98 protein-coding genes and 1 riboswitch (1 of these 99 only partly in view) are annotated in these 113,886 nt (G+C 70.2%); of the genes, 41 read left to right on the top strand and 57 right to left on the bottom strand.

The window, feature by feature from the left end:
* Both AX018_RS05630 and AX018_RS05625 read right to left on the bottom strand, forming a co-directional pair.
* Positions 1-99: the beginning of a YeeE/YedE family protein gene (locus tag AX018_RS05630; protein ID WP_111876327.1), read on the bottom strand. The gene continues 345 nt to the left of window position 1, outside the view; 99 of the gene's 444 nt are visible here — the first part of the coding sequence; it begins with the start codon at positions 97-99; its stop codon lies beyond the left edge, outside the window.
* 4 nt (positions 100-103) lie between these two features.
* Positions 104-436 (bottom strand): ArsR/SmtB family transcription factor, encoded by a 333-nt coding sequence (locus tag AX018_RS05625; protein WP_111876326.1) that lies wholly within the window; start codon positions 434-436, stop codon positions 104-106.
* Positions 437-522: 86 nt separating this feature from the next.
* On the opposite strand from AX018_RS05625, the gene AX018_RS05620 reads away from it, so the two are divergent.
* On the top strand, positions 523-1,428 hold the full coding sequence (locus AX018_RS05620) for an MBL fold metallo-hydrolase (RefSeq protein ID WP_111876325.1): 906 nt from the start codon (positions 523-525) through the stop codon (positions 1,426-1,428).
* Positions 1,429-1,662: 234 nt separating this feature from the next.
* Positions 1,663-2,013, top strand: coding sequence for a serine/threonine protein kinase (locus AX018_RS05615; RefSeq protein ID WP_111876324.1), 351 nt, complete (start codon positions 1,663-1,665; stop codon positions 2,011-2,013).
* A gap of 31 nt (positions 2,014-2,044) precedes the next feature.
* Here the strand turns inward: AX018_RS05615 and AX018_RS05610 are convergent, their stop codons facing one another.
* Positions 2,045-2,320, bottom strand: coding sequence for a metal/formaldehyde-sensitive transcriptional repressor (locus AX018_RS05610; protein WP_111876323.1), 276 nt, complete (start codon positions 2,318-2,320; stop codon positions 2,045-2,047).
* 58 nt (positions 2,321-2,378) lie between these two features.
* Between AX018_RS05610 and dmeF the strand changes: the two genes are divergently transcribed.
* Entirely contained in the window at positions 2,379-3,371 is a 993-nt protein-coding gene (gene dmeF, locus AX018_RS05605) for a CDF family Co(II)/Ni(II) efflux transporter DmeF (RefSeq protein ID WP_111876322.1), read from the top strand.
* A 6-nt stretch (positions 3,372-3,377) separates the two neighbouring features.
* Here the strand turns inward: dmeF and AX018_RS05600 are convergent, their stop codons facing one another.
* From AX018_RS05600 to AX018_RS05585, 4 genes are all read right to left on the bottom strand, one after another.
* A complete protein-coding gene (locus tag AX018_RS05600; RefSeq protein ID WP_111876321.1) occupies positions 3,378-5,039 on the bottom strand; it encodes an L-lactate permease in 1,662 nt (553 codons plus the stop codon).
* Between the two features lie 219 nt (positions 5,040-5,258).
* Positions 5,259-6,386, bottom strand: a complete 1,128-nt coding sequence (mnmA, locus tag AX018_RS05595) for a tRNA 2-thiouridine(34) synthase MnmA (protein WP_111876320.1) — start codon at positions 6,384-6,386, stop codon at positions 5,259-5,261.
* Between the two features lie 69 nt (positions 6,387-6,455).
* Positions 6,456-6,938: an NUDIX hydrolase gene (locus tag AX018_RS05590; protein ID WP_111876319.1), complete on the bottom strand. Its 483-nt coding sequence runs from the start codon at positions 6,936-6,938 to the stop codon at positions 6,456-6,458.
* Positions 6,939-6,987: 49 nt separating this feature from the next.
* Entirely contained in the window at positions 6,988-7,893 is a 906-nt protein-coding gene (locus tag AX018_RS05585) for a DMT family transporter (RefSeq protein ID WP_111876317.1), read from the bottom strand.
* Positions 7,894-8,028: 135 nt separating this feature from the next.
* Here AX018_RS05585 and AX018_RS05580 point away from each other — a divergent pair, with 135 nt between their 5' ends.
* Both AX018_RS05580 and AX018_RS05575 read left to right on the top strand, forming a co-directional pair.
* Positions 8,029-8,913, top strand: coding sequence for a LysR substrate-binding domain-containing protein (locus AX018_RS05580; RefSeq protein ID WP_111876316.1), 885 nt, complete (start codon positions 8,029-8,031; stop codon positions 8,911-8,913).
* Positions 8,914-9,030: 117 nt separating this feature from the next.
* Positions 9,031-10,848, top strand: a complete 1,818-nt coding sequence (locus AX018_RS05575) for a hypothetical protein (protein ID WP_245951448.1) — start codon at positions 9,031-9,033, stop codon at positions 10,846-10,848.
* An 86-nt stretch (positions 10,849-10,934) separates the two neighbouring features.
* Here the strand turns inward: AX018_RS05575 and AX018_RS05570 are convergent, their stop codons facing one another.
* A complete protein-coding gene (locus AX018_RS05570; RefSeq protein ID WP_211322375.1) occupies positions 10,935-11,465 on the bottom strand; it encodes a GNAT family N-acetyltransferase in 531 nt (176 codons plus the stop codon).
* A gap of 193 nt (positions 11,466-11,658) precedes the next feature.
* On the opposite strand from AX018_RS05570, the gene AX018_RS05565 reads away from it, so the two are divergent.
* On the top strand, positions 11,659-13,395 hold the full coding sequence (locus AX018_RS05565; RefSeq protein ID WP_111876314.1) for a GGDEF domain-containing protein: 1,737 nt from the start codon (positions 11,659-11,661) through the stop codon (positions 13,393-13,395).
* 108 nt (positions 13,396-13,503) lie between these two features.
* Here the strand turns inward: AX018_RS05565 and AX018_RS05560 are convergent, their stop codons facing one another.
* From AX018_RS05560 to AX018_RS05545, 4 genes are all read right to left on the bottom strand, one after another.
* A complete protein-coding gene (locus tag AX018_RS05560) occupies positions 13,504-14,211 on the bottom strand; it encodes a riboflavin synthase subunit alpha (RefSeq protein ID WP_111876313.1) in 708 nt (235 codons plus the stop codon).
* 214 nt (positions 14,212-14,425) lie between these two features.
* Positions 14,426-16,657, bottom strand: a complete 2,232-nt coding sequence (locus tag AX018_RS05555; RefSeq protein ID WP_245951447.1) for a response regulator — start codon at positions 16,655-16,657, stop codon at positions 14,426-14,428.
* 131 nt (positions 16,658-16,788) lie between these two features.
* Positions 16,789-17,280 carry a DUF2127 domain-containing protein gene (locus AX018_RS05550; protein WP_111876312.1) on the bottom strand — a complete coding sequence of 164 codons (492 nt, stop codon included), beginning with the start codon at positions 17,278-17,280 and terminating at the stop codon, positions 16,789-16,791.
* Positions 17,281-17,390: 110 nt separating this feature from the next.
* Positions 17,391-18,323 (bottom strand): DMT family transporter, encoded by a 933-nt coding sequence (locus AX018_RS05545; protein ID WP_111876311.1) that lies wholly within the window; start codon positions 18,321-18,323, stop codon positions 17,391-17,393.
* A gap of 66 nt (positions 18,324-18,389) precedes the next feature.
* Between AX018_RS05545 and AX018_RS05540 the strand changes: the two genes are divergently transcribed.
* Positions 18,390-19,343 (top strand): LysR family transcriptional regulator, encoded by a 954-nt coding sequence (locus tag AX018_RS05540; RefSeq protein WP_111876310.1) that lies wholly within the window; start codon positions 18,390-18,392, stop codon positions 19,341-19,343.
* A gap of 209 nt (positions 19,344-19,552) precedes the next feature.
* Here AX018_RS05540 and AX018_RS05535 read toward each other — a convergent pair whose 3' ends face one another.
* From AX018_RS05535 to AX018_RS05495, 9 genes are all read right to left on the bottom strand, one after another.
* The gene (locus AX018_RS05535) at positions 19,553-20,422 is read right to left on the bottom strand and encodes a siderophore-interacting protein (protein WP_111876309.1); all 870 of its coding nucleotides are present in this window, start codon (positions 20,420-20,422) and stop codon (positions 19,553-19,555) included.
* Positions 20,423-20,697: 275 nt separating this feature from the next.
* Positions 20,698-21,228 carry a PadR family transcriptional regulator gene (locus tag AX018_RS05530; RefSeq protein ID WP_111876308.1) on the bottom strand — a complete coding sequence of 177 codons (531 nt, stop codon included), beginning with the start codon at positions 21,226-21,228 and terminating at the stop codon, positions 20,698-20,700.
* Positions 21,229-21,372: 144 nt separating this feature from the next.
* On the bottom strand, positions 21,373-23,088 hold the full coding sequence (locus AX018_RS05525; RefSeq protein WP_111876307.1) for an FAD-dependent oxidoreductase: 1,716 nt from the start codon (positions 23,086-23,088) through the stop codon (positions 21,373-21,375).
* Between the two features lie 173 nt (positions 23,089-23,261).
* Positions 23,262-24,173 carry a LysR family transcriptional regulator gene (locus tag AX018_RS05520; RefSeq protein ID WP_111876306.1) on the bottom strand — a complete coding sequence of 304 codons (912 nt, stop codon included), beginning with the start codon at positions 24,171-24,173 and terminating at the stop codon, positions 23,262-23,264.
* 68 nt (positions 24,174-24,241) lie between these two features.
* Complete coding sequence (locus tag AX018_RS05515; RefSeq protein ID WP_111876305.1) at positions 24,242-25,219, bottom strand: Bug family tripartite tricarboxylate transporter substrate binding protein; 978 nt, start codon at positions 25,217-25,219, stop codon at positions 24,242-24,244.
* Positions 25,220-25,255: 36 nt separating this feature from the next.
* Positions 25,256-26,698, bottom strand: coding sequence for an aldehyde dehydrogenase family protein (locus tag AX018_RS05510; RefSeq protein WP_245951446.1), 1,443 nt, complete (start codon positions 26,696-26,698; stop codon positions 25,256-25,258).
* Between the two features lie 5 nt (positions 26,699-26,703).
* On the bottom strand, positions 26,704-27,678 hold the full coding sequence (locus tag AX018_RS05505; protein ID WP_245951445.1) for a tripartite tricarboxylate transporter substrate binding protein: 975 nt from the start codon (positions 27,676-27,678) through the stop codon (positions 26,704-26,706).
* 30 nt (positions 27,679-27,708) lie between these two features.
* Positions 27,709-28,881 carry a mandelate racemase/muconate lactonizing enzyme family protein gene (locus tag AX018_RS05500; protein ID WP_245951444.1) on the bottom strand — a complete coding sequence of 391 codons (1,173 nt, stop codon included), beginning with the start codon at positions 28,879-28,881 and terminating at the stop codon, positions 27,709-27,711.
* A gap of 188 nt (positions 28,882-29,069) precedes the next feature.
* Entirely contained in the window at positions 29,070-29,804 is a 735-nt protein-coding gene (locus AX018_RS05495) for an iron-containing redox enzyme family protein (RefSeq protein ID WP_111876301.1), read from the bottom strand.
* Between the two features lie 263 nt (positions 29,805-30,067).
* Here AX018_RS05495 and AX018_RS05490 point away from each other — a divergent pair, with 263 nt between their 5' ends.
* Genes AX018_RS05490 through AX018_RS05460 form a run of 7 tightly spaced genes read left to right on the top strand, consistent with a single transcriptional unit; the run spans position 30,068 to position 35,522 of the window.
* Positions 30,068-30,373, top strand: a complete 306-nt coding sequence (locus AX018_RS05490; protein WP_111876300.1) for a 2Fe-2S iron-sulfur cluster-binding protein — start codon at positions 30,068-30,070, stop codon at positions 30,371-30,373.
* A gap of 25 nt (positions 30,374-30,398) precedes the next feature.
* The gene (locus AX018_RS05485; RefSeq protein ID WP_111876299.1) at positions 30,399-30,710 is read left to right on the top strand and encodes a ferredoxin; all 312 of its coding nucleotides are present in this window, start codon (positions 30,399-30,401) and stop codon (positions 30,708-30,710) included.
* On the top strand, positions 30,707-30,985 hold the full coding sequence (locus AX018_RS05480) for a 2Fe-2S iron-sulfur cluster-binding protein (RefSeq protein WP_111876298.1): 279 nt from the start codon (positions 30,707-30,709) through the stop codon (positions 30,983-30,985). The genes AX018_RS05485 and AX018_RS05480 overlap by 4 nt, the downstream gene beginning before the upstream one ends.
* A gap of 37 nt (positions 30,986-31,022) precedes the next feature.
* On the top strand, positions 31,023-32,195 hold the full coding sequence (locus AX018_RS05475) for an alpha-hydroxy acid oxidase (RefSeq protein ID WP_111876297.1): 1,173 nt from the start codon (positions 31,023-31,025) through the stop codon (positions 32,193-32,195).
* 11 nt (positions 32,196-32,206) lie between these two features.
* Entirely contained in the window at positions 32,207-33,886 is a 1,680-nt protein-coding gene (locus AX018_RS05470; RefSeq protein WP_111876296.1) for a thiamine pyrophosphate-binding protein, read from the top strand.
* A gap of 38 nt (positions 33,887-33,924) precedes the next feature.
* Entirely contained in the window at positions 33,925-34,689 is a 765-nt protein-coding gene (locus tag AX018_RS05465; RefSeq protein WP_111876295.1) for a ferredoxin--NADP reductase, read from the top strand.
* 14 nt (positions 34,690-34,703) lie between these two features.
* Positions 34,704-35,522, top strand: a complete 819-nt coding sequence (locus tag AX018_RS05460) for an alpha/beta fold hydrolase (protein ID WP_111876294.1) — start codon at positions 34,704-34,706, stop codon at positions 35,520-35,522.
* Between the two features lie 5 nt (positions 35,523-35,527).
* Here the strand turns inward: AX018_RS05460 and AX018_RS25155 are convergent, their stop codons facing one another.
* Together AX018_RS25155 and AX018_RS05450 are read right to left on the bottom strand one after the other, a co-directional pair.
* Positions 35,528-35,854 carry an NIPSNAP family protein gene (locus AX018_RS25155; protein WP_170146185.1) on the bottom strand — a complete coding sequence of 109 codons (327 nt, stop codon included), beginning with the start codon at positions 35,852-35,854 and terminating at the stop codon, positions 35,528-35,530.
* A 273-nt stretch (positions 35,855-36,127) separates the two neighbouring features.
* Positions 36,128-37,690, bottom strand: a complete 1,563-nt coding sequence (locus AX018_RS05450) for a polyamine aminopropyltransferase (RefSeq protein ID WP_211322374.1) — start codon at positions 37,688-37,690, stop codon at positions 36,128-36,130.
* 126 nt (positions 37,691-37,816) lie between these two features.
* Between AX018_RS05450 and AX018_RS05445 the strand changes: the two genes are divergently transcribed.
* Positions 37,817-38,809 carry a 2-dehydropantoate 2-reductase gene (locus AX018_RS05445; protein WP_111876291.1) on the top strand — a complete coding sequence of 331 codons (993 nt, stop codon included), beginning with the start codon at positions 37,817-37,819 and terminating at the stop codon, positions 38,807-38,809.
* Between the two features lie 248 nt (positions 38,810-39,057).
* Here the strand turns inward: AX018_RS05445 and AX018_RS05440 are convergent, their stop codons facing one another.
* The 6 genes from AX018_RS05440 to AX018_RS05420 all read right to left on the bottom strand — a co-directional run bounded on the left by AX018_RS05440 (position 39,058) and on the right by AX018_RS05420 (position 46,119).
* The gene (locus tag AX018_RS05440) at positions 39,058-41,268 is read right to left on the bottom strand and encodes a TonB-dependent receptor (RefSeq protein ID WP_245951443.1); all 2,211 of its coding nucleotides are present in this window, start codon (positions 41,266-41,268) and stop codon (positions 39,058-39,060) included.
* 206 nt (positions 41,269-41,474) lie between these two features.
* Complete coding sequence (locus AX018_RS24625; protein ID WP_146749224.1) at positions 41,475-41,942, bottom strand: hypothetical protein; 468 nt, start codon at positions 41,940-41,942, stop codon at positions 41,475-41,477.
* A gap of 11 nt (positions 41,943-41,953) precedes the next feature.
* A complete protein-coding gene (locus AX018_RS24620) occupies positions 41,954-42,934 on the bottom strand; it encodes a hypothetical protein (protein WP_146749223.1) in 981 nt (326 codons plus the stop codon).
* A 201-nt stretch (positions 42,935-43,135) separates the two neighbouring features.
* On the bottom strand, positions 43,136-43,360 hold the full coding sequence (locus tag AX018_RS05430; protein ID WP_111876289.1) for a DUF350 domain-containing protein: 225 nt from the start codon (positions 43,358-43,360) through the stop codon (positions 43,136-43,138).
* Positions 43,361-43,432: 72 nt separating this feature from the next.
* Positions 43,433-44,956, bottom strand: coding sequence for a DUF4178 domain-containing protein (locus AX018_RS05425; protein ID WP_111876288.1), 1,524 nt, complete (start codon positions 44,954-44,956; stop codon positions 43,433-43,435).
* Between the two features lie 110 nt (positions 44,957-45,066).
* Positions 45,067-46,119, bottom strand: a complete 1,053-nt coding sequence (locus AX018_RS05420; RefSeq protein ID WP_111876287.1) for an SPFH domain-containing protein — start codon at positions 46,117-46,119, stop codon at positions 45,067-45,069.
* A gap of 170 nt (positions 46,120-46,289) precedes the next feature.
* Between AX018_RS05420 and AX018_RS05415 the strand changes: the two genes are divergently transcribed.
* Positions 46,290-46,547 (top strand): DUF2061 domain-containing protein, encoded by a 258-nt coding sequence (locus AX018_RS05415; RefSeq protein WP_111876286.1) that lies wholly within the window; start codon positions 46,290-46,292, stop codon positions 46,545-46,547.
* A 166-nt stretch (positions 46,548-46,713) separates the two neighbouring features.
* Here AX018_RS05415 and AX018_RS05410 read toward each other — a convergent pair whose 3' ends face one another.
* The 4 genes from AX018_RS05410 to AX018_RS05395 form a co-directional block, all read right to left on the bottom strand.
* A complete protein-coding gene (locus AX018_RS05410; protein ID WP_111876285.1) occupies positions 46,714-47,016 on the bottom strand; it encodes a flagellar basal body protein in 303 nt (100 codons plus the stop codon).
* A gap of 127 nt (positions 47,017-47,143) precedes the next feature.
* Complete coding sequence (locus tag AX018_RS24615) at positions 47,144-47,857, bottom strand: hypothetical protein (RefSeq protein WP_146749222.1); 714 nt, start codon at positions 47,855-47,857, stop codon at positions 47,144-47,146.
* A gap of 9 nt (positions 47,858-47,866) precedes the next feature.
* Positions 47,867-49,528, bottom strand: a complete 1,662-nt coding sequence (locus tag AX018_RS05400) for a hypothetical protein (protein WP_211322373.1) — start codon at positions 49,526-49,528, stop codon at positions 47,867-47,869.
* 260 nt (positions 49,529-49,788) lie between these two features.
* Entirely contained in the window at positions 49,789-50,478 is a 690-nt protein-coding gene (locus AX018_RS05395; RefSeq protein WP_111876283.1) for a GntR family transcriptional regulator, read from the bottom strand.
* A gap of 66 nt (positions 50,479-50,544) precedes the next feature.
* Here AX018_RS05395 and araD point away from each other — a divergent pair, with 66 nt between their 5' ends.
* From araD to AX018_RS05380, 3 genes are all read left to right on the top strand, one after another.
* Complete coding sequence (gene araD / locus AX018_RS05390) at positions 50,545-52,290, top strand: L-arabinonate dehydratase (RefSeq protein WP_111876282.1); 1,746 nt, start codon at positions 50,545-50,547, stop codon at positions 52,288-52,290.
* Between the two features lie 50 nt (positions 52,291-52,340).
* On the top strand, positions 52,341-53,057 hold the full coding sequence (locus tag AX018_RS05385; protein WP_111876281.1) for a ribonuclease activity regulator RraA: 717 nt from the start codon (positions 52,341-52,343) through the stop codon (positions 53,055-53,057).
* A gap of 81 nt (positions 53,058-53,138) precedes the next feature.
* Positions 53,139-54,125: a Bug family tripartite tricarboxylate transporter substrate binding protein gene (locus tag AX018_RS05380; RefSeq protein ID WP_111876280.1), complete on the top strand. Its 987-nt coding sequence runs from the start codon at positions 53,139-53,141 to the stop codon at positions 54,123-54,125.
* Positions 54,126-54,132: 7 nt separating this feature from the next.
* On the opposite strand, the gene AX018_RS05375 is transcribed toward AX018_RS05380, so the two are convergent.
* Entirely contained in the window at positions 54,133-55,089 is a 957-nt protein-coding gene (locus AX018_RS05375) for a LysR family transcriptional regulator (protein WP_111876279.1), read from the bottom strand.
* Between the two features lie 155 nt (positions 55,090-55,244).
* Here AX018_RS05375 and aptA point away from each other — a divergent pair, with 155 nt between their 5' ends.
* Both aptA and AX018_RS05365 read left to right on the top strand, forming a co-directional pair.
* A complete protein-coding gene (gene aptA, locus AX018_RS05370) occupies positions 55,245-56,612 on the top strand; it encodes an omega-aminotransferase AptA (RefSeq protein ID WP_111876278.1) in 1,368 nt (455 codons plus the stop codon).
* A gap of 74 nt (positions 56,613-56,686) precedes the next feature.
* On the top strand, positions 56,687-58,204 hold the full coding sequence (locus tag AX018_RS05365) for a CoA-acylating methylmalonate-semialdehyde dehydrogenase (RefSeq protein ID WP_111876277.1): 1,518 nt from the start codon (positions 56,687-56,689) through the stop codon (positions 58,202-58,204).
* Between the two features lie 247 nt (positions 58,205-58,451).
* On the opposite strand, the gene AX018_RS05360 is transcribed toward AX018_RS05365, so the two are convergent.
* Positions 58,452-58,898, bottom strand: coding sequence for an OmpA family protein (locus AX018_RS05360; protein ID WP_245951442.1), 447 nt, complete (start codon positions 58,896-58,898; stop codon positions 58,452-58,454).
* Between the two features lie 346 nt (positions 58,899-59,244).
* On the opposite strand from AX018_RS05360, the gene AX018_RS05355 reads away from it, so the two are divergent.
* The 3 genes from AX018_RS05355 (at position 59,245) to AX018_RS05345 (ending at position 62,684) form a co-directional block, all read left to right on the top strand.
* Entirely contained in the window at positions 59,245-61,557 is a 2,313-nt protein-coding gene (locus AX018_RS05355) for an NADP-dependent malic enzyme (protein ID WP_111876342.1), read from the top strand.
* 155 nt (positions 61,558-61,712) lie between these two features.
* Positions 61,713-62,117 carry a guanyl-specific ribonuclease gene (locus tag AX018_RS05350; RefSeq protein ID WP_111876276.1) on the top strand — a complete coding sequence of 135 codons (405 nt, stop codon included), beginning with the start codon at positions 61,713-61,715 and terminating at the stop codon, positions 62,115-62,117.
* Positions 62,118-62,258: 141 nt separating this feature from the next.
* A complete protein-coding gene (locus tag AX018_RS05345; protein ID WP_111876275.1) occupies positions 62,259-62,684 on the top strand; it encodes a barstar family protein in 426 nt (141 codons plus the stop codon).
* 295 nt (positions 62,685-62,979) lie between these two features.
* Here AX018_RS05345 and rsmA read toward each other — a convergent pair whose 3' ends face one another.
* From rsmA to AX018_RS05330, 3 genes are read right to left on the bottom strand one after another with little or no spacing between them, the layout of a single operon-like run.
* Positions 62,980-63,741: a 16S rRNA (adenine(1518)-N(6)/adenine(1519)-N(6))-dimethyltransferase RsmA gene (rsmA, locus tag AX018_RS05340; RefSeq protein ID WP_111876274.1), complete on the bottom strand. Its 762-nt coding sequence runs from the start codon at positions 63,739-63,741 to the stop codon at positions 62,980-62,982.
* Positions 63,738-65,171 (bottom strand): peptidylprolyl isomerase, encoded by a 1,434-nt coding sequence (locus tag AX018_RS05335; RefSeq protein ID WP_111876273.1) that lies wholly within the window; start codon positions 65,169-65,171, stop codon positions 63,738-63,740. Before AX018_RS05335 ends, rsmA begins: the two co-directional genes overlap by 4 nt.
* A gap of 41 nt (positions 65,172-65,212) precedes the next feature.
* Positions 65,213-67,672: an LPS-assembly protein LptD gene (locus AX018_RS05330; protein WP_111876272.1), complete on the bottom strand. Its 2,460-nt coding sequence runs from the start codon at positions 67,670-67,672 to the stop codon at positions 65,213-65,215.
* A 94-nt stretch (positions 67,673-67,766) separates the two neighbouring features.
* On the opposite strand from AX018_RS05330, the gene AX018_RS05325 reads away from it, so the two are divergent.
* From AX018_RS05325 to AX018_RS05290, 8 genes are all read left to right on the top strand, one after another.
* Complete coding sequence (locus tag AX018_RS05325) at positions 67,767-68,885, top strand: aminoglycoside phosphotransferase family protein (RefSeq protein ID WP_111876271.1); 1,119 nt, start codon at positions 67,767-67,769, stop codon at positions 68,883-68,885.
* 84 nt (positions 68,886-68,969) lie between these two features.
* The gene (locus AX018_RS05320) at positions 68,970-69,692 is read left to right on the top strand and encodes a 16S rRNA (uracil(1498)-N(3))-methyltransferase (RefSeq protein ID WP_111876270.1); all 723 of its coding nucleotides are present in this window, start codon (positions 68,970-68,972) and stop codon (positions 69,690-69,692) included.
* A gap of 8 nt (positions 69,693-69,700) precedes the next feature.
* A complete protein-coding gene (locus AX018_RS05315; RefSeq protein WP_245951441.1) occupies positions 69,701-71,113 on the top strand; it encodes a hypothetical protein in 1,413 nt (470 codons plus the stop codon).
* Between the two features lie 48 nt (positions 71,114-71,161).
* On the top strand, positions 71,162-71,845 hold the full coding sequence (locus AX018_RS05310; protein ID WP_111876268.1) for a hypothetical protein: 684 nt from the start codon (positions 71,162-71,164) through the stop codon (positions 71,843-71,845).
* Positions 71,846-71,849: 4 nt separating this feature from the next.
* A complete protein-coding gene (locus AX018_RS05305) occupies positions 71,850-74,684 on the top strand; it encodes an ATP-binding protein (protein ID WP_111876267.1) in 2,835 nt (944 codons plus the stop codon).
* Between the two features lie 40 nt (positions 74,685-74,724).
* Positions 74,725-75,894 (top strand): hypothetical protein, encoded by a 1,170-nt coding sequence (locus AX018_RS05300; RefSeq protein ID WP_111876266.1) that lies wholly within the window; start codon positions 74,725-74,727, stop codon positions 75,892-75,894.
* Positions 75,895-76,145: 251 nt separating this feature from the next.
* The gene (locus AX018_RS05295; protein WP_111876341.1) at positions 76,146-77,222 is read left to right on the top strand and encodes a GGDEF domain-containing protein; all 1,077 of its coding nucleotides are present in this window, start codon (positions 76,146-76,148) and stop codon (positions 77,220-77,222) included.
* Between the two features lie 33 nt (positions 77,223-77,255).
* Entirely contained in the window at positions 77,256-78,443 is a 1,188-nt protein-coding gene (locus AX018_RS05290) for an MFS transporter (protein ID WP_111876265.1), read from the top strand.
* Between the two features lie 101 nt (positions 78,444-78,544).
* On the opposite strand, the gene AX018_RS05285 is transcribed toward AX018_RS05290, so the two are convergent.
* The 5 genes from AX018_RS05285 to AX018_RS05265 form a co-directional block, all read right to left on the bottom strand.
* Positions 78,545-80,023 (bottom strand): M20 family metallopeptidase, encoded by a 1,479-nt coding sequence (locus AX018_RS05285; RefSeq protein ID WP_111876264.1) that lies wholly within the window; start codon positions 80,021-80,023, stop codon positions 78,545-78,547.
* Positions 80,024-80,195: 172 nt separating this feature from the next.
* On the bottom strand, positions 80,196-82,220 hold the full coding sequence (locus tag AX018_RS05280; protein WP_111876263.1) for a methyl-accepting chemotaxis protein: 2,025 nt from the start codon (positions 82,218-82,220) through the stop codon (positions 80,196-80,198).
* A 660-nt stretch (positions 82,221-82,880) separates the two neighbouring features.
* Positions 82,881-83,465, bottom strand: coding sequence for a methionine biosynthesis protein MetW (gene metW, locus AX018_RS05275; protein ID WP_111876262.1), 585 nt, complete (start codon positions 83,463-83,465; stop codon positions 82,881-82,883).
* Positions 83,462-84,592, bottom strand: a complete 1,131-nt coding sequence (gene metX, locus AX018_RS05270) for a homoserine O-succinyltransferase MetX (protein WP_111876261.1) — start codon at positions 84,590-84,592, stop codon at positions 83,462-83,464. The genes metW and metX overlap by 4 nt, the downstream gene beginning before the upstream one ends.
* 122 nt (positions 84,593-84,714) lie before the next feature.
* Entirely contained in the window at positions 84,715-85,293 is a 579-nt protein-coding gene (locus AX018_RS05265; protein ID WP_111876260.1) for a TMEM165/GDT1 family protein, read from the bottom strand.
* A 23-nt stretch (positions 85,294-85,316) separates the two neighbouring features.
* Positions 85,317-85,496: riboswitch (yybP-ykoY riboswitch) on the bottom strand.
* Between the two features lie 277 nt (positions 85,497-85,773).
* Here AX018_RS05265 and rbp (AX018_RS05260) point away from each other — a divergent pair.
* Positions 85,774-86,151 carry an RNA-binding regulator gene (gene rbp, locus AX018_RS05260; RefSeq protein ID WP_111876259.1) on the top strand — a complete coding sequence of 126 codons (378 nt, stop codon included), beginning with the start codon at positions 85,774-85,776 and terminating at the stop codon, positions 86,149-86,151.
* Between the two features lie 258 nt (positions 86,152-86,409).
* Positions 86,410-86,946, top strand: coding sequence for an RNA-binding regulator (gene rbp / locus AX018_RS05255; protein ID WP_111876258.1), 537 nt, complete (start codon positions 86,410-86,412; stop codon positions 86,944-86,946).
* A gap of 89 nt (positions 86,947-87,035) precedes the next feature.
* On the opposite strand, the gene AX018_RS05250 is transcribed toward rbp (AX018_RS05255), so the two are convergent.
* Genes AX018_RS05250 through AX018_RS05235 form a run of 4 tightly spaced genes read right to left on the bottom strand, consistent with a single transcriptional unit; the run spans position 87,036 to position 90,129 of the window.
* A complete protein-coding gene (locus AX018_RS05250) occupies positions 87,036-87,821 on the bottom strand; it encodes an SDR family oxidoreductase (protein ID WP_111876257.1) in 786 nt (261 codons plus the stop codon).
* A 57-nt stretch (positions 87,822-87,878) separates the two neighbouring features.
* Entirely contained in the window at positions 87,879-88,496 is a 618-nt protein-coding gene (gene lptC / locus AX018_RS05245) for an LPS export ABC transporter periplasmic protein LptC (protein ID WP_111876256.1), read from the bottom strand.
* Positions 88,493-89,083, bottom strand: a complete 591-nt coding sequence (locus tag AX018_RS05240; protein WP_111876340.1) for a KdsC family phosphatase — start codon at positions 89,081-89,083, stop codon at positions 88,493-88,495. The genes lptC and AX018_RS05240 overlap by 4 nt, the downstream gene beginning before the upstream one ends.
* Positions 89,084-89,106: 23 nt before the next feature.
* Positions 89,107-90,129: a KpsF/GutQ family sugar-phosphate isomerase gene (locus AX018_RS05235; protein WP_111876255.1), complete on the bottom strand. Its 1,023-nt coding sequence runs from the start codon at positions 90,127-90,129 to the stop codon at positions 89,107-89,109.
* Positions 90,130-90,300: 171 nt separating this feature from the next.
* Here AX018_RS05235 and AX018_RS05230 point away from each other — a divergent pair, with 171 nt between their 5' ends.
* The 4 genes from AX018_RS05230 (at position 90,301) to AX018_RS05215 (ending at position 98,053) form a co-directional block, all read left to right on the top strand.
* Complete coding sequence (locus tag AX018_RS05230; RefSeq protein WP_111876254.1) at positions 90,301-92,286, top strand: monovalent cation:proton antiporter-2 (CPA2) family protein; 1,986 nt, start codon at positions 90,301-90,303, stop codon at positions 92,284-92,286.
* Between the two features lie 83 nt (positions 92,287-92,369).
* Positions 92,370-92,924 carry an adenine phosphoribosyltransferase gene (locus AX018_RS05225; protein WP_111876339.1) on the top strand — a complete coding sequence of 185 codons (555 nt, stop codon included), beginning with the start codon at positions 92,370-92,372 and terminating at the stop codon, positions 92,922-92,924.
* 312 nt (positions 92,925-93,236) lie between these two features.
* Positions 93,237-95,348, top strand: a complete 2,112-nt coding sequence (locus AX018_RS05220) for a TonB-dependent siderophore receptor (RefSeq protein ID WP_211322371.1) — start codon at positions 93,237-93,239, stop codon at positions 95,346-95,348.
* Between the two features lie 110 nt (positions 95,349-95,458).
* Positions 95,459-98,053: a PepSY domain-containing protein gene (locus tag AX018_RS05215; RefSeq protein WP_245951439.1), complete on the top strand. Its 2,595-nt coding sequence runs from the start codon at positions 95,459-95,461 to the stop codon at positions 98,051-98,053.
* Positions 98,054-98,072: 19 nt separating this feature from the next.
* Here the strand turns inward: AX018_RS05215 and AX018_RS05210 are convergent, their stop codons facing one another.
* From AX018_RS05210 to rpmH, 8 genes are all read right to left on the bottom strand, one after another.
* Positions 98,073-98,939, bottom strand: a complete 867-nt coding sequence (locus AX018_RS05210) for a hypothetical protein (RefSeq protein WP_111876251.1) — start codon at positions 98,937-98,939, stop codon at positions 98,073-98,075.
* A gap of 118 nt (positions 98,940-99,057) precedes the next feature.
* Positions 99,058-99,546 carry a Crp/Fnr family transcriptional regulator gene (locus tag AX018_RS05205; protein WP_415842115.1) on the bottom strand — a complete coding sequence of 163 codons (489 nt, stop codon included), beginning with the start codon at positions 99,544-99,546 and terminating at the stop codon, positions 99,058-99,060.
* Positions 99,547-99,644: 98 nt separating this feature from the next.
* A complete protein-coding gene (gene mnmE / locus AX018_RS05200) occupies positions 99,645-101,081 on the bottom strand; it encodes a tRNA uridine-5-carboxymethylaminomethyl(34) synthesis GTPase MnmE (RefSeq protein ID WP_111876249.1) in 1,437 nt (478 codons plus the stop codon).
* A gap of 188 nt (positions 101,082-101,269) precedes the next feature.
* Positions 101,270-102,853 (bottom strand): ABC transporter substrate-binding protein, encoded by a 1,584-nt coding sequence (locus tag AX018_RS05195; RefSeq protein ID WP_111876248.1) that lies wholly within the window; start codon positions 102,851-102,853, stop codon positions 101,270-101,272.
* A 149-nt stretch (positions 102,854-103,002) separates the two neighbouring features.
* Entirely contained in the window at positions 103,003-104,727 is a 1,725-nt protein-coding gene (gene yidC, locus AX018_RS05190; RefSeq protein WP_111876247.1) for a membrane protein insertase YidC, read from the bottom strand.
* Entirely contained in the window at positions 104,724-105,029 is a 306-nt protein-coding gene (gene yidD / locus AX018_RS05185; protein WP_111876246.1) for a membrane protein insertion efficiency factor YidD, read from the bottom strand. Before yidD ends, yidC begins: the two co-directional genes overlap by 4 nt.
* A complete protein-coding gene (locus AX018_RS05180; protein ID WP_111876245.1) occupies positions 105,026-105,577 on the bottom strand; it encodes a ribonuclease P protein component in 552 nt (183 codons plus the stop codon). The genes yidD and AX018_RS05180 overlap by 4 nt, the downstream gene beginning before the upstream one ends.
* Positions 105,578-105,621: 44 nt before the next feature.
* Positions 105,622-105,756: a 50S ribosomal protein L34 gene (gene rpmH, locus AX018_RS05175; protein WP_005798102.1), complete on the bottom strand. Its 135-nt coding sequence runs from the start codon at positions 105,754-105,756 to the stop codon at positions 105,622-105,624.
* Positions 105,757-106,130: 374 nt separating this feature from the next.
* On the opposite strand from rpmH, the gene dnaA reads away from it, so the two are divergent.
* The 3 genes from dnaA to gyrB all read left to right on the top strand — a co-directional run bounded on the left by dnaA (position 106,131) and on the right by gyrB (position 111,604).
* On the top strand, positions 106,131-107,552 hold the full coding sequence (dnaA, locus tag AX018_RS05170; protein ID WP_111876244.1) for a chromosomal replication initiator protein DnaA: 1,422 nt from the start codon (positions 106,131-106,133) through the stop codon (positions 107,550-107,552).
* 154 nt (positions 107,553-107,706) lie between these two features.
* Positions 107,707-108,825: a DNA polymerase III subunit beta gene (gene dnaN, locus AX018_RS05165; RefSeq protein ID WP_111876243.1), complete on the top strand. Its 1,119-nt coding sequence runs from the start codon at positions 107,707-107,709 to the stop codon at positions 108,823-108,825.
* A 148-nt stretch (positions 108,826-108,973) separates the two neighbouring features.
* Positions 108,974-111,604 carry a DNA topoisomerase (ATP-hydrolyzing) subunit B gene (gyrB, locus tag AX018_RS05160; protein ID WP_111876242.1) on the top strand — a complete coding sequence of 877 codons (2,631 nt, stop codon included), beginning with the start codon at positions 108,974-108,976 and terminating at the stop codon, positions 111,602-111,604.
* A 418-nt stretch (positions 111,605-112,022) separates the two neighbouring features.
* Here the strand turns inward: gyrB and AX018_RS05155 are convergent, their stop codons facing one another.
* Positions 112,023-113,474 (bottom strand): FtsK/SpoIIIE domain-containing protein, encoded by a 1,452-nt coding sequence (locus AX018_RS05155; protein WP_245951438.1) that lies wholly within the window; start codon positions 113,472-113,474, stop codon positions 112,023-112,025.
* 76 nt (positions 113,475-113,550) lie between these two features.
* A partial coding sequence (locus AX018_RS05150; RefSeq protein ID WP_146749221.1) for a transposase occupies positions 113,551-113,886 on the bottom strand: 336 nt, incomplete at its 5' end.

Raw genomic sequence — 113,886 nt, 5'->3', positions numbered from 1 at the left:
GCCCGACAGCAGCATGAAGGCCCCGGCCGCAAGGCCGATGAGCACCCCGCCCGCGAGCGCCGCGCCGGGGGTGAAGGATGGCCAGTCGATGGCGGGCATGGGATCACTCCTTGGGGCAGTAGAGGCGGTAGAGCACCGCCAGGATGTCGAGCAGCGCGGGATCGGCCACGCGGTAATGGATGTTCTTGCCCTCGCGCCGCGTGGCCACCACGCCCTGGTTGCGCAGCACGCCGAGCTGCTGCGACAGGGTGGGCTGGCGGATGTCGAGGCGCGCCTCCAGGTCGCTCACGCACATCTCGCCCTGGGAGAGCTGGCACAGCAGCAGCAGCCGGTCTTCGTTGGCCAGCACCTTGAGCGCCGCCACGGCCTGCGAGGCCGCCTGGCGCAGCGCCTGGGGATCGAGGGAAGCCTGCGGGTCGGAGGGAGGAGAGGTCATGGCCGGGATTCGCGGGGTGCGTCGTTTGACATCAATATATCGAAAGACATAATATTCATCAACATACTGAAAACCCGGAGATCGCCATGCCCTCCCGCCTGCTCCCTGCCTCCCGCGGCCCCGCCACCACCGTACAGCCCTTCTTCGACGCGGCCACCGGCACCGTCTCGTACGTGGTGTGGGACCACGCCACGCGCCATGCCGCCGTGATCGACCCGGTGCTGGACTACGACCCCAAGGCCGGCCGCACGCACACCGCCTCGGCCGACCGGCTGCTCGCCTACGTGCGCGGCGAGGGCCTGGCGGTGCAGTGGATCCTGGAGACGCACGCCCACGCCGACCACCTCTCGGGCGCGCGCCACGTCCAGGCGGCCGCGGGCGGCCAGGTGGCGATCGGCGCGGCCATCCGCACGGTGCAGCACACCTTCGGCCCGCTGTTCGGCATGGAAGGGCTCGCGCAGGACGGCGGCCAGTTCGACCACCTTTTCGAGGACGGCGAGGTGTTCCGCATCGGCGCCACCGAGGCCCGGGCGATCGGCGTGCCCGGCCACACGCCGGCCGACATGGCCTATCTGATCGACGGCGCGGTGTTCGTGGGCGACACGCTGTTCCTGCCCGACGTGGGCACGGCGCGCGCGGACTTTCCCGGCGGCGACGCGGCCGCGCTGTACCGCTCCATCCAGCGGCTGCTGGCCCTGCCGGGCGACACGCGCATGTTCGTCTGCCACGACTACCCTCCCGAGGGCCGGGAACCCCGCTGGGAAACCACGGTGCAGGCGCAGCGCCGGCACAACCTGCACGTGGGCAACGAGGCCAGCGAGGCCGACTTCGTGGCGCTGCGCCGCGCGCGCGACGCCACCCTGGAAGCCCCCACGCTGCTGCTGCCGTCCATCCAGGTGAACGTGCGCGGCGGGCATCTGCCGCCCGCCGAGGCGAACGGCATCGCCTACCTGCGCATTCCGCTCAACGTGTTCGGACAGGCGCCGCGCTGATACGGGTTTGCCATCCAAGAGAGAACAAACCAAGGCGCGCAGCGGCAGACAGTGCAGCAGCACGGCAAAGCGAAGCAGCGATCTTTTTGATGGCGAAACCGTATGGGCCATGGAACGGTTCCTACCCGCATGCGGGCCCCCGGCCCACCGCCGGCTCCGGCGCCCCGCGCGAAGCTGGAGGCATCGCGGCGGCACTGCCGCCATTCCACGGCACGGCCCAGGAAGGAGCCTCCCATGCGCACGCCCCATGCCACCGACCCCGATACCGACCCCGGCATCGACCCCTCGGACGACCCGCTCGCCGGGCTGACCCGGGGCGATGACATCAACGACCGGCTGAACGCGGAGCACGACGTCTCCGACGGCCTCGACGAGATATCCGCCCGGCCCTTCGACGATCCGCGCGAGGGCGGGCCGCTCAACTTCGACGACGGCACCGACATGGGCCACCCGCGCGGCAAGACCGGGCGCACGGGCGGCACCTGGGCCGTGGAAGGCGGCGATAGCGGCGACCTGGACCCGCCCGCCGAGGTGCTCTCGGACCGCAACGGCCCCAGCGATCCCGACGCGCGGCGCGGCGGCTGAGGCCGCAGAGGCCGCCCGGGGGCGAACCCCGTCACTTCATGTAGGAACGCACGGCCGACATCGCGGCCTGCAGGTCGCGCTCGCGCTGCGCCGGATCGGCCTCCGGGTCCGCGAGATGGTGGCGCAGCTGGCCTTCGAGCACGGCCGCCATGAGCCCGTTCACCGCGCCCCGCACCGCCGCGATCTGCTGCAGCACCTCGGCGCAGCCTTGCTCTTCCTCCAGGGCGCGCTCCAGCGCCTGGGACTGCCCCTGGATGCGGCGGATGCGCTTGAGCAGCGCGGATTTGTCGTGGACGGTGTGGGCCATGCGCCGATTCTACGAACCCTCATGGATCGATAACCATACTGGAGTAGAGTATGCCACCATGCAATCTTCACTCCATTCCGCCCAGACGCCAGCCCACGGCTGGCACCACGACCACGTTTTCTCGCAGGGCAATCCGCTGGCCGAGCGCGGCGCCCGCTGGGCGATCGGGCTGACGGTATCCACCATGGCCGTGGAGATCGCGGGCGGCTGGTGGTTCAACTCCATGGCGCTGCTGGCCGATGGCTGGCACATGAGTTCGCACGCGCTGGCGCTGGGCCTCTCCGCCCTCGCCTATGCGGCGGCGCGGCGGCTGCAGCGCGACCAGCGCTTCGCCTTCGGCACCTGGAAGATCGAGATCCTGGGCGGCTACAGCAGTGCCATCCTGCTGCTGGGCATTGCATTGCTCATGGCCTTCCAGTCCGTGGCGCGCCTGATGGAGCCCTCGCCCATCGCCTACGACCAGGCCATCGCGCTGGCGGCATTCGGGCTGCTGGTGAACCTCGCCTGCGCATGGCTGCTGCGGCATGGACACGGACACGGACACGGGCATGGGCACTCCCACGACCACGACCATGGCCATCCCCACGAACACCACGGCGCGCGGCACGCCGACCTGAACCTGCGCTCGGCCTACCTGCACGTGGTGGCGGATGCCGCCACCTCGGTGCTGGCCATCGTCGCGCTGTGCGGCGGCAAGCTGTGGAACGCCGCCTGGCTCGATCCGCTCATGGGCATCGCGGGCTCGGTGCTCGTGGGGATCTGGGCGCTGGGCCTGATGCGCGACACCGCCCGCGTGCTGCTGGACGCGGAGATGGATGCGCCGGTGGCGCAGGAAATCCGCGAGGCCGTGGCCAGCAGCCCGGTGCCCGCATCGCTGTGCGACCTGCACGTGTGGCGCGTGGGCGCCGACCGCTACGCCTGCATCGTCTCGCTGGCCACCACCGGCGAGATGGAGCCCGACGACCTCAAGCGCAGGCTGCGCGTGCACGAGGAGCTGGCGCACATCTCGGTGGAGGTGAACCGCGTGAGGCCAGCCCCCGCGGCCGCGTGACGGGGGTCAGTGCACCACCATCCGCGTGAAGGGCCACACGTAGGCCTGCAGCGTGACGTACAGGCCCACGAGGCAGGCCAGCGCGATGGAGTGGAAGAACACGTAGCGCAGGATCTCGCCTTCCTTGTTGAACCAGCGCGTGGCCGTGGACGCCACCACGATGGACTGCGCATCGATCATCTTGCCCATCACGCCGCCCGAGCTGTTGGCCGCGCCCATGAGGTTGGGCGACAGGCCCAGCTGCTCGGCCGCCACCTTCTGCATGCCGCCGAAGAGCACATTGGATGCCGTGTCGGAGCCCGTGAGCGCCACGCCCAGCCAGCCCATGAGCGTGCCGAAGAACGGATACAGCACGCCCGTGTTGGCGAACGCGAGGCCCAGCGTGGTGTCGGTGCCCGAATAGCGCGTGAGCGTGCCCAGCGCGAGCATCAGCACGATGGTGAGCAGCGAGAAGCGCACCAGCCACAGCGTGCGGAAGAAGGTGCCCACGATCGCCACCGGGTTGTATTTCATGAAGATCGCGCTCACCACGGCCGACAGCAGGATGGCCGTGCCGGTGGCCGAGAGCAGGTTCAGCGTGTACACCGCGCCCTCCTTGGTGGGCGTGGGCACCACGGGCGGCACCTTCTCGATCAGGTTGTGCAGGCCCGCCATCGGGAACGCGGGCGCGAACAGGCTGTTGAGCCAGGCCTTCACGGGCGGCAGGCCCCAGATGAAGACGAACACCGAAAGAATCACCCAGGGCGTCCAGGCGCGCACGAGTTCGGCCCGCGTGTGCCGCGCCAGCGGCTGCGGCGGCTTGGCCTCGGCGGCGCTGGGGTCGTGGCCGCGCAGCGAGGGCGAGGTCCACACCGTGCGCGGCCGCCACACTCGCAGGAAGCCCACGAGGCAGGCCATGGAGACGATGGCCGCGATGATGTCCACCAGCTCCGGCCCGATGAAGTTGGACACCAGGAACTGCGGCACGGCGAACGACACGCCCGTGACCAGGATCGCGGGCCAGATCTCCCACATGCCCTTACGCCCCGCGAAGGCCCAGATCAGCCAGAACGGCACCAGCAGCGAGAAAAACGGCAGTTGGCGGCCCACCATGGCCGTCACCTCCATCACGTCGTAGCCGTGCACCTTGGCCAGCGTGATGATGGGCGTGCCCAGCGCCCCGAAGGCCACCGGTGCCGTGTTCGCGATGAGCGAGAGCCCCGACGCCGCGAGCGGCGAGAAGCCCAGCCCGATGAGGATCGCCGCCGTCACCGCCACCGGCGTGCCGAAGCCCGCCGCGCCCTCGAAGAACGCGCCGAAGCAGAAGGCGATCAGCAAGAGCTGGATGCGCCGGTCCTCGGTGATGCCCGAGAGCGAATCCTGCAGCACCTTGAAGCTGCCGTTCTGCTCGGTGAGCTGGTGCAGGAAGATGATGTTGAGCACGATCCAGCCGATCGGCAGCAGGCCGGTGAAGCCGCCCAGCAAAGCCGCCCGGCCCGCCATGTCCACCGGCATGCCGTAGGCGAAGACCGCCACGAGCAGCGCGGCGACGAGCCCCATGCCCGCGGCGATGTGCGCCTTGATGTGGAAGAAGCCGAGGGCCGCGAGCATGACCACCACCGGGACCGCCGCGAGGGCGGTCGAGAGGACCATGTTGCCGAGAGGGTCGTAGATTTGCTGCCAGGCCATGCGCTTGTCTCCGTTGGGTGGTGTGTTTTTCCGGGCGCGCCGCCGGGGCGCATCGACATCGCCCGGCACAGCGGCAGAACACTGTAGGAGCGTCTCCCCGTATTCCGCCGTGAAAAACATGATCGCCGGAGTTGAGACTTTTTCAAAGCGCGGCGCCGCCGCAGGCCCCGGCATGCGGGGCCCGCCCTGGTGAAAACCCTCTGGGGCGCGTGGGCGGACTTATGGCTGGGGGTCGGCGGCCGTGATCACGCCGCCGCCCAGGCAGACCTCGCCGTCGTAGAGCACGGCGCTCTGGCCCGGCGTGACGGCCCACTGCGCCTCGGGGAAAGCGAGCGCGAAGTCCGCCCCTTGCGCACTCGCGACGGTGCAGGCCGCGTCCTGCTGGCGGTAGCGCGTCTTGGCGGCGCAGGCGCCCGGGGCCGGCGGATGGCCGGCCACCCAGCTCGCGTCGGCGGCCTGCAGCGCATGCGACTGCAGCCACGGATGGCCGTGGCCCTGCACCACGCGCAGCACGTTCTTCTCGACCTCCTTGCGGGCCACGAACCACGGCGCGTGCTCGCCGCCGCCGCGCTGCGCACCCTTGTCCTTCACGCCACCGATACCCAGGCCCTGGCGCTGGCCCAGGGTATAGAACGAAAGGCCCACGTGCTGGCCCAGCTTGCGCCCGCGCTCGTCCAGGATGGGCCCGGGCGCGTGGCGGATGTAGCGGTTGAGGAACTCGCGGAACGGCCGCTCGCCGATGAAGCAGATGCCGGTCGAATCCTTCTTCTTCGCGTTGGGCAGGCCGATCTCCTCGGCGATGCGACGCACCTCGGTCTTGTGCAGCTCGCCCACGGGAAACAGCGTGCGCGCGAGCTGCGCCTGGTTGAGCCGGTGCAGGAAATAGCTCTGGTCCTTGGAGGGGTCGAGCCCCTTGAGCAGCTCGTGCAGGCCGGTGGCGGGGTTGTGGCGCACGCGCGCGTAGTGGCCGGTGGCGATCTTCTCGGCGCCCACGCGCATGGCGTGGTCGAGGAAGGCCTTGAACTTGATCTCGGCGTTGCACAGCACGTCGGGGTTGGGCGTGCGGCCGGCCTCGTATTCGCGCAGGAACTCGGCGAACACGCGGTCCTTGTACTCGGCGGCGAAGTTGACGTGCTCGATCTCGATGCCGATCACGTCGGCCACGGAGGCGGCGTCCACGAAGTCGATGTTGGACGAGCAGTATTCGCTGTCGTCGTCATCCTCCCAGTTCTTCATGAAGATGCCCACGACCTCGTGGCCCTGCTGCTTCAGGAGATAGGCGGTGACGGCGGAATCCACGCCGCCGGAGAGGCCGACGACGATGCGCTGCTTGGGGGTGGATGTCATTGCCCGGATTGTATTTTTCGGGCGCCGCGCCCGCCGCCCGGCCCCGGGGAACGCCCGGGCCGCGCCGGGTCATCGCGGCGAGAACACGCTCGCGTCGGTGTGGATCAGGCCCAGGGGCTGGCGCTGTCCGGCGAGGTAATCCTCGATGCAGCGCATCACCAGCGGGCTGCGGTGCCGGTCGGCGCAGGAGCGCAGCTCGTCGGGCGTCATCCACACGGTGCGCACGATGCCGTCGTCCAGCGCGCGCCAGGCGTGGTGCGCGCCCAGCGTGCCCGTGAAGGCGAAGCGCAGGTAGGTGATGTCGTCGCCCGAGCGGGTGCGCGTGAAGCGGTTGAGGTACACGCCCACGAGCGCCGAGGCGGTGAAGTCGTGGGCCGTCTCCTCCAGCACCTCGCGCACGCAGGCCTGCTCGGGCGATTCGCCCGGATCGAGGTGCCCGGCCGGGTTGTTGAGCCGCAGGCCATCGGCCGTGTCTTCCTCGACGAGGAGGAAGCGCCCGCCCTGCTCGATGACGGCGGCCACGGTGACGTTGGGTTTCCAGCGGTTGGGCATGGCGCGCATTATGACCACGCGTTGCTACCGTTGGGCTCCGGGTCGTCCCTCAGCCCGGCCGTGGCGGCGCGGGGCGCAGCACCAGCCACAGCGCCAGCGCGATCAGCACGCCGCCGGCCGCGTGCGCGCCGGTGACGGCCTCGTCCAGCAGCAGCCAGCCCCAGGCCACCCCGAAGAGCGGCACCAGGAAGGTGACCGAGAGCGCCTTCAGCGGCCCCACGTCGGCGATCAGCCGGAAATACAGCACATAGGCCAGCGCCGTGCACAGCAGGCCCATGGCCAGCAGGGCGCCCCAGACCCGGGGCGAGGCCCCTACCCAGGCCGCGGCCAGGCCCGGCTCGCTCCACGCCTGCCAGAACGCCCAGGGCGCCAGCACCAGCACCGCACCCCACTGGCTGCCCAGCGCCACCATGCGGCTGTCGAGCCCGCCGCGCGCCGTGATCCAGCGGCGCGTGAGAAATCCCGCCAGGCCGTAGCACGCCGTCGCCACGAGGCACGCCGCGATGCCGGCCAGGACCGGCGCCGACAGCGCCACCGGCCCGGCCTGCGCCAGCACGGCCACGCCAGCCATGCCCAGCAGCACGCCCGCCGCCCCGGCGCCGGTGATGCGCTCGCCGAACACCGCCGCGCCGATCAGCACGCCCATGAGCGGCGTGGTGGCGTTCAGCATCGCGCTGTAGCCGGCGGGCAGCACGCGCGCGGCCAGCGCGAACATGCAGAACGGAATGCCGGAATTGACCACCCCCAGCACGAGCACCGCGCCCAGCCGGCCCTGGAAGGCCGGCCGCCGCGGAGGCAGCGCCAGCAGCGCCATGAGCCCCAGCGCGGCCAGCGCCACGCGCCCGAAAGCGGTCGGCACGGCGCCCAGCACGGGCACCGTGTAGCGGGTGAACAGGAAGCTGCCGCCCCACAGGGCGGCCAGCAGGAGAAGGCGCAGCAGGCTGGCAGGCGGCATGAAAAAAACCCTGGCAGTGGGAAAGCGGTGTCCGGCCCGGAGCACATGCCCCGGTCTTGCGGCGATTGTCGGAACCTTCGTGCAGCCCAGCCAAACGATTTATCCTGACGGACTGTTTATTTCTACTGAACCCTCATGCGCCTACCCCCGCTCACCGCCGTGCGTTTCTTCGAGGCCGCCGCGCGCCACCTGAGCGTGCGCGGCGCGGCGCAGGAGCTGCACGTCACGCCCGGCGCCGTGTCGCAGCAGTTGCGCAAGCTGGAGGAGTTCCTCGGCTGCGCGCTGTTCGAGCGCCTGCCGCGCGGGCTCGCGCTCACCGCGGCCGGGCAGGACTACCGGGCGGCGTGCGGCGAGGCCCTGGCGCTCATCGGCCACGCCACCGCGCGCCTGTCCGTGCAGGGCCGCCGCGCGGTGCTCGTGAGCTGCACGCCCGGCTTCGCCGTGCAGTGGCTCGTGCCGCGCCTGCAGGATTTCCACCGGCTCGCGCCCGATACCGACGTGCACGTGAGCACCACCGACCGGCTGGTCGATCTGGCGGCCGAAGGCGTGCACTTCGCGGTGCGCCACGGGCTCGGCGCGTACCCCGGGCTGCGGTCCGAGGTCCTGGTGGCCGACGACCTCGTGCCCGTGTGCAGCCCGCGCCTGATCGCGCCGCGCCGCGTGGCGCGCAGGGCCGACATCACCAGCGACCGCCTGCTGCACGACGAGCACCGGGGCGACTGGCGGCTGTGGTGCGCGGCCCAGGGCATGGCGGGCCTGGATTGCGAGCAGGGCGTGGTGTTTTCGCGCTCCAACGGCGCGATCGAGGCGGCGCTCGCGGGCCGGGGCTTCGCGCTGGCGCGGCGCGCCTTCGTGGCCCGCGAGCTGGCCACGCGCGCGCTCGTGGGCGTGCAGGCGGCGCCGCTCGCCACGGCGCTGGCCTACCGGCTCGTGTACCGCCCCGAAGCGCTCGTGGACCCGGCCCTGCGCACCTTCCATGGCTGGATCACGGCGCAGGCCGCCTGCGCCGCCCGGGCATAGACGGGCCCGGGCGGGGCGCCGCTTCGCGCGGCGGCGCAGGCCTTCGCACGGGCGGCCCGGGCGCGGGGGCGGCGCGCATAGGCTGCAAACCTCCCTTTTTTGCGTCCGGCCCATCCCATGCCATCGATCCAAGCCCCCCGTCCCACCTCGCCCACGGCCGCCATGGTTCCGCCGGCCGCCACGGAGACCTCTGCGCCCTCCAGCCCGGCCCGCACGCCAGCCCGCCTCGCCTCACCCGAGGGCATGCCCTCCGCGCAGGGCTCCGGGCGCGGCGCGGGCGGCGCCACGCCGCCGCGCTCGCCGACGCCCTCGCCCACCCTGTCGCGCACGTCCAGCCACGACAGCACCGCGAGCGCCACCCCCCAGGAAGCGCAGGCGAGCGCCGCCACCGGCGTGTGGACCCGCGCACGCAACGCGGCCAAGGCCGCCGCGCGGCTGGCCGATGCGCGCACGGTGCTGATGCGGGGCGACGATGCCGAGTTCATGCAGGCCCTGCGGGGCCGGGGCGATGCCGAAAGCGCTCCGCTGCCCGCCGGCAGCACCCTGCCCGAGCTGCGCGAGGGCACGGGCGAACTGCGCGCCAGGCTGCAGGACCCGGCGGTCCCCGAGGGGCTGCGCCAGCACTTCGAGGGCAAGCTCGCGCACCTGGAGTCCACGCTCGATGCCCTGGAGACGGAGCAGCCGCTCGCGCGCCGCGCCGCCGTCTACCTGGCCATGAACACGCTGCTGCCGGCCGTGCCCGTGGCCATCCCGGCCTACAGCCACCAGAACCAGTTCGAGGCCGAGCTGGCCGGCCTCTACGCGAAGACGGCCCTGATGGCCGTCGGCTCCGTGCGCTCGCCCACGGCCGCGAACCGGCACAGCGTGATGGACCATTTCATGTCGCGGCACTACATCAACGTGGTGCAGGCCGCGATCTTCGCGCTGCCCACCTTCGTGCCGAAGCTGCAGCAGCTCAATGCCAACCCGGGCTTCAACGTGGCCGCGGGCATCGCCTCCACGACGGCCCTGTTCGTCGGCTTCTTCAGCAAGGAGATGCGCGAGATGTACAACCAGCGGCGCCATGGCGTGCCCGACCCGGCACTCGCGGCCGCCGGCCGCACGCTGGACGGCGACGTGGACATCCATGCGCCCCACCCGCCCACGCACGAGCCGGCCGCCGCGGCGGCGGAGAGCGCGCCTTCCCCACGCACGCTGCTCACCGAGGCGCTGGAGCGCGCCCGCGCCGGCCAGAAGGCGCTGGGCGACGGCAAGACCGGCTTCCTCGACCAGGGCAAGGAGCTGAGCCCCGTCACCAGCAAGCAGGTCACGCTGGCCGCGAACGCCTTCCTCGACATCGCCACCGACCTGGAGCGCGTGCTGGGCACGGACGGCGCGCAGGCCGCAGCCGGCGACAACCCCGACCGGATCGCGAAGAACGCGCTCGCGCTGTTCACCACGTTGGTGTGCCTGACCACCACCGCGCTGATGTACCCCGACAGGATCGGCATGGTGGACCTGGGCTCCGACGCGGCCTTCACCGCCGCGCTGATGCTGCACAACGCCAACAACCCGAACATGACGCGCGAAGATGCGCTGGAGGAGTTCAAGTCCTTCGCCGGCCTGAGCCTGGTGATGATCGCGGTGCTGGTCGCCAACCGCGCGGCGGGCGATTTCATCGAGAAGGACACCACGGGCATGCTGCTGGGCTCGGTGGCGATGGCCGTGCTGAACATGACCATCCCCGGGCCCATCGGGCACGCGGCCGGCGCGGGGATCGAGAAGCTGCTGTCGCTCAAGCCGGCCGACCTGTTGGACGCCGCGCGCGGCATCGGCCACAACGCGCTGGAGCTGTTCCGGTGGTGCGCGCGGCGCGATGCGCCCGCGCCCTCGTCGGTGGAACTCACCGAGATCGAGACCCCCGCCCACGCGCCCTACGAGCCCGTACCCCATTGAACCCACAAGGCCCACAAGGCCCACAAGGCCCACAAGGCCCACAAGGCCCACAAGACCCACAAGGCAGCGGGCCGCGGCACCCGGGCCTACAGAAGCCGCGCCATGTACACCGCCTGCGGCCCGTAGCCCGCCAGGCGGGCGCGCTGCGCCGGGTCTTCCAGCGCGCGCACGGCATAGCCTCGGCGCTCCCAGTAGCCCCGGGAGCCCTGCACCGCGACCAGCGCCGTGTGGCGCAGGCCGGCTTCGCGCCCCCGCCGCCACATCGGCTCCAGCAGCGCGCGGGCCAGCCCCTGGCCGGCGCAGTCGGGCCGCACGGCCATGTCGTGCAGGTAGAGTGTGTCGGGCGGGCACGGCGGGGCCTCGAAATCGCCGTGCAGCGGCGTCACCTTGTCCAGCAGCGACCCGTACGCGGCCAGATAGGCATGCACCGCGCCGCCGCGCTCCAGGGCCAGCGAGCGGTTCACGGGGCTCGCCAGCCGGCGGGCGAACACCTCGCCGCTCTCGACGAAGCCTTCGCCATAGCAGGCGAGCTGCACCGCCAGCAGGTCGGGCAGGTCGGAGGGCACGAGCGCGCGCACGGTGGGCGCCGGCGGAGAAGCGTCGGGGGATGCGTTCATGGCAATGGCCGAAAGGCCGGGGGGCGAGGAAGATGCACCGAAGGCGACGGCCCGCGCATTGTGGGCCCGCCCGCCCGCGACAGGGCCGTGAAACCCGAATGTAATAGAGTGTCAACATCGCAAACCATAAGCCGATAACCATTGACTTAGTCCGCCCCCTTCACCCAGGCCCTCGCCAGGCCGCTGTCTCGCCATGTCCCTGAATCTTCTGCTGCGCCTCCTGGGCATCCTGCTGGCCGCCGTGACGGCCACGCTGGCCGTGCGCGGGACGCTGGCGGAGTGGCGGTCGTGGCGCGCGGCCGAGGCGGGCGAGCACGCCCTGGCGGACCTGCGGCTGGGCCTGGTCGCCGCGGAGATGGTGTCGCGCGAGCGCGGGCCCACGAATGCCCGGCTGGGCGCGGCCGACAACCCGCCCGACACGCAGGCCGTCGCCGCGCTCGCGCAGGCCCGGGCGCGCACCGACCAGGCCTTGCGCGCGCTGCGCGAGAGACTGGAGGCCCGCGCCCCCGCACCGCAGGCCGATGCCGCGCCGCGCGACGTGGACGCGGCCACCGAGGCGCTCGCGCAGGCCCGGGCCATGGCCGATGCGACCATCGCGCTGCCCCGGGCCGAGCGCACGCCCGCGCAGGTGCGCGCCAGCGTCTATGGGCTGGTGGCCGTGGTGCCCATGCTCGCCCCCGCCACCAGCGCGCTCATCCAGGCCGTGCGCGCCTCCCAGCCGGCGCTGGACGGCGACGTGCAGGCGCTGCGGGTCACGGCCGAGCTGCGCGAGCACGCGGGCCTGCTGGGCTCGCACTTCACGGCGGCGCTGGCGCGGCAGCAGCCCTTCACGGCGGAGGACCGGCGCGCCATCGAGCAGACGCGCGGGCGCATCCAGGCGCTGGAGTTCCTGCTGGAGCAGCGGCTCGCCCGCCAGGACGTGCCGACCGACATCGCCCAGGCCTGGAAGGAAGTGCAGCAGGGGTACTTCAGCCATGCGATGCAGTCCATCGTGGGGCCGGTGATGGCCGCCGGCGAGACCGACGGGCGCTACGGCACCACGGCGGCCGAGTTCGCCGCGCGCTACGTGCCCGAGATGGCGAAGGTGCTGGAGCTGCGCGACCGGATGCTGGCCCGCCTCCAGGCGGAAGCCGCCGACGCGCGCGAGCGCGCGCTGCGCAGCCTGCTGGCCGTGGTCGCCGCCTCGGCCGCGCTGTGGGCGGCGCTGGCGGGCGCGCTGGTGGTCATGCACCGGCGGGTGCTGCGGCCGCTGGTCCAGACCACCCGGGCGCTGGAGGCCCTGGCGCACAACCGGCTCGACGCGCCCCTGCCCCGCCCCGCCGCCAACGACGAGATCGCCGCCGTGATCGGCGCGGTGCGCGCCCTGCAGGACCAAACGCGCGCGCGCCAGGTGCTGGAGCGCGAGCGCGACGGCCTCATCGCGCAGCTGCGCGAGCAGTCGCTCACCGACTTCCTCACCGGGCTGCCCAACCGGCGCGCGTTCTTCACCGCCGCGCGCGAACGCATCGCCCAGGCGCACCGCCACCGCTTCGGGGTGGTGGTCATGCTGCTCGACGTGGACCGCTTCAAGGCCTTCAACGACCGGGAAGGCCATGCGGCCGGCGACGAGGCCCTGCGCGCCGTGGCGCAGGCGGTGCGCGCCGCGCTGCGCTCCGGCGACCTGGCGGCCCGCCACGGCGGCGAGGAATTCGTGGTGCTGCTGGGCCCCTGCGAGGCCATCCCGGGCCTGGCGCGGGCCGAGGAACTGCGCCAGGCCATCGCGGCCGTGCGGGTGCCGCTGCCCTCGGGCGGGAGCGCCGTGCTCACGGCGAGCGTGGGCGTGGCCGCGTCGCAGCACCACGGGCTGGGGCTGGACCACCTGCTCTCGGAGGCCGACGCGGCGCTCTACCGCGCCAAGCACGCGGGCCGCAACCGGGTGATAGCGGCCTGAGCGCCACTCGGCACGCACGCTACATCTTCAATAGCAAACAATCCAGCAAACACGGCGACATGGAGCCTGAAACGCTCCCAACCGGCCCCTCGGGCGCCCGCGGAGGCCTCAGCGGGGCAGCCCGGCGGGCGGCTGCACGAAATCCTCCAGCGACAGGCCCTTCTCGCGCAGCAGCGCCTCCAGCACCGGGCGCAGGCCGCCCAGGCTTTCCTCGACGGCTTCGCGCACGGTGTCCACCACCACCTGGGTGCTGCGCTCGATCTCCACGTTGAGCCGGTCGCCCGGCGCCATGGCCTCGAACACGGTGGCGCGCCGCGTCTCGGGAATGAGCCAGACCTCGAACCAGCCCTCGGAGCGGTTCACCTCCGAGACCGTGAGGCTCGCGCCGTGCAGGGCGATGTAGCCCTTGGCGAAGACGTATTTGCGGAACGCGGGCGGCACGGCCACGCGCCACACGCGGTTGTTCTCCGAATCGCGCACGCTCTCCAGCACGGCCGGGAAATCGATGTGGCCCGAGAGCGGGTGGCCGCCGATCTCGGCGCCGTCCTTCGCGGCGCGCTCCACGTTCACGCGCCGCCCCTGGGCGTAGCCGCCCAGCGTGGTCACGTTCAGGCTCTGCAGCATCACGTCGAACGCTGCGGCGGTGGGCGAGCGCAGTTCGGTCACCGTAAGGCACACGCCATCCACGGCCACGCTGGCGCCGATGGCGAGCCCTTCGCAGAAGCCCGCCGGGAACTCGATCACGAAGGTGCGCAACCCCTCGCGGTCCTGCAGGTCGGCGAGGGTGGCGGTGGCTTGGACGATGCCTGTGAACATGGCGCGGAGGTGCTTTCTGGAGAGGGGAAAAAGGGCGCCGGGCATTGTGCCACCCACCCTCCGGCCGCGCCGCGCGGGGCTTTTTGTGCCCACGCGGGCTGGCGATCGACGAGACAGAGATGGGCCTCTGTCTGCATGGCGAAGGTTTCATGCAGCCTGCGCCACGCCCTGGCCTGCGGGAGAAATCCGATGGCCCGCCCTTCAGAGCATGTTCTCAGGCCCTGGCGCCCACAAGCGCCGAGGCCACGCGCGCGGCCAGCGCGCCCAGGTCGAAGGGCTTGGTGAGCACGCCCATGCCCGGCTCCAGGTCGCGCTCGCCGATCACGGCCTGTTCGGCATAGCCCGTGATGAACAGCACCGGCAGGCCCGGGCGCAGCACGCGGCCGGCGTCGGCCACCTGCCGGCCGTTCATGCCGCCGGGCAGGCCCACGTCGGTGAGCAGCAGGTCCAGCGGGCCGTCGGCGCGCAGCGCCTCCAGGGCCGCGGGGCCGTCCGCGGCCTCCACGACCTCGTAGCCGTGTTCGCGCAGCGCATCGGCCACCATGGCGCGCACCGCGGGCTCGTCGTCCACCACCAGGATGCACGGCGCGGCGCCCCGCGCGCCCGCCGGCGGCGCGCCCGGCACCAGCGGCGGTGGTGGTGCCTCCTCGCCCGGCGCGGCGCCATCGGCCGGCACCGGGCCGTCGTGCCGGGGCAGCCAGAGCGTGATCGTGGTGCCCTCGCCCTCGGCCGAGGCGATGGAGGCCGAGCCGCCCGACTGCCGCGCGAAGCCGTACACCATCGACAGCCCGAGCCCGGTGCCCTGGCCGATGGGCTTGGTGGTGAAGAAGGGCTCGAACGCGCGCGCGGCCACCTCCGCCGGCATGCCGGCGCCGGTATCGGCCACGGCCAGCGCGACGTAGTCGCCCGCCCGCACGCCGCAGGCCTGCGGCCGGGCGCCGTCCAGGTGGTGGTTGGCGGCGAGGATGCGCAGCGTGCCGCCGTGGGGCATGGCGTCGCGCGCGTTGATGCACAGGTTCAGCAGCGAGTTCTCGATCTGCCCCGCGTCGGCGCGCACGGCCCACAGGCCGGGCGTGGCGCCGAACACCACGTCGATGCCCGGGCCCACGGTGCGCTGCACCAGCTCGTGCATGCCGAGGACGAGCTGGTTCAGGTCCACCACGCGCGGCGCGAGCGTCTGGCGCCGCGAGAACGCGAGCAGCCGGTGGGTGAGCGCGGCGGCGCGCTTGGCCGAGCGGTGCGCGGTGTCGATGTAGCGCCCGAGCTCGTCGTAGCGCTGCTGCCCGGCGCGCAGCCGCAGCAGGTCGAGGCTCGCGATGATCCCCGCGAGCAGGTTGTTGAAGTCGTGCGCGATGCCGCCGGTGAGCTGGCCCACGGCCTCCATCTTCTGGGCCTGGCGCAGCGCCTCTTCGGTGGCCATCAGCTCGCGCGTGCGCGCCTCGACCTTGCTCTCCAGCGTGTCGGCGAGGGCGCGCAGCTGCCGCTCGGCCAGGCGGCGCTGCACGGCCATGCGCGTGCGGTGCGCCACCGCCCGGATGAAAGCCAGCTCCGGCGGCGTCCACACGCGCGGCACGGGATGGTTGATGAACAGCATCGCCACCAGCCGGCCGCCCTCGATGAGCGGCAGGTTCACCAGCGCCCGCGTCTGCACGGCGGCCATCGGCTCCGGGTGGGGCGCGGTGCTCTCGTGGGTGGCCGTGTCGGCGATGACGACGATGTGGCCGCGCAGCAGGTCTTCCACGAAGCTGCCGTAGTCGGGCAGGTGGTGCGGGCCCTGGGCCGAGCGGATGCCCGGCGCGGTCCAGTCGCGCGCGATGTGGAGCGTGCGCGTGCCCGCATCGATGTCGCCATAGCCCGCGCGGCCCACGTCCAGCGCCTCGCCGAGCAGGCGCGATGCCTCGTAGGCCATGTCGGCCGGGTCTTCGAGCAGGCGGAAGCTGTCGTCGAGCTGCAGCATGGCCTGGATGCGGCGCTCGACGATCACCTGCTCGGTGATGTCGTGCGACGTGCCGGCCATGCGGATCGGCCGGCCCTGCGCGTCGGTCCACCGCTGCGCCCGCACGTTCACCCAGCGGATGCGCCCGTCCGGGAAGACCACGCGGTAGTCGATGGCGTATTCCTCCCCGGTGGCGATGGTGTGATCCACCGCGGCCTGCATGCGCGCGGCGTCATCGGGGTGCACCGCCGCCAGCACCTGCGCGTAGCTGAGCGGCTCGTCGGGCGCGCGCCCGAAGTTCTCGCGGCAGACCTCCGAGCTGGTGAGTTCGAGCGTGTCGAGGTCCAGCTCCCACAGCCCCAGGCGCCCGGCCCGCGCGGCGAAGCGCAGGTACGCCTCGCGCGCCTCCAGCGCACGCAGGCGCTGCGCCATGTCGTCGGCCGGTGCCGGCGGGACGTGCGCGCCCCCGCCCTGCGGCGGCACCGGAATCGGAGCGGACGAATGGGTCAATGTGGAAACCTCCCCCCAGGACAGGCCCGGCGCGCGGTTCGCGCTCGGCCGCTTTCCGCCGGGCCCAAGGGGTCGGATTGTGACGCAATCGCCGCGCCGGGCGGGCGGCCTCGATCCGCACCCGGTCGGTGTCAGGCCGGTGGCGCGGCCTCCCGGCGCGCCCACAGCCGCCACCCCAGATAGCCCACCACCACCGCGTTGAGCGCGATCACGGCGGTGGCGGCCAGCGTGGGATGGTGCAGCCAGTGCCGCAGCTCGAACGGGATGTAGAGCGCCCCCGACAGCGCGCCCAGCCATTCGCCCCAGGCCCGGGCGGTCCACAGGCCGTAGGCCTCCAGGAAGCGCACCGCCGCATAGGCGGAGACCGCCGCCAGCAGCGGCCGCAGGTCCGCCTGCGCCCAGAGGTCGATGCGCGAGAGCAGCAGGGACGGGTAGTGCGCCCCCGGGTCCAGCCCCACGTGCCCGATCAGGGCCACCGCGACCCGGTGCAGGTCGTGGTGCGCCAGCCCCAGCAGCCCCATGCCGGCCGCCAGCGCCAGCGCGCCCTTGAGCGCCTCGAAGCCGGCGATGGCCCGCAGCGCGCGGGCGGGCGGAGGGGACGGGCGGGGCGGAGGGGTCGGCATGGTCGGGCAGGGGCAGCGCAAGGAAGGGAACGGGGAGGCCCTCCAGTATCCACGGCGGCCCGCATGCCCGGCGCCCGGTGCCACACGATCACGGGGCGGTTACTGGGCGCTCACGGGGCACCGGGTCGCCAGCGCAGCGTCCACAGCGCCGCGCCCACGATCAGCGCCGCCCCCAGCCAGCCGGTGGCGCCCAGGCTCTCGCCCAGCCAGACCACCGCGAACAGGGCGCCCCAGGCCGGCTCCGTGCCCATCAGCAGGCCCACGCGGCTTGGCGCGCCCTGCGCCAGCGCCCGGTTCTGCACGATGAAAGCGAACACCGTGCAGCCCAGCACCATATACAGGCAGGCGGCCCAGAAAGCCGCCTGCCCGGGCAGCGCGGGCAAGCCGCCCGGCAGCGATGCCGCCGCGAGCAGGCAGCCGCCGCCCACCACGGCGGACTGCACCGCCGTCAGCAGCAGCACGGGGGCCTGCGCGTGGCGCCGCGCGAGCCGGCTGGTGGCGCAGGCGGCCAGGGCGCGCAGCACGGCGGCCGCCAGCACCAGGGCGTCGCCCCGGCCCCACGCCATGCGCCAGCCCCCCGTCAGCAGGGCCACGCCGAGCAACGAGACCGCCGCGGCGCCGAACACCGCCGGCGCGGGCCTGCGGCCCAGCAGCAGCCATTCGGCGAAGGGCGTGAGCACCACGCACAGGCTGATGAGCAGCGCGGCATGGCTGGCCTGGGTGTGGGCCACGCCATAGGTCTCGCACACGAAGATGGCCATCAGCAGCACCCCGAGCGGCAACCCCGCGCACAGCGCGGCGCGGCGCTGGGCGGGCGTGGTGCCGCGCAGCGCCACGGGGGCCAGCAGCGCGGCCGCCAGCAGGAAGCGCACCGCCAGGAAGCCGAAGACGGGGTAGAACGCCAGCGCCCCCTTGGCCACGCCATAACTGGTGCCCCAGACGATGGCGACGAGCAGCAGCGCCCCGTCGGCACCCGAGAGGCCCGGGACGAGCGCGGCATGCGGGCCCGGGCCGCGGGAGGAAGAAGGCGTGGATGACGGCATGGCGGGGATCGTAGATTCACGCGCCCGGATCGATAATCCATGCCATCGGCACAGCATTGATTCCCCATGCGCACGAATGAAGCCCTCGACAGCCTGCCCGACATGGCCGTGTTCGCCCGCGTTGTGGCGGCCGGCAGCTTCTCGGGCGCGGCGCGCACGCTTGGGCTCACGCCCTCGGCGGTGAGCCGGCAGGTGGCGCGGCTGGAGGGGGTGCTGCGCGTGCGGCTGCTGGAGCGCACCACGCGCCGGCTGCGGCTGACGGCGGCGGGCCACGCGGCCCACGCGCGCTGCATGGCGCTGGAGGCCGCCGCGCGCGAGGTGCTGCAACTGGCCGACGCGCACCACGGCGCCACCCCGCAGGGGCTGGTCCGCATGAGCGCGCCCAAGGCCTATGCGCGCCAGCGCATCCACCCGCTGGTGGCGCCCTTCCTGGCCGCGCATCCGCAGGTGGACGTGCAACTCGTCGTCACCGACCGCGTGGTGGACCTGTTCGGCGAGGACATCGATCTGGCGATCCGCATCACCGACGCGCCGCCGCCCGGGCTGGCGGGCCGGCCGCTGGAGGCGGTGGAGCACATCGTCTGCGCCAGCCCCGCCTACCTGGAGCGGCGCGGCACGCCACGGCATCCGCGCGATCTGGCGGGGCACGACTGCATCTGCCTGGGCGAGGACGCGCACGACCGGCGCTGGCGCTTCGCGCGGGGCGCCGGACGCGCGGCAGAGCAGGCCACGGTGGCCGTGCGCGGGCGCTACGCGGCCAACCACAGCGAGATGCGGCGCGACGCGGCCCTGGCGGGCCTGGGCATCGCCAGCCTGCCGGGCTTCGCCGCGCGCGCGGCGCTGGAGAGCGGCGCACTGGTGCGCGTGCTGGCCGGCTGGCGGCACGACACGGCCTACTCGGGCACGGCCTGGCTGCTGTACCCACCCAACCGCTTCCTGCCACCGCGCACGCGGGCCTGGATCGACCACGTGGCCGCGGGGCTGGCCACGGAGGCCGGATCACCCCCCAAAAGCCGCTGAGCGAATCGGGCACCGACGGCTCGCGCCGGCATGGTCTCGCGCCACATGAAACCGGCGCTGCGCCACCCATCCGATGGCCGCGGAGCAGGCCACGCCAGCAGACGCCGTGGAGCCGGCTCCGCCGGTCCACCGGCGTCGCCCCCCCTCCGGCAGCGCGCAGCGCAGCCAGAGAGGGGGGGAGGCGGCGCAGCCGCCCGGGGGGGTGCTCCTCACTCCTCCACGGTCTCATGCGCGCCCGCGCTGCCGCGCCGCCAGTAGCCCGAGGCCTTGATCCACTTGGGAAACACGCCGCGCTCGCCCACCAGGTGCGCGCGCACCGCCTTGGCCACGGAGGTCTCGCAGCCCACCCAGGCATGCACGTCGCCGGCCGGCAGGTCGAGGGCGCGCAGGGCCTCCAGCAGCCGCGCGGGCTCGCCGGGCGCGCCGCCCTGGCGATGCACCCAGTGGATGCGCGCGGCGGCCCGCGTGGGCAGGGGCTGCTCGTCGGCCGGGCCGTCCACCTCGATGACCGCCAGCGCGGGCGCCCCGGCGGACAGCTCTTCGAGGCGGCGGGCGATGGCGGGCAGGGCCGTGTCGTCGCCGATGAGCACGTGGCCGTCGAAGGCCAGCGGCACCAGCAGCGAGCCGCGCGGCCCGCCCACGCCGATGTGCTGGCCCGGCGCGGCCTGCAGCGCCCAGACGGTGGCGGGGCCGGCGTCGTGCACCGCGAAGTCGATGGCGAGCGTGCCGGCCTGCGCGTCGTGGCGGCGGGGGGTGTAGTCGCGCATGGTGGGGCGCGGCCCGTCGGCGGCCGGCGCGCCCTGCGCGTCGAAGCGGGGCAGCACGACGGCGCCCGTGGCCGGATCGGGCAGGAAGAGCTTCACGTGGTCGTCGAAGCCGGGGCTGTGGAAGCCCGCGAGGTCATCGCCCGCGAGCGTGACGCGCACGCAGTGCGGCGTGAGGCGCTCGACACCCTGCACGGTGAGGGTGCGCATACGCAGCTCGTGGCGCACGCGCTGCAGGGCGCGGGCGGCCAGTTGCTCGGGCGAGGGCTGCGGCGCGGCGGGGGAAGCGGGGGAAGCGGAGGTATGGGGGGTCATGCTCTGGCTTTCTGCCGGCGCGGCCGGCGGTGGAAACGGTGGAAGAAGGCAAGAAAGGAAGCGCCATCCATCGCGGGGCGGCGCCCGCGGACCCGGGCCATGGCGCGCTCTGGCGGCGCGCTGCGCAACGGGGCCGCGCGGCGGGGGCGTTCAGAACGTGTTCACGCTCTCATACGGGTTTGCCATCAAAGAGAGAACAAGGCGCGAAGCTGCAGACAGTGCAGTAGCACGGCAAAGCGAAGCAACGCAGTTATCTTTTTGATGGCAAAGCCGTATCAGAGCCGCTCGATCCGGCGCGCGGCCTCGTCCAGCACGTCGGCGATGGCGTGGACCTGGGCCTCGGCCAGCGGCTCGCGCGCCAGCCGCATGTGCAGCGCATGCCGCAGGTTGTGCACGGCGCGCTCCACGGGCGCGGGCCGCTCGCCGGGCGGGCCGCCGCCGCGCATCGCCGCGCCGGGGGCCAGGCGCGCCAGCAGCGCGTCCACCTCCTCGCGGTGCTCCTGCAGGTGCGCCACGCCCGTGTCGGTGATGGTGTGCAGCTTGCGGCCGCCGCCCTCGGTGCTGACGGTGACGTGGCCCATCTCCTCCAGCAGGGTGAGCGTGGGGTAGATCACGCCGGGGCTGGGGCTGTAGCTGCCGCCCAGGCGCTCTTCGATGGCCTTGATCAGCTCATAGCCGTGGCGCGGCTTGTCGGCGATGAGCCGCAGCAGCACGAGGCGCAGCCCGCCATGGCCGAACACGCGGCCGCCGCCGCGCCGCATGCCCGGAGGGCCCATGCGCGGGTCGAGGAATTCGGGGTCTCTCATGGTTCAGAAAAAGATATATCGATCTCGATAAGATATATCGAAGTCATATCGATTTCAGGCCACGGCACCATGCCCCCACCGCGCTCGGGGTCAAGGCGTGCATCTCGGATGCGTGTTAACGGTCCCCGTTTGCGGTGGCCGTGGTCAGGCCCACTGGCCCGCCGCATGGCCCCGCGTGAACGCCTCCTCGAACACCGAGTACCCCGACCAGTCGGCGTGCGCGAAGGCCAGCCGCGCGGAAGCGGGCGCGGCCAGGGCGGGAACGCGCTCTCCATTGGATAGCGCATAACGTCGATTCGACGGCGACATGCGGCCGATCTGGCTCAAGAATGCCAGCGTGCCCGGCACGGGGATGGACATGGCGTGCCCGTAGCGCGTGATCTCCACGCGCGTGACGCGGGCGCGCAGGTCCGGGTGCGGCACGGACAGGCTCGCCAGGATGGCGTCGCGCCAGTGCGTCCAGGGCTGCTCGGCGAGTTGGCGGCGGCCGTCGGGCAGATCGCCCAGCGCGCGGTAGTAGGTGAGCACCGTGGGCCCCGGGCGCGGGTCCAGGCGCTGGTGGCCCGCGTCCACGTAGCCCAGGCCGCCGGGCGCGGGATCGGCATAGAGCACGTTGTCCCAGGCGGGCGCGGCGCCCTCGCGGTCCGCGAGCGGGGCGTCGGTGCGCAGGTTGGCCACGAGCCACGGCGCCCACTGCAGCCGCCGCGCGGCCTGCGCGAGGAAGGCCGGCGGGTTGCGCACCACGCGCGCGGCCACGAACACCGGCAGCGCCACCACGCAGCGCCGCGCCTGCCAGCGCTCGATGCTGTCGCTGGCGTGGTGCAGCACGTCCACCTCCACGCCGCGCCGGGTCTCCTCGATGCGCAGCACGGTGCTGCCGGTGCGCAGTTGCCCGCCGTCGTGCAGCGGCGCGGCCAGCCGCTGGGTGAGCCAGCCGTTACCCTCGGGCCAGGTGAGCACGCCCTCGCGCTCCTCGGAGGCGGCATCGCCCGGCGCGTGGAAGCCGTGGCGGCTGGCGAAGTAGTGGATGCCGGCCCAGGCCGACACCCGCGCGGCGCCTGCGCCGTAGTCGTCGCGGCAGCAGTAGTCCAGGTACCAGCGCAGGTGCGTGTCGTTGAAGCCTTCCTGCGCCAGCCAGGCCTCGAAGGTCACCGCATCCAGGGACCGCAGGGCGGCGGACTGCGGCTGGTCGGGCTTCCAGAGCTTGAACGTGGGCATGGCGAAGCGCGCCGCGCGCCCCAGCTCGGCCACGCGCTCGGAAAAGCGCCGGTACTGCGCGAGCGTCTCCGCGCCCACGCCGTTCACGGGCAACAGGCCCTCCTGCCACGCGCCCTGGAAGAACAGCCGCTCCTGCGGGCTGTGGCACAGGTAGCGCTCGTCGATCTGCCAGCGCCCGGCCACGCGGCGGCGCAGGCCGAGTTCTTCCAGCAGGTCCTGCACCTCGCGCGCGCCGTCGCCCGGCACGGGCAGGTAGTGCGCGCCCAGCGGGCAGGCGATGCCGCCCACCTGCCCCGCCCGGCTGTTGCCGCCGGCCGCGTCCTCCAGCTCCAGCAGCACGAAGTCGTCCACCCCGGCCAGGCGCAGCGAGCGCGCCGCCGCCAGCCCCGCCACGCCGCCGCCCGCGATCACCACCTGCGCGCGGCGCACGATGTCGGGCTCGATGGCCTCGCCCTTGCTCAGCCGGTCGCGCAGCGCATGGCCGCGCTCCATGTCGATGCCGGTGAAGCCGCCCTCGGGCGGGGGCGGCGGGCCGCTGCAGCCCGGCAGCAGCGCAGCGGCGGCCGAGGCCCCGGCGGCCTGCAGCCAGTGGCGACGGCTTGGCGCCGGAAGGGGGGAAGGCACAGCAGCGTTCAAGGTCATCGCAGGGACGCGCGGGCGCGCGCAGGAGGGGGGAGGATCGAAGACTGTAGCGCCAGCGCGCGGCGGCGGCTCCCCGAGGGTCCGATGGCTCGGACTGCGATTGCTATGCAATCGATAGCAAACTTTTCAATGGATACGGCGACATTCGACCCAAAACCCGCCAAATCAGTGCGTCAGGCAGCGACGCCGAGCACGCGCCGGATCTCATCGGCCACGGCGTCGATCAGCGCATGCGCTGCGGTGCCCAGGGGCCGTTGGGGATCGCTGACCCGGACGACCTGCCGCACGATGCGGGGGGACTGGATGGGGCAGACCCGCAGCGTTCCCTCGTTGACGGCTCGCTGGACCACGATCCGCGGCAGGACGGTGGCGAAACGCGTGCTCTCCACCAGGCGCACGATGGTGCCCAGCACATCGACCTCGTATTTGGGCGCGAGCGTGATGCCCTCCTGCTGCGCGGCGGTATCGAGCACGCCGCGCAAGCCGTGGCGCCGCGTGGGCAGGATCAGGTCGAGCTCCAGATCGGGCAGCCGCGCCAGCCGGATGCTGGGCGGGAGCAGCGGGCCGCAGGCGCTGCCCGTCACCAGCAGCATGTCTTCCTCGGCCAGCGGCTCGACCGCCAGCGACAGCCTGGCGCGGGGCAGGTTGATGATCGCCGCATCGACCTGGCCGTTGCTCACCCAGTCGATCAGGCTGGTGCTGTAGCCCACGGCGATCATGACTTCCACGTGCGGATAGGCATCGCTGAAGCGCGACAGCGCGTCCGGCAGCACGCTTTCAGCCAGCGAGGACAGCAGGCCCAGCGAAACCCGGCCCGTGACGGCCTCGCTGCGCTGCAGCAGTTCGGCGCGGGCCGACGTGAAGTCGCGGGCGATGGGCGAGAACAGGCGGTACATGTGCCGGCCCGCGGCCGTGGGCGACATGCCCTGGCGCTTGCGCTCGAACAGCTGCTGGCCCAGCTCCTCCTCCAGCCGCGCGATCTGCATGCTCAGGGTGGGCTGCACGATGCCGAGCCGCCGTGCGGCCTGGGTCACGGAGCCGTCCTCGAACAGCGCGAGGAAATACTGAATCTGGCGGAAGTCCATCGCTGCGTGGCGGCCCGATGATCGTGGGCCGCGCGGGATTGTAGAGGCCGGCGCGAACCGGCCGGCCTTCAGTCGAGGGCGATGTTGGCATTGCGGACGATCGGCTCCCAGCGCGCGCTCTGCGCCTTGATGTACCGGTCGAAGTCCTCCACCGACCCGCCCGCGATTTCCACGCCCTGGGCCGCGAAGATGGCCTTGACATCGGGCTGGGTGAGAATGCGGGCGACTTCGGCATTGAGCTTCACGAGAATGGCGCGCGGCGTGCCGGCGGGCGCCGCGATGCCGTACCACGGCGAGATCTCGAAGCCGGGGTAGCCCTGTTCGGCAATGGTGGGAATGTCGGGCTGCGCGGCCAGCCGCTTGAGCGACGTCACGCCCAGCGCACGCATGCGTCCGGACTGGACATGGGGCATCGCGTTGGGCAGGTTGTCGAACATCACGTCCACCTGGCCGCCGAGCAGGTCGGTGATCATGGGGGCGCTGCCCTTGTAGGGGATGTGGGCGATACGGGTGCCGGTGACGCTCTTGAAGTATTCCATCGCCAGGTGCAGCGAGGTGCCGCTGCCGGCCGAGGCATAGTTGAGCCGGTCGGGCGCGGCCTTGGCCGCCGCGACCAGGTCCTTGACCGTCCTGTAGGGCGAGTCGCTGCGCACCACCAGGAGGTTGGGCGCATAGCCGGCCAGGATGATCGGCGCGACGTCGCGCTGCACGCTGTACGGCAGGTTCTTGTAGAGGAACTGGTTGACCACCGTCGGAAAGCTGGCGATGAAGAGCGTGTAGCCGTCGGGCGGGGACTTGACGCCCGCCTCGGTCCCGATGATGGTGCCGCCGCCGGGCTTGTTGTCGGCGATGAAGGGCTGGCCCAGGCTGTCCTGGAGCTTCTTGCCGACCACCCGGGCCAGGGTGTCGTTGAAGCCGCCGGCCGGGTACGGCACGATGATGCGCACCGTGCGTCCGGGATAGCCGTTCTGCGCGAAGGCGGGCATGAGCGCGCCGGCCAGGGGCGCGACCAGTGCGGCGGAAAAATCTCTGCGGCTGAGTTGCATGCTGTGTCTCCTTTGTCGATTGGAATGCGTCGGCTCTCAAACCACGCCGGCGTGCTGGTAGATGTGCTTGATCTCCTGGAAGTCGATCAGCGCGTCGTAGCCGTGCAGGCGGCCGAGGCCGCTGCGGCGGTAGCCGCCGGTCTCCGCTTCGGCGAAGAGCTTGTTGTGGTCGTTGATCCAGACCGTGCCGTTGCGCAGCGCCCGGGCCACGCGCATGGCGCGCGCGCCATCGTGGGTCCAGACGCTGGCGGACAGGCCGAACTCGGAATGGTTGGCGCGGGCCACGGCCTCCTTTTCGTCGTCGAAGCGCTCCAGCACCACCAGGGGGCCGAAGATCTCCTCCTGCACGAAGAAGGCCGAGGTGTCGCGCTGCGCCACCAGCGTGGGGCTGACGAAGTTGCCCTGGCGGCTGCCGCGCAGCAGGACCTGGTCGCAGGCGTCCGCCGCCTCGGCGATGCGGCGGTCCACGGCGTCCGCGGCGGCGGCGTCGATCAGGGGGCCGATCTGCGCGCCGGCTTCCAGGCCGGGCGCGAGCCGGAGGCCCGCGAGCGCGGCGGTCAGCGCCTCGCGCATGGCCTCGTAGCGGCTCGCGTGCACCAGGACGCGCCGGGCGGCCGTGCATTGCTGGCCGCTGATGATGGTGGCGGCAGCCGCCAGGGCCGGCGCCACGCGCGCCACGTCGGCATCCTCGAACACCAGGCAGGAGGACTTGCCGCCCAGCTCAAGCGACAGCTTCTTCATGGTGGGCGCGGCCGCGGCCATGATGCGCTGGCCGGTGCCGTTGGAGCCCGTGAAGCTCAGCACGTCCACGCGGGGCGATTCGGCGAGCAGCTGGGCCACCGCGTGGCCGTCCTCGCTCACCAGGTTGACCACGCCGGGCGGCAGCTCGGCCACCGCATGCAGCTCGGCGATGACGGCCGCCGTGATGAGCGCGGTCTGGGGCGCGGGCTTGACCACGGCGGTGCATCCCGCCGCCAGCGCGGGCGTGAGCGATCGGATCAGCAGCACCACCGGCGCATTCCAGGGCACGATGATGCCCGCCACGCCGGCCGGCTCTTTCAGGAGGGTGGAGAAGCTGCCGGGTTCGACCTCGAAGACGTGGCCGGGCAGGTAGCGCGCCAGCCCGGCGTAGTAGCGGATCTCGGAGACGGCGCCGGCCAGTTCGCCGTGGGACTGGGCCAGCACCTTGCCGTTCTCGCGGGTCAGCAGCTCGGCCAGCGCGGCGGCCCGGGCCTCCAGCCGGTCGGCCCAGCGCAGCATGACCCTCTGCCGCAGGCGCGGATTCTGCGACCAGGCCGGGGACTCGAAGGCCGCGCGGGCGGCGTCGATCGCGGCTTCGCCGTCGGCCAGGGCCGAGGACGCGTAGCGGCCCAGCGCCTCGCCGCTGGCGGGGTCCCGGGACGGGCTCCAGGTGCCATCCGCCGCGGGCTGCCAGCGGCCGCCGATCAGGTTCGGTGCTTCCATCCGTGTCGTGTCCATGTCGTTCATCCTGCGGTGATGTGGTTCTGCTGCACGACCCGTTTCCAGAGTGCCAGCTGGCTTTCGATGAAGCGCTGGAAGTCTGCGGGCGTGCCGCCATCGGGCACCACGCCTTGCGCGGCGAAGGTCTTCCTCGCCTCGGGCAACTGCAGGAAACGGTTGAGTTCGGCGTTCAGCTTGGCGATGACCGGCTCGGGCGTGCCGGCCGGCGCGACGATGCCGTGCCAGGAGGAGCCCTCGAAGCCCGGCACGCCGGCCTCGGCGGCGGTGGGGATGTCGGGCATCAGCGGCGAGCGCTTGTCGCTGGCGATGGCCAGGGGCCGCACCTTGCCGGACTGGATGAAGGGCAGGGCCTGGGGCAGCAGGTCCACCGCCACGTCGATCTGGCCTCCGGCCAGATCGGTCAGCATGGGCGTGCTGCCCTTGTAGGGCACCTGGTTCATGCGGATGCCGGACAGGCTCTCGAACAGCACCATGAAGAGATGGTTGGAGGACCCCGGCCCGGACGAGCCGTAAGGGATGGCGCCGGGCCGCTCCCTGGCGGCCTTCACCAGATCGGCGGCGTTGCGGTACGGCGCGGCGGCATGGGCCACCAGCACCATGGGCGCGCGGCCCGCCAGCATGACCGGCGCGAAGGCGCGAACGGTGTCATAAGGCAGCTTGTAGAGCCAGGGATTGGCGCCGAAGGGAAACTGGGCCACGAGCAGGGTGAGTCCGTCGGCACGCGCCGTGGCCACGGCCTGCGTGCCGATGGTGGTGCCTCCGCCGGGCCTGTTGTCCACCATGGCGGGTTGCTTCCATGCATTGGCGAGATGGGTGGCGAGCAGCCGGCCCAGGGTGTCGTTGAAGCCGCCCGGCGGGTACGGCACGACGATGCGCAGCGGCTTGTCCGGATACTGCGCGGCCTCCTGCGACCAGGCGCAGGGCAGGGACAGGGCGGCCACGGCGGAGGCGGCCGCGCGGCGATTCATGGTGTGCATGCGGGTCCTCTTCTGGGTGCGTCACACGCCCTAGGCGTAGGCCGGGCCTTCGATGGCCGGATGCGCGTCGAGGAAGGCCTCATCGACCTCCACGCCGATGCCCGGCGCCTCGGACGGCCAGACATGGCCTTCGGCGTCCACCGCGAAGGGCGTGGGCACCAGCGCGTCGCGGAACAGGTTGCCGCGCGATACGTCCGCCTCGAAATAGCCGTCGCCGTCGATCGCCGCCAGCACATGCAGCGTGGCCGCCATGTTGAGCCCGGTCATGGACGAATGCGGGTGCACCGGAATCTTGTAGGCCGAGGCCAGCGCGGCGATGCGCAGGGTCTCGCTGATGCCGCCGGTCTTGGACAGGTCGGGCTGCAGGATGGAGACCACCCGGTCGTCCACCAGGCGGCTGAACTCGAAGCGGGTGTAGTGGTTCTCTCCGGCCGCGAACGCGACGCGGCCGAAACCGCGGGCCACCTCGTAGCTGCGGTAGTCATGGGCGGGGAAGGGTTCCTCCAGCCAGCCCACGCCCAGCTCGTCGAGCTGCGGCATGGCGCGCCGCGCGTCGTCCAGCGCATAGGCGCAGTTGGCATCGACGAGGATGGCCAGGCCGTCGCCGAAGGCCTGGCGCACCGCCCGCACCCGGGCGATGTCGCGCTCCACGCTGTCGCCCACGCGCAGCTTGACCGCCTTGTAGCCCGCCTTCACATGGGCCGCGGCCTCCTCGACCAGTTGATCGGGCTCCTGCCATCCCAGGGCCACGCCGCCCGCGTAAGCGCGCAGCGGCCGGGAGGCGCCGCCGAGCAGGCGGTACAGCGGCCAGCCCACCGCCTTGGCGCGGATGTCCCACAGCGCCGTATCGATGCCGCTCATCGCCAGCACGCAGGCCGCACCGGTCCCCATGGCCGCCAGCTGCGCCCGGTAGATGCGCTGCCAGACGCCGTGGACATCGGTGGCGTCCATGCCCTCGACCAGTGGGCGCAGGGCATGGTTGATGAAATGGGCGATGCTGCTGTGGGCCCGGCCGTGGTGGGATTCGCCCCAGCCGACCAGGCCGCCGGCGGTGCGCACCCGCACCACCACCGCATCGCGCTTCAGTGCGAGGCCTACGCCCAGCCGCACGCTGTGGGCGGCGGGCACGGGAAAGGAAATGGGCCAGGCCCTGACTTCGGCGATGGCGAAATCAGGCATCGCGGCCGGGGAGCGTCCGCTCATGGGATTTGTCTCCTTATTTCTGTGAATCCCGGTTTCATCGTGGGCCGCCAGCGCGGTCCCGGCGCGCGGTGGTGCCGCCGCCCATGCGGGTTGGCCATCCAAGAGAGAACAAGGCGCGAAGCTGCGGGCGGTGCTTGCCGCACGGCACGGCGCAGCAACGCCGTGATCTTTTCGATGGCGAAGCCGTATCAATCCGCCAGCACGGGCTCCTGGCTCGTCGCCAGATCCTTTTCCACGTACTCGCGGAAAAGCTCGGCGGTGTAGAGCAGGCGCATCTGGGCGCCGACCTCGCAGGCCTTCAGGCAGGCCCGCTGCAGCTCGGGCGTATCGGCATGCTCGAGCACGATCTGGTAGCCGCGCTCGCCGTGGATCTCGTCCGAGACGATGTGCAGGTCGAAGAACTCCACCTCCTCATCGCTGAAGCCGTAGACATCCCGCAGCGTGGGGGCCTGCTTGCGATAGATGGAGGGCACCTGCGACTCCAGGCCCACCACGATTCCGGCGACGGCGACGACCGGATGCTCGCGCATGGACATGGAATAGCACCAGCTCTGCAGGCCGCGGGTCGAAGGCAGCATGTGGTCGGGATTGGTGACGCGTTCGCGCGAGGAGCCGCAGGCTTCGGCGAAACGGATGAGCAGATCGGTGTGGCGGTCGCCCCCGATCTCTTCCTCGTACATGTTGGACAGCATGAAATCCTTCACGTCGATCAGGCTGTGCGGGGTGCGGGAATAGATGAAGCCCAGGTAATCGGCGAAGGGGCCGACGTAGTGGTAATGGTTCTCGGCCCAGCGCGCCAGGTGCGTGCGCGAGAGCTTGCCGGCGGCCCAGGCGACGCTGAAGGGCGACTTGTTGGCGCTCTTGCCGCGCACGGTTTCCTCGAGCGCGTTGCGGAAATCTTCCTTGTTCATCAATGCGGTCATGGCATGTCCTTCTTCTGGGTGGGATGGGGTCCGTGCGGGCAACCCGCTGCCCGGTGCGGCCCCGGCTGCGGGGGAGGCCAAATAATATTTTTTCTTGATGGGAGTCAACAATGTCCATCAACCTTATTGATCGAACCCATCGCCGCTCCTGATGTTGTTTGACGTGTCCCGGGGCAGGCTTCGACCATCGGAGCCATTGCTGCAACCACGAGTGGACGAGGGCCGCGGCCCTTCGAGCCATGCCGACCCCGGAACAGGTGCCTATGCCCAAAGTTGTGATCAGAAAAGCCGGCCAGTGCTTCGAAGGCGAGGTGCGGCCCAACACCAACCTGGTGGTGCGGGCCGGCATCAAGCAGTTCCCCTTCCCGCACCTGGACTACGGCTGCGGCATGGGCAAGTGCTCCAAGTGCATGTGCAAGGTGCTCCAGGGCGCGGAGCATCTGGCCGAACCCAACTGGAAGGAAAAGAAACAGCTGGGCGATCGCCTGGACGCCGGTTTCCGCCTGGCCTGCCAGCTCTGGATCCACCACGACATCGAACTCTGCCAGGACGAAAAGGCCGCGGCCTGAGCCCGGCGACCCATAGAAGAACGACATGGCCAACGAATACGTCATCCTCACCCACAAGGACGGGCAGTTCCATACCGAACTGTGCGAGGGCCTCGTGCCCGTCGAGCAATACGACTACCTCTTCTACGGCAAGCGGCGCGCCCGCTTCGTCATCGCCGAGCTCCTGCGGCCGGTGCGCGTCGCGCTGGTGGAAGAGCAGCCGCCGCATGTCCGCAACCTCGTGCCCTCCAAATTCCTGCCGCGCTGCGACAGCCTGGAGCAGGCCCGCCATGAACTCCACCAGCTGGTCGCCTTCGGCAAGCTGGATGTGCGCCTGGCGCGGGTGGAGCTCGGATGATCACCATCACCTTCCTGAGCAACGCCGGCAAGGTGGCGCAGGTGCCGGAGAACAGCAATCTGCTGCGGGTTTCGCTGCGCTTCCAGGGCGGCATCCCGTTCAAGTGCGGCGGCGGCGTGTGCGGCACCTGCAAGTGCCGCATCGAGTCCGGCCTGGAGCATGCCGACGCGGTCAAACCCAAGGAGCGCAAACACCTCTCCGACGACGAGGTGGGGCAAGGCTTCCGCATGGCCTGCCAGACCTTCGTCAACGGCGACGTCAGCGTCTCCTGGTAGCCCGGGCGCCCCGCAGCCGCGCCCCAGGAATCCCACGATGAAACAAGCCTTGTCCCTGCACGACCTGGAGCAGGCCGCACGCCGCCGCCTGCCCGCCAGCATCTTCGGCTACGTCAGCGGCGGCAGCGAGGACCGGCGCACCGTCGCCGCCAACCGGGCCGCCTTCGACGGCTGGCGCTTCGTGCCGCGCCCGCTGGTGGACGTCTCGCGACGGTCGCAAGCCGTCACCCTGTTCGGCAAGCGCTACGAGGCGCCGGTGGGCATCGCGCCCATGGGAGTCGCCGCGCTGTGCCATTTCGATGGCGACATCGCCCTGGCCGGCGCGGCACGCGACGCCGGCCAGCCTTATGTGCTGAGCGCGGCATCCACCACCCCGCTGGAGCGCGTCTCCGAAGCCAATCCCGACACCTGGTACCAGGCCTACCTGCCGGCCCGCACCGAAGTCATCGGCCCCTTGCTGGACCGGGTGGCCGCGGCCGGCATCGGCACGCTGGTCGTGACGGTGGACGTGCCCATCGCCTCGGTCCGCGAGAACGAACTGCGCAACGGCTTCACCATTCCCTTGCGGCCCAGCGCCCAACTGCTCTGGGGCGGGCTGATGCGGCCGCACTGGCTGGCCGCCACCTTCGCCCGCACGCTGGTGCGCCAGGGCATCCCGCACTTCGAGAATTTCACCGCGGAGCGGGGCGGTCCCATCATCCAGGCGGCCAAGGGCGACCACCGCGCCGGCCGCGCCGCCATGACCTGGAACGAGATCCGCTGGATCCGCGAACGGTGGCGGGGCCGGCTGCTGCTCAAGGGCCTGCTGCGTGCCGGCGACGCGGCGACGGCGATGGCCGTGGGGGTGGACGGCGTCGTGGTGTCCAACCACGGCGGGCGCCAGCTCGACGGCACGCTGGCATCGCTGGACGCCTTGCCGGCGATGGCCGCGGCCGCGCCCGGCCTGACGCTGATCCTCGACGGCGGCATCCGCCGCGGCACCGATGTGCTCAAGGCGCTGGCCCTGGGCGCGAGCGCCGTGCTGGTGGGCCGCCCGGTGATGTACGGCCTGGCGGCAGCCGGCCAGGCCGGCGCCGCGCACGCCCTGGCGCTGCTGCGGCGCGAGGTGGACACCGACCTGGCCTTGCTCGGCTGTCCGGACGTGGCTGCGCTGGGCCCCGATTACCTGTGCCGCGCCGCCACCGTGCTGCCGGCTTCCGAACGCCCTTGAAGGAAAGCCCGATGGACATGACGATTCCCAGCCGCGTGGGCGGCCAGATACTGGTGGATGCACTGAGGATGCAGGGGGTGGAGCGCGCCTTCTGCGTGCCCGGCGAGAGCTTCCTCGCGGTGCTCGATGCCCTGTACGACGCCCGCGACCAGATCGAGCTGGTGGTCTGCCGGCAGGAGGGCGGCGGCGCCTTCATGGCCGAGGCGCACGGCAAGCTCACCGGCCAGCCCGGCATCTGCTTCGTCACCCGCGGGCCCGGCGCCACCAATGCCAGCATCGGCGTGCACACCGCCAGCCAGGACGCCACCCCCATGATCCTGTTCATCGGCCAGGTGGCGCGCGACGCCCGGGGCCGCGAAGCCTGGCAGGAGGTCGATTTCCGGCAGATGTTCGGCGGCATGGCCAAGTGGGTCGATCAGATCGAGGACCCGGCGCGCATTCCGGAATACGTCAGCCGCGCCTTCCACGTCGCCACCTCGGGCCGGCCCGGCCCCGTGGTGCTGGCCCTGCCGGAAGACATGCTGGAGCAGGCCGCGGCCGTCGCCGACTGCCCGCCTTTCCGGCGCAGCCAGCCCTGCCCGCCCGAAGCCGACATGCAGGCGCTGGCCGCCCTGCTGCGCGGGGCCCGCCAGCCCCTGCTGCTGCTGGGCGGCGGCGGCTGGACGGCCCAGGCCTGCAGCGACATCGCGGCCTTCGCCGAGCATTTCCAGCTGCCGGTGGCCTGCGCCTTCCGCCGCCAGGACCTCTTCGACAACCGGCATCCGCTCTACGCCGGCGAGGCCGGCCTGGGCATGGACCCGCGCCTCGCCCAGCGCGTGCGCGATGCCGATCTGCTCATCAGCGTGGGCGCTCGCCTGGGAGAGACCACCACCCAGGGCTATACGCTGGTGCGGCTGCCGCGGCCGCGCCAGCGTTTCGTGCACGTGCACCCCGATCCGCAGGAACTCGGCAAGGTCTACCACGCCGACCTGCCGATGAACTCCAGCCCGGCCGGCTTCGCCGCCGCCGCCGCCGCGCTGCCGGCACCCGCGGCGGCGCCCGCCTGGAGCGGCTGGACCGCCTCGGCGTGCGCCGACTACCGCGACAACCTGCAGCCCACGCCCATGCCCGGACCGGTGGACTTCGGCGCGATCATGGCGGCGCTGCGCGACAGCCTTCCGCACGACAGCGTGCTCACCAACGGCGCCGGCAACTACACGCTCTGGGTGCAGCGTTTCTACCAGTATCGCGGCCTGCGGACCCAGCTGGCGCCCTGCAGCGGCACCATGGGCTACGGGCTGCCGGCGGCCATCGCGGCCAAGCTGGCGCACCCCGAACGCACGGTGGTCTGCTTCGCGGGCGACGGCTGTTTCCTGATGACCGGCCAGGAACTCGCCACCGCGGCCCAGTACGGCGCCCACGTCATCGTGGTGGTGGTCAACAACGGCATGTACGGCAGCATCCGCATGCACCAGGAGCGCCATTACCCGGGACGGGTGGTGGGCACGTCGCTGGTCAATCCCGACTTCGCCGAACTGGCGCGCGCCTATGGCGCCCACGGGGAAGTCGTCGAACGCACCGAAGACTTCGCACCGGCCTGGCGGCGGGCCCAGGCCGCCGGCCGGCCGGCCCTGATCGAGCTGCGCGTCAGCCCCGACGCGTTGTCACCCCGCGCCACCGTCGATTCGGTGCGCGAGCAACGCAAGGCCTGAAGCGCCTTTCCCATTGCCCTGCCTTGGAGACACTGCCCATGACCGATCCCGAAAACTTCACCGTGCGCGTGCTCGCCCGCACCCCCATCGCCCAGGACACCATGGCCTTCGCCATCGAGCGGCCGGCCGGCTTCGACTTCGAGGCCGGCCAGTACGTCAGCATCCAGCTGCCCGGCTTCATCGCCCCGGAGGACGGCTCGGACGACGGCGAACGCATGCTGTCCATCGCCAGCGCCCCGCACGATGCCGGGCTGCTGGTGGCGATGCGCATGCGGGACACCGCCTTCAAGCGCCATCTGGCCGCATGCGCCGTCGGTGAACAGGGCGCGCCCCTCCACTTGAGCCCCCCGATGGGCGACTTCGTCCTGCCCGCCGACGGACTGCAGCCGCTGGTGATGATCGCCGGGGGCATCGGCATCACGCCTTTCTACAGCATGCTGCGCCACCTGCAGCACCGCGCGGAGGGCGGCGAGGCCGTGCCGCCGGTCACGCTCCTGTACGGAAACCGCAGCAGCGCCCTGGCCGCCTGGAGCGCCGAGATCGACGCCATGGCGGCGGCCCTGCCCGGCTTGCGCGTGGTGCATGTCCTGTCGGAGCAGGGCGCCGCCCCGGCCGCCGCCGGCGGCACGCCGCGCTCCGGCCTGATAGACGCCGACACCATCCGCCAGGAGGTCGCCGACTGGCGCGCCTGCCGCTACTACGTGGTCGGCCCCACCGCCATGGTGGCCGCGATGCAGGACTGCCTGGATGCCTGCGAGGTGCCGCCGGAGCAGGTCGTGATCGAATTTTTCGCAGGCTATTGAAACAGGGAGCCCCCATGCACGACAGCACTCGCAGCAGCCGCACCGTTTCGCGTCCGGATGCGGACCTGGCGGTTCACCTCCAGGGAGACCCGCAGGCGCCGGTGGTCTTCTTTGCGCACTCCATCCTTTCGAGCAGCGCCATGTGGACGGCGCAGGCCGATCTGCTCGCCGCACGGGGCTGGCGGGTCGTGTGCGCCGATACCCGCGGCCACGGCGCCTCGCGCTGCACCGGCGGGCACGCCCGCATGGACACCCTGGTGGCCGACACGGTCGCGGTGCTCGATGCGCTGGACATCTCCCGGGTGCACTACGTCGGCTTGTCGCTCGGCGGGATGAGCGGCTTCGGCCTGGCCCTCCAGCACCCCGACCGCCTGGCGAGCCTCTGCCTGTGCGATGCCCGCGCCGATGCGCCGCCGGAGGTGGCCGCACCCTGGGACGCGCGCATCGCCACCGCCCGTGCCGAAGGCTGCGCCGCCCTGGCGATGCCCACGCTGGAGCGCTGGTTCGGCACCGCCTTCCTGCAAGCCCATCCGGACACGGCGGCACGCCTGCGGGCCGTGGCCGCGGATACCACGGTGGACGGCTTCGTGGCGTGCGCCCGCGCCATCCAGTCGCTCGACTATCTGGCAGGCGTGGATGGCATTGCGCTGCCGACGACGCTGGTCGTTGGCGAGAAGGACGGCGTGCTGCCCGCCGCCATGGCCGAACTCGCGGCGCGGATTCGCGGCGCGGCGCTGGAGGTCATTCCGGGCGCCGGGCATTTGCCCAATATCGACCGGCGCGAGGCGTTCGACACGGTCCTGCTGCACCACCTGGCCCGCGCCGCCGCCTGAGGCCTTCAGCGAAGCGGCAGGGCGGGAGCGAGCAGCGCGTGGAGCAGTTCGGTCTGCTGCTGCGCGAGCAGCGGGCCGTCCTGCTCGGTCCGCGCCTTGATCTCGCGCCACTCGCTGTCGGAGCCGAACGCGGCCCAGGCCGCCGTGCGGCGGTCCTCGTCCTCGAAAGCCAGGATATAGACGAGTTCTTCCAGCGGCGGCCTGGGGGCGAACACCGCCACGACATCCATGCCCAGGCGGGCAAAGACAGGCAGGGTATGGGCCATGAAACGCGCGCGCAGCGCTTCGCCCTTCCCTGGATGCGGCGTATAGCGTTTCAGTTCGTAGATCATCCGCGAGAGTCCCCCGTCAGCGGCCATTGCCGGTCCATCCGGCCGATGCCAATCCGTCCCGATGTTAGGAGGAGGCTTGGCTGCAGTGAAGTAGCGGCGCCTGATGGCTGCCATCAGCGTTCCTGATTCGCCAAAGAGGCGCAACCCCGCAACCCGGCGCCATGGCATCGCCGATGCGTTCGGCTGGAATCGGTCGCGCGCGCCGGCACCTGGCGCATCCGTCCCATGCACCATCGATCCAGTGCAGACTCACGGGCCCGGCGGATCAGCGGATCAATGCGCGATCACCTTCCCCCACTCCTGCTCGTAGGTGTGCACGAGGATCTGGTTCGACAGCCGGTTGACCTCGGCCGGCACGCGCGCCATGTCGAGCGGAAAGTCGAACAGCAGCGGCAGCGTGGCGGGCGAGAGGAAGCGCAGCCCCTCGGGCAGGCGCTGCGGCAAGCGCCACGGCCGGCGGCTGGCGATGACGAAGCCCCACTCGCCGAAGCTCGGCACGTGCGCGTGGTAGGGCGCGGCCGTGAGGCCCACCGACTCGATGGTCTGCACCACCGTCCAGAAACTCTGGCGCGCCACCAGCGGCGAGGTGGTCTGCACCACCGCGTAGCCACTGGCCGCGAGGCGCTGCTCCAGCAGCGCGTAGAAACTGTTGGTGTAGAGCTTGCCGATCGCGAAATTGGTGGGGTCGGGGAAATCCACCACGATCACGTCGAAAGCATCTTGCGCCCCCACGCTCCCCTGCTGCAGCCACTGGAAGGCATCGGTGTTGACGACGTGCACGCGCGGGTCGGACAGCGCGCCGCCGTTGAGGCGCGAGAGCGCGGGATCGGTGCGGAAGAGGCGCGTCATGGCCGGGTCCAGCTCCACCAGCGTGACCGATTCCACCGACGGGTACTTCAGGATCTCGCGCACCGCCATGCCGTCGCCGCCGCCCAGCACCGCCACGCGCCGGGGCGCTCCGTGCGCGGCCATGGCCGGGTGCACCAGCGCCTCGTGGTAGCGGTACTCGTCGCGCTCGGCGAACTGTAGGTTGCCGTTGAGGTACAGGCGGTGCCCCATGCGGCCGTGGGTGACCACGATGCGCTGGTAGGGCGATGCGCTGCTGATCACGATGCGGTCCTGGTAGAACTTGTCCTCGGCCAGCCGCGTGATGTGCTCGGCCCCCGCGAAGCCCGCCACCAGCGCGGCCAGCACCGCCGCGCAGGCCAGCGCGTGCGCGCGCAGCCGCCGCAGCTCGTGCCGGAACAGCCACAGCGCCCACACCGCCACCACGGCGTTGAGGATGCCGAACAGCAGCCCCGTGCGGATCAGCCCCAGGTGCGGCACCAGCAGCAGCGGAAACGCGAGCGACACCGCCAGCGCGCCCAGGTAGTCGAAGGTGAGCACCTGCGACACCAGGTCCTTGAGCGCCACGTTGCGCTTGAGGATGCGCATCACCAGCGGGATCTCCAGCCCCACCAGCATGCCCACCAGCAGCACCATCCCGTAGAGCAGCACGCGGAACGCGCCCGGCACGTAGGCATTGGCCAGGAACAGCGTGGCCGGCAGCGCCCCGCCGACCAGCGCCACCAGCAGCTCGATGCGCAGGAAATGCGCGGGCAACTGGCGCTCGAAGTACCGCGACAGCCACGATCCCACGCCCATCGCGAAGAGGTACGTGCCGATGATGGTGGAGAACTGCAGCACCGAATCGCCCAGCACGTAGGATGCGAGCGCGCCGGCGGCGAGTTCGTAGAGCAGGCCGCAGGCCGCCACCACGAAGACGCTGGCGAGCAGCGCGACGTCGAGGGGACGGGGAGCGAAGGACGGAGGGGAGGGAGGGGCGGAGGCGGTCAAGCCCGCTATTTTGGGGGATGCGTCCACCCGCCCCCACCCGCCTTCACCCGCCCCCCGGCGCCGGCCCGGGATGCGAGGCCGGGATACGAACACCGGGCGCACGCCGCCCCGCACAGGAGGTTTCGCATGCATTTCATCGTCATGGGCGCCGGCGCCGTCGGCCTCTACGTGGGCGGGCGCCTCGCCGCGGCCGGGCAGGCCGTGACGCTGGTGGGCCGCCCCCGCATCCTGGACGCCATCGCACAGGAAGGCCTGCGGGTGAGCGACCTGGAAGGCTTCGACGCGCGGGTGCCGCCCGGCGCGCTGCGGGCGGTGGCCTCACTGGACGGCTGGCGGGCGCCGGCGGACTGCGTGGCGCTGCTGTGCACGAAGGGAGGCGCCACGGAAGAAGCCGCACGGACGCTGGCCGGCGCCTGCCCGGACGGCACGCCCGTCGTCTCGCTGCAGAACGGCGTGGACAACGTGGCGCGCATCGCCGCCCAGGCGCCGGCGCTGCGCGCGCTGGGGGCCATGGTGCCCTACAACGTCGTGCTGCGCGGCACGCAGGCCCGCCGCACGACCCTGGGGCGCATCCACCTGCAGCGCGACGCGGCCACGACCGCGCTGGCCGGGGCCTTCGAGGCCGCCGGTCTCGCCACCACGCTGGTGGACGACATCCGGCCGGTGCAATGGGGCAAGCTGCTGCTGAACCTGAACAACCCGGTGAATGCGCTGTCCGACCTGCCGCTGCGCGAGGAACTGCTGGACCGCGACTGCCGGCGCGTCTTCGCCGCCCTGCAGGCCGAGGCGCTGCGCGCCATGGCGCGTGCGGGCATCCGGCCCGCGAAGGTCGCGCCGCTGCCACCGGCGCTGCTGCCGCACGTGCTGCGGCTGCCCGATGCACTCTTCACGCAGCTCGCGCGCCGCATGCTGCGCATCGATGCCACGGCGCGCTCATCGATGTGGGACGACCTGGAGGCCGGCCGCCCCACCGAGATCGGCGACCTCTGCGGCGCCGTCGTGCGCCTGGCCGCCGCGCACGGCCTGCCCGCGCCCTGCAACGAACGCATGTGCACCCTGCTCGCCGGCCCGCGCCAGAGGCTCACGGGCGCACAGATGCGCCAAGCCCTGGGCCTCTGACGCGCAAGCGGCCCAAGAACTGGCACGGCCTCACCCGTCCGATGGCCGCGAAGCAGGCCACGCCAGCAGACGCATCACCGGCTTTGCCGGGCTATTGGCACCGCCCAAGGCCCACGAACCCATGCGGCATCCCCCTCAGAAGGCCGCGGAGCAGGCCATACCAGCAGACGCCGCGGAGCGGGCTCCGCCCGGCCGCTAGCGTCGTCCCCCCTCCGGGGGGAAGGCGCCGAAGGCGACTCAGGGGGGCTTCAGAACTGGTAATTAGCGCTCACCAGCAGCGAGCGCGGCGTGCCCGGCAGCGCGCTGGTGCCGGGGCGCCAGTATTCCTTGTCGAACAGGTTGGAGATGGCGGCCGTGACCGTCCAGGGCGCGGCGCGCCAGCCGATGAGCGCGTCCCAGCGGCTGTAGCCCGCCATGCGCGAGGTGTTGGCGTCGTTGGCCCAGCGCGGGCCGGAATGGGTGACGCCCAGCTCGCCGTACCACGCGCCGGCCGGCGCGTAGCGCACGAACAGGCTGCCCGTGCGGCGCGCGACGTCGCGCAGGTCCTTGCCCTCCAGGGCCACGTTCGCCTTGTTCTCGACCACGGTGGCGTGGGTGATGCCCGCGCCGCCGCGCACGTACCACGCGGGCGCCACACGGCCCGAGACGCTGAACTCCACCCCGCGCGAACGCTCCTGGCCGCGCACCGCCCACACATCGGGCTGGTTGGTGGGATCGGGCTGGTAGCGGATGTTGTAGTGGTCGATCTGGTAGGCCGAGAACTGGGTGGACAGCGCGCCCTGCAGCCAGTCGCTCTTGATGCCGGCCTCGAACTGGCGCGAGTACTGCGGCTCGTCGTCCTGCGCGCCGCTGATGCCCAGCGTGCCGCGCCCGCCGAAGGGCGAGAAGCTCTTGCTGTACGAGGCATAGAGGCTGTGCTCGCGGCTGGGCTGCCACACCAGGCCCGCGCGCGGGCTCACCGAACTGCCGCTGGAATTGCGCCAGGCGTTCGTGAGGCGGTTGAGGCTGTCGAAGTCGTAGTCGTCGTAGCGCGCGCCCACCAGCAGCTTCCACTGCGGCGTGAGGCTGATGAGGTCCTGCGCGTAGAGCGCCTTGGCCGCGCCCAGGTGCAGGTTGTACTGCGAGGGCGTGCCCTGCGCGGGCCGCACGGCGTTGAACACGGGGTTGAACGGATCGACGAAGCCATTGCTCGCGGCCGTGGAGAAGAGGCGCGGCTGGCGCTCCTCGTCGCTGTGCTCCACGCCCACCAGCAGCTCGTGCGCCATGCCGGCCCACTCGAAGCGGCCGGTCAGGTCCACGGTGTGGATGGTGGTCTTGTTGTTCGTCTGCTGCCAGGCGTAGCTCTGGCGCAGCAGGCCGGGGTTGGTGCAGGTGGCGCCCGTGGGCGTGCGGCCGCGCGCATTGCAGTAGGTGCCCAGGAAGTAGTGGTCGAAGTCCTGCCGGGCCTCGCGCTTGCTGGCGAGCCAGCGCACGCTCCACTGCGGGTTGAAGTCGTAGCTCAGGTCCGAGCGCAGCACGCGCAGGCGGTCTTCCACGTAGTCGCCCGGCTGCGCGAAGCCCTGGCGCGGCGAGACGCCCGCGGGCAGTTGCTCGTAGGCCGGGCCGCGGTCCGGCACGCGCCAGACGCTGTCGTAGGTGTACTGGCCCGACCAGCGCAGGCCCGTGCGCGTGTCCACGAGGATGCTGGGCGAGACCATGTCGTTCTGGTTGCGGATGCCGCTGCGGAAGCTGTGCGCCTGCTCGCGATCGGCCGTGAGGCGCACGGCCACGTTCGGGCTCAGCACCCGGTTGATGTCCAGCGTGCCGCCCACGTTCTCCCACGAGCCGCCGCGCAGCGTGACGCTGCTCTTGGCATCGAAGCGCGCCTGCTTGCTCACCATGTTGATCACGCCGCCGCCCGCGCCGCGGCCGTAGAGCACCGAGGCCGGGCCCTTGAGGATCTCGATGCGCTCCACGTTGGCGGTGCTGCGGCGCACCTGCCCGGCCTCGCGCACGCCGTCGCGGTAGATGTCGCCCGAGCTCGCGTCAAAGCCCCGGATCATCACGCCCTCGCCGCGCATGTCGTAGCTGGTGCTCACGCCCGGCAGGCCGTCGAGCATGGTGGCGAGATCGTTGATGCCGTAGCTCTTGTACTTGTTGACCTCCACCGTGTCGATGGTCTGCGGGATGTCGCGCGGCGCGGTGTAGGTCTTGGTGGCGGTGGTCACGCCCTCGGGGCGCACATCGTCGGGGTCGTACTGCGCGCCCGACACATGCACGGTGGGCAGCGCCGCGTGCGCGGCGGCGCTTTCGCCGGGGGCCTCGGCCTGCGCCCAGGCGGCGCCCGCCAGGCCCGCCCAGAGCAGGGCGGCGCGCAGGGGGGCAGGGCCGGCGTCACACAGGGAAGATGAGTTCAGGGATCGCGCGGCAGTACCGCAGCTCCTGGGTTCCCGCACGCCGGGAATGCATCGTTTGGCCATATCGCTCTCTGCAAGGATCCACGAGCAACAGCAGTCTCGTCGGAAGGAGAACGAATCGTAATACTATTGATAATCAATATTAATAACAGATGTGCAAGTCTCACCGCTTTCCGCACAAAGGAATCCGGACTCCACCAAGCCACGGGCTCTTCAATGAAGCCCCGCCGGCGGTGGCACCCACAAGTCCATGCGGGCAATCCCGCTCGTCACCCACACGCGCCGATCTTGGCGTCATGCTCGGAGTTTCCGGTGCACATCGGCTCGATGTAGACGACACCATCCAGACCCGAGAAATCCCATCCTTCCGCAATCAATGTCTCCATAGGCGCCCAAAGATTAATGGCGAAGTAATCCCCGATATAGGTTCCCGTAACACTTTCCCCAACGCCCTTGTAGCCGTGGCCAGGGTCTGGCGTGGTTCCAACCGGACTCCACATCACGGCATTGGAAGATGGGGTCAGATACTTCACGCACACCGATCCATTGCATATGGAAACCGTGTCATTTGCTTGCCACATGGGTACGTTCGGATTCACATGAACCGAGACGAATGCGCGTACATCCGGCGGACTCATCGGAGTCGTGCATCCCCTGCAAAGATATCTCCCATAATCAGCAGCGATACACAAGAGCGCCGCAAGCATCAGAACAGAAATCGAAAGCTTCTTCAGCATATATACCCTCTCTAATTTTTGACCTTCGAATGGATCGCCAATGCCTTGGCACGGCCCTCGTCTTTCTCAGTGGAACTCAATCCACTTTCAATTTTCCTGATGTATGCCGTAACGCTTCTTTTGGTAGTTTCCGGCACATCTGGATCTGCAATGACGGAGGCAGCCCATACATAATCATAGGCATATGAAGTCATCTTGTCGGAATAGCCACCGATGATGCGATCTTCGCTATCCACCTTGTAAATCGACGCCAGCGTCTTGTAAGCCCCCCTGTCACCAGCCTGAGCGCTTTGCTGTAAATACGAAACTGCCAGTGCGGACCATTCATTGATCTGCTCCTTGGTCAACGGCAAGTACTCCTCATCGCCGAGCCAGCGCCCCATGGGTCCTACTTCGAAGTAAAGCTTCTTTGCTTCCAGATCCCCCGAAGCGGCCAGACTCCCAAGAATATCCTTGCGCAGGGAGTAATATCCATCCCCCAGATTCTTACAATATTCAACGTATGCATCATACGACACCGAAAGCTCTCTGACTTCCTCCGCGAGACCTGCCGATCTGCTTTGTGCAATAACATTTCCCAGCCCTCTGCGGTTTGCACAAAAACTCAGCGCAGAGATTATTTCCATTTGATCTTCCAGGCTCCTTTTATGTTTCCCCAAGTATTGGGCAACCATCTTATCCACGGGCAGTCTGGGATTTTCCAGGGGGCTCAGCATACTTGCCAGGGATTGCTTCAAATCCTTTTTTTCCTCATGCGCGGCGAGCTCGCCCCTTCTGCCCCCCTGTTCCTGCCCGGTCGCCAAATGCCATGGAAATTGGCTTTGAGATGCACTTGCCTGTTGCCCAGCTTTTACCTCGTCGGCTGTCTTTCCTTCTGGCACAGGCCGATCCACCCTTGCCAGAAATACCCCCACGAGCGCTAGTACAGCCAAAAGAAATGCGGCCAGATACGAGCCTCTTTTTCCGAAAAGCTTCTCAAATGGCTTGATCACAGGCTCTCTCCAATCGCCGCGCAAGCCAGTCGGCTATCTCGGCACCAATAGCGACAGCACGAACGCCGCTGCACGGAAATATTTCTGTCGCCAACGAGATGGCAACGGCGATCAATACGTGTTGATCCATCTCGTGATGCGCACGAGAATCATTCCCAATCATACATCAGAACAATTATTGTTCCGATGCGTGGAATGCACTCAACCGCCGTGGATGGCCGCGGCCACGATGATGCTGATGCCCAGGCACATCGCGGCCACGACCATGGCCAGGGCCTTGTTCTGCTTCTCGACGATCTCGGCCCACAGGTTGTAGGGCGTGACCTTGTCGATGATGATGAAGCTGACCCAGAACACGAGCACGCCGATCAGCGCGAACAGGATGGAGCCGAAAAAGGCGGCGGGACGCAGCCATTCGAGTGCCATGGTGAACTCCCTTCAGTCGGAAATGGGTGGATGGAGGATGGATGTCGATGCCGCGGCGCCGTCCGGCGGGGGCTACTTGTGCCCGCCCCCGCTGGACCAGCCGCCGAACGACCCGCCCGAGGAACGGTAGCTCGACGAGGTGCAGTTCTCGCGCTGCGGATCGCACGACGAGCTGCAGCCCCGCGAGAACAGCAGCAGGAGCAGGACCAGCACCACGGCGATGATGATCACCGTGCCGCAGCCCACGCTGCCCGCGCTCGCGAGCGGGCTGGCGTCGTCGCGGCGGAAGAGGTCCTTCTGGCCGTCGAGCTTGAACGCCTTGGCCACCAGGGCGCTGTCCAGCAGGTTGCCGGCCGACCAGGTGATCTCGCGCGGGGTCTGCTCCATCGACAGCCGGCCCCTGCCGCCCGCGCCGCTGAAGTCGCGGTTCTGGGTGACCTGCCCGCGCGCCACGGGCCAGTAGAACTCGCCCAGCACGTAGGTGGTCTCGGCGCGGTACTGCGAGTCGAGCCGGTAGGTGCTGCCCAGGTAGGTGGCGCCCTGCCCGTTCGCCGAGAGCTTGGGCGCGCCCGTGGTGGGCCGCACGAGGCTCCAGCCGTCGGTCGCGTCCACGAGGAAGGCGAAGCCGCGCTGGCGGTTGTAGAGCAGGTATTCGTCCCAGCCGAAGCTCTCGTCGTCGCCCGGCTCGCTGCCCATGCGGTGCTGGAAACCCACCACCTGCCAGACCCCGCCCTCCAGCTGCCCGGTGGTGCCCAGGGGAATGAGCGGCTGCACGGGCTCGTCCTGCACGGCGTGGCGCAGCTCGCCGCCGATGCCGCCCGAGACGTCGATGAGGCTCGCGCACGAGGGGCAGGTGAGGCTGCGGGTGGTGTCGAACTTCACCGCCACCGGCGCGCCGCAGTGCGGGCAGTTGAACTGGCGCGCCTTTTCTTCCTTGGCGGACTCATTCTTCAGGCCCTGCATGCGCAGGTCTTCGAGCCGCACCGTGCGGCCGCGCTCGACGCGCGGGGGCGTCTGGCCGTAGTCGAAGGAGAGGACATCCCCCTGCTCGCTGCGCAGCTCCACCACGGCGAATGGCTGGCCCAGCGGCGGCAGCCGGGGCAGCTCGCCCTGCGCGGAGACGAGGTGCGCCTGCACGTTCGCCGCCACGCTGTAGGGCTTGCCGCTCACGGCCGTGGTGGTCCCCACGCGGAAGCGCTCGGGCGGCGGCAGCTCGCGGCCCGGGTCCATGGGGCGCGTGAACACGTAGGCGCCGTTGTCCTCGCCCAGCGTGGCGGTGCTGCCGTCCTCCAGGATGGCGTTCCACTCGGCCCAGGTGCCCGTCTCGGCCTGGTACTGCAGCCGGCCGATCAGCGTGAAGGACTGCTCGCGCGCGTCCAGCAACACCCGGCCGCTCGCCATGAGCTGCAGCGGGCTGTGGTCGTCGAAGACCTCGGCCATCTTGCCCACGCGCGTGAGCACCTCGCCGCTGCGCACCACGGTGCTCTGGCAATAGGGGCAGACGGCGTGCGTGGACTGCGCGCTGCGGAATTCGACCGGCGCGCCGCAGCCCGGGCAGGGCGCGCGGTAGTGGCGCTGGAGGTGGGGGTCGGCCATTCTTGATCGGTGTTTTCGGCCTCCTGTCGCTGATTCCATTCGACAGGATGCTATTTAAAACATAGCAAAAGCAGGGGCAGCGGGGGCCGCCCCGTGCGCGTGGCCGCGCGTCAGACCAGCTTCTTGAGCAGCTCGGCCTTCTTGGCGTCGAATTCTTCCTGCGTGAGGATGCCCTTGGCCTTGAGGTCGCCGAGCTTCTCCAGCGTCGCCATCACCTCCTCGGGCCGCACGCCGGCCACGGGCGCGGCAGCAGCAGCCGCCGCCGGGGCCGCACCCTGGCCGCCGCCCTGCAGGCCCTGCTGCAGGTTCTGCGCGAGCACCTGGCCCAGCGCCACGCCGGCGCCCAGGCCCATCGCGTCGCCCGCGATGCCGCCGCCGTTGCCCGCGCCCTCGGCGAACTTCGGGATCGACTGCGCCGTCTGGTACTGCATGAACTTGCCCATGTCGTTGCCGACCATGCCCATGCCGATCTTCTGGTCGAGGACCTTCTGCAGCTCTTCGGGCAGCGAGAGGTTCTGCACCGTCATCGCCTCCAGCTGCAGGCCGATCTTCGCGAAGGCCGGCTGCAGCTCTTTCGCGAGCGCGTCGGCGAACATGATCTGGTTGGCCGCGAGGTCCAGGAACGGCAGGCCGCTGGCCGCGATCGCGTTGCTGATGTTCTGCAGCACGAGGCCGCGCAGCTGCCCGTCCAGCTCGCCCACGGTGTACTCGGCGCGCGTGCCGGAGATCTCGGTGTGGAAGAGCTTGGGATCGGCCACGCGGTAGGCATAGTTGCCGAAGGCGCGCAGGCGCACGGCGCCGAAGTCCTTGTCGCGGATGGTGATGGGCTGCGGCGTGCCCCACTTCTGATCGACCTGCTGGCGCGTGCTGAAGAAGTACACGTCGCTCTTGAACGGGGACTCGAAGAGCTTGTCCCAGTTCTTCAGGTAGGTCAGCACCGGCAGCGTCTGCGTGGTGAGCTTGTGGGTGCCGGGGCCGAACACGTCGGCCACCTTGCCCTCGTTGACGAACACCGCCATCTGCGACTCGCGCACCACCAGCGTGCCGCCGTTCTGGATTTCCAGGTCGCGCATCGGAAAACGCCAGGCCAGCGTGCCATCGCCGTCCTCCGTCCACTGGATGATGTCGATGAACTGCTTCTTGATGAAGTCCATGAGGGCCATGCGATGCTCCGTCTGTCGTGGTGAGGAATAGGGCTTCGGACCGCCGTTGCGGTGGCCGATCATAGCGGCGCCCCGCCGCTCCGCTATCGCGGGTTTCGAGAGGATCAATTGGCGCCCGCCAATGCGAATGCCTAGCATTCACCCATCCCCGCGACACAACAGGAGCCCCCATGGACCGCATCCGCCAAGCCGCCCTCCAGAACCGCCCGGCCCTCATGAAGACGGGCAGCTACTACGTGATCCACATCTGCGTGGCGGCCCTGGTGGCCTACGCGGTCACGGGCAACCTCATCGCCTCGCTCACGCTCAGCCTGCTGGAGCCCACGGTGCAGGCCGTGGCGTTCTTCTTCCATGAAAAGGCCTGGGAGCGCGCGGCCCGCCGGCGCGCCGCGGCCGGACAGTCCGACGCCGCCACGGCCCCCGCCTGACGGACAACGCGGAGGCAACCCCCATGCACGCCCACACCGCGGCAGCACGCGGCACCGCCCGCGCCGCGGCCCCCTTCCAGCGCTGGCTCATCGAACGGCTGGCAGGCCTCGCCGGGGCGCGCTGAGCGCCCGCAGCCCCGGGTCCGGGTCGGCCCGGGTCGGAAAATCAGGCCTTGGTATCGAGCAGCGAACCCAGCATGCGGTCCTCGGTCTTGACCATCTGCAGATTGGCCGCGAACGAATAGGTGGCGGACATCTGCCCCACCGCGTCCTCCTCCAGCGAGGAGCCGTCCTGCGCGGCGCGCCCGACGCGGGCGCTCACGCCGCCCTGGTCGGGCTGAGTCTCCTGCTCCACCGTCTGGCGGCGGAACCCCTCCGTGTTCAGGTTGGCCACGTTGTGCGCCGACGTGTCCAGCTGCAGTTGCGCGGCGCGCAGGCCGGACGAGGCGATGGAGGAGATGGAGGCCATGGCGGAGTGCTCCTGGAACGGCGCTAAGGATACGGCGGAGGGATGCCGGATTATCGGCCGCAGGAGCGCCACCGGCCAGACCGTTGGTCGCATCCCGCCCTCTGCAGTCCTGACAATTGCTATTTATTTAATAGCAAACTATTGAAAGAATACGGCGACATGGCGGCGATCCGGCTGAAATCCAACCTCCAGGCCCCGCCCGAGGGCTCAGGCCACCGCCGCCGAAGTCGGCAGCAGCCGCCGGCCGGCGATGACGTCGTCGAGCTCCTGCAGCATGGCGGCCTTCATGCCGCCCGACGGGTTCCAGGGCACCGTGGCCGCGTCCTGGCCGGCCCCGAGCCAGCGCCAGCCAGCGCCAGCCGGCGTGGCCGAAGCGGCTCGCGGCGACCTGCAGGCGCATGCCCTGCGGGATCTTGCGGGCGGCCTCGGCCAGCCGCACGCGGGTCAGCAGGGCCTCGGCCCATGCGAACAGGTCGGCGATCTCCGCGCGGGCCGGCCCGGGCTCCAGGTAGGCCCCACCCCAGGGCAGCTGGATGAAGAGCGCGATGCCCTGGCCGACGAGGTAGAAGTGCACCGCCCAGCTATTGGTGCCGTGGCCGTCGAAGCCGACCACGGCGTAGTCCGGCAGGTCCGGGTGGGCCTCGACCTCGGCCAGGAAATGATCGAAGCCGTAGGGCGACGATGCGACGGGCCGCGTGGCGAACCAGCCCGGCCCCTGTTGCTGCAACGCAGCCGCCAGCGGTGCCGGCACGGGGGGGAAGGGCAGGCGCTCTTCTTCGAACATTGCCCGGGCCGGCGGCAGGGTGCCGTCGCGGTCAGGCTCGTGGACGGATGCATTCATGGGAATCCCTCACCAAGGTGGGTTTGCGGTCGCGGCATTGCCGGGTCCGGGCGCCGCCTGGGCGGCCTGGGCGGCCTCCTTGGCCGCCTTGACCTGCGCCCGGTGGCGTTCGCGCCCTATGTAGCTGTTTTTCGGGGTCAGGAGCTGCGCGATATCCGGGCGGCCCCATTGTTCCGGTTCAATGACCCAGCCACCGGCCCGCAGTTGGGCGATGTGGTCCTTGAGGCCCTGGTGGCGCTGGACCGCCGCGTCGATCTCGGGCTCGGTCAGCTTATCTTCCAGCATCGAACGGATGTCCCTTTCCGTGAGCGTCTGGATGGCACGCTCCATCCCGGTGTCGACCACCGGAGGCGGTTCCGTGCCGTGGAGTCCGAAGCGCCAGGGGTCATTCTGGATCTGAGCAATATCGCCCGGCTCGGTCGCGCTCTTGCCGAAGCACTGGTCGTTGTCGATGCCCGTGACCTGGACGCTCCCGTCCGGCCCGCGGTGGATGAAGTAGTTGTAGCCATGGCGGTCGCACTGGCCCGTCAGGTGGTCGAGCAACTGGAGCTTGGTCACCTCCACGCACACCTCCGGGCGGTTCAGGACGCTCAGATCGACCTCGCGGGCCGGCTGGCCTCGGGCCCGCTCCATCATCAGGCCGAGGTGGGAGGCGAAGGGGCCGCCCCCGGTGTCGATCAGCGCCACGCGCGTATCCGCGATCACGGGCAGGCCGAGCTTGCGGGCGTAGGAGACCGTCGCGATATTGCGCATGGCGGTCTGCGGGTTGTCGCCCGGGATACCGGTCACCGCGGCGGCCCATCCGCCCTCCTTCTTCTTGAGCGGCTTGAACACGCCATCGAACGCGCGGCCATCGGGGCCTGCGAGCTTGACCTCGAAGACGGTGTGGAACGCGCCCGATCCCAGCTTCCGGGGCTTTTCCTGCACGTGCACGTTGGTGTAGGCGGGCCGGGTGTCGCGCGTCACCTTCAGGTCCAGCCGTTCGTAGAGGCGGTCCATGGCCCATTGGTCGAGCACGTTCAGCAGCAGCTTCCGGTCCTCTTCGAGGATGCCCTGGCCCAGCATCCCGTCCTCCAGGGCCGTACCCATCGCATCGACGGCCTGTACGGGATCGATCCCGCCGGCCTGGGCGATCGCCATCAGGTCGGCGCGCACCCGCGCCTCGAACGCTTCCCTGCGCCGGCCCTCCATGGGTTTGGGCGGTTCTTGCAAGCGCGCGTGCCATTTCTCGGCCAACGTGGCCGGATGCTGCCTTGCCGCGCGGCCCTTCAGCCGCCTCATGGTCTTCCCGCCTTTGGGCAGCGCCGAACCCACCAGCTCCGCCTGCTGGGCGCGCAGGGCCTTCCGGGCCTTTTGGGCCCGCTCGGCCTGCTCCTGCTGGCGCTCCAGGGCCAGCAACTCGCCCAGCGTCGTGCGCTTCGCCTGCGAGGGCTGCCGGGCCGCCTCCGGGCGCTGCGGCGGATTCGCTTCGGCAGAAGAAGACTGCGACCGCATCTCGCCACTCGGCCGGGGCAGCGGGCCGCGCGGGAGCGGCCCGGCGGCCGCGCCATCGGGCCGCTGCGGCGCACCGCTCAGCCCGGCAGGAGCCTGGAGCACGGCCGGCGGATGCGATGCCGGCGCGGGGGCCTCGGCACCGGGGGCATCGCGTGACGCATTGGGCGTGCCGGACACGCTGGGCAGGAAGCTCCGGGCGGTCCGGAAGGTGTTCTCTGACAACATGGTTTTCTTTCCGTCGCCAGGACGGTCTGGCACGGGTGAGCTTCGCGATCGAAGCCCCCTGGCCCGCGCTGCCCATGCGAAGCGCCCTGCGGAAATGCGAAAACACCACCACTTCCGTACCGCCCGGCGGCAACCGCGGGCCGCGCCCGGGGCACCGACACCCGCCAGCGCCGCCGGAACGCGCGGCCCCGCGGGCCGGCGAGGGGCCTGCGTCAGGTTTCCACGTAATCCGGGTACCGGGCGCAGATCTCGTCCACCTGGCTCAGCGTGCCCGAGAGGTGGGTGCGCAGCGCCTCCTGCGCGGCCAGCGGCTCGCCGGCCGCGATGGCCTCCACGATGCGGCGGTGGTCGGCCAGCACCGCCTGCGCCTTGCCCTCGCTCGGCAGGTGCAGCCGGCGCAGCCGGTCCACGTGGCCGGAGCGGCGGCGCACCAGGTCCCATAGGCCCGCCACGCCCGCGGCCTCGTACATGAGGCGGTGGAAGCCCTGGTCGGCCTCCACGAATTCGCGGTAGGTGCCGGGGGCCGCCAGCGCGGCCATGGCCTCCACCTGGGCGCGCAGGCGCGCGAGCGTGGCGTCGGCTGGCTCCAGCGCCAGCGTGCGCACCACCTCCAGCTCGATGGACCGCCGCAGGTAGTGCGCCTGCCGCGCGGCCGGCACGTCGATGCGGCTCACCACCGTCGCATGCTGCGGGAAGATGTCCACCAGCCCTTCCTCCCCCAGGCGCAGCAGCGCGTCGCGCACGGGCGTCTGGCTGATGCCGAAGCGCTCGGCCAGTTCGGCGCGCGCCAGCACCGTGCCGGGCGCGAGGTCGAGGCCCACGATCGCCTCGCGCAGCTTCTCGAACACCTGCGGCGCGGCGTGGCGCGAGCGGTCGAGGCGGACTTTCTCTCTCACGTTCATAAGCGGCGGATTGTCGCACCGTGGTGCTTTGACGCACTAATATATTAGTGCTTTAATGTGTTTCATATGACGATCCCACGCCGCCCCCCCGAGTCCCTGCGCAGCGCACGCTGGTTCGCCCCCGACGACCTGCGCTCCTTCGGCCACCGCTCCCGCATCATGCAGATGGGCTACGCGCCCGAGGACTGGACGGGCAAGCCCATCATCGCCATCGTCAACACCTGGTCGGACATCAACCCCTGCCACGGCCACTTCAAGCAGCGCGTGGAGGATGTGAAACGCGGCATCCTGCAGGCCGGCGGCTTCCCGGTGGAGCTGCCGGCCATCTCGCTGGCCGAGGCGTTCGTGAAGCCCACCACCATGCTCTACCGCAACCTGCTGGCCATGGAGACCGAGGAGCTGCTGCGCAGCCACCCGGTCGATGGCGCGGTGCTCATGGGCGGCTGCGACAAGACCGGCCCGGGCCTGGTGATGGGCGCGATCAGCATGGGCCTGCCCTGCATCTTCGTGCCCGCCGGGCCCATGCTGCGCGGCAACTACAACGGCCAGGTGCTGGGCTCGGGCTCCGACGCCTGGAAGCTCTGGGACGAGCGCCGCGCCGGCCGCATCACCCAGGCCGAATGGACGGGCGTGGAAGGCGGCATCGCCCGCAGCCACGGCACCTGCATGACCATGGGCACGGCCAGCACCATGACGGCCATCATCGAGGCCATGGGCCTCACGCTGCCCGGCGCCTCCTCCATCCCCGCGCCGGACGCGAACCACGTGCGCATGAGCGCCGAGAGCGGCCGCCGCATCGTGGACATGGTGTGGCACGACCAGACGCCCGCGCGCCTGCTCTCGCGCGATGCGTTCCTCAACGCCATCGACGTAGCCATGGCCGTGGGCTGCTCCACCAACGCCATCGTGCACCTGGTGGCCATGTCGCGCCGCGCGGGCGCGCACTGCGCCGTGACGCTGGAGGACTTCGACGCCGCCAGCCGCCGCGTGCCCGTGATCGCCAACGTGCGGCCCAGCGGCGAGACCTACCTGATGGAAGACTTCTACTACGCGGGCGGCCTGCCGGGCCTGATGACGCGCCTGCGCGGCCACCTGCGCCTGGGGGCCGCCACCGTCACCGGCCGCACGCTGGGCGAGAACATCGAGGGCGCCGGCGTGTTCAACGACGACGTGATCCGCCCCATCGACAACCCCATCTACGCCGAGGGCGCCCTGGCCGTGCTGCGCGGCAACATCGCCCCCGGCGGCGCGGTGATCAAGCCCAGCGCCTGCGCGCCGCACCTGCAGCGCCACACCGGCCCGGCGCTGGTCTTCGACGACTACCCGAGCATGAAGGCCGCCGTGGAAGACCCCGACCTGGACGTCACGCCCGGCCACATCATGGTGCTGCGCAACGCCGGCCCGCAGGGCGGCCCCGGCATGCCCGAGTGGGGCATGCTGCCCATCCCCGCCAAGCTCGTGAAGCAGGGCGTGCGCGACATGCTGCGCCTGTCGGACGCGCGCATGAGCGGCACCAGCTACGGCGCCTGCATCCTGCACGCCGCGCCCGAGGCCTACATCGGCGGCCCGCTGGCGCTGGTGCGGACCGGCGACCTCATCACCGTGGACGTGTCCGCGCGCCGCATCCACCTGGAGGTGAGCGACGAAGAACTCGCCCGCCGCCGCGCCGCCTGGACGCCGCCGCCGCCGCGCTTCGAGCGCGGCTACGGCTGGATGTTCAGCCGCCACATCCTGCAGGCCGACCAGGGCTGCGACTTCGACTTCCTCGAAACCGGCTTCGGCGCGCCCGTGCCCGAACCCGACATCTTCTGACGGCAACCCCGCCTCCGCATTCCCGCAACGACTTCGCCCCCTGGAGACCCATGGCCCTCGACCCCCGCACCCGCGAACAGCTCCTGCGCGTGAGCACCGCCACCCTCTGCACCGCCCTCTTCAAGCGCGGCCTGCGCAACCAGTTCCTGCAGGACGTGCACCCCCTGCGCGCCGGCCGCCCGAACATGGTCGGCGAGGCCTTCACGCTGCGCTACATCCCGGCGCGCGAAGACCTGAACACCATCGGCGTCTTCCAGAACCCCGACCACCCGCAGCGCAAGGCCGTGGAAGACTGCCCGCCCGGCGCCGTGCTGGTCATCGACAGCCGCAAGGACGCGCGCGCCGCCTCGGCCGGCTCCATCCTCGCCACGCGCCTCATGAAGCGCGGCGCGGCCGGGCTGGTGACCGACGGCGGCTTCCGCGACACGCCCGACATCGCGCAGCTGGACATGCCCGCCTACCACCAGCGCCCCTCGGCCCCCACCAACCTCACGCTGCACCAGGCCATCGACATCAACGTGCCCATCGGCTGCGGCGACGTGGCCGTGTTCCCCGGCGACGTGGTGGTGGGCGACAGCGAAGGCGTGATCGTCATCCCCGCGCACCTGGCCGGCGAGATCGCCGCCGAGGCCACCGAGATGACCGCCTTCGAGGACTTCGTGACCGAGCGCGTGCAGGACGGCCAGACCATCATCGGCCTGTACCCGCCCACCGACCCGCGCACGCCCGAGGCCTTCGCCGCCTGGCGCAAGGAGCGCGGCCGCTGAGCCGCGCCGGCGCCGCGCCGCCGCTTTTTCGCTTTCCATAACGACAACGACGACACCCATCCACCCGCAGGAGACAAAACCATGCACCCCGATCGACGCCACGCGCTGCACGCGCTCGCGGCCCTGGCCGCCACCGCCCTTCCCCTGGGCGCCCACGCGCAAGAATGGCCGGCCGCCAAGCCCATCACCTACGTCGTGCCCTTCACCCCCGGCGGCTCCACCGACATCATCGGCCGCGTGCTCGCCAACAAGCTGCAGGAATCGCTCAAGCAGGCCGTGGTGGTGGACAACAAGCCCGGCCAGGGCGGCGGCATCGGCGCGGCCTACGCGGCCAAGGCGCCGGCCGACGGCTACACCCTCTTCGGCGGCACCATCAGCACCCATGCCATCAACGCCAGCCTCTACAAGAAGCTGCCCTACGACCCGGTGCGCGACTTCGAGCCCGTCACCCTCGTGGCCACGCTGCCCAACGTGCTCATCATCGACCCCAACCTGGGCGTGAACTCGGTCCAGGAACTCGTCGCCCTGCTCAAGAAAGACCCGGCCAAGCGCATGTTCGCGTCCTCCGGCGCGGGCACCTCCACGCACCTGGCCGGAGAACTCTTCGGCGACCTCATCGGCGTGAAGCTCACCCACGTGCCCTACAAGGGCACGCCGCCCGCCCTCACCGACGTGGCGGCCGGGCAGGTGTCCTTCATGTTCGACCAGATGACCGCCGCCCTGCCCCTGGCCAAGGCCGGCCGCGTGAAGCTGCTGGCCGTGACCACGGGCAAGCGCATCCCCCTCGCGCCCGAGCTGCCGACCATGATCGAGTCCGGCGTGGCCGGCTTCGAGATGTCCTCCTGGCAGGCCGTCTACGCGCCCAAGGGCACGCCCAAGCCCGTCGTGCAGCGCCTCAACGCCGAGATCGTCAAGGCGCTCAAGCAGCCCGACGTGCAGGCCAAGCTGCAGGACCAGCTCGGCATGACCATCGTCGGCAGCACCCCCGAGGAACTGGCCGCGCACATGGCCAGGGAGATCCCGCGCTGGGCGGCGCTGGTGAAGAAGTCGGGGGCGTCGGCGGATTGAGGGCGCTTCAGGCTCCAGCGTGCGCGCGCTCCAGGCATTCCCCGAACGCCTGCGCCGCCCGTGACGGCGCCGGCGAGCGCCGCACCAGACTCACGAACCGGCATTCATAGCGCAGCAGTTCCGGCCGCACCGCCTGCATGCGGCCGCGGCGCTCGAAGGCCTCGGCGTAGTGGTCGGGCAAAAAGCCCAGGTAGCGCCCCGAGAGGATCAGCGTGGCGATCGATTCCTGGTCGAAGCCCGTGGCCGCGCGCGTGAGCCGGGCGCGGTGGCTCAGTTCCATGTTGGGCGAGTGGTAGCCCAGGCCCGCGAAGGGGTGGGCGCGCACGGCGTCCCAGTCCAGCGCGGTGTGGTCGGCGCCGAAGAGCGGGTGGCCCTGGCCGCAGTAGAGCAGCATGGTTTCGCCGAACAGCTCGGTGTAGCGCAGGCTTTGCGAACTGCGGTGCGCGGGGATGATGCCCACCTGGTAGCTGCCGTCGATCACGCCGCGCTCGATGGCGTTGATCGAGGCCACGTGGAGCTGCAGCTCCACGTCGGGCGCCTGCCGGGCGAAGGCGGCGATGGCCTCGCCGATGCGGGCGGCCGGGTTGCTGGCGGTCTTGTCGAACACCGCCACGGCCAGTTGCCCGCCCATGCGCGCGTGGATGTCGTCGATGCCGTCGCGGAAGCTGCGCACCGAGGCCAGCAGGCGCAGCGTCTCCTCGTACACCCGCTGGCCCTCGGGCGTGAGCGCGAAGCCCGCGCGGCCGCGCCGGCACAGCGTGAGGCCCAGGCGCGTCTCCAGGTCCTTCATGTGGCGGCTCACGGTGCTGGTGCCGATGTTCAGCTCCAGCTCGGCCGCCGCCATGCCGCCGCACTCCACCACGCTCTTGAACACCTGCAGCAGCCGCAGGTCCATGTCGCCGAGCTGGCCGAGCACGGCCCGCTCGCGGGCGGGGGGTGGGGCAAGGGGGCGATTTACTTGCATGGATCGTCAAGTGAACATGGATATTTGACCATTTGAGGAATTATCGGCCGCCGGAACAATGGCCCGTCAGCGCGATGCGCCCACCCCGCCGCTGCCGCTGCGGCGGGGCCCTCGCTTCTCTTTTTCCTCCCCCCTTCCGCCCTGAGGGACCGACCATGAGCTTCTCCGTCCTCGACACCGCCCCCGGCGCCGATGCCACCGCCCCCCGCCTGGATGCCGCCTGGCTCGATGCGCACTGGATGCCCTTCACCGGCAACCGGAACTTCAAGGCGAAGCCGCGCATGATCGTGGGCGGCCAGGGCGCCTATTACACGGATGCCGAGGGCCGCAAGATCTTCGACGGCCTCTCGGGCCTGTGGTGCTCGGGCCTGGGCCACGGCCGCACGGAGGTGGCCCAGGCCATCGGCCGCGCCGCCGCCACGCTGGACTATGCGCCCGCGTTCCAGTTCGGCCACCCTGCCGCGTTCGAGCTGGCCAACCGCATCAAGGCGCTCACGCCCGAGGGGCTGGACTACGTGTTCTTCACCGGCTCGGGCTCGGAGGCCGCGGACACCTCGCTCAAGATGGCGCGCGCCTACTGGCGTGCCAGGGGCCAGGGCCAGAAGACACGCCTCGTCGGCCGCGAGAAGGGCTACCACGGGGTGAACTTCGGCGGCATCTCGGTGGGCGGCATCGTGGGCAACCGCAAGACCTTCGGCCAGGGCGTGGAGGCGGACCACATCCCGCACACGCAGCCGCCGGCCGGCTCGTTCTTCCAGGGCATGCCCGATACCGACGGCCGGGCGCTGGCCGACAAGCTGCTGGACGTGATCGCGCTGCACGACGCCTCCAACATCGCCGCGGTGATCGTGGAGCCGTTCTCGGGCTCGGCCGGCGTGGTGATCCCGCCCAAGGGCTACCTGGAGCGCATCCGCGAGATCTGCACGCAGAACCACATCCTGCTGATCTTCGACGAGGTGATCACCGGCTTCGGCCGCTGCGGCGCCTGGACGGGCGCGCAGGCCTTCGGCGTCACGCCCGACCTGCTCAACTTCGCCAAGCAGGTGACCAACGGCGCGCAGCCGCTGGGCGGCGTGGTCGCCACGAAGGAGATCTACGACACCTTCATGGCGCAGGGCGGGCCGGAGTACATGCTGGAGTTTCCCCACGGCTACACCTATTCGGCCCACCCGGTGGCCTGCGCGGCGGGCAACGCGGTGCTCGATCTGCTCGAGCAAGAGGACATGCCGGGCCGCGTGCGCGCGCTGGCGCCGGTCTTCGAGAAGGCCGTGCACGGCCTGAAGGGCGCGAAACACGTGGCGGACATCCGCAACTACGGCCTCGCCGCCGGCTTCACCATCGCCGCGCTGCCGGGCGAGCCGGCGCGCCGGCCCTACGAGATCGCCATGAAGTGCTGGGACAAGGGCTTCTACGTGCGCTATGGCGGCGACACCATCCAGCTCGCGCCGCCCTTCATCTCCACCCCCGCGGAGATCGACCGCCTGGTGAGCGCGCTGGGCGATGCGCTGCACGAAACGGCGTGACCGCCATTCACTCACTTTTCAATAGCAAAGTATTCAGCAAAACCGCCGACATACGGCTTGATCGACTCCGAACCATGCACCAGGACCCCTCCGTCACCACCACCGTCGGCCACCTGATCGACGGCCAGATCGTCGCCGACGCGGCGCGCACCCAGCCGGTGTTCGACCCCGCCACCGGCCAGTCCTCCACCAGCGTGGCGCTGGCGGGCCGCACCACGGTGGAGGCGGCCATCGCATCGGCCGAGGCCGCCTTCCCCGCGTGGCGCAACACGCCGCCGCTCAAGCGCGCGCGGGTCATGTCCCGCCTCAAGGTGCTGCTGGAGGAGAACGCCGACCGGATCGCCCGGCTCATCACGGCCGAGCACGGCAAGGTGCTCCCGGACGCCCACGGCGAGCTGCAGCGCGGCATCGAGAACGTGGAATACGCGAGCTACGCGCCCGAGCTGCTCAAGGGCGAGCACAGCCGCAACGTGGGCCCGGGCATCGACGCGTGGAGCGAGTTCCAGCCGCTGGGCGTCACGGCCGGCATCACGCCGTTCAACTTTCCCGCCATGGTGCCGCTCTGGATGTGGCCCATGGCCGTGGTGTGCGGCAACACCTTCGTGCTCAAGCCCTCGGAGCGCGACCCGAGCAGCGCGCTCCTCATCGCGCAGCTGGCGCTGGAGGCGGGCCTGCCGCCCGGCGTGCTGAACGTGGTCAACGGCGACAAGGAGGCGGTGGACGTGCTGCTGACCGACCCGCGCGTGAAGGCCGTGAGCTTCGTGGGCTCCACGCCCATCGCCGAGAGCATCTACGCCACGGGCTGCGCGCACGGCAAGCGCGTGCAGGCCCTGGGTGGCGCCAAGAACCACGCCGTGGTCATGCCCGACGCCGACATCCCCAACGCCGTGAGCGCGCTCATGGGCGCGGCCTACGGCTCCTGCGGCGAGCGCTGCATGGCCATCCCGCTGGTGGTGGCCGTGGGCGACGCGACGGCCGACGCCGTGATCGCTGGCCTCGTGGCCGAGATCGCGAAGATGAAGGTCGGCCCGGGCACCGACGCCGGCAACGACATGGGCCCGCTGGTGACGCGGCAGCACTTCGAGAAGGTGAAGGGCTACGTGGACAGCGGCGTGCAGGAGGGAGCGACCCTGGTGGTCGATGGCCGCGCCGTGCGCGTGGCGGGCCACGAGGCGGGCTACTTCCTGGGCGCGTGCCTCTTCGACCACGTGAAGCCCGGCATGCGCATCTACCAGGAGGAGATCTTCGGCCCGGTGCTCGGCGTGGTGCGCGTGCAGACGCTGCAGGAGGCCATGCGGCTCATCGACGAGCACGAATACGGCAACGGCACCTGCATCTTCACGCGCGACGGCGAGGCCGCGCGCCATTTCACCGACCACATCCAGGTGGGCATGGTGGGCGTGAACGTGCCGCTGCCCGTGCCGGTGGCCTACCACTCGTTCGGGGGCTGGAAGCGCAGCCTGTTCGGCGACCTGCACGCCTATGGGCCGGACGCCGTGCGCTTCTACACCCGGCGCAAGGCCATCACCCAGCGCTGGCCCTCGGCCGGCGTGCGCGAGGGCGCGGTGTTCAGCTTCCCGAGCAGCCGCTGACGCCGACGCGGCGGGCCCCAGGCGGGAAGCCCAGCGCGGAAGGATGGCAGAACGGCAACGCCGCTGGCGCCACCTTCTGCAGAAGCCCGCTCCGTCCGCCGCGCCTGGAACGGGCAGAGCTTTCCCGTCCAATGGCCGCGGAGCAGGCCACGCCAGCAGACGCCGCGGAGCGGGCTCCGCCCGGCCGCAGGCGTCGTCCCCCCTCCGGGGGGGGGAAGGCGCCGAAGGCGACTCAGGGGGGATCAGATCACCGCGGCAGCACCGTGACCGCCTCGCGCTCCTGGGCGGTGCTGTACATCACGCGCAGGTTCTGCGTGGGGATGCCGCGCGCCACCAGTTCCTTGCGCACGGCCAGGGCCCGGGCCAGCGCGACCTCGCGGGCATTCTTCACGGCCTTGCGGTCGCTGTAGCCCTTGATCTCCCAGCGCTGGGTGGCCGACGACTTGTCGGCCGCCACGACGTCCAGCAGCGCCAGCGCCTCGGGGGGCAGGGTGGCGTCCGTGCCGGTGAATTCGGCGATGGTGCCGTCCTCGGGCACGCGCGGCGCGGCGGGAGCGGGTGCCGGCTCCGGAGCCGGCGCGGGAGCCGGGGCGGCGGCCGGAGCCTGGGGCTCGGCGGGAGCACCCGAGCCGGCCTGGCCGGGCGCGCCGCCCGCGCATCCGCCGAGCACGACGGCGCAGCAGAGAAGGCCCAAGAGTTGGCTGTAGGAACGCATGGAACGCATCGATTCACCTGTTGTGATGGCTGGAAAAGAAAACGGGCGGACGGCGGCGGTGCGCCAGCGCCCTGGCAGGATGCGCCCGGGCCGCGCCATCCCTCCCGGATCGCGCGGGCAGGCCGCAGCAGACACCGATTGTCCACGCAGAGCCGTCCGCCATCCAAACGGGCAGGGCCCCCGGGGCGCCGCCGGGCGGATCCGCGTGGTGGGCTGTCTACAATCGCACACCCCGGAGAGCCTGGATCCGTCCCCTCGCGCCCTGGCAGCGCAGCACCCGCATCCGCACCTTCACCCGCCAATGTCCCCTGAGCTGGAGAGCTTGATGTCCGACAACAACCCGGCAACCCCCGCGCCCGACAAACGTGCCCTGCTGCGCAAGGCAGCCCTCGAGTACCACGAGTTCCCCAAGCCCGGCAAGATCGCCATCGCCGCCACCAAGCAGATGGTCAACCAGCACGACCTGGCGCTGGCCTACTCGCCCGGCGTGGCCGCCCCCTGCGAGGAAATCGTCAAGGACCCGGCAGCGGCCTTCAAGTACACGGCGCGCGGCAACCTCGTGGGCGTGGTCACCAACGGCACCGCCGTGCTGGGCCTGGGAGACATCGGCGCGCTGGCCGGCAAGCCCGTGATGGAGGGCAAGGGCGTGCTCTTCAAGAAGTTCTCGGGCATCGACGTGTTCGACATCGAGATCAACGAGAAGGACCCCGAGAAGCTGGTCGAGATCATCGCCAGCCTGGAGCCCACCTTCGGCGGCATCAACCTCGAAGACATCAAGGCGCCCGACTGCTTCTACGTGGAGCGCAAGCTGCGCGAGCGCATGAAGATCCCGGTCTTCCACGACGACCAGCACGGCACCGCCATCGTGGTGGGCGCGGCCATCCTCAACGGCCTGAAGGTGGTCGGCAAGGATCTCTCCCAGGTCAAGCTCGTCACCTCCGGCGCCGGCGCCGCGGCGCTCGCCTGCCTGGGCCTGCTGGTGAAGCTCGGCATCCCGCGCGAGAACATCTGGGTGACGGATCTGGCCGGCGTGGTCTACGAAGGCCGCACCGAGCTCATGGACGAAGACAAGGCCCAGTTCGCGCAAAAGACCGACGCGCGCAAGCTGGCGGAAGTCATCGCGGGCGCCGACGTGTTCCTGGGCCTCTCGGCCGGCGGCGTGCTCAAGCAGGACATGGTGCGCACGATGGCGGCCCGCCCGCTGATCCTGGCCCTGGCCAACCCCAACCCCGAGATCGCGCCCGAGGACGTCAAGGCCGTGCGCGACGACGCCATCATGGCCACGGGCCGCACGGACTACCCGAACCAGGTCAACAACGTCCTGTGCTTCCCGTACATCTTCCGCGGCGCGCTCGATTGCGGCGCGACCACGATCACGCTGGAGATGGAAATCGCCGCCGTGCACGCCATCGCCGAGCTGGCCCAGGCCGAGCAGAGCGAAGTGGTGGCCGCCGCCTACGTGGGCGAGCAGCTCGCCTTCGGCCCCGAATACCTCATCCCCAAGCCGTTCGACCCGCGCCTGATGATGAAGATCGCGCCGGCCGTGGCCCAGGCCGCGGCCGACAGCGGCGTGGCGCAGCGCCCCATCGCGGACATGGACGCCTACCGCGACCACCTGCAGACCTTCGTCTACGCCTCGGGCACCACCATGAAGCCCATCTTCACGGCCGCCAAGCTGGCCACGAAGAAGCGCGTGGCCTATGCCGAGGGCGAGGAAGAGCGCGTGCTGCGCGCCGCCCAGATCGTGGTGGACGAGAAGATCGCCCGCCCCACGCTCATCGGCCGCCCGGCCATCATCGCCCAGCGCATCGAGAAGTTCAGCCTGCGCCTGAAGGAAGGCGTGGACTACGACGTGGTGAACGTCGAGAACGACCACCGCTACCGCGACTTCTGGCAGACCTACCACCGCATGACCGAGCGCAAGGGCATCACCGTGCCGATCGCCAAGATCGAGATGCGCCGCCGCCTCGCGCTCATCGGCTCCATGCTGCTGCACAAGGGCGAGGTGGACGGCCTCATCGTCGGCACCTGGGGCCACACGGCGCTGCACCTGAACTACATCGACCAGGTGATCGGCAAGCGCGCGGGCGTCAACACCTACGCCTGCATGAACGGCCTGCTGCTGCCCGACCGCCAGGTGTTCCTGGTCGATACGCACGTCAACTACGACCCCACGGCCGAGCAGCTCGCGGAGATCACGGTGATGGCCGCCGAGGAGATGATGCGCTTCGGCATCAAGCCCAAGGCCGCGCTGCTGTCGCACTCCAACTTCGGCAGCAGCAACCAGCCGAGCGCCGTCAAGATGCGCCAGACGCTGGAGCTGCTGCGCGTACAGGCCCCCTGGCTGGAGGTGGACGGCGAGATGCACGGCGACGTGGCGCTGGATGCCGCGCAACGCGCCAACGTCATGCCCCACAGCACGCTGGCGGGCAGCGCCAACCTGCTGGTGCTGCCCAACATCGACGCGGCCAACATTTCCTACAACCTGCTCAAGACGGCGGCCGGCGGCGGCATCGCCATCGGCCCCGTGCTGCTGGGCGCGGCCGAGCCGGTGCACATCCTGACGGCCAGCGCCACCGTGCGCCGCATCGTCAACATGACAGCTCTCACCGTGGCGGATGCCAACGCCGCTCGCTGAAGCGCTTCGCCATAGCAAGCGCTAACTTTTAGCGAATGCAAACCTTGCAAGCGCCTGCCCATTTTTTGGGCAGGCGCTTGCTTTTTGGGGGTCTTTCCGTCACACTACTGGCTCGAAATTTCGGGTAAACCCGTAGTTTCTGAAAGGTGTAGTTGATGCTGAAGGCCATTGCCATCCGGGCGTACAAGGCAGGTATTGCGTGCGCTCTGGGTGCCGCGTTTGTTCTGGCACCCATTACGGGGGAAGCCCGGAATGCCCCGTCTCCGGACGGAATTGACACCATCGCACTGGCAGAGCTGCCGCCGCAAGGGCGCACGACCTTCGGGCTGATCCGCGAAGGCGGCCCTTTCCCCTACGACAAGGACGGCACCGTCTTTGGCAACCGGGAACGCCTGCTGCCGGCGCAGAAGCGGGGCCATTACCGGGAATACACCGTCAGGACGCCGGGGGCTCGCAACCGTGGCGCACGCCGGATCGTGTGCGGGGGCCCGCCCCGCACGCCGGACGCCTGCTACTACACCAGCGACCACTACGCGAGTTTTCGGAAAATCGTCGAATGACGCCGCCCGTGTGCCAGCCGGCATGGGCGCGACGCACTGAACGATTGCAGGCCTGCCGACTCCCTTCTTGAGAAGACGCGCTTCTGGCGCTCTTCCAACGATATCCCTCATTGGTGACCACATAAAGAAAGAGCAGCGGAGATGGAAATGCCACTTCGTAACAACCAGGACAACCCCTTGCGCGGCGTACGCCCCAACATCGTGCAGTCGATCCGCGCTTTCCGCGTGCAGGACCTGCAGGCATCCGCCCAGTCGCTGGGCCAGCACTTCCTGTATGCCAACCTCGCGCACGCCCAGACCAAGCAGGACATCCTGGAGCTGATCGCCAGCCAGTTCATGTTCCCGGCGCACTTCGGCAAAAATTTCGATGCGCTGTACGACTGCATGACCGATCCCCTGCACAAATCGGGCCCGCAGCCGGGTTTCATCGTGGTGCTGGAGCAGATCCCCACCACCGTGAAGTTCGACAAGGAAGTGCGCGAGCAACTGCTGGACATCTTCCGCGAGACGGCAGATTACTGGGGTGACCGAAAAATCCCCTTCCGGTGCTTCTATTCTTTTCTGTAGCCCGTTCTGCATCCACCAGCCAGGCAGAACGGGCGAACGAGGCTAACGACGCCGCCGCAGAGCCCATCGAAATCACCCTCGATTCCGGCGCCGAGAAGATGCCCACGGACAAGCTCGTGGACGTCTCCCCGCTTGCCCTTCGCATGAGCAGCCCGTTCAACGCAGGCTACTGGCTCGCCGCGGCCTGACGCCGGCCGCGCCAAGCCGCGCGCGGGCCACCGCGCGGTGGCGCGTTCCCTGACCCCAGGCCGCCCCCGGGCGGCCTTGCCTTTTTCTGCCCCGCCCCGCACGGACGTCACAGGGCCAGGGCCAGATCCACGTATTCCTGCACCGGCACCTCTTCGGCGCGGCGCTGGGTATCGAAGGTTCCGGCAAAGGCCCGGGCTTCGAGCCACCGGCCCAGCGTATGGCGCAGCAGCTTGCGCCGCTGGCTGAACGCCACCTGCACCAGCTCGGACAGCAGTTCCGGCGCCACGGACGCCGGCCGGGCGTGCGGGACCATGCGCACCACGGCACTGTCCACGCGCGGGGGCGGATCGAAGCTTTCGGGCGGCACGAAGAGCACGTCCTCCATCGCATAGCGCCACTGCAGCATGACCGACAGCCGCCCGTAGGCGGCGGTGGCCGGCGCGGCCACCATGCGGTCGATGACTTCCTTCTGGAGCATGAAGTGCTGGTCCTCGATGGCCTGCACGTGGTCCAGCAGATGGAAGAGGATGGGCGTGGAGATGTTGTAGGGCAGGTTGCCGACGACCCGGACCCTGCCGGCGCCCAGCGCGGCAGCAACGGCGGTGAAGTCCACCTTGAGCACGTCGGACTCGATCACGTCGAGCTGGCCATGCGCGCGCAGGCGCGCGGCGAGGTCGCGGTCCAGCTCGACGACGGTGAGGCGCCCCAGCCGCTCCACCAGCGGCTGCGTGAGCGCGGCCAGCCCCGGGCCGATCTCGACCATCGGCTGGCCGGGCGCAGGCGCGATGGCGCGCACGATGGCGTCGATGATGGCCTGGTCGGCCAGGAAGTGCTGGCCGAAGCGCTTGCGCGGGATGTGCGGCTTCATTGGGGCGCGTCGCGGTACTCCACGTACGCGCGAGCACGGGCCTCCTGCGCCCAAGTGGCGAAGGCCTCGTCGAGCTTCTTCTCGCGCACGGTGTCGCGGACCATGTCGCGCTGCTCGCGCTGCGTGAGCTTGGCCTCGCGGCGCTCCAGCAGCTGGATCAGGTGCACGCCGAAGCGCGACACCACGGGCGGGCTGATCTCGCCCGGCTTGAGCGCGTCGAGCGCCTCCTCGAATTCGGGCACGTAGCGACCCGGGCCGGCCCAGCCGAGGTCGCCGCCCTGCTTGGCGCTGCCGTCCTGCGAGTATTCGCGCGCGAGCGTGGCGAAGTCGGCCTGGCCGGAGACGACGCGGCGGCGGTACTCGGCCAGCCGCTCGGCGGCCGCGGATTCGCTCAGCTGCGGGCCGGCGCGCAGCAGGATGTGGCGGGCATGGGTCTGCACGGCCGTGTTGGGGATGCCCGCGCGCGAGCGCTCGATCACCTTGAGCACGTGGAAGCCCGCGGGCGAGCGCACCGGGCCGGCGATGCCGCCCACCGGCAGCTGCTGGGTGGAGCGCAGGAACAGCTCGGGATAGCGGTCGGCCGGGCGCAGGCCGAGCTGGCCGCCGTTGGCGCTTCCGGGAGCGTCGGAGAACTCGCGCGCCACCTGCCCGAAGTCTTCGCCGCCGCGCACCTTGTCGGCCGCCTGCTGGGCGCGCTGGCGGCGCTGCTCCACCACGTCCGGCGTGGCATTCTCGGGCACGGTGACGAGGATGTGGCCGAGGTTGAGCTCGATCTTGGAGAGGTCGGCCGCGGAGGTCTGTTGCTGCTCGCGCATGTACTGATCGACCTCGACGTCGCTCACGCGCACGCGCGACTCCACGTCGCGCTCGCGCAGGCGCTGGATCAGCAGCTGGTTGCGCAGCTCGGTGCGGAAGCGGTCCGTGCTGATGCCGTCGGCGGCGAGGCGGCGGTGCATCTCCTCGATGCTCACGTTGTTCTGGCGGGCCACGGACTGCTCGGCCTGGGAGATGGCGAAGTCATCCACCTTGAGGCCGCTTTCCGTGGCCATCTGCACCTGGATCTTCTCGTTGATGAGGCGTTCGAGCACCTCGCGCACCAGGACCTGGCGCGAGGGCTGCTCGCCGCCCTGCGCGGCGAGCTGGTGCTCCAGGCGCAGGACGCGGGCCTGCACTTCGTTGTTGGTGAGCGGCTCGGTGTTGACCACGGCCACGATGTAGTCGGCCTGCCGGGTCGCGGCCGGGCCGCGGGAGGCGCCGGGGTCGGGCAGCGCGATCGACGGGGCGGCGCGCAGCGACGGCGCGGCCGAGGAGGGTGCCGACAGCCCGGAACCGCCCGGGGAGCGCAGGCCCTGCGCGCCGGCGCCGGCCGGAGCGAGGGAGACGAGGGCGGCCATGCACGCCAGGCCCAGGGTGAATGCACGTGGGTTCATGTGGAACGTCGGGGTCGGAAAGCGGGGTGAATCGGAAACGCTCAGTCGTAATTGCTGAAACGGCTCGGCGGGGAGACCTGCTCGCGCAGGTACTGGTAGCGCGGGATGTTCTGCTTCAGGGTCGTGAGCGGGTTGGAGCCCAGCGACAGGCGCGAGAAGCCCACGAACTCGATCTGGAACAGCAGGCGCGTGTTGGTCGTGGTGACGCTGCTCTGCAGGCGTTCGAGCACCACGCGGCCGATCCAGCAGCAGCTGTCGTATTCGAAGCCGATCACGGTGTCCACGAGCTTGCGGTCCTGCAGGCTGTAGTTGAGGCGGCCCACCGAGTACCAGCGGCCACCGCCCTGCCCGCGGCCCGGGCCGAGGTCCTGGCCGCGGTCGCCCCAGAGGTCGTTGATGGGCCACTGCCAGCCCACGTCGATCTGCTCGCTGGTGCCGCGTTGCAGGCGGTAGGCCGCGCTCAGCACCCGGTAGTTGCCGGGGTTGTAGCGCGCGCCCACGGTGGAGCGGATGGAGCGGCCCGTCTTGGGGTTGTACTGCACGGTGGAGTCGAAGCCCCAGCGCGGCGTCCAGTTGATGCCGGCGCCCAGCAGCACGTCCGAGAGGCGCTCGCTCACAGGCGACTCGCCCGGCAGCACGACGTTCTGGTCGCTGAAGCGCACGCGCTGGGCGATGCCGAAGCGCGCGGCCTCGGCGCCGTCGACCGGATCGAGCAGGCGGGTGGTCACGCCCAGGGTGAGCAGGTTGTTGTCGGCGATGCGGTCGCTGCCGCCGTAGGCGTTCTCGGTGTAGATGGTGGCGAAGTTGAAATCGGTCGCCGCCGTGTCGTACACCGGGATCAGGCTCTGGTCGCGGTAGGGCGTGTAGGTATAGAAGGCGCGCGGCTCCAGCGTCTGCAGGAAGCTGCGGCCGAAATACCGGGTGTCGCGCTCGAACACCAGGCCGCTGTCCACGCTGAAGGTGGGCAGCGCGCGCCTGGCACTGCGCTGGCCGTTGGCCAGCGCGCTGTCGAAGTCGTACTGCGTGGCATGGAACTGCACGCGCGGGGTGATGAAGCCCGAGGGCGCCAGGAACGGCCGGCTCACCTGCGCCACTGCGTAGCTGCGGCGCGCGTTGGGCTGGCCCGTGAGCGCGCGGTTGGCCTGGAAGTCGGTGTAGTCGGCCTCCACGCTCGCATCGAGGCCGTAGGGCAGCGCCGAGGGCATGTAGCCCCAGTGGATCTGGGGCATGCGGTCGTAGGGCGGGACGATGGGCGCGTTCACGTCCTGCAGGGTCTGCCATTTCAGCGTGCGCAGGCTCAGCGACATGTCGTAGCGGCCCCACGAGAGGGAGGCATCCGCCGGCAGCAGGCGCTGGGTGAGCTGCGTGAGCCCGCCGTTGGTGCGGGTGGTGAAGTCGCGCCAGTAGTTGTCGTCGCTCACGCGGTTCACGTCCAGGCTCAGGCCCACCGCGCCGAAGGAGGTGTCCAGCGAGCCCCGGTGCTTCACGCCCAGGCCCCAGCGTTCGCGGTCGCGCAGGCGGTCGGCGGGCATGTAGTCGGCGCGCAGCTCGCCGCTGTAGGTGGGCTCCAGATAGCGGAATTCGCCGTTGACATTCACCCCGCGCTTGGACATGACCGTGGGGGTGATGGTGGCGTCGCGGTTGGGCGCGATGTTCCAGTAGTAGGGCTGCGAATACTCGATGCCGCTCACGTTGTCGATGCCGATGGTGGGCGGCAGCAGGCCGGACTTGCGCTTGTCCGAGAGCGGGAACGTGAAGCTGCCGGGCACCGGCAGGACGGGCACGCCCTTGAACTCCAGCACGCCGCCCTCGGCCGTGCCCACCTGCTCGGCATTGTCGATGCGGATGGAGCGCGCGCGCACCACCCAGTCGGGCTGCCAGGTGGACTCGTCGTTCTTCTGGCAGGTGGTGTAGGTGGCCTGGTGCACCACGGCGCGGTCGCGGTCGATGAAGTCCACGCGGCTGGCGTCGCCATGGGCGCCGTTGATCAGGAAGCGGTAGCTGGCGTCGTCGAAGTAGCCCGAGAACGCATCCACCTGCAGCTCCAGCACCGAGCCTTCGTACACGTTGCCCGCGCGGTTGATGCGCACGCTGCCCCGCGCCTTGGCGAGGTCGTCGGGCACGTTGTAGTCGAGCCGCTCGGCGCGGATGACGGTGTCGCCGCGGCGCAGCTCGGCGTTGCCCTCGACGGTGGCGTTGATGTCGGGCTGGCCGGTGACGCGGTCGCCCCGCACGAAGATCGGCAGCTTCGGGCGCACGTCGTCGGGGATCTTCTCCTGCAGCAGCGGGCTGGAGCGCAGGGCCGGGGCAGCCTCGGCGGGCGTGGCGGCCCCGGATTCGCCCTGCGCGAGCACCGCCAGCGGAACGCCGCAGAGCATGCAGGCCGCCAGCCGCGCCAGCGCCCGGCGCTCGAACGCCGGCGGCTCGGTGCGCGCGCGGCGGCGCGCGGGCGAGAGGGAATGCGTCGGTCGGAGAGGATCGGGCAAGGAAGAGAGGTCCATGGATTCAACCGGTCGGCGGCGCACCCGCGCGAGAAGCGCCGGCGCCGCAGGCCACCCGGGCCGGAGAGGCCGGGTTTGTAAAATCGGATTATCCATGAGCCACCCCCGCCCCCCCTCCCCGGCCGCCGACGCCGGAGCCCGCACCGTTCCGTGGCCCGATGCCGCCCGCCGCGCCGCCTTCGAGGCATGGCTCGCCCCCCTGGCGGCCGCGCACGGCCTGATGCCCGCCAGCCTGCGGCCGGCCTCGGTCGATGCAAGCTTCCGCCGCTACCTGCGCATCGACGGTGCCGACGGCGCGAGCCGCATCGTCATGGACGCCCCGCCCGACAAGGAGGACTGCCGCCCTTTCGCGCGCGTGCAGCGCCTGATGGCGGACGCCGGCCTGAACGTGCCGCAGATCCTCGCCTGGGACGAGGCCCACGGCTTCATGCTGCTCACCGACCTGGGCTCCCAGACCGTGATCGAGCGCCTCGACCCCGAGCGGCCCGCCGACGCCCACGCCTGGTACCTGCAGGCCACCGACGTGCTGCTGCAGTGGCAGCAGGCCTCGCGCCCCGGCGTGCTGCCGGCCTATGACGAGGCACTGCTGCGCCGCGAGCTGGCGCTTTTCCCCGACTGGTACGTGGCGCGCCACCGCGGCGTGCAGCTCGCCGATGCGCAGCAGGCGGCGCTCGCGCGGGCCTTCGACGCCATCGTGGCGGAGAACCTCGCGGCGCCCCCGGTGTACGTGCACCGCGACTTCATGATGCGCAACCTGATGGTGCCGGGCGATGCCGGCGCGGCGCTCGGCGTGCTCGACTTCCAGGACGCGGTGCACGGCCCCGTGACCTACGACATCGCCAGCCTGCTGCGCGACGCCTTCATCAGCTGGGACGAGGACTTCGTCATCGACATTACCGTGCGTTACTGGGAGAAGGCCCGCCGCGCGGGCATCCTCGGGGCCGGCAGCGCCACCGGCTGGGGCGACGACTTCGGCACGTTCTACCGCGCGGTGGAGTGGATGGGCCTGCAGCGCCACCTGAAGGTGGCCGGCATCTTCGCGCGGCTCACGCTGCGCGACGGCAAGCCGCGCTACCTGGCCGACACGCCGCGCTTCATCGGCTACATCCGCGCCACGGCCGGCCGCTACCGCGAGCTGGCGCCGCTGCTGCGGCTCGTCGATGCGATCGAGGGCACCGAGGCGCCGACCGGCTACGCCTTCGGGCGGGTCTGACGGCCCCCGGGGGCCGTTTTTCAGGGTTTACCGGCCCATGTCGCCGTATTTGCTGATTCTTCAGCTACCAAAACAATAGCAAGAGTGAACACACCCCGCTTCCACTGCCCCGAGCCGCTCGCCAGCGGCGCGACGCTGGCCCTGCCGCCCTCGGCCGCGCGCCACGTGCAGGTGCTGCGCCTGCAGCCCGGCGACGCGATCACGCTCTTCGACGGGCGCGGCGGCGAGTACGCGGCCACGGTGGCGCGCATGGGCCGCTCCGATGTGGACGTGCTGGTGGGCGCGCACGACCCCGTGGAGCGCGAGGCCGCGCGCGCGGTGCACCTCGTGGTGGGCATGCCGGCCAACGAGCGCATGGACTGGCTCGTCGAGAAGGCCACCGAACTCGGCGTGACCCGCATCCAGCCCGTGGCGGCGGCGCGCAGCGTGCTCAAGCTCGCGGGCGAGCGGGCCGCCAAGCGCCAGGCCCACTGGCAGGCCATCGCGGCGGCCGCCTGCGAGCAGTGCGGCCGCAACCGCGTGCCGGAGGTCGGGGCGCCCGTCCCGCTGGCCGACTGGCTGCGCCTGCCCCCCGGGCCCGGCGCCGCGCGGCTGGTGCTCTCGCTGCGCGCGGGCAGCCGGCCCCTGGTGGAGGCCGCCGGCGCGGCCGCCGGTGTGCAGGTGCTGCACGGCCCCGAGGGCGGCCTGGCGCCGCACGAGGAAGACCTGGCGCTGGAGCACGGCTTCCTGCCCGCCAGCCTGGGCGCGCGCGTGCTGCGCGCCGAGACGGCCTCCGTCGCGGCGCTCTCGCTGCTGGCCTGCGGATGACGGCGCGCATGGCCACCACTACCCCGCCCAACCTCAGCCCCTGGAGCGACGCGCCGGGCGCCGACCTGCCCGCGCCGGACGACGCGGGCGAGGCGGCCGGCGCCCTCTTCGACTTCTTCCGCGACACCGACGCGGCCACCGACGACCCGCTGCTCTGGCGCATCGCGCGCGAGCAGGAGCTGTCGCAGGCGCTCAGCGGCCTCTTCCACGGCCCCGCCGCGCTGGTGCAGCTGCGCCTCTGGGCCTTCCTGCAGCTCGCGCGCCAGGGCGAGGCGCAGCTCGCGCGCGAGCGCATCGACGAGCTGTTCCACGCGCTGCGCCCCGAGGCGCTGGACACCGTGCTCAAGCGCTTTCGCGACGTGGGCCTGCTCGCCTGGGACGAAAGCGCCCGCACCTACGCGCTGCCGCCGCTCGCGCAGCGCGTGGCGGGCCTGCTCGCGCCGCTCGCGAGCGGCGAGGCCGCTGCGCAGGATGCCGAGGGCGGCGAGCTGGCCGCGCTGCTCGGGCAGGTGGTGGGCGCCAACCAGCTCGGCGCGCTCGACGCGGGCCAGCTGCAGATGCTGCAGGCGCAGCTCGCGCGGCTGCACGGCGAATTCGCCGATGCGATCGCGAGCGGCTCGGAGTTCCGCCTGCGCGCCGCGCGCCAGCGCTACGACCGCGCGGCCCAGCTCATCGACCGTGCCTCGGACGCCATCACGGCCATCATCGGCCACGCGCACGGCCACATCGCCATGGAGCGCGCCGCGCGCGCGCTGGGCCAGGCGCAGTCGCGCCTGCTGGCCATGGCCAGCCAGTTCAACCGCGCGCTGCAGCAGGTGGACCGACAGCGCGTGACGCTGGGCACCACCGGCATCACCAGCACCGACGTGAAGCGCTGGCTGCAGACGCTGCGCCAGCCCGCCGCGCTGGCCGAGGGCGCGCTCGCCGCGCCCGTGGGCCTGTGCGCGCTGGCGCCGCACGAGCTGCTGGACGTGGCCGAGGCCGAGTTCGAGCGCGACCGCCCCGCGCAGGGCCCCGCCGAGGACCTGCCCGGCGCGCAGGACGCGCCCCAGGGCAGCCTCACCGCTGTGGCGCTGCCGCGCGAGCTGGGCGACCTGGCCGACCTGCTCTCCGCCTGGGCGCTGGAGGGCGGCCCGCCCGCGCCGCGCGGCGTGGCCGAGGCGCTGCTCGGGGCCCGGCCGCAGGACGCGCGCTACGCCCAGGTGGCCTACAAGGCCCAGTTGCTGCCGCTGCTGGGCGACCCGCAGGCCGGCGTGCTGCCCGGCGCCACCGGGGCCCTGGCGCGCCAGCCCTGGCGCGTGCGGTGGGAGGCCGCCACGCAGGCGCTGGACCACGCGCAGGTGGAGCTGATGAGCCAGGGCCGCCTGGTGCCCGCCGACATGCCGCCGGACACCGAGGCACCGCCCGATGGCGCCGGCTGACACCGCCTTCTTCGTTTTCTTCCCTTTTTCCCGGATGGACCTCTGCCCATGGACGACGCCGCCCTGCTGATCGCAGAACTCCTCACGCGCCGCTGGCTGCCGCGCAGCCACCCGCGCGTCAAGCGCGCGCTGGTCGATGCCGAGCTGTTCGCCCAGGTCGAGCAGCGCCTGGCCCAGTCGGGCCTGCGCTGGATGGACAGCATCTACGCCGACCACGTGAGCGTGGCCCTGCTGGCGCCCGCGCAGAACGCCGTGCTGGGCGAGGCGGCGCTCAACGCCAACAACAACCTCGACCTGCCGCGCGACGCCCAGGCCCTGCTGGTGGTGCTGTGGGCGCTGATCGTCCTGCCCAAGCGCGAGCGCCAGACCAGCCGCACCGAGGCCGAGGGCGACGGCCAGAACGACTTCTTCCCCGGCGCCAAGCCCCTGCCCTCCGCACGGCTGGCGAGCCCCGTGCTGTCGTACAAAACCCTGCTGGAAGATTACGGCAACCAGCTCGGCAAGAAGCTGCGGCTGGACGCCAACCTCAAGCTGCTGGAGCGCCACGGCTTCATCCTGCGCCGCCAGGACGAGATCGCCGAAGGCCCGCTGCTGGACGTGCTGCTCGACTACGACGTGCTCGCGCCGCGCATCCTCGACGGCGCGCTGGCCGACGTGCTCGCGCGCGAGCGTGCAGCGGCACCGGCCACGGATGCCGCGCCGCCGCCCTCCCCCGAGTCCGAGCCCGCCTGACCCCATGTTCCACCTGCAATCCCTCGAACTCGTCCACTGGGACTACTGCCAGCGCGTCGCGCTGCCGCTGGACGCCTCCATCATCACCATCGCCGGCCCCAACGGCTCGGGCAAGACCACGCTGCTGGACGCCATGCGCACGCTGCTGGGCCTGCGCTGCTCGGCCCCGCGCGACTACCGCACCTACGCCCGCCACGCGGGCGCGCAGACCGCCTGGCTGCGCGCCGTGGTGGACAACCGGCCGCAGGGCCGCCAGACCTCCAGCCGCCCGTTCGCGCGGCGCCTGCTGTATGCCGACCAGGTCACGCTGGCCTGCCGCATCGACAAGAACGGCGGCGACTGGCAGCGCCGCTACTGCCTGCTCGATGGCGACGTCTCCATCGAGCAGCTGCGCGACACGCCCGAGAAAGACCTCGGCTTCATGGGCGTGGAGGCCTGGGGCCGCGTGCTCGGCGCGGCCGGCCTCTCGCCCGCCATCGCGCGCGTGCTCTCGCTGGAGCAGGGCCAGACCGACCGGCTCTGCGAATTCAGCCCGCGCGAGCTGCTGCGCCTGGTGTTCGACGTGTTCGGCGACCAGCAGGTGCTGGACGCCTACGACCAGGCGCGCGAACACCAGCAGCAGCTCGCGCGCGAGATGGTGCAGGCCGAGCGCGAGCTCGACCACAGCCGCACCCAGCTCTCCGAACTGCAGAACCGCGTGGCGAGCTACAAGGCTTGGCAGCTCAAGCTCGCCGAGCGCGAGCGCCTCGGCACCGAGGTGCTCCCCGTGCTCGGCTGGCACGGCGAGCGCGAGGGCCTCGCGAAGCAGGCGCGCGAGCTGCGCCGCCAGAAGACGCAGCACCGCACGGCGCTGGCCGAGCAGGCCGCGCAGAACAAGCGCCTGCTCACGCTGCTCCATGAAAGCACCAGCGCCCAGGCCGATGCCGAGCGCCTGCGCGCCGAGCGCGACGAGGCCCGCACCGCGCTGGACGACGCCACGCGCCACGAGGCGCCGCTGGAGCAGCTCGGCAAGCGCGAGGCCGAGCTGGCGGCCCTGGTGGACAAGGGCAGCAATGCCGACGAGCTGCAGGCCCACCTGCAGCAGCTGCAGGAGCAGGAATCCGGGGCGCAGGACGAGCGCTCCACCCTGCAGCAGCGCCGCCGCATCGCCCAGGACGCGCTCAAGGCGCTGGAGGGCCAGACCCTGCCGCCGCTGCCGGCCGAGGTGCAGCAGTTCCGCAAGCGCCTCACGGCCCAGGGCATCGGCCACCGCTTCGTCGCCGAGGTGGTGGAGGTGGCCGACGAGGCCTGGCGCGCCGCCATCGAAGGCGTGCTGCGCGGCCACCGCTGGGTGGTGCTGCTCGACAAGGACAGCGACCTGGCCGAGGCCTACGACATCGGCGAGCGTGAGCGCTACCGCCACTACCTCGTCGGCCCCGGCGAGAAGCCGGTGCGCGGCGAGCCCGGCACGCTGCTGGCGCACGTGCGCTTCACCGCGCCCGTGCCGCGCTGGCTGGTGCAGCAATTGCAGCAGCTGCGCTGCGTGGCCGACCCGCGCGAGGGCAAGCGCCTGGGCGGCACCTGGATCACGCCGCAGGCGTACATGCACGACGGGCGCGGCGCGCGCTCGATGTGGGTGGAGCCGCGCGACCACCAGTTCGGCGCCGCCGCCGTGCATGCGCGCCGCGCCGCCGCCGAGCGCGACCTGGCGCAGATCGACGCGCAGCTCGCGCCCGTGCTCGACCGCCTCATGGCCCTCAAGCGGCAGATCAACGACACGCGCCGCGCGCTCGAAGGCCACAGCGCGGCCGAGGAGCTCGCGCGCCGCAGCGACGAATTCGCCCAGGCCCGCGAGGCGCTGCCCGCCGCGCGGCAGGCGCGCATCGCCGCCGCCCAGCGCTGGCAGCGCCTGGACACCGAATCCACGCGCGCCCACGACCGCCACCGCGCATTCACCGACGAGCACCAGCGCCTGGAGCAGCAGCTCAAGCGTTCGCGCAGCGACACCGAACGCGCCGCACAGGAATGGACCGCGCGGCGCCGCACGCACCTGGACCACGCGCGGCGCAGCCAGGCGCAGCGCCGCCAGTTCCCCCCGCGCTGGACGGCCGCCGAGGCCCTCGCCGCGCTGGTGGAGTCCTACACGAACGACACGCAGGCCCGGCTGCGCCTGCAGGCCGTGGAGCAGGAGCTGGAGCAGGGCACCTGGGAGCAGGACGCCACCGTGGAAGAGCGCTTCCGCCGCATGGAGACCACCGTGCGCGAGCAGGCCCTGAGCCTCTCGGACCACCAGGTGAAGAATGCCCAGGCCGGCACCGCCGTGATGAATGCGCGCGAGAGCTACATCGAGGTGCTGCGCAGCACCGTGCGCCGCTACCGCAAGAACATCCAGGAGCTGGGCGCGCTCGCGGGCGTGGAGGTGGCGGCCGACCTGCCGCTGCTGGAGAACGACGACACCGTGCTCGCACAGGCGGGCCTGAAGGTGCACTTCGCCTTCGACGGCAAGGGCAGCATCGGCCTCAACGACGGCGAGGCCTCGGGCGGCCAGCAAGTCATCAAGTCGCTGATCCTGCTCGTGGGGCTGCTGAAGGACGAGGAAAGCGGCTCGGGCGGCTTCGTCTTCATCGACGAGCCCTTCGCCCACCTGGACGTGCGCAACATCCAGCTCGTGGGCCACTTCCTGCGCTCCACGCAGGCGCAGTACGTGCTGACCACGCCCATCACCCACAACCTCGAAGTGTTCGAGCCGGCCGAGATCACGCTGGTGACCAGCAAGAAGCCCCAGGGCTCGCGCTGGGCGCCGCCCATCGCCGTGGCCAAGCGGCGCGGGGTGCCGGAGCTGGCGCCCATGGCCGCGTAGGCCCGGGCGGACGGGCGGAAAACGTTCCGGGGGCATCGCCATGGCCGTGGTCACCACCACCCGCAGCCGCGCCCGGACCCGCGAGAGCGACGCGCCCTTCGCCGCGCTGCCCCCGCTGAGCCCGCGCCAGGAAGCGCTGCTGCGCCGCTGGCTCGCCTCGCACGCCGCCGAGCGGCGCTGGCAGACCCTGCTGGAGGAAGCCGGCCAGGATCTGCTGGAATGGGCCGACGACCTGCTGGAAGCGCTGGTCGCGGCGGGCGCGGCAACCGCCCGGGAAAGCCTGGTGCGGGGCACGTGGCGCGTCGAGCGGGTGGCCTGGCGCGACCTGCCCGCGCTCCAGAAAAGCCTGGGGCTGCGCACCGCGGACGAACGCCAGGCCGCCCGCGACGGCACACGGCAGCAACTGGCCGCGCTGGCGCAGGAGCACCCCTGGCTGGAGGCCGCGGTCGCCAGTTGCCTGCGCGGCGCCCTGGGCGCCGGCATCCTGAACGCCCGCGCCGAACTGCTCCAGGCCCTCGCGACGTGGCATGCCGAGCAGCGCTTCGGGCTGCGCAGGAACTTCGCGCAGCATGCGCGCCAGGGCACCAAGGACATCACCCCGGCCGAATGGAAATGGCTGGAGGCGCACGTTCCGCTCGAATCCGTGGGCATCGAGCGCCTCGCCTTCATCCTCTGGCTGGGCGGCACGCTCTCGCTGGAGACCGCCCGGGGCCGCATCGACGCGGGCGCCGCGGGCTTTTGCGGCCTGCCCATGAAAGCCCTGGGCGACGGCACCCGCGTGGCGGCCCCGCCCCGATGCTACTGGCTCATCGAGAACCGCACGAGCTTCGAGCGGCAGGCCGCGCAGGCCGAGCCCGGCACCTGCGTGGCCTGGCTGCCCGGCCGGCCGCCGGACGACTGGCTGGCCGCGCTGGGCTGGCTGCTCGACCGGGCGCCCGCGCCGGCCCGCATCAGCTGCGACCCCGACCCCGCCGGCATCGAGATCGCGCTCACCGCCGGCGCCCTGTGGCAGTCGCGCGGGCTCGAATGGGGCCCCCACCGGATGGCGCCCGAGCACTGGCAGGACGGCCCCACCCTGCCGCTCAACGCCTTCGACCGCGGCCTGCTGGCCCGCCAGGCGGCGCGGGGCGCCCTGCCGGAGCCCCTGGCGCAGCTGCGCGACGCTCTGGAGCGCCTCGGCTGCAAGGCCGAGCAGGAGGCATGGCTGTGAACCCGGGCGGCACGGCCCGCCGCCGCTTCTAGGTTCTAGGGTTTCCCCGCAACCGGCGGCGCGGCCATTGTCCTGGCACGGGTCCGTGGAGTACAACCACCGGCGGCGTCGCCCCGCGCCCGAAGGAGACCACCACGGTGCCAGAATCGCCCGCGCCCCGGCCCCCCGCCCTCCCCGACGGGAAGTCCGCGGGGTCGCGCGTGCTCGACGCCCTCCTCACCACCGACCGGCGCCAGCGCCTCCGGCTGTCCATGGCCGGGCTCGCGGCGCTGCTGATGGTCTGCTGCATGGTGGCGATGCACATCGCGGTGGCCGCGGGCCTGGCGGAGCCCGGTCCGGTGCGGGTCTGGACCCTCATGTCCACCGGCGGCCTGCTGCTGGTGTATGCGCTCATCCGCTGCGGCGTGTCGGCGCGCTGGGCCGATCCCTCCCTCACGCTGCTGCAGATCCTCTACGCGATCGCCTGCAATGCCGTGGCCTATGCCATCGGCGGGCAGGCCCGGGGCATCGCGCTGCCCATCCTCGCCGTGATCCTGATGTTCGGCATCTTCGGGCTGTCCCCGCGGCAGATGCTCGGCGTGATGGTGTACGCCATGGCCGCGTTCGGCACCGCGATCGCGGCGGTGGAGCTGCGCGGGGAACCCGGGCATTCGGCCGCGCTGTCGGCGGCCTACGGGATCATGATCGCCGTGGTGCTGCTGGGCAGCACCTTCCTCACCACGCGGCTGCAGGCCACGCGGGAGCAGCTGCAGCGCCAGAAACACGAGCTGGCCCAGGCGCTGGAGCACATCCGCGAGCTGGCCACGCACGACGAGCTGACGGGCCTGCTCAACCGCCGGCACATGCTGGAGCTGATGCGGCTGGAACAGCGGCGCGTGGCGCGCTCGGGACACCCGCTGGTGCTCGCGCTGATCGACCTGGACCATTTCAAGGCCGTCAACGACACCCACGGCCACGCGGCCGGCGACCGCGCGCTGCAGGCCTTCGCCCGGGCGGTGCGCCAGTCCGTGCGCGACTCCGACGTCGTCTCGCGCTGGGGCGGCGAGGAGTTCGTGCTGATGCTCTGCAACACCCAGCCCGGCGACGCGCGGGCGCTGCTGGAGCGCGTGCGCGAAGCGGTGGAGCGCCTGCGCATCGCCCACCACGGCGCGAAGGCCGCAGCGCCTGCGGAGCCGCTGCGCATTACCGTCTCCATCGGCTTCGCGCTGCATGCCCTGGGGGAAACCGCCGAGGACACCCTGGAGCGCGCCGACAAGGCCCTCTATGCGGCCAAGGCCGCGGGCCGCAACCGCACGGTGGAATCGCTCCCGGCCCCGGCCGCCCCTTGACCTTGACACCATGCCAGAGTGCAAGATCGGCGCATGACCACGCACCGCCAGCACCTCGGCCTGCTCGCCCTTTGCCAGGGCCTGTTCCTCACCAACAACGTCGTCTTCATCGCCATCAACGGGCTCGTGGGCCTGCAGCTCGCGCCGCGCGGCTGGATGGCCACGCTGCCCGTGATGGGCTACGTGGTGGGCGGCGCCCTCTCCACCGGCCTCGTGGCGCGCGCGCAGCGGCGCTGGGGCCGGCAGGCCTCGTTCCAGCTCGGGCTGGCGGTGGCGGCCGTGTCGGCACTGCTGTGCGCGCTGGCGGTGTGGGCGCATGCCTTCTGGCTGCTGTGCGCGGCCACCGTGGTGGCGGGCTACTACAGCGCCAACGGGCAGCTCTACCGCTTCGCCGCGGCCGAGATCGCGCCCGAACCGCAGCGCGACAAGGCGGTGTCGCTGGTGATGGCCGGCGGCCTGCTGGGCGCGGTGGCCGGGCCCAACCTCGCCCACCACACGCGCGACCTGCTCGGCGTGCCGTTCATGGGCGCCTACCTGGCGCTGGTGGCCGTGGCGCTGGCGTCGATGGCGTGCATGGCCTTCGTGCGGTTTCCGCCGGTGCCACGGCGCGCGGCGGCGGACGGCGCGCCAGCAGGCCGGTCGGTGGCGCAACTGCTGCGCGACCCGGTGTTCGCGCTGGCGGTGGCGGGCGCGGCGCTCGGGTACGGCGTGATGAACCTGCTGATGGCCGCCACGCCGCTGGCCATGCAGGTCTGCGGCCACGGCTTCGGCGACGCCGCCTTCGTGCTGGAATGGCACGTGATCGGCATGTTCGCCCCCGGCTTCTTCACGGGCCACCTGATCCAGCGCTTCGGCGTGCTGCGGGTGATGGGCGCGGGCGTGGCGCTGAACGCGGCCTGCGTGGCCATCGCGCTCTCGGGCGTGGAATTGCCGCACTTCACGGTGGCGCTGTTCCTGCTGGGCGTGGGCTGGAACTTCCTCTTCACGGGCAGCACCGCGCTGGCGATGCGGTCCTGGCGGCCCGAGGAGAAGGACCGCGCGCAAGCCACGATCAACTTCGGCGTGTTCGCCACCATGGCGCTGACCTCGTTCGCCTCGGGCGCGCTGGTCACCACGCAGGGCTGGGCACTGCTGAACGTCGGATCGATCGCGCCCATCGCCCTCACGGGCGCCGGGATCGCCTGGCTGGCCCTGCGCCAGCGCAGGGCGCGGGCGGCGTGAACAGGTCGCCGCTCCGCCCTGGATGTTTGCTATCAATAATGTAGCTATTCAGCCAATAAATCCAGCGACATGCGGCACTTCTGGCACTCAAAGCGCCACGATCACCCCTGCGCGCCCAGCTCCGGCAGGCTCACCACCACCTGCGCCACGGCCGCCGTGAGCTTCTTGGCGTAGGGCACGTGCAGGAACTCGTTGGGGCCGTGGGCGTTGCTGCGGGGGCCCAGCACGCCGCAGACCATCATCTGCGCCGTGGGGAAGCCCCGGCTGAGCATGTTCATGAGCGGGATCGTGCCCCCCTGGCCGATGTAGCCGCAGGGCGCGCCGAAATGCGCCTGGCTGGCCGCGTTGAGCGCGGTCTCGAACCAGGGCTCGATCGCCGGGGCGTTCCAGCCGCTGGCCGCGCTGCCGGGCTCGAAGGTCACGCGGGCCTGGTAGGGCGCGTTGTCTTCCAGCAGGGCCTTGAGGGTCTGCACGCTCTGCGCGGCGTCCACCAGCGGCGGCAGGCGCAGGCTGAGCTTGAAGGCGGTGTAGGGCCGCAGCACGTTGCCCGCGTCCCGCAGGGCCGGCAGGCCCTCGGCGCCGGTCACGCTGAGCGTGGGCGTCCAGGTGCGGTTGACGAGCGCCTGCACCGGGTCGGCGGTGGTGGGCAGCGCGAACGCGGTGGAGCCGCCGCAGTCGTAGTGCGCCCAGGGAAAGCGCCGGGTGATCTCGTCGCCCAGGATGGCGGCCGTGGCGCGCGCCTGCGCGAGGCGCTCGGGCGGCACCTCGCAGTGGAAGCTCGCCGGCAGCAGGCGGCCGGTGGCGGAATCCTCCAGCCGGTCGAGCACCTGCCGCATGATGCGAAAGGACGAGGGCACCAGGCCCGAGGCATCGCCCGAGTGCACGCCCTCGGTCAGGATCTGCACCTTGAGCGTGCCGCTCACCATGCCGCGCAGGCTGGTGGTGAGCCAGAGCTGGTCGTAGTTGCCCGCGCCCGAGTCCAGGCAGATCACCAGCGCCACGTCGCCCAGGCGCGGGCGCAGCAGGTCAATATAGGGCAGCAGGTCGCGCGAGCCGCTTTCCTCGCAGGTCTCGATCAGGCCGACGATGCGCGGGTGCGGCACGCCCTGGCGCTGGATCTCCTGCACGGCGGCGATGCTGGCATAGACCGCGTAGCCGTCGTCCGCGCTGCCGCGGCCGTAGAGCTTGCCGTCTTCGTACTTGGGCGTCCAGGGCCCCAGGTCCTTGCGCCAGCCGTCGAACTCGGGCTGCTTGTCCAGGTGGCCGTACATCAGCACGGTCTGCTCCGACCGGGCGCGCGTGGCCTCCACCTCGAAGAACAGCACCGGGGTGCGCCCCGGCAGGCGCAGGATCTCCAGCCGCAGGCCCGGCACCTTCTGCGCCTCCACCCACGCGGCGGCGTTGCGCACCACGGTGTCCAGCAGGCCCTGCTGCTCCCAGTCGGGCGCGAAGCCGGGCGACTTGGCGGGAATGGCGATGTACTCGGTGAGCTGGCGCAGGATGTCGCCGTCCCACTGGCGGCCGATGTGCTCCAGCGCGTCGGCCGGCTGCAGGAGATGGGGGGCGGTGGGAGCGTTCATGGTCGTTCCAGGGGCATCGGGGAGAGGCGGCGGCCGCCCGGGCCGCCAGGGGCACGGGCCGCCATGGGGCGCCCGCGCGGCGGGCACCGGGATTGTCCCGCACCCCGGCGCCGCACACCACCGCGCGGCGCGGAACCTTCGCAATTGCCGGCCCGGAGCCGCTCCCGCGCCCTCAGCGCGGCAGCAGCGGCGCCGGGGCGGCGGCGCCCCGTGCCGCCCGCGCGGGCAACGCGGCCCGCGGCTCCGCCGCGAGCCGGAAGACACTCACCGCATCGGCCAGCCGCGCGGCCTGCTCGCGCAGGCTTTGCGCCGCCGCGGCCGACTGTTCCACCAGCGCCGCGTTCTGCTGGGTCATCTGGTCGAGCTGGCCCACCGCCGCGTTCACGTGCCCGATGCCCTCGGACTGCTCGGACGCCGCCGCCGTGATCTCCCCGACCATGCCGCCCACGCGCCGCACCGACCCCACGATCTCGTCCATGGTGCGGCCCGCGTCCTGCACGCGCCGCGCGCCGGCCTCCACCTTGTCCACCGAGCTGCCGATGAGCTGCTTGATCTCGCGCGCGGCCTCGGCCGAGCGGCCGGCCAGGCTGCGCACCTCGCCCGCCACCACGGCGAAGCCCCGGCCCTGCTCGCCCGCGCGGGCCGCTTCCACCGCCGCGTTCAGCGCCAGGATGTTGGTCTGGAAGGCGATGCCGTCGATCACGCCGATGATGTCCGCGATCTGGCGCGACGAGGCGTCGATCTCCGCCATCGTCGCCACCACCTCGCCCACCACCTGGCCACCGCGCTCGGCCACCTGCGCCGCCGAGCCGGCGAGCTGGTTGGCCTGGCGCGCCACGTCGGCCGACTGGCGCACCGTGCCCGTGAGCTGGTCCATGCTCTGCGCCGTCTCGGCCAGGTGGCTGGCCGTGGTCTCGGTGCGCACCGACAGGTCCTGGTTGCCGCTGGCGATCTCCGCGCTGGCCGTGCCGATGCTGTCCACCGCCGAGCGCACCTGCTGCAGCACCTGCCGGTAGCGCTGGCGCATGCCCTCGACCTCGCGCACCAGCGCGCCCACCTCGTCGTCGCGGCGCGTGTGGAAGGCCTGCGTCAGATCGCCCTGGGCGACCGTCGTCACCGCGCCGGTCAGCTCGCGCAGCGGCCCGCTCACGCCACGGCGCACCATGGCGAAGATGCCCGCGCCGGTGATGAGCAGCGCCACGCCCATCGCGCCCCACATCCCCCAGTGCACGCGCCGCAGGCCGACCAGGGCCTCGGCATCGGACACCTCCGCCACCACCAGCCAGCCCGAGGGCGTGCGCGCGCGCATGGCCCAGGGCTGCGCGCCCTGCTCCGGCAGCAGCGGCTCCACGCCGCGCACGGGCGAGGCCGCCGCCCCGGGCTGCCCGCCCGGGCCCTGCAGCAGCGCGGCCAGGTAGTCGCCCGCCTTGGGATAGGCCTCCAGCACCTTCTTGCCCGCGGCGGTGGGGTGCGCCACGAACACCGCGTCCTGCGGCGACCGGCGCGGGTCGATCACGTACACGCCTCCGTGCTCGTAGAAGCGTGCCTCGGCCACCTGCCGGCGCGTGAGCTGCTCGAACACCGTCAGGTCGTTGCCCACGAACAGGATGGCGATGGTCTTGCCCGAAGCGTCCTTCACCGGCTCGTAGTGCGCCATGTAGGGCTTGCCGAACAGCATCGCGCGGCCGGCATAGGGCTGGCCCGCCAGCATCGGCGCATACGCCGGGCCCGCGCGGTCGAGCACCGTGCCCTGCGCCCGCTCGCCGCGCTCGTTCTTCACCGACGTGGTGATGCGCACGAAATCATCGCCCCGCCGCGCGAACACCGTCGCCACGCCGCCCGTGTCCTGGCTGAACTTGTCCACCAGCGTGTAGTCGCCGTTGACCACCGCGCCGAAGCTGCGCAGCTCGCCGCTGGCCGGATCGAGCTGCAGCGCCGGATCGAAACCCCGCGCGAAGGAGCGCGCCGAGCGCCGCACCAGCTCCAGATTGGCCTCGTCCACCGACTGCAGCGACTGGCCCACCGCATCGACCACATCGCCCACCCCCTCCTCGGTCTGCGCGCGCGCGGCCTGCGTGGTGACGGCCGTGATGGCCAGCGTCAGCACCACGAGCACCACGGCCACCAGGCCGATGGCCAGCAGGGCGACGCGGCGTGCCAGGGAACGCGGCGGAGGGGAGGAAAGGGGCGCGGTCATGGCGAAAACTTGATCTGTGTCAAAAAAGGGCGCGATTATCGTGAGTTTTTGTAACTTCACGCCCAAAGACACCGGATCGCGGGGCTTTATCGCCAGACGCTGGAAAATCCTGCCCCACGGCCCATGCCCCTGGAAGCCGTTCCAAGCCCCAGCGGCACCATGTCGGCATGGACAGTGCGCAGTGCGCTATGAAAAAGAGAGTCGATCCGCCGCCCTCCCGACCCCTCGGGCCCGCCATGGCCGGCGCACGAGCTTGGCCGCGGGGGGCCGCGACCGTGGGCTGGCCGCAACGCCCGTGGCCGGGCGCCCCCGTCAGCAGGTGTAAGTGAATCCGTCGCGGCCGCCCCGGCGCGCGCGATCGGGGCACGCAGCGCAGCCATGGCCCGGGCCCTGGCGAGCCTTTGCCACCATGAGCGCGTGCGCCGGGACAGGACGAGCGGACCGGGCATGCCCGATCCGTTCACGGCGTCTCAGTTATCCATAGCGCTGCGCGCCACCCACGATGCATGAAACCGGCGCCGCGCCTCTCGCCCGGAGGCCGCGGAGCAGGCCACGCCAGCGGACGCCGTGGAGCGGGCTTGGCCCGGCCACCGGCGGCGTCCCCCTTCCCGCAGGAGAAGGGGGAAGGCGCGAAGCGCCACAGGGGGTTGTTGTTTCATTTCAGTCGTGCTCGAAGTGGAAAACGGCCGTGCCGGCCATCGCGTTCGGCAGGAAGCGCACCTCGCGCCCGTTCTGCAGGCCGAACGCATCGAGCACGCGCAGGTCGTTCTTGTGCGCGAGCACCTCGAAATCCTTGAACGTGCCCACGCGGATGTTGGGCGTGTCATACCACTGGTAAGGCAGCCGCCGCGTCACGGGCATGCGTCCGCGCAGCACCGACAGCCGGTTGGGCCAGTGCGCGAAATTGGGGAACGCGACGATGCCCGCGCGGCCCACGCGCGCCGTCTCGCGCAGCATCACCTCGGCATTGCGCAGGTGCTGCAGCGTGTCGATCTGCAGCACCACGTCGAACGAGTTGTCGCCGAACATCGCCAGCCCCTCGTCGAGGTTGAGCTGCACCACGTTCACGCCGCGGCGCACGCAGGCCAGCACGTTCTCGTCGGAGATCTCCACGCCGTAGCCCGTGCAGCCGCGCTCGCGCTGCAGCATGTCGAGCATCGCGCCGTCGCCGCAGCCCAGGTCGAGCACCCGCGCGCCGTGGGGCACGAGGCGTGCGATCGCATGCATGGTGGATGGGTCGCTCATGCGGCGTTCTCCTTGGCGATGGCATCGAAATAAGAGCGCATCACGCCCAGGTAGCGCGCGTCGTCCAGCAGGAAGGCGTCGTGGCCGTGGGGCGCGTCGATCTCGGCATAGCTCACGTCGCGCCGGTTCTCCAGCAGCGCCTTGACGATCTCGCGGCTGCGCGCCGGCGAAAAGCGCCAGTCGGTGGTGAAGCTCACCAGCAGGAACTTCGCCCGCGCTCGCGCCAGCGCCAGCGTGAGGTTGCCGCCGAAGGCGAGCGCCGGGTCGAAATAATCCAGCGCGCGGGTGATGAGCAGATAGGTGTTGGCGTCGAAGTAGTCGCTGAACTTGTCGCCCTGGTGGCGCAGGTAGCTCTCGATCTGGAACTCGATGTCCTGCGTGCTGTACTTGGGCGCCAGCCCCTCGCGCAGCTGGCGGCCGAATTTCTCGTTCATCACGTCGTCCGACAGGTACGTGATGTGGCCGATCATGCGCGCGATGCGCAGCCCCCGTTTGGGCACCGCGCCGTGGCGGTAGAAATGGCCGCCGTGGAAGTCCGGGTCGGTCACGATCGCGCGGCGCGCGACCTCGTTGAAGGCGATGTTCTCCGCCGTGAGGTTGGGCGCGCTCGCCACCACCACCGCGTGGCGCATGCGCTCCGGATACTGCAGGGCCCACGACAGCGCCTGCATGCCCCCCAGGCTGCCGCCCAGCACGGCGGCGAGTTGCTGCACGCCCAGCCGGTCCAGCAGCCGCGCCTGGGCGTTCACCCAGTCCTCCACCGTCACCACGGGGAAATCGGCGCCATAGACCTCGCCCGTGTCGGGATGCGTGTGCATCGGCCCCGTGGAGCCGAAGCACGAGCCCAGGTTGTTCACGCCGATCACGAAGAACCGGTTCGTGTCCACCGGCTTGCCGGGGCCGATCATGTTGTCCCACCAGCCCTCGCTGCGGGGCTGTCCCTCGTAGACGCCGGCCACGTGGTGCGACGCATTGAGCGCGTGGCACACCAGCACCGCGTTGGAGCGGTCGGCGTTCAGGGTGCCGTAGGTTTCGTAGGCGAGCGTGTAGTCGCGGATCGACGCGCCCCCCTGCAGGGGCAGCGGGTCCGCGAAGTGCATGGATTGCGGTGTGGCGATGAACGGCATGAAAAGAAAAACCCGGCTTCGCCAAAAACGAGGCCGGGTCGCCGCTGTGCGCCATCGGTCATGTCTTTAGCTGGATTTATAGAGCGCCCGCAAGCGGTGGCAAATCGGCGCGTGAGCGGCGATTATGCCAAAGGCCCGCCGCCGGGAGCGAACAGCGCGATCAGCCCCAGCACCACGAAGATGACGGCCGACACCACGTGCACCGCGCGGATCGGCACGCGCCGCGTGATGCGCTCGCCCAGCCAGACCACGGGCGCGTTGGCGAGCATCATGCCCAGCGTCGTGCCCGCCACCACCCACCAGTAGGCGTTGTATTGCGCGGCCAGCATCACGGTCGCCACCTGGGTCTTGTCGCCCATCTCGGCCAGGAAGAACGCCACCAGCGTGGTGCCGAAAACGCCGAAGCGCGGGGCGGCGCCGGTGTCATCGTCGTCCAGCTTGTCGGGGATGAGCATCCAGGCCGCCATCGCGATGAACGACAGCCCCAGGATCCAGCGCAGGGTCTGCGGGCCGATGACGGTGGTCACCCACGCGCCCACGGCGCCCGCGAGCGCATGGTTGGCCGTCGTGGCCACGAGAATGCCCAGCACGATGGGCCAGGGCTTGCGGAAACGGGCCGCGAGAACGAGGGAAAGGAGTTGGGTCTTGTCGCCCATCTCCGCAAGGGCAACGATGGACGTCGAAACGAGGAAGGCTTCCATAGGTCGTGGGGTATATCCGGCCGGATATATGAGCAGACAGCATTGACTGCACCCCGACTCCGGCCATTGGATCGGCATGCAGTCAATGGTCTCGCCCAGTTCGGCTGAACCGCATGCGCCATAGGCCGGGACGACCCAAGTTTGTTGACGCATGCCCCCGGGCACGCGTGGTGCCGGGCGGGCTACTCCCCAGAGACTGGCGCGATTCTAGTGCCCCCGGATGCGGTTTCTGTGCATCGCCTTGCCCCGCCAAGGCCTTTCAAAGTTCCCCAACCACGGGTAAATACCCACCCCAAACGTTGCAAGTACGCCAATCCGGCCCTCGCTTGCCAGAATAGATGGTTGATAATGATTTCGCTTTTCTGCTTGCAGGAATGCAAGTTGCGGTGATTGGTCGGTTTCGCGTCTCTGAAATCGTCACAGGTTTGCTGATTGCGTCGGGCTCCATCGCGTTTTTTTGTTTTTTTCCAGGAGTCCTTCATGGGCAACAAACTCTACGTGGGCAATCTGCCCTATTCCTTCCGCGACGACGATCTGCAACAGACGTTCAGCCAATACGGCGCCGTGGTCAGCGCCAAGGTCATGATGGAACGCGACACGGGCCGCTCCAAGGGTTTCGGCTTCGTCGAAATGGGCAGCGATGCCGAAGCACAAGCCGCCATCCAGGGCGCACACGGCCAGAATTTCGGTGGCCGCGACCTCGTCGTGAACGAAGCACGTCCCATGGAACCCCGCCCTCCCCGTAGCGGTGGCGGCTTTGGTGGCGGCAATGGCGGCGGCGGCTACGGCGGTGGCCGCAGCGGCGGCTTCGGCGGCGGCAATGGCGGTGGCTACGGCGGCGGCCGCAACAGCTACTGATCATCGGCTGGCAACGCAGTTGCCAAAAGATACAAAAAAGGGCATCCAAAGGCCCTTTTTTTATGCCTTGAAGGGGCATTCCAGACCCTTGCCCCGCTTGATCTTTTACACCCTTTATGGCCCATAATGCTCTGGCGAAATATTTTCGCGTTGCATTGCGGGGATCCGTCAGTTTCGCGCGTAGGGGCTCTTTGTGACCGACCGGCTGCGTTTTCGGGACTCCATCGCTTTTTCCATGTGTTTTTGAGGAGTCCCGTGATGGGCAACAAACTGTACGTCGGCAACCTGCCGTACTCCGTGCGCGACAGCGACCTTGAGCAGGCCTTCGGCCAATTCGGCGCCGTGACCAGCGCCAAGGTCATGATGGAGCGCGACACGGGCCGCTCCAAAGGTTTCGGCTTCGTCGAGATGGGCAGTGATGCCGAAGCGCAGGCCGCCATCAATGGAATGAACGGCCAGGCCCTGGGCGGCCGCAGCATCGTGGTCAATGAGGCACGCCCGATGGAGCCTCGCCCGCCCCGCAGTGGCGGCGGTTTCGGTGGCGGTGGCGGTGGCGGCGGTGGTGGTGGCGGCTACGGCGGTGGCCGCAGCGGCGGCGGTGGTGGCTATGGCGGTGGCCGCGGTGAAGGCGGCGGCTACGGTGGTGGCGGTCGCGGCGATGGCGGCGGCGGTGGATACGGCGGTCGCGGCGATGGCGGCTTCCGCAGCCCTTACGGCTCCGGCGCCCGCAATGGCGGCGGTGGCCGCGGTGGATATGGCGGCGGTGGCGGCAACAACAACGGCGGCGGCTACTGAGCCGTTACCTGCCAAGCCCCTCTGACCAAAGGCCCTTCGGGGCCTTTTGTTTTTTGATGCCGGCAAATACCCGGCTCGGCCCCCCTGACTCAGCCCGGGGTTTCCTGCCGATGCTTGCGGGGGCGGCCCGCCAGCAAACGGTCGAACACGCGATTGGGCAGCAGCCGCAGCAGCTTGGCCACCACGCCCATCTGCCAGGGAATCACGCGGTAGCTGGCCCCGGCATGGATGGCCGCATGTGCCTTTTCCGCGAAGTCGGCCGGCTGCATGAGGAACGGCATGGCGTAGCGGTTCTGGCGCGTGAGCGGCGTGTCGATATAGCCCGGGCAGAGGGTGACCACGCGCACGCCGCTGGGCCGCAACTCACCCCGCAGGCTTTCGCAGTAGCTGATGGCGGCGGCCTTGCTTGCGCAATACGCACCGTGCCCCGGCAAGCCGCGAATGCCTGCCACGCTCCCGATGCCCACCAGCGTGCCGCTGCGGCGCTGGGCCATGCCCTGCACGAAAGGGTGGAACGTCGCCGCCATGCCCAGGTTGTTGGTGGCGAAGGTCCGGGCCATGACCTCCAGATCCTCTCGCACCGCCGTGTCCATGCCGATGCTGATGCCGGCATTGGCGATCACCACATCGGGCAGGCCCTGCCGTGCGATGCACGCCTGCCCCGCCGCGACGATGCTGTCGGACTGGGCCACGTCGGCGCTGTAGATCTGATAGTCATCCACGCCCAGCCCGCTCGCGCCGGCCCAGGCCTGGATCTCCGCGGTGCGGCGCGCGACGAGGGCCAGCCGATAACCGGCCTGGTGATAGCGCAATGCAAGTGCCTGCCCGATGCCGCTCGATGCGCCAGTGATGAAAACCAGGGGACGATAAGTCATGGCGGTAGGTCTGCGTGAAGGCTGCGGAACAGCAGAGAAATCGGCCCCCGCCGCATGTCAGCGCGCTGGTGGAGGCATGAGCATGCCGCGCACGCGTCCGCGCAGCTGCATGATCTGATCGAGGTTGTCGTAGTCCATGTTCTCGGCGGTGAACTGGTCAGAGCCCCGCGTCAGCGTGACGGGCTGGTTGGAGCGCACGCGCTCGCTGTTGAGCCAGGCATGCAGAAACTCGCCGCGAAACTGCAGCCGGGGCATGGGCTCCTGGCCGGGCCGGTTCAAAGGCTCGCGCGTGACGACGGCATTGCCGAAGAGCTGCACCTCGGACCCATCGGCATTGGTCAGCGCCCGTTTGGCCGTGGCCACGGTGACGCGCCCGTCCGGCGTCACCGAGCGCATGTGGGCGTTGTCGATTTCGAGCGTGTCGTTGTCGGGGTAATGGCGCGCGACGTCTCCACGCACTTCGCTCTGCAAGCGCCCCGTGGCATCGAAGCTCTTGACCGAGAAGGTGCGCATGAAATAGTCGGGCTCGTGCGTGGGCGCCACATCCTGGGCGGGCCGGGCCGGCGTGGGTGCGTTGCGCACCAGCCACCACGTGCCCATCGCCATGATGCCCATCAGCACCACGGGCAGGTAGAGGGAAAGCCGGTCCCACGCCTGGCGCAGCCGGCCCGTCATGCCGCGTGGGCCTCCAGCATCGCCGCATAGCGGCCGCTGGCCACCAGCAACAGATCGCAGAACTCCCGGGCAGCCCCGGCGCCGCCTGCGGCGGCGGTGACGTGGTGGGCCACCGCCCGGGCCTCGGCATGGGCGTGGGAAGGCGCGCAAGCGAAGGCACAGCGGCGCATCACGGGCAGATCGGGCCAGTCGTCGCCCATGGCGGCGGCCTCGTGCCACCACAGCCCCAGCTCGGCCAGGATGGCCTCGGCGGCAGGGCGCTTGTCCTCGGTGCCGAACCGGGCGTGCGCCACGCCCAGGGCCTGCAGCCGCAGGCGCAGCGCGGGCGCATCGCGCCCCGTCACCACGGCCGGCACGATGCCGGCCTTCTGCAGCAGCTTGATGCCATGCCCGTCGAGCGTGTGGAAGCGCTTGAGAGCCTCGCCGGTCTCGCTGAAGTAGAGGCCGCCATCGGTGAGCACGCCATCGACGTCGAAGAACGCCACGCGCACGCCTTGCGCCCTCAGGAGCAGGGCGGGATCGAACTGCAGCGTGGGCTGCAATGGCGGCAATGCGGCCGGCCCCGGGGAAGCGGAAGAAGAATGCATTTCGTTCATGGACCGAAGCGGGATCAGATGACCTTGGCGCGCATGAGGTCGCCGATGTGCACGGCGCCCACCAGCACGCCCTCCGCCGAGGCGACCAGCACGACGGTGATGGCATGGCGCTCCATCATGTCGGCGGCATCCACCGCGAGCGCGTCGGGCGCGATGGTGCGAGGGCCGGGGTGCATCACGTCCCGGGCCGTGATGCCGCGGAGATCGGCCCCGGCTTCGATGCGGCGGCGCAGGTCGCCATCGGTGAAGATGCCGAGCACCCGCCCGCCCGCATCGGCGATGGCTGAGGCGCCCAGGCGCTTGGCGCTCATCTCGCGCATCAGATCACTGAAGGAGGCATCGGGCGCCACGCACGGCACCTCGTCGCCCGAACGCATCACGTCGCTCACATGGGTGAGCAGCTTGCGCCCCAGCGCTCCGCCGGGATGCGAGCGCGCGAAGTCCTCGGAATGGAAGCCCCGGGCATCCAGCAGGGCCACCGCGAGGGCATCGCCCATCGCCAGCTGGGCCGTGGTACTCGCCGTGGGCGCGAGGTTGAGCGGACAGGCCTCGCGCTCGACACTGCAGTCGAGCACCAGATCGGCATGAAGCGCCAGCGTGGACTGCAGCCCCCCCGTCATGGCCACGATCGGCACGCCCAGCCGCTTGAGCACCGGCAGCAGCACGGTGAGTTCCCCGCTCTCGCCGCTGTTGGAGATGGCCAGCACCAGATCGCCCCGGGTCACCATGCCCAGGTCGCCATGGCTGGCCTCGGCCGGATGCACGAAGAAGGCGGGCGTTCCCGTGGAAGCCAGCGTAGCGGCAATCTTGCGGCCCACGTGGCCGCTCTTGCCCATGCCCATGACCACCACACGCCCCGTGGTGTCCAGCACGCGGCGCACGGCCCCGGAAAACGCGCCGCCCACGCGGGCAGCCAGCCCGGCGAGCGCAGCGGCCTCGATATCGAAGGTTTCGCGGGCCAGATGCAGGGCCCGCTCGGCGGAAAAAGGCGCGGGAGACGGAGCGGCCGGCACCGGCGCGGAGGAGGCGGAAAGCATCCGTGGATTCTATTCGGCGCCCTCGCACCGCCCTGCCACCGCCCGCAAAGCCCTGCATGGCGATCGCGGCAGGATGGCCTGGCAGCGCCGCCAGGGCGGCCATCCGTGCCGCTGGGCAGGCCCGGGGCACCAGGACAGCTGTTTGACAGCAGGGCTCGGCTAGCATCGGGCATGTCTTCTCTCGCCCTCACGTTGCTGTACCTGCTGGCCGCCGTGCTCGGCGTGGTGGCCTGTCGAAGCCTGAAGCTGCCGCCGATGCTGGGCTACCTGACCGCGGGCATCCTGATCGGGCCCCATGCGCTCGCGCTCACCCAGAATTCCGAGGGTGTGCGCCACCTCGGCGAATTCGGGGTGGTATTCCTCATGTTCTCCATCGGGCTGGAGTTCAGTCTGTCCAAATTGCGCGCCATGCGGCAATTCGTATTCGGGCTGGGGTTGCTGCAGGTGGCGCTGACCCTCACCGTCGGCATGGCGGGCATGCTGCTGCTCTCGCGCTACGTGGGGGGCACGTGGCAGATGGGCTGGCAGACCGCGCTGGCCCTGGGCGGCACACTGGTGATGAGCAGCACGGCCATCGTGGTCAAGCTCATGAGCGAGCGCGCTGAACTGGAATCGGAGCACGGCCGGCGCGTGCTGGGCGTGCTGCTCTTCCAGGATCTGGCAGTGGTGCCGCTGCTGGTGCTCATTCCCGCGCTGGGCACCACCCCGGAGCGGCTGCTCGTGGCACTGGGGCTCGCACTGCTCAAGGCCACCGTGCTCGTGGCCGTGCTGCTGGTGGGCGGGCAGCGCGTGATGCGCTGGTGGCTCACCCTGGTGGCACGGCGCAAGAGCGATGAGCTGTTCATGCTCAACCTGCTGCTCATCACGCTGGGACTGGCCTGGCTCACGGAACTGGCGGGCCTGTCCCTGGCCCTGGGCGCATTCATCGCGGGGGTGCTCGTGTCCGAGACGGAGTACCGCCACCAGGTGGGCACGGACATCCGTCCTTTCCACGACGTGCTGCTCGGGCTGTTCTTCATCACCGTCGGCATGATGCTCGACTGGCACATCCTGCTGGAACGCTGGGCCCTGGTGCTGATGCTGCTGGTCGTGCCGCTCTTGCTCAAGGTCGGCGTCATCCTGCTGCTCGCGCGCGGAATGGGCGCCACCACCGGCGTGTCGCTGCGCACGGGCCTGTACCTCGCCCAGGCGGGCGAATTCGGCTTCGTGCTGCTCTCGCTCACGCAGGAGCATGGCCTGATCGAACCCGCGCTGATGAACCCCGTGCTGGCCGCGATGGTGCTCTCGATGCTGGCCACGCCCTTCCTGATCCAGTACAGCAACCCCATCGTGATGAAGCTCGTGGCGAGCGACTGGCTCCAGCAGTCGCTGCAGATGACCACCATCGCACGCAAGGCGATCAACACCAGCGGCCACGTGGTGATCTGCGGCTACGGGCGCTGCGGGCAGAACCTCGCGCGCATGCTGGAGCGTGAACACATCCCCTACATGGCCCTCGACCTCGACCCCGACCGCGTGCGGCAGGCCGCCGCCGCCGGCGACTCGGTGGTCTATGGCGACGCCACCCGGCTGCAGGCGCTGATGGCCGCGGGCCTCGTGCGCGCCAGCGCCGTGGTCGTCACCTACCTCGACATTCCCGCCACGGTGAAAGTGCTGGCCAACACCCGCGCCCATGCACCCCAGGTGCCGGTGGTGGTGCGCACGCAGGACGATCTCCATCTCGACACGCTGCAGGCCGCCGGGGCCACCGAAGTGGTGCCAGAAGCCATCGAGGGCTCGCTCATGCTCGCCAGCCATGCACTGGCGCTGGTGGGCGTGCCGATGCGGCGCGTGCTGCGGCTGGTGCAGGACCAGCGCGATGCCCGCTACAACCTGCTGCGTGGCTACTTCCACGGGGCGGACGACGACACGGGCTCCGAGCGCGAGCAGGAGCGCCTCGCCACCGTCACGCTGCCCGCAGGCGCCGGCACCCTGGGCCGCCCGCTGGTCGACATGCCCCTGCATGCCATGGGCGTGCGGGTGGTCAGCCTGCGCCACAAGGATGGGCGCAGTTCCACGCCTTCGGAGACCGGCGTGCTGGCCGAAGGCGACACCCTCGTGATGTCGGGGCATCCCGCGGCCCTCGCGCTCGCGGAAGACGCACTGCTGCGCGGCTGACCGGGGGATCGCCCGCGCCGGGGCTGTCCCATTCCATTCATTACACTGCCGCTCTCCCCCACGGGCCTTCTTTGCACATCCCCATGCAAGACCTCAGCGTCAACGAATACCTCCGCCAGTACATCCGCACCGTTCCCGACTGGCCCGCGCCCGGAGTGCAGTTCCGCGACATCACTCCGCTGCTGCAGAACCCGAAGGTCTTCCGCGTGCTCATCGATGCCTTCGTGCACCGCTACATGGACAAGGCCCTGCGCCCCGACGTGGTGGCGGGCCTGGATGCGCGGGGCTTCATCCTGGGTGCCGTGGTGGCCTACGAACTCAATATCGGCTTCGTTCCGATCCGCAAGAAGGGCAAGCTGCCCTTCACCACGGTCGAGGAGACCTACGAACTGGAGTACGGCAGCGCGACGGTGGAACTGCACGCCGACGCGGTGAAGCCCGGAGACCGGGTGCTGCTCATCGACGACCTCATCGCCACGGGCGGCACGATGATGGCGGGCCGCAAGCTGCTGGAGCGGCTGGGCGCCACCGTGACCGAAGGCGCCGCCATCGTGGACCTGCCCGAGCTGGGCGGATCGACCCGGCTGCGCGACTCCGGGCTGCCGCTCTATACCCTCGTGGACTTCGCGGGCCACTGACGCCGGACCTCGCGGGCCCGCACCGCCGGACACGCGAGGACATTCCACACCACGGGGGGGCGCGGTTCGGCGGGCGCCACGCGCATTGTCTAAAATGACAATCATTCTCACCCCCAACCGTGAGCCCGGCACCCCGCCCGCGTTTTCCGGTCCCGCCGCCCCGAGGCATGCGCGGCCGGAATGCGGCGAGCCGCAGCCAGGCGCGCACCCCACACCTCCTCTTTCTGCTTATTGACCGCCTTCTCGCGCCCTGCGCGCGGGTCGATGCCGGCGCACGGCCCGGCGCGCCTGCGGCGTTTCCCATTTCCGACCATGTCCTCCTCGCGCTCCTTTCGCCTTCACCCCCTGTGCATGCTGCTCGCCCTGGCCTACGGTCCGGGTCCCGCGCGGGCCCAGGGGCCGGACCCGGCGGCCCTCGACACCGTCACCGTCCAGAGCGCCCGCGCCGAAGGCTTCGTGCCCCGCACCGTGGAGGCCGGCACTTTCCGGGGAGCCGGCGTGATGGATGTCCCCTCCACCGTGAACGTGATCACGCGCGAGGTGCTGGAACTGCAGGGTGCCAGCGGCCTGTACGACGCGGTGCGCAACACCGCCGGTGTGACACGCCAGCAGAACGGTGGCGAAACCTGGGACCAGCTCGTGATCCGCGGCATGCCGGTGGAGAACCGCACCAACTACCGCCTCAACGGCTCGCTGCCCATCATGAATTTCTCGCAGGTGCCCCTGGAGAACAAGGAGCGAGTGGAAGTGCTCAAGGGCGCGTCGGCGCTCTACTACGGCTTCGCCTCTCCAGCGGGCGTCGTCAATTTCGTCACCAAGCGGGCGGGGGCCCAGCCCGTCGCCTCCCTCGGCCTCACCCTGGACCAGCATGGCCGCGCGCTGGCATCGGCCGACGTGGGCCGGCGCTTCGGCGATGAGGGGCAGTACGGGCTGCGGGTGAACGCGGCCGGCGGCACGCTGGGCTCCTACCTCGACGGGGCGGGCAACGGACAGCGCCGCTTCGTCTCGGCCGCCTTCGACTGGCGCGTGAACAGCCGCCTCACGCTCAAGGCCGACCTGGAATACGACCGCCGCAAGACCACGGAGCAGGCCGGCATCGCGCTGCCCACCGCCGTGAACGGCAGCATCGCGCTGCCCCATCCGGTGGACCCGCGCAAGCTCGTGGGGCCGGCCGGCGCGGCCTTCAACACCGAAACCACCAATGCCCAGGTACGCGCCGACTATGCATTGAGCGACCAGTGGGCGCTCACCCTGGAGGCAGGCAACTCCCGCACCACGCGCGACCGCAATCTGCCCATCTTCCGCTTCGCCAACGCAGCGGCGGTCGCCACGGGCAACGGGCGCATCACGGGCAACAGCCAGCACCTCGACGTGGGCTCCGACCTGCTGCGCGCCGAGCTTTTCGGCGGCTTCGAAACCGCGGGCCTCCGGCATGAACTCACCCTGGGCGCCAGCCGCACCGAGAAAACCCAGGACCCGGTGTACCAGCGCACCTACACGGTCGCCTCTCAAAACCTCTACAGCCCCGTGCCGATCACCTCGGTGGTCTGGGGCGCGGTGCCGACGGCCCCCACCACGGCCGCGCTGGAAACGACGGACACCGGCCTCTACGCCGTGGACCGCATCGAATGGTCGCCCCGCTGGCAGGCGATCATCGGCGTGCGCCACTCCAGCTACCGCAGCGCGCAGGGCGGCAATGTGTACGACGTGGGCAAGACCACGCCGATGGCCGCGCTGATCCACAAGCTCTCGCCGGACCTCTCGGTCTACGCGTCCTACGCGCAGGGACTGGAGGAAGGCGAGGCCGGCCCCACCGGCACGGTGAACCAGAACGTGCGCCTCGCACCGGGTGTGAGCCGGCAGAAGGAAGTGGGCCTGCGCTGGCAGGCACCGGCGGGCATGCTGGTGTCCGCAGCCGTTTTCGACATCTCCCGCCCGGGCTACTACACGAACGCCGGCAATGTCTTCGTGGCCGATGGCGAGCAGCGCTACCAGGGCATCGAGCTTTCCGCCCAGGGGCCGCTCACGCGGCAACTGTCCTGGCAGACGTCGGCGCAGTGGCTGGACCCGAAGTTCCGGCACGTCGTCGCCGCCTACGAGGGCAAGCTGCCGGAAAACGCCGCGAAACAGACGCTGAGCGCATTCCTGTCCTACGACTGGGCCTCCCTGCCAGGGCTGTCCCTCCAGGGCGGCGCGTACTACACCGGCCGCCGCCCCGTGGACGACCTCAACCAGGCATGGCTGGGCGGCGTGACGCTCTTCGCCCTGGGCGCCCGCTACACGACGCGCGCCCTCGGCCCGCGCACCACCTGGCAGATCAACGTGGACAACGCCGCCGACAAGCGCTACTGGGCAGGGGGCGGCAACCGCCTCGCGGCGGGAGCGCCGCGCACGGTCAAGGCCTCCGTGAAGGTGGACCTGTGAGCACGCCCGCCCGCACCACGGACCCGCACGCCGTCGCTTCGGAATCCTCCGCCCCATCGTCCCACCGCCGCGGATGGGCACTTCCAGGGCTGCGGCAGGTTTTTTTCCAATTGCACTGGTTCATCGGCATCACCGCCGGATCGGTGCTGATCGTGATCGGCATGAGCGGGGCCCTGCTGGCCTTCCGGGAAGAGCTGCTGGACTGGATCAACCCCGGCGTGCGACAGGTGGCACCGCAAAGCGGGCCGATGCTGGACCCACCCCGGATCCTGGAGGCGCTCGCGCAGTCCCAGGCCGGGCGGCGCGTCACCGCGCTGACCCTGGAGTCCGTGCCAGGATCGGCCGTACGGGTGAACTTCGCGCCCGCACCCGGCCAGCGCCGCGGCGAGACGGTGTACGTGCACCCCTACACAGGCGCGCTGCAGCCGCCGCTGCGGGGGCACGAGGCCTTCGAATGGATCGAGTCCCTGCACCGCTGGCTGCTGCTGCCGCGCGAGCCGGGCCGGGTCGCTGCCGGCGTGCTGGCGCTGTGCCTGCTGGGCCTGTCGCTCTCGGGGCTGTATCTGCGCTGGCCGCGCCATCCGCTGCGCTGGCGCACGTGGCTCGCATTCGACACCCGGCTCAAAGGCCGTCCGTTCCTCTGGAGCCTGCATGCCGTGGCCGGCACCTGGGCGCTGGTGGTGTACGTGGTGCTCACCGCGACCGGCCTGTACTGGTCCTTCGACGCCGTCCGGGACACGGTGGACGGCTGGGCGGGCCAACCGCGTCCGGCACGGCAGGCGGCGCCCCCCGCACGCAGCGCGGACAACGGCGGCGCACGCGCCCAGCCGTCCACGCCGGTGGACCTGGCCCCTGCGTGGCGCACCTTCGAACAGCGGGCACAGGGTTGGACCCTGGCCAACCTGCGCCTGCCGCAACGCGCCGATCAACCCCTGCAGATCCAATGGCTGGACGCGGCCCCCGTGCATGAGCGGGCCCGCCACCGCCTGGTGCTGGACCTCCGGACCGGCGAGGTCGCGACGGACGACCGCTACGAGCAGCGCAGCCCCGGCGCCCGCGCACTGAGCACCATCTATCCGCTGCACATGGGCACGTATTTCGGCCTTCCGGGCCGCATCGCGGTGACGGCGGCCAGCCTTGCGCTGCCGCTCTTCGCCGTCACGGGGTGGATGCTCTACCTGGGCCGGCGGCGCCAGCGCCGGGCCACCGACGCGGCACGCAGGGCGGCATTGGGCGGCATGGCGGATGCGCCGGCCCGCCCTGGTACCGGAGCGCTGCTGGTGGCCTACGCCAGCCAGTCCGGCATGGCCGAGCGCATCGCGCTCCAGACGGCCGGCGCGCTGCAGCACGCGGGCCTGCCCACGGTGGTCCGGTCACTGCAGCAATTCGCGCCCGAGGATCTTCAGGGCCATCCGCGCGTTCTGCTCATCGCCAGCAGCTTCGGCGAAGGCGAGCCGCCGGACAACGCACGCCGCTTCGCGCGCCAGCTGAGCCAGGGGCCATCCCGCAACGCAGCTGCCGCGCCGCTGGCGCACGTGCGGTTCGCCGTGCTCGCCCTGGGCGATCGGCACTATGCCCGCTTCTGCGGCTTCGGCCACGCACTGGACACGGGTCTGCGCCACTGGGGAGCCCAGCCGCTCTTCCCGCTGATCGAAGTGGACGACGGCGACGCGGGGGCCCTGGCCCGCTGGAGGGAAGCCCTCGCCACGCTGGACGGCGCGCAGCGCCTGGCCACGGACCCGCAGGTGGCGCCTCCCGGCACGCCGCCCACGGCACAGGCCATGACCCGATGGCGCCTGGAAGAGAGGGTGCTGCGCAACCCCGGGAGCCAGGGCGGCCCCTTGTTCGAGATCGCGTTGCGCCCAGAGGGCACCCGGCATTCACTCCCCACCTGGCCGCCGGGCGCCCTGGTGGACGCCATGCCCCACCAGTCGCCCGAGGCCGTGACCACTTGGCTGCAGGCCAGCGAGCTGGACGGCCAGGCCATCGTCCAGCACGCGGGCTCCGGGCGCTGCCTGGCCGACGCGCTGGCGGCCTCCGTGCTGCCCCCGCCAACGGGCTGGACCCGCCCCCAGGCCTGCGCGGACCAACTGGTGCCCCTGGCTCCACGCACCTACTCGGTTGCCTCATTGCCCGAAGACGGTGCCCTGCAGTTGCTGGTGCGGCAGGAGCGGCATGCCCAAGGCCTGGGCATCGCCTCGGGCTGGCTCACGGCGCACGCCCCCCTGGGCAGCGTGCAGGAACTGCGGTTGCTGGAAAACCCCCGCTTCGGCGCGGACGGCACCGAAGGCCTGCCCTGCATCTTCATCGGCAACGGATCGGGGCTGGCGGGGCTGCGCGCCCATTTGCGCGCCCGCATGCGGGCCGGCCAGCGGCGTAATTGGCTTCTTTTCGGAGAACGGCAACGCGCCTGCGACCAGCTCTGCGCGGAAGAGATCAGCGCCTGGAAGGCCCAGGGCCACCTGGAACGGCTCGACCTCGTGTTCTCGCGCGATGCGGACAGCCCCCACCGCTACGTGCAGGATGCCCTGCGCTCGGCCATGCAGGACTTGCGCCAGTGGCTGGAAGAAGGCGCCGTGGTCTTCGTTTGCGGCAGCGCCGAGGGCATGGCCGCCGGCGTGGACCGTGTGCTTCTGGAAGCCCTGGGGCCGGACGCCCTGGACGCGCTGATCGAAGACGGCCGCTACCGGCGCGACGTCTACTGATCCACGGGCGGCGGGCCGCTCAGCGCAGCTCGCCGTACTGGGTGGTGCTGAGATCCGGCGCCGGTGCGCCGTCCTGGCCGGGCATCTCCGTGTCCTCGAAGCCCGAGGGCGCGGGAGGCAGCAACGGCCCCGAACGCACGGTGGTGCCGGGAGACGCCGCGGCGGCCGGTGCACGGGCCGCGACGGCGGCGGTGCCCAGGGCGCGCTTGAAGGCGGCCACCTCATCCGCTTCGATCGGCTCGTAGCCCCGGCCAGCCGATGGAGACTCCTTCGGGGCAGCCACCGGCGCGGGAGGCACCAGGGGCGCCGGGTTGCGCGGCGAGAGCAGCGATGGGGCAGCCGCCGGCGGAACCGCCACGGGTACGGGCGTGGGCGGCGCCAGCGGCGCGGGTGCCGATGCCGGGCCCTGGGCAGCAGGCGCCGGGCTGGTCTTGCCCGGCACGCCCACCGCCACGTGGTCGCTGATGCGCCAGTAGACGGCCGTGACCAGGATGCCGAAACGTGACTTCGCCGTCTGGGCGATGAGCGCTTCGATCTCGCTCAGGCGTGCCGTCTCGCCACCGTATTCGCGAGCGAGATCCATCATCACGAGGAATTGCCGGCCGCGCTGGTCCAGGGACAGGACCTTGAACTTGTAGCCCGCCGACAGCACGCTGGCGCGGACCATGGCGTCGCGCACCACGGTGTAGAGCAGCTCCCGCCGCTCCATGCGCTCGTTCTTGCGATTGGCCGCATGGTCGGCCAGCGCCGGGGGCAGCACGGGCTTGCCGTTGCGGCCCGGCATGAGCGGAACGGTGGCCTCCGCGTTCAACAGGCCGGTCGGCTCCGCCGCAGGACGCGGCCGGGACGAGGGCGTTTTGCGGGAAAACCAGCTGAACAGCGACATGCGAAAGGCCTTCTTTCTACAATGCGAACGAGTTGCAACAAGTGTAACGCGGCGCCCTCCGGCCTCGGGGCTCAGGTTGCGGAACGTGCCTGCTTGGCCCTCGCGAGGCCCCGTTCTGTCAGGTTGCCGCAACACGGCGGCGGCGGTTGCCCAGCCGGCGCGACAGCACCGACCCCGCCGCCATCGCCAGTCCGAGCGCCACGGCAGGCTGCCGGTTGGAGAGTTCCGTGAAACGCAGCGCTGTCAGGGACCAGAGCTTGCTGGGAGCGCCCGTCTGCACGGTGGCACTGCGCGGGCGGTGCGAGAAGAAGGCGCCTTCCCCCACGATGGAGCCCGGGCCCACGATGGCCAGCCGCAGGCGGCCCTTGTCGTCCTCGTAGTGCACGCTGATGCTGCCGCTTTCGATGAAATAGAGCGTGCGGTCCTTCACCCCCTGGGTGAACAGGGTATGGCCCGCATCCACCGACATGGGAAGGAGATAGCCGGCGAGCAGATCCCACTGCTCGGCCGTGAAGGGGTTGGTGAGCCCGTCTTCCGCCACGGATTGGGCGATGGCCTGCACCAGCTCGCTGAGGTCGGCCTTGGAAGCGGGGGAAGAGGTGGGCATCACGGCATTCATAGTGGCGGGACGGTATCGCCGTGCGCCGTGGGGCACAAGGCGGCCTTACCTCTCCTTACAAACATCCCACAGCACGGGAGCGTCCCTTACTTCCCGATGCAGAAGCTGGAGAAGATCACCCCGAGCAGATCGTCGGACGTGAATTCGCCCGTGATGGCATTCAGGGCCTGCTGGGCCAGGCGCAGCTCCTCGGCCAGCAGGTCCAGCGCCGGCCCCTGGGCCTGCAGCTGGGCGGCCGCCTCCATCAGGTGCCCGTCCACCGCCTGCAGGGCCTGCACGTGGCGCGCGCGCGCGGTGTACACCCCTTCGGGGGCCGACTGCCAGCCGGCCACGTCGAGCAGCAACCGGCGCAGCGCGTCGAGGCCGTCACCCGTGCGCGCCGAAAGCCGCACGGCCGCATGGCCCGGGCCGCCGGCCTCCACGCCATCGCCGGGGCCGATGTCCCCTGCGCGGTCGCTTTTGTTCCATACCTCGATCACGGGCACGTGTTCAGGCACTTTTCGCGCGATAGTCGCCGCAATCACTGCGTCTGCCGCTACATATTCAGGAGCATCCGCGCGCGTGAGGTCGTGCAGGAAGAGCACGGCGTCGGCCGCTTCGATTTCCTTCCAGGCGCGCTCGATCCCGATCCGCTCGACCTCGTCGTCGCTCTCGCGCAGACCCGCCGTGTCGATCACGTGCAGAGGCACGCCCTCGATCTGGATGGTCTGCTGCACCTTGTCGCGCGTGGTGCCGGCGATGGGCGTGACGATGGCCAGTTCGGCGCCGGCGAGCGCATTCAGCAGCGAACTCTTGCCCGCGTTCGGCTGCCCCGCGATCACTACCTTGATCCCCTCGCGCAGCAGCGCGCCCTGGCGCGTACGGAGCATCACCTCCGCGAGCGTGGCCTGCAGCGTCGCGAGCTGGCCATGGGCATCGGCCTTGCGCAGGAAGTCGATCTCCTCCTCGGGGAAATCGAGCGTAGCCTCCACCAGCATGCGCAGGTGCACGAGGGCATCGCGCAGGCGATGGATCTCCTGCGAGAACGCGCCCGCGAGCGAGCGGCTGGCGCTGCGCGCCGCCGCCTCGGTGCTGGCGTCGATGAGGTCGGCGATCGCCTCGGCCTGGGCCAGATCGATCTTGTCGTTCAGGAAAGCCCGTTCGGTGAACTCGCCAGGCTGCGCCAGGCGCAGGCCCGGCAGGCGCGGTCGTCCCGTGGCCGCATCGGGCCCGGCCGCCGCCTCCAGGCAGCGTGCGAGCAGGAGTTGCAGCACGACCGGGCCGCCGTGCGCCTGCAGCTCCAGCACGTCTTCCCCGGTATAGCTGTGCGGCGCCGGAAAGTAGAGCGCCAGCCCCTGGTCGATGGTCCCGCCCGCGGCATCGCGGAAGGGCAGGTACGTGGCCTCGCGCGGGCGCAGGGCACGGCCGCAGAGAGCTTCCACCAGGGCGGCAAGCCCTTTGCCCGAGACGCGCACGATCCCGACGGCGCCGCGCCCCGGCGCGGTGGCGATGGCAGCGATGGGGTCGGCGTGGCGGGCGAGCATGCGGGAGCGGTCCAGGAAAGGGCGGGGGGCGGTCGAAGGAGGGCGCATGATAGCCGCGGCCCCATGGAACAAGGCCCCCACGCTCCCTCGCTGCGCTCAAGGGAGTGCTTTTCATCTCGGGGCGGCCCGTCGATGAAAAAAGCCCGCCTAAGCGGGCTCTCGTGCCAGTGTGCCGATGTGCCGGCGGCTTACTTGATCGTGGTCCAGGTCGGCATCGGCCGGTCGTCGGCGCGGTACACCGTGTCCATGCCCTTGCGCATCGCCCAGGGCCGGATCTGGTGGTGCAGGGGAAGGTAGTAGTACTGGTCCTTCACGGTCTGTAGCGCGTCGCGGATCAGGGCGTCGCGCTTGGCCGTGTCCATCTCGGTCTTGATCTGGTCGATCTTGGCGTCCAGTTCCTTGTCGCTGATGCGGCCCGCGTTGTAGACGCCCGGCCCCTTGCCGTCCTTGGAGTGCATGAGCGAGTCGAGCGTGTAGAGGGCGTCGAACGTGGCCACGCCCCAGCCGAAGAGGTAGGCGCTGACCTCGGTGTTCATCACGCGCGGCAGGTAGGTGGCCATGGGATAGGTCTGCAGGCGCGTCTTCACGCCGATGCGGGTCCACATCGCGGTCACGGCCTGGCAGATGGCCTCGTCGTTCACGTAGCGGTCGTTGGGGCATTCGAGCGTGAGCGAGAAGCCCTGCGGATAGCCGGCATCGGCCAGCAGCTTCTTGGCGGCCTCGACGTCGTAGCCGGAGGCGCGCGCATCCAGCTCCTTGCTCCAGCCGTGCACCATGGGCGCGACCATCACGCCGGCGGGCACGGAGAGGTCGCGCATGGTGCGGCTCTTGAGGCCCGCGATGTCGATGGCCTGGTAGAGCGCCTGGCGCACGCGCTTGTCCTTGAGCGGGTTCTTGCCGGGCACGCCCGCGTTCGGCAGCTCGTCGCGGAACTGGTCCAGGCCCAGATAGATGGTGCGGTTCTCGGCACCCTCGATGAGCTTGAGGTCCGGGTTGGCCTTGATGCGGGCCTGGTCCTGCGGCGGCGGATCGGACACGAAATCCACCTGGCCCGAGATGATCGCGGCCGAGCGCGTGGCGGCCGACTTGATGGGCGTGAAGACCACCTCGTCGATATTGCCCGCGGGCTTGTCCCACCAGTTGGGGTTCTTCTTGAGCGTGACCTTCACGTCGGGCTGCCAGCCCACCATGGTGAAGGGGCCGGTGCCGTTGGCGTTGCGGGACGCGTAGTTCTCTTCCTTGGCGGCATAGTCCTGCGCCTTCGTCGAGTTGTTCTTCTCGGCCCAGGCCTTGTTCATGATGCGCGCCTCGGTCAGCTCGCGCAGCAGCACGGGGCTCGGCCCCTTGAGGATGAGGTCCACGGTGAAGTCATCGACCTTCTTCACCTCCTTGACGCTCTGCACCGACGACATCATGTTGGACGGCGGCGTCATCGCGCGGGTGAGCGAGAACACCACGTCGTCGGCCGTGAAGGGCGCGCCATCGTGGAATTTGACGCCCTTGCGCAATTCGAAGCGCATCTGGGTGGGCGAGACCTGCGTCCACTTCGTGGCCAGCGCGGGCTCGATCTGGTAGTTCTTGTCGTAGCGCACCAGGCTCTCGTAGACCTGCTGCAGGAATGCATGGGTGGTCTGGTGGTTCTGCGCATGGGGATCCACCGTGAGGATGTCGTTCGCACCAGCCCAGCGCATCGTGGCCGCGCCCGCGCCGCCCGTCGCCAACAACGCCGCGAGAGCGACCGCTCCGAGAGAGAAAGTCAAACGCTGCTTCATCCGAAAACCTCCAGAAAAGGGAGTCGATAGAAGACAGCAAGACTAGCAATCATCGTACCCAAATGACAACGGCCGCACGAAGGCGGCCGTTGGGGATTGTCCGGATGGCGCACCGCGCAAGCGGTGCTCCGGACGATTCAGGGGTGGGGTCAGCGGAACTTCGGCAGGTTGAATTCCGGCGGCACGCCCATGCGACGGTTGATGATCCACTGCTGCGCGATCGACAGGATGTTGTTCGTGAGCCAGTACAGCACCAGGCCGGCCGGGAAGAAGAAGAACATCACGCTGAAGATCAGCGGCATGAACCACATCATCTTGGCCTGCAGCGGGTCCGGCGGCGCGGGGTTGAGCGCGGTCTGCAGCAGCGAGCTGGCCGTCATCAGCAGCGGCAGGATGAAGAACGGGTCGGGCGAGGAAAGGTCCCTGATCCAGCCGATCCAGGGCGCGTTGCGCATTTCCACGCTGGACAGCAGCACCCAGTAGAGCGCGATGAACACGGGGATCTGGATCATGATGGGGAAGCACCCGCCCATCGGATTGACCTTCTCCTCGCGGTAGATGCGCATCATCTCCTGCTGCATCTGCTGCGGCTTGTCCTTCAGGCGCTCGCGCATCTCCATGATCTTGGGATTGATGGCCTTCATCTTGGCCATGGAGGCATAGGCCTTGGCGTTGAGCCAGTAGAACGCGATCTTGAGCAGGAACACCAGGGCCACGATGGACCAGCCCCAGTTGTTGAGCACCTTGTGGAGCTGGTCCAGCAACCAGTAGAGCGGCTTGGCGAGGATGGTGAGCCAGCCATAGTCCTTGACCAGTTCCAGGCCGGGCGTGAGCTTTTCGAGCATGGTCTCGATCTGCGGGCCCGCGAAGAGGCGCGCGTCGATGGTCTTGCTCTGGCCGGGCGCGATCTCGCCGACGGGCGTGAGCATCTGGATACGGTAGCAGCAGTCGGGGGTCATGACTCCAATGTCCGCAGAGTCCACACGGAACTCGCGCTTCACCCCATCCGGCAGCATCCATGCGGTGGCGAAGTAGTGCTGGACCATGGCAATGTAGCCATCAGAGGACTCGCTAGGAATTTCGACCTTCTTTTCCTTGATGTGCTTGAAATCCAGCTTCTGGTACTTCTTGGCGCTGCTGTAGAGTGCCGGCCCCGTGAAGGTGGAATAGAACGACGACTCTCCGGGCGGCTTGTTGCCGTCGCGAACGAGTTGCAGGTAGAGCTGGGGCGACACGGGGGTTGTGCCAGTGTTGACCACTTCGTGCTTCACAGCGACGTCGTAGGCGCCGCGCTTCAGAGTCCAGGTCTTGACCAGCTTCACGCCACCCAGGTCAGATGATTCGAAGCGGATGCTGATTTCGTCCTGTCCGTCCTGCAACGTGCGGTTGCCGGGAACCACGGCCATCGGTGTCTTGTGCGTGGGATAGGCGCCACCGCCGATCAGGCCCGTCTGCGCCACGTAGAAACGCTGCGTGCTGTCATCCAGCAGCGTGAATGCCCGGGACTTGTCCGCCATGTCGGGGTAGCGCAGCAACTCGCCGTGCATGAGGGAACCGCCTTCGCTGTCGAACGTCAGGCGCAGCACATCGGAGATCAGGGTGACACGCTCGCGCGGCGCCGCAGCCACAGCGGGCGCCGGCACGGCACCGCCCGGCACCTGCTGTGCACTGGGAGCTGCCAGCGTGGCACTGGGCGAGGGCACGCCGCCACCAGGCACGCTGGCGCCAGCAGGAGCGGACGCCGATGCGGTGGCGGGCACCGACGCCGGGAAGAAGGTGGCCTTGTGGCCGTTGTGCACTTGCCACTTGTCCCACAGCAGAACCATGGAAAAGCCAAATATCACCCACAGGATGGTGCGGCGAATGTCGTTCATGAAGACTTCTTTGGAGAGGAAGGGGTGGGGGTCTCGGCCGCGGCGGCACCCGTCAGCCGCGAGAAGAGGCGCATCGCGCGCGGCGGCTCGGCGGGCACCGGATCGTGGCCGCCGTCGCACCAGGGATGGCAGCGCGCGAGGCGCCGCAGCGTGAGGTAGCTGCCGACTGCCGCGCCATGGCGCTCCAGCGCCTGCAGCGAATAGGCGGAACACGTGGGCTCGAAACGGCAGGCCGAACCGAGCCAGGGGCTCAGGAAGAAGCGATAGCCGCGCACCAGCGCCATGAGCAGCGCACGCATCACGGCTGGAGCGCTCCTGGCACGGAAGGCAGCGCATCCGTGGCGGCGGGCGTCACGCGCGGCACCGCTCCGGGCTTGCGCACGCCCTGTCCGAAGAGCTGCAGCAACTCGGCGCGCACGGCATGCTTGAGCGCCTCCGACGTGGCACTGGGGAACTGCTTGCGGTCGAACGCCGCGCGCAAGCGCACGACGTGGGCGGCGGCGCCCAGACCCGGCTCGAAGCAGGAGCCCACGGCATAGATCTGCCGCTTGATGGTGTTGCGCGTCACGGCGCGGCGCGCCCAGCGCTTGGGCACCATCGCACCCAGCCAGGCATGCGCCTCGCCATCCACGCCGAACAGGGCCTGCGGAGCCTGCCCGGCGAAGGGCAGGGCACCGGGCCCTGTGGCATGGGATGCGGGTGGCGCATCAGGCGCCGATGGCGTACCTGCGACGGGGCTGCCCGCACGGGCGCCAAGGCGCAAGCGATGCAGCGCGAAATGCGCAGTGCGAGAAATGGTTCCACCGGCCATGGCGGCCTGGAACTGCGGACGGGTCTTGAGCCGTTGCATGGAACCACCGCCGCCCGCGAACCGGGCCGGACGCCGTGGCGGCCTCAGACGGCCAGGCGCTTGCGGCCCTTGGCGCGGCGTGCGTTGATGACGGCACGGCCGCCGCGCGTCTTCATGCGCACGAGGAAACCGTGGGTGCGCGCACGGCGCGTCTTGGAAGGCTGGTAGGTACGTTTCATGATCGATTCCTCGAAGGTTCTGTGGTTTCCAGGCCCGGCTTCGATCGGCCGGCCCCGTCACGCGTTCCGCACCCGGACCGCGCGAGCCGCACGCTCCCTTTCTTGCATGACCCTGCAAAAAAGGAGCCGCCCGGGCTTCATCGCCCTGAACACATTCAGGGAAACCGGCGATTATCGCAGGCTTGGTTCCGTGTGGCAATGCCCGCAGGGCGGTAACGGTCGGCCCCAGTGATCACGGGCCACGCCCGCAGCGACGGCAGGCGCGTTTATAGCAGCACTGCCACCGGCCCCTCGCAGCTTGTGGATAACCCCTTGAAAAGCTACAATCGCCGGCCCTGATCCGTTCCTCCTATCCACAACAACAAGCCGAATTCATGACCGAGGAACTCTCCCGCAGCACTCACCAAGACGCCGGCGCCGATCCCGGCCAGGGGCTGTGGCAAGCCTGCGTCGAGCAGCTCGCACAGGACCTGCCCGAACAGCAGTTCAACACCTGGATCAAGCCGCTCACCGCCCAGGTCGCCCCCGACTTCTCCAAGGTCACCCTGCTGGTGGCCAACCGCTTCAAGCTCGACTGGATCCGCGCCCAATATGCCGGCCGCATCGCCGCGCTGCTGGAAGGCCTCTACGGCCAGCCCGTCTCACTGGAGTTAGCGCTCGCTCAGCGGGAAGCCATTGCCCGCACGGTGATTCGGCCCACGGCGCCACAGCCCTCCGCCTCCATGGAGCCGGCCATGGGCGGCGCCGCGCCGGACGAGCCCGCGGCCGCTCCGTTCCGCTCGCGCCTGAACCCCGTCCTCACGTTCGAGACGCTGGTGGAAGGCACGGCCAACCGCATGGCGCGCTCGGCGGCCATGCACGTGGCGGGCTCGCCCGGCCACCTCTACAACCCGCTCTTCATCTACGGCGGCGTGGGCCTGGGCAAGACCCACCTGGTGCATGCCGTGGGCAACCGGCTGCTGCAGGACAAGCCCGACGCGAAAGTTCTCTACATCCACGCCGAGCAGTTCGTCTCGGATGTGGTTAAAGCCTACCAGCGCCGCACCTTCGACGAGTTCAAGGCCCATTACCACTCGCTCGATCTGCTGCTGATCGACGACGTGCAGTTCTTCGCCAACAAGGACCGCACGCAGGAAGAATTCTTCAACGCATTCGAGGCGCTGCTCGCCAAGAAGAGCCACATCGTGATGACCTCGGACACCTATCCGAAGGGCCTCGCCAACATCCACGAGCGGCTCGTCTCGCGCTTCGATTCGGGCCTCACGGTCACCATCGAGCCGCCCGAGCTGGAGATGCGCGTGGCGATCCTGATCAACAAGGCCCGCGCCGAAAGCGCCGAGATGCCCGAAGAAGTGGCCTTCTTCGTCGCCAAGAACGTGCGCTCCAACGTGCGCGAGCTCGAAGGCGCGCTGCGCAAGATCCTGGCCTATTCGCGCTTCAACCAGAAGGAAGTCTCCATCCAGCTCGCGCGCGAGGCGCTGCGCGACCTGCTGTCGATCCAGAACCGGCAGATCAGCGTGGAGAACATCCAGAAGACCGTGGCCGATTACTACAAGATCAAGGTCGCGGACATGTACAGCAAGAAGCGCCCGGCCAGCATCGCGCGGCCGCGCCAGATCGCCATGTACCTCGCCAAGGAGCTCACGCAGAAGAGCCTGCCCGAGATCGGCGAGCTCTTCGGCGGGCGCGACCACACCACGGTGCTGCACGCGGTGCGCAAGATCGCGGCCGAGCGCCAGCAGCTCACCGAGCTGAACCAGCAACTGCACGTGCTGGAGCAGACGCTCAAGGGCTGATGACGGCCCATGCCGCCGGTATCGCCCCGCGCGCCCCGGGAAACGCCTCGGTTCACGGGCAAAATGCCGTGTTGGCCGAGGATGGCACGCGGGGGCGCCGCCCATGCCGCCGGCCGCCCGTGCACCATCGCAAAAATCACTAGGGGTTGAAGACATGATTGTCCTGAAGGCAACGCAAGACAAGGTTCTCGCGGTACTGCAGTCGGTTTCTGGCATCGTCGAGCGGCGGCACACGCTGCCCATCCTGGCCAACGTGCTGATCCGCAAGACCGGCAATGCCCTGCAGCTCACCACGAGCGACCTGGAGATCCAGATCCGCACCACGGCCGAGCTGGGCGGCGACACGGGCGACTTCACCACCACGGTGGGCGCGCGCAAGCTGATCGACATCCTCAAGACCATGCCCGCCGACCAGACGGTGAGCCTGGAATCCCAGCAGTCCAAGCTGATCCTCAAGGGCGGCAAGAGCCGCTTCACGCTGCAGTCGCTGCCGGCCGAGGACTTCCCCCTGGTGCAGGAATCGGCTGCCTTCGGCCCCGCGTTCAGCGTGCCCCAGAAAGTGCTCAAGGACCTGCTGGGCCAGGTGTCCTTCTCGATGGCCGTGCAGGACATCCGCTACTACCTCAACGGCATCCTCTTCGTGGCCGAGGGCAACACGCTCTCGCTCGTGGCCACCGACGGCCACCGCCTCGCGTTCGCCAGCGCCACGCTCGACGTCGAAGTGCCCAAGCAGGAAGTCATCCTGCCGCGCAAGACCGTGCTGGAGCTGCAGCGCCTGCTGTCGGACGCCGGCGGCGAGAACCAGCCCCACATCGAGATGCAGTTCGCCAACAACCAGGCGAAGTTCACCTTCGGCGGCATGGAGTTCGTCACCAAGCTGGTGGAGGGCAAGTTCCCCGACTACAACCGCGTGATCCCCAAGAACCACAAGAACACCGTCACCCTGGGCCGCGCGCCGCTCCTGGCCAGCCTGCAGCGCACGGCCATCATGACGAGCGACAAGTTCAAGGGCGTGCGCCTCAACCTCGAACCCGGCACCCTGCGCGTGGCCTCGAACAACGCCGAGCAGGAAGAAGCCGTGGACGAGCTCGACATCGACTACGGCGGCGACACGATCGAGATCGGCTTCAACGTCACCTACCTCATCGACGCGCTCGCCAACATGGGCCAGGACATGGTCCAGATCGACTTCTCCGACGGCAACAGCTCCGCGCTGATGACCATCCCTGAAAACGCCCACTTCAAGTACGTCGTGATGCCCATGCGCATCTGACGAATGGATGCCCGGCCCGCGGTTGGCGCGCAGTTGCTATCTTTTAAATAGCAAACTATGCAGCAAAACCGCCGACATGAGGCCTGAATGACTTCTTTTGACCCCACCGGAAGCCTTGTCGAGGCTTCCCCGGACCCCAAGGCCCTCCATGACCGCTGAGAACACCCTGCCCGAGCCCACCACCCCCGCGGGCGACACCCAAGCGCAGACCCTCGCAGCTCCCCCCGTGCCCGCCCAGGCCGCCGCGCCCAGCGACGGCTACGGCGAGGGTGCGATCCAGATCCTGGAAGGCCTGGAGGCCGTGCGCAAGCGCCCGGGCATGTACATCGGCGACACCTCCGACGGCACGGGCCTGCACCACTTGGTGTTCGAGGTGGTGGACAACTCCATCGACGAGGCGCTCGCCGGCCACTGCGACGACATCATCGTCACCATCCACTCCGACAACTCCATCAGCGTGGTGGACAACGGCCGCGGCATCCCCACGGGCGTGAAGATGGACGACAAGAACGAGCCCAAGCGCTCGGCCGCCGAGATCGCCCTGACCGAGCTGCACGCGGGCGGCAAGTTCAACCAGAACAGCTACAAGGTCTCGGGCGGCCTGCACGGCGTGGGCGTCTCGTGCGTGAACGCGCTCAGCAAGATGCTGCGCCTCACCGTGCGCCGCGAGGGCAAGGTGCACGTGCTCGAATTCAGCCAGGGTTTCGTGCAGAACCGCATCCTGGAGACGGTGAACGGCGTCGAGGTCTCGCCCATGCGCGTGACCGGCGAGACCGACAAGCGCGGCACCGAGGTGCACTTCCTGCCCGACACCGAGATCTTCAAGGAGAACCACGACTTCCACTACGAGATCCTCGCCAAGCGCCTGCGCGAGCTCTCGTTCCTGAACAACGGCGTGCGCATCCGCCTGAGGGACGAGCGCACGGGCAAGGAAGACGACTTCTCCGGCGCCGGCGGCGTGATGGGCTTCGTGCAGTTCATCAACGCCAGCAAGAAGGTGCTGCACCCCAACGCCTTCCACGCCACGGGCAGCCGCCCGGCCGAGACCTACGGCGGCATCCCCGGCACCGAGATCGGCGTGGAAGTGGCCATGCAGTGGAACGACGGCTTCAACGAATCCGTGCTCTGCTTCACCAACAACATCCCGCAGCGCGACGGCGGCACCCACCTCACGGGCCTGCGCGCGGCCATGACGCGCGTCATCGGCAAATATATCGAGCAGAACGAGCTGGCCAAGAAGGCCAAGGTCGAGGTGAGCGGCGACGACATGCGCGAAGGCCTGTGCTGCGTGCTCAGCGTGAAGGTGCCCGAGCCCAAGTTCAGCAGCCAGACCAAGGACAAGCTCGTCTCCAGCGAGGTGCGCGCCCCCGTGGAGGACATCGTCGCCAAGGCCCTCACCGACTACCTGGAGGAGCGCCCCAACGACGCCAAGATCCTCTGCGGCAAGATCGTCGAGGCCGCCCGTGCCCGCGAGGCCGCGCGCAAGGCCCGCGAGATGACCCGCCGCAAGGGCGTGCTCGACGGCATGGGCCTGCCAGGCAAACTCGCCGACTGCCAGGAGAAAGACCCGGCCCTGAGCGAGATCTACATCGTGGAGGGCGACTCCGCCGGCGGCTCGGCCAAGCAGGGCCGCGACCGCAAGTTCCAGGCCATCCTGCCGCTGCGCGGCAAGATCCTGAACGTGGAGAAGGCGCGCTACGAGAAGCTGCTCACCTCCAACGAAATCCTCACGCTCATCACCGCTTTGGGTACCGGCATCGGCAAGGCCAGCACCGACGGCACCGGCAAGGGCGGCGCGGATGATTTCAACGTGGACAAGCTGCGCTACCACCGCATCATCATCATGACCGACGCGGACGTGGACGGCGCCCACATCCGCACGCTGCTGCTGACCTTCTTCTACCGCCAGATGCCCGAGCTGGTCGAGCGCGGCCACATCTACATCGCCCAGCCGCCGCTCTACAAGGTCAAGAACGGCAAGGAAGAGCTCTACCTGAAGGACGGCCCAGCGCTGGACACCTTCCTGCTGCGCGTGGCGCTCAAGGACGCGAACGTGGCGACCGGCGGCGACCAGCCGCGCGCCCTGGACGGCGAGACCCTGAGCGCCCTGGCGCAGAAGCACCAGGTGGCCGAGGCCGTCATCGCGCGCCTCTCCGCCTTCATGGACCGCGAGGCCCTGCGCGCCATCGCCGACGGCGTGGCCCTGAACCTGGACACCGTGCAGGACGCCGAGGCCAGCGCCGTCGCCCTGCAGGCCAAGCTGCGCGAGCTCACCACCACCGGCGTGCCCGCCGAAGTGGCCGGCGAATTCGACGCCCGCACCGACAAGCCCATCCTGCGCATCAGCCGCCGCCACCACGGCAACATCAAGAGCAGCATCATCACGCAGGACTTCGTGCACGGCGCCGACTACGCCGCCCTGGCCGAGGCCGCCAACACCTTCCGCGGCCTGCTGGGCGAGGGCGCCAAGGCCCAGCGCGGCGAGGGCGAGCGCCAGCGCGAGGAAAAAGTGGGCGACTTCCGCCAGGCCATGGCCTGGCTCATCAAGGAAGCCGAACGCACCACCAGCCGCCAGCGCTACAAGGGCCTGGGCGAGATGAACCCCGAGCAGCTCTGGGAAACGACGATGGACCCCGAAGTCCGCCGCCTGCTGCGCGTGCAGATCGAGGATGCGATCGAGGCGGACCGGGTGTTCACGATGCTGATGGGGGACGAGGTGGAGCCGCGGCGGGACTTCATTGAGACGAATGCGTTGCGTGCGGGGAATATTGACGTGTGAATTTTTTGTTTGTAGAGCGAGGCATAGGACGCGAAACGGCGAACTATAAGTTGCGAAATCTATGGCTTGCACATCTTCGATAGAGGCTACCCGGTGGAGCCACTGAAGCTAAAAGGCCCGTAAAGAGAAGGCAACATGGCCCAAGCTGCTAAGCAGCCCCGCAGTTTTCCACGCCTTGCCTTGTGGACAGGGCATCTCGGGAAACCGGCGCGTCGGCCGCGTTAGTAGTTCCCCATGATCCGCGGGAATCTCCTATACCGGGAGCTAGGTGACCCCCGAGTGACCAATCTGCAGTCACCACCAACGCGCTGGTGCTTACGGCGGCTACCCAACAGCTGCGGCCGTCGGCTCGGGGAAATGCGCGATGCGGCACCTTAACGAATCTACCAGACAGGCATTTGCTGCGCGTTCAGCCGACTCACTTGGTCAATGGGCCCAACAATTGGACGACGTTGTCTTGTTTGACGAACACTCCGTGCGCTCGCCGGGGTGCTTCGCCAGGAAGCCGCAGCAGCATGTCGCCTTGACCCAGCAGATTTTCTGCCCCCTTCTCATCCAAGATGATGTTCGATTCAGAGCCCTTCTGGACGGTGAGGGCAACGCGCCCAGGTACATTGCTTCGAATCAAGCCCGTGAACGTTTCTGCGTCAGGACGCTGCGTAGCAAGTACCAAGTGGATGCCGGCGGCTCGTGCCTTCTGTGCCAAGCGCGCGATGAGCGGTTCAACATGCTGATCCTGCATCACAAAGTCGGCCATTTCCTCGATGAAAACCGCGATGGATGGCAGCTTCTGGCCCTTCTTGCGAGCTTCATTGATATTGGCCACGCCGAGACGGTTGAACACCGCATAGCGCGCATCCATCTCCGCAACCAGTTCCGTCAGCATCTCGCGTGCAGGAGGCACCTCCGTAGCAATCTCGCCGCGGTAGAGGTTGGGCAACTTGGCGTAGGGTTTGAACTCGACCTGCTTCGGGTCAATGAGTGCCAACTGCAGCGTGTCCGGCTTGTGCAGAAGCAACAGTGATAGAAGGAACGAGTGCAGGCACACGCTCTTGCCGGAGCCCGTCGTACCCCCGACCAGCAGATGAGGCGCAGTGGCCAAGTCGAAAACCACGTCTTCGCCGGTAACTGACACACCAGCATAGAGCAAGAGTTGGTTGGTGTCTTTCGACGCTCTGTTAGCCCAGTCGCGCAGGCGCTCGATGCCTACCGACGTCCATGAAGACTTCGGACGCGGGAGGTCGATGAAAACCGTCTTTGGCTCGTCTCCATTCGAAACAGTGGCAGCCGCTTGCCCAAGGTTCATCGCCAGACCGAGCTGAGCGACGCTGCGATTTAGCTTGCCAAGGTCAGCCAAATTGACCAACAGCACCCTGTAGCGGGTCAGCCGAGGTCCTTGGATGACGTCCTTGACCTGGACTTTGATGCCGAGCTCCGCAAGCGCCTTGGTTAGCTGAGCGGAAGCATCTGTCGGCGCCGTAGGCTCTACAGCGCCACCTAGCGGGTCCCCACCGTCGGTGTCCGGCTGGTGGTCAGCGAAGTCCGGCATTTCGGACCTGCGCACCAGAGTTTCTATGAAGCGGTCGTAGTCTCGGTCGGACGACGTCCAGTCACCCCAGAGTGCCACTGCGCCACGATGCCAGTGCGCCCGAATGACGCCCCGGAGGCTTTCCTGCGAAGACACTTGCTCGGAGCCGGTAGCACGCGCATGCGTAACGAGCAGACCGACCCACGCGCCGATGTTCTCCGTTGAGAACAGAGAACTCGCAGGGATATCCATTCCCTTCGAGTCAACCTGTCCTTCAGGCAGGCGCCCCATGGCCAGTGAGCGGCCGATGGCCAGCCGTGCTACTTGAGCTTTGGTCGCCAATGCCAGATTCCGTTGCAGCTGCTCAGTGTACTTGTCGGCCTCAGCACTGGTCCGGTACCGCGAGCTAAGAACGTGTTTACGATCTTCTGAGTAGCAGAGCCAGAAACGCCAAGTGGACGAACTGTAAGCTGGTGTTGAGCCATCGCTCACAGTTCTTCCATAGCCGCCGGTTCTTGTCCAGCCAAGCAAAGCTGCGCTCAACCACCCAGCGCTTGGGCATGACCTTGAAGGTGTGCAACTCGCTTCTCTTGGCGATCTGCACCGTCACATGCTCACCCAGGATGTCCTTGACGCCTTGCGCGAAGGGCTCGCCTGTGTAACCGCTGTCCGTCAGCACACTTTGCACCCGCCCCAGCGAGCGCTTGCAGCGCTTGAAGGCCGCAAGCGCTCCCTTGCGATCAGTCACTTGGGC

The organism is Paracidovorax anthurii, assembly GCF_003269065.1.
Taxonomy (GTDB): domain Bacteria; phylum Pseudomonadota; class Gammaproteobacteria; order Burkholderiales; family Burkholderiaceae_C; genus Paracidovorax; species Paracidovorax anthurii.
The sequence above is the reverse complement of the archived record's forward strand: the minus strand, read 5'-3'. Positions and strand labels throughout refer to the sequence as shown.

Bases quoted from the DNA above. Each gene is read 5' to 3' on its own strand.
- AX018_RS05625 (WP_111876326.1), bottom strand. From the start codon at position 436: ATGACCTCTCCTCCCTCCGACCCGCAGGCTTCCCTCGATCCCCAGGCG.
- AX018_RS05620 (WP_111876325.1), top strand. From the start codon at position 523: ATGCCCTCCCGCCTGCTCCCTGCCTCCCGCGGCCCCGCCACCACCGTA.
- AX018_RS05615 (WP_111876324.1), top strand. From the start codon at position 1,663: ATGCGCACGCCCCATGCCACCGACCCCGATACCGACCCCGGCATCGAC.
- AX018_RS05610 (WP_111876323.1), bottom strand. From the start codon at position 2,320: ATGGCCCACACCGTCCACGACAAATCCGCGCTGCTCAAGCGCATCCGC.
- dmeF (WP_111876322.1), top strand. From the start codon at position 2,379: ATGCAATCTTCACTCCATTCCGCCCAGACGCCAGCCCACGGCTGGCAC.
- AX018_RS05600 (WP_111876321.1), bottom strand. From the start codon at position 5,039: ATGGCCTGGCAGCAAATCTACGACCCTCTCGGCAACATGGTCCTCTCG.
- mnmA (WP_111876320.1), bottom strand. From the start codon at position 6,386: ATGACATCCACCCCCAAGCAGCGCATCGTCGTCGGCCTCTCCGGCGGC.
- AX018_RS05590 (WP_111876319.1), bottom strand. From the start codon at position 6,938: ATGCCCAACCGCTGGAAACCCAACGTCACCGTGGCCGCCGTCATCGAG.
- AX018_RS05585 (WP_111876317.1), bottom strand. From the start codon at position 7,893: ATGCCGCCTGCCAGCCTGCTGCGCCTTCTCCTGCTGGCCGCCCTGTGG.
- AX018_RS05580 (WP_111876316.1), top strand. From the start codon at position 8,029: ATGCGCCTACCCCCGCTCACCGCCGTGCGTTTCTTCGAGGCCGCCGCG.
- AX018_RS05575 (WP_245951448.1), top strand. From the start codon at position 9,031: ATGCCATCGATCCAAGCCCCCCGTCCCACCTCGCCCACGGCCGCCATG.
- AX018_RS05570 (WP_211322375.1), bottom strand. From the start codon at position 11,465: ATGAACGCATCCCCCGACGCTTCTCCGCCGGCGCCCACCGTGCGCGCG.
- AX018_RS05565 (WP_111876314.1), top strand. From the start codon at position 11,659: ATGTCCCTGAATCTTCTGCTGCGCCTCCTGGGCATCCTGCTGGCCGCC.
- AX018_RS05560 (WP_111876313.1), bottom strand. From the start codon at position 14,211: ATGTTCACAGGCATCGTCCAAGCCACCGCCACCCTCGCCGACCTGCAG.
- AX018_RS05550 (WP_111876312.1), bottom strand. From the start codon at position 17,280: ATGCCGACCCCTCCGCCCCGCCCGTCCCCTCCGCCCGCCCGCGCGCTG.
- AX018_RS05545 (WP_111876311.1), bottom strand. From the start codon at position 18,323: ATGCCGTCATCCACGCCTTCTTCCTCCCGCGGCCCGGGCCCGCATGCC.
- AX018_RS05540 (WP_111876310.1), top strand. From the start codon at position 18,390: ATGCGCACGAATGAAGCCCTCGACAGCCTGCCCGACATGGCCGTGTTC.
- AX018_RS05535 (WP_111876309.1), bottom strand. From the start codon at position 20,422: ATGACCCCCCATACCTCCGCTTCCCCCGCTTCCCCCGCCGCGCCGCAG.
- AX018_RS05530 (WP_111876308.1), bottom strand. From the start codon at position 21,228: ATGAGAGACCCCGAATTCCTCGACCCGCGCATGGGCCCTCCGGGCATG.
- AX018_RS05525 (WP_111876307.1), bottom strand. From the start codon at position 23,088: ATGACCTTGAACGCTGCTGTGCCTTCCCCCCTTCCGGCGCCAAGCCGT.
- AX018_RS05520 (WP_111876306.1), bottom strand. From the start codon at position 24,173: ATGGACTTCCGCCAGATTCAGTATTTCCTCGCGCTGTTCGAGGACGGC.
- AX018_RS05515 (WP_111876305.1), bottom strand. From the start codon at position 25,219: ATGCAACTCAGCCGCAGAGATTTTTCCGCCGCACTGGTCGCGCCCCTG.
- AX018_RS05510 (WP_245951446.1), bottom strand. From the start codon at position 26,698: ATGGACACGACACGGATGGAAGCACCGAACCTGATCGGCGGCCGCTGG.
- AX018_RS05505 (WP_245951445.1), bottom strand. From the start codon at position 27,678: ATGCACACCATGAATCGCCGCGCGGCCGCCTCCGCCGTGGCCGCCCTG.
- AX018_RS05500 (WP_245951444.1), bottom strand. From the start codon at position 28,881: ATGAGCGGACGCTCCCCGGCCGCGATGCCTGATTTCGCCATCGCCGAA.
- AX018_RS05495 (WP_111876301.1), bottom strand. From the start codon at position 29,804: ATGACCGCATTGATGAACAAGGAAGATTTCCGCAACGCGCTCGAGGAA.
- AX018_RS05490 (WP_111876300.1), top strand. From the start codon at position 30,068: ATGCCCAAAGTTGTGATCAGAAAAGCCGGCCAGTGCTTCGAAGGCGAG.
- AX018_RS05485 (WP_111876299.1), top strand. From the start codon at position 30,399: ATGGCCAACGAATACGTCATCCTCACCCACAAGGACGGGCAGTTCCAT.
- AX018_RS05480 (WP_111876298.1), top strand. From the start codon at position 30,707: ATGATCACCATCACCTTCCTGAGCAACGCCGGCAAGGTGGCGCAGGTG.
- AX018_RS05475 (WP_111876297.1), top strand. From the start codon at position 31,023: ATGAAACAAGCCTTGTCCCTGCACGACCTGGAGCAGGCCGCACGCCGC.
- AX018_RS05470 (WP_111876296.1), top strand. From the start codon at position 32,207: ATGGACATGACGATTCCCAGCCGCGTGGGCGGCCAGATACTGGTGGAT.
- AX018_RS05465 (WP_111876295.1), top strand. From the start codon at position 33,925: ATGACCGATCCCGAAAACTTCACCGTGCGCGTGCTCGCCCGCACCCCC.
- AX018_RS05460 (WP_111876294.1), top strand. From the start codon at position 34,704: ATGCACGACAGCACTCGCAGCAGCCGCACCGTTTCGCGTCCGGATGCG.
- AX018_RS25155 (WP_170146185.1), bottom strand. From the start codon at position 35,854: ATGATCTACGAACTGAAACGCTATACGCCGCATCCAGGGAAGGGCGAA.
- AX018_RS05445 (WP_111876291.1), top strand. From the start codon at position 37,817: ATGCATTTCATCGTCATGGGCGCCGGCGCCGTCGGCCTCTACGTGGGC.
- AX018_RS05440 (WP_245951443.1), bottom strand. From the start codon at position 41,268: ATGGCCAAACGATGCATTCCCGGCGTGCGGGAACCCAGGAGCTGCGGT.
- AX018_RS24625 (WP_146749224.1), bottom strand. From the start codon at position 41,942: ATGCTGAAGAAGCTTTCGATTTCTGTTCTGATGCTTGCGGCGCTCTTG.
- AX018_RS05430 (WP_111876289.1), bottom strand. From the start codon at position 43,360: ATGGCACTCGAATGGCTGCGTCCCGCCGCCTTTTTCGGCTCCATCCTG.
- AX018_RS05425 (WP_111876288.1), bottom strand. From the start codon at position 44,956: ATGGCCGACCCCCACCTCCAGCGCCACTACCGCGCGCCCTGCCCGGGC.
- AX018_RS05420 (WP_111876287.1), bottom strand. From the start codon at position 46,119: ATGGCCCTCATGGACTTCATCAAGAAGCAGTTCATCGACATCATCCAG.
- AX018_RS05415 (WP_111876286.1), top strand. From the start codon at position 46,290: ATGGACCGCATCCGCCAAGCCGCCCTCCAGAACCGCCCGGCCCTCATG.
- AX018_RS05410 (WP_111876285.1), bottom strand. From the start codon at position 47,016: ATGGCCTCCATCTCCTCCATCGCCTCGTCCGGCCTGCGCGCCGCGCAA.
- AX018_RS24615 (WP_146749222.1), bottom strand. From the start codon at position 47,857: ATGAATGCATCCGTCCACGAGCCTGACCGCGACGGCACCCTGCCGCCG.
- AX018_RS05395 (WP_111876283.1), bottom strand. From the start codon at position 50,478: ATGAACGTGAGAGAGAAAGTCCGCCTCGACCGCTCGCGCCACGCCGCG.
- araD (WP_111876282.1), top strand. From the start codon at position 50,545: ATGACGATCCCACGCCGCCCCCCCGAGTCCCTGCGCAGCGCACGCTGG.
- AX018_RS05385 (WP_111876281.1), top strand. From the start codon at position 52,341: ATGGCCCTCGACCCCCGCACCCGCGAACAGCTCCTGCGCGTGAGCACC.
- AX018_RS05380 (WP_111876280.1), top strand. From the start codon at position 53,139: ATGCACCCCGATCGACGCCACGCGCTGCACGCGCTCGCGGCCCTGGCC.
- AX018_RS05375 (WP_111876279.1), bottom strand. From the start codon at position 55,089: ATGCAAGTAAATCGCCCCCTTGCCCCACCCCCCGCCCGCGAGCGGGCC.
- aptA (WP_111876278.1), top strand. From the start codon at position 55,245: ATGAGCTTCTCCGTCCTCGACACCGCCCCCGGCGCCGATGCCACCGCC.
- AX018_RS05365 (WP_111876277.1), top strand. From the start codon at position 56,687: ATGCACCAGGACCCCTCCGTCACCACCACCGTCGGCCACCTGATCGAC.
- AX018_RS05355 (WP_111876342.1), top strand. From the start codon at position 59,245: ATGTCCGACAACAACCCGGCAACCCCCGCGCCCGACAAACGTGCCCTG.
- AX018_RS05350 (WP_111876276.1), top strand. From the start codon at position 61,713: ATGCTGAAGGCCATTGCCATCCGGGCGTACAAGGCAGGTATTGCGTGC.
- AX018_RS05345 (WP_111876275.1), top strand. From the start codon at position 62,259: ATGGAAATGCCACTTCGTAACAACCAGGACAACCCCTTGCGCGGCGTA.
- rsmA (WP_111876274.1), bottom strand. From the start codon at position 63,741: ATGAAGCCGCACATCCCGCGCAAGCGCTTCGGCCAGCACTTCCTGGCC.
- AX018_RS05335 (WP_111876273.1), bottom strand. From the start codon at position 65,171: ATGAACCCACGTGCATTCACCCTGGGCCTGGCGTGCATGGCCGCCCTC.
- AX018_RS05330 (WP_111876272.1), bottom strand. From the start codon at position 67,672: ATGGACCTCTCTTCCTTGCCCGATCCTCTCCGACCGACGCATTCCCTC.
- AX018_RS05325 (WP_111876271.1), top strand. From the start codon at position 67,767: ATGAGCCACCCCCGCCCCCCCTCCCCGGCCGCCGACGCCGGAGCCCGC.
- AX018_RS05315 (WP_245951441.1), top strand. From the start codon at position 69,701: ATGGCCACCACTACCCCGCCCAACCTCAGCCCCTGGAGCGACGCGCCG.
- AX018_RS05310 (WP_111876268.1), top strand. From the start codon at position 71,162: ATGGACGACGCCGCCCTGCTGATCGCAGAACTCCTCACGCGCCGCTGG.
- AX018_RS05305 (WP_111876267.1), top strand. From the start codon at position 71,850: ATGTTCCACCTGCAATCCCTCGAACTCGTCCACTGGGACTACTGCCAG.
- AX018_RS05300 (WP_111876266.1), top strand. From the start codon at position 74,725: ATGGCCGTGGTCACCACCACCCGCAGCCGCGCCCGGACCCGCGAGAGC.
- AX018_RS05295 (WP_111876341.1), top strand. From the start codon at position 76,146: ATGGCCGGGCTCGCGGCGCTGCTGATGGTCTGCTGCATGGTGGCGATG.
- AX018_RS05290 (WP_111876265.1), top strand. From the start codon at position 77,256: ATGACCACGCACCGCCAGCACCTCGGCCTGCTCGCCCTTTGCCAGGGC.
- AX018_RS05285 (WP_111876264.1), bottom strand. From the start codon at position 80,023: ATGAACGCTCCCACCGCCCCCCATCTCCTGCAGCCGGCCGACGCGCTG.
- AX018_RS05280 (WP_111876263.1), bottom strand. From the start codon at position 82,220: ATGACCGCGCCCCTTTCCTCCCCTCCGCCGCGTTCCCTGGCACGCCGC.
- metW (WP_111876262.1), bottom strand. From the start codon at position 83,465: ATGAGCGACCCATCCACCATGCATGCGATCGCACGCCTCGTGCCCCAC.
- metX (WP_111876261.1), bottom strand. From the start codon at position 84,592: ATGCCGTTCATCGCCACACCGCAATCCATGCACTTCGCGGACCCGCTG.
- AX018_RS05265 (WP_111876260.1), bottom strand. From the start codon at position 85,293: ATGGAAGCCTTCCTCGTTTCGACGTCCATCGTTGCCCTTGCGGAGATG.
- rbp (WP_111876259.1), top strand. From the start codon at position 85,774: ATGGGCAACAAACTCTACGTGGGCAATCTGCCCTATTCCTTCCGCGAC.
- rbp (WP_111876258.1), top strand. From the start codon at position 86,410: ATGGGCAACAAACTGTACGTCGGCAACCTGCCGTACTCCGTGCGCGAC.
- AX018_RS05250 (WP_111876257.1), bottom strand. From the start codon at position 87,821: ATGACTTATCGTCCCCTGGTTTTCATCACTGGCGCATCGAGCGGCATC.
- lptC (WP_111876256.1), bottom strand. From the start codon at position 88,496: ATGACGGGCCGGCTGCGCCAGGCGTGGGACCGGCTTTCCCTCTACCTG.
- AX018_RS05240 (WP_111876340.1), bottom strand. From the start codon at position 89,083: ATGCATTCTTCTTCCGCTTCCCCGGGGCCGGCCGCATTGCCGCCATTG.
- AX018_RS05235 (WP_111876255.1), bottom strand. From the start codon at position 90,129: ATGCTTTCCGCCTCCTCCGCGCCGGTGCCGGCCGCTCCGTCTCCCGCG.
- AX018_RS05230 (WP_111876254.1), top strand. From the start codon at position 90,301: ATGTCTTCTCTCGCCCTCACGTTGCTGTACCTGCTGGCCGCCGTGCTC.
- AX018_RS05225 (WP_111876339.1), top strand. From the start codon at position 92,370: ATGCAAGACCTCAGCGTCAACGAATACCTCCGCCAGTACATCCGCACC.
- AX018_RS05220 (WP_211322371.1), top strand. From the start codon at position 93,237: ATGTCCTCCTCGCGCTCCTTTCGCCTTCACCCCCTGTGCATGCTGCTC.
- AX018_RS05210 (WP_111876251.1), bottom strand. From the start codon at position 98,939: ATGTCGCTGTTCAGCTGGTTTTCCCGCAAAACGCCCTCGTCCCGGCCG.
- AX018_RS05205 (WP_415842115.1), bottom strand. From the start codon at position 99,546: ATGCCCACCTCTTCCCCCGCTTCCAAGGCCGACCTCAGCGAGCTGGTG.
- mnmE (WP_111876249.1), bottom strand. From the start codon at position 101,081: ATGCTCGCCCGCCACGCCGACCCCATCGCTGCCATCGCCACCGCGCCG.
- AX018_RS05195 (WP_111876248.1), bottom strand. From the start codon at position 102,853: ATGAAGCAGCGTTTGACTTTCTCTCTCGGAGCGGTCGCTCTCGCGGCG.
- yidC (WP_111876247.1), bottom strand. From the start codon at position 104,727: ATGAACGACATTCGCCGCACCATCCTGTGGGTGATATTTGGCTTTTCC.
- AX018_RS05180 (WP_111876245.1), bottom strand. From the start codon at position 105,577: ATGCAACGGCTCAAGACCCGTCCGCAGTTCCAGGCCGCCATGGCCGGT.
- rpmH (WP_005798102.1), bottom strand. From the start codon at position 105,756: ATGAAACGTACCTACCAGCCTTCCAAGACGCGCCGTGCGCGCACCCAC.
- dnaA (WP_111876244.1), top strand. From the start codon at position 106,131: ATGACCGAGGAACTCTCCCGCAGCACTCACCAAGACGCCGGCGCCGAT.
- dnaN (WP_111876243.1), top strand. From the start codon at position 107,707: ATGATTGTCCTGAAGGCAACGCAAGACAAGGTTCTCGCGGTACTGCAG.
- gyrB (WP_111876242.1), top strand. From the start codon at position 108,974: ATGACCGCTGAGAACACCCTGCCCGAGCCCACCACCCCCGCGGGCGAC.